Here is an 84891-nt window from a genome sequence, read left to right on the forward strand (position 1 = left end):
ACAAATCTTATGTTACGTAGATTAGCCCGCAATCATTGTTGCTCGCCTGCTTAATATTTATTTTATAAACACCCTCTAAGTCTTCTTGTTCTGTACCTGGTGAAAGTAATTCAACTACTAAAAATGGATCAATCCCTTCTTGCCAAATGACGTAACTTAAGCGTAGGTCTTGCTGTTGGCTAGCACTAGGTAATCCTAAAACCATGTACCAATCAGGACGTTTGTACCATAAAGGATGGCGAGGATCATAGTAAATATTTAAGTCACTAGCAAGCAAAATTTCTTCAGATGGATAAGTCAGAGGCTGACAAGTCTCACTGAGCAAATCCGCCTGAATGCGGTGAAATTCATCTGGCAAACCTGATTCCCCTACTAATTCACTGGGTAAATCATACATCGTAGGCATGGTTTCTTGTGGCGGACGGGGTGGATCTGTTTGATACATGACTACTACCTTTGTTGCTTAACTCAAGTTATCTGGATTAACTCCTAACGATCGCATCTGTTCTTGTTCCAAACGCTATTGCGACTTACCTCCTTCTACACCTAAATACAGCGTAAGCAGATCGCTCCAACGCCATCCTCGCGCATTTGGTGTAATTTATTGATACTTGTTACCTACCAATTCAAAACCCACAAATTCCTAATTCTCCGGCAAAAACAAAAAATATTCTGGTGTGTGAAATCGATTTTCATAGAGGTTTTTCTTCAAATTTCGGTCAATATCAGCCGTATTTTCAGAAAGTAATTCAATCATCAAATCTGGATAACGACCATCTTCTTCCCAGATCACCCAGGAATTGCGCGATCGCTTTTCGGTGTCTTTGACCAAAAAAAGTCTGGGCTGCGAAAATCTCGATTTTGCAACTGCTGACGACTAAAATCAATTGTTAGATTCGCACCGATAAAGAAATCATTAAAGTCATGCCACAGCAACTCAAGGAAAGTTACCAGCAGCAGTAGCTGTATATGATGCAACGAACTCTCCATCTCCGGCTCATCACTTAACAACCGAGTTGCATCGGGCATCTGCTGTTCTAGCTGTTGCGCTGTGACCAACATGGGTATGTACCTGTTTGGTTGTTGATTTAATTTTAAGCTGTTAGGTCAGAAGTTAGAAGTTTGGAATTTTCTTCCTTATCTCCACTGAATTTGTGAGAGCAGAGTCACGGATTCCGCTACACTGAGATTTGGTTTATTGCATTGTAATCAGGCATGGAAATCGGACAAAAGGTTAAAGTCTTTCGTTTGCGCGATCGCGTTTCTCCCCCAATTGTGAAAAAACTAGGACAAGTGGGTATTATCCAAGGCTACAAAGTCACCGATGGTGCTGGGATCGGTGTAGTCGTGCTGTTTGATGACAATACTTCCACTTGGTTTTTTGAAGATGAAATCAAACCTGTGTAGTAATAAAGAACTCAAACTCTGGTTTTTCTTTGACTCTGAAGTTTAAAGCACAGGCTGAGAATCTTTGTTGAGTGCTAAGTTGGAGTTGAAAAGACCGGCGGTGAAAATAGGAATCAAGTAATGGCTCTAATATTGACATTTTTGGGCAAAGGCGGCACCGCTCGTACCAAAATTGCGATCGCCGCCGCCAAATTATTGGCAAGTCAAGGCAAGCGCGTACTCCTAGCAGGACAAGCAGAACCAACATTGTCAATTCTGCTGGGTATTCCCATTGCTGCCGATCCCCAGGAAATCGCTCCCAATTTGCAAGCAGTCCAGTTTCAAGCATCTGTACTGCTAGAGCGCAACTGGGACGAAGCGAAGAAACTTGAGGCGCAATATCTCCGCACGCCCATATTCAAAGACGTTTTTGGTCAAGAACTGGTAGTGTTACCAGGTATGGACAACGCCCTGGCCCTGAATGCTATCCGTGAATATGATGCCAGTGGCAAATATGATGCGATCGTCTACGATGGCACGGGTGACTCTTTAACGTTGCGGATGCTGGGTTTACCAGAATCTCTCAGTTGGTATGTCCGGCGATTTCGGCAATTGTTTGTCAACTCCGATTTGGGTAAGACGATTACTGAATCGCCCTTGATTCAACCGCTAATTAGCAGCTTTTTCAATGTCAACTGGACAGCAGATAACTTTGCTCAACCTACGAACCAAGTCAATAATTTCTTAGAAAAGGGGAGAGCCGCTCTTGCTGACCCTAAGCGTCTCGCTGCGTTCATAGTGACCACAGGAGATCCCATTGAGGTAGCAAATGCTCGTTATTTGTGGGGTAGTGCTCAACAAATTGGTTTAACTGTTGGTGGTGTTCTGCTTGTGTCTACCGAGACTAGTGCTAATGTATCAGAAGAATTTATACCTCTACCTGTGAGCGTTGTTCCTGACTCGCCAACAGGTGATTGGCAACCACTGATAGATGCCCTGCCTAACTTTGAAGCACAAGCGTTACAGGCTCCCAAACCAATTGAAATAGACATCCACAATCGTCAGGTACGCTTATTCTTGCCAGGCTTTGACAAAAAGCAAGTCAAACTTACCCAATATGGGCCAGAAGTCACGGTAGAAGCAGGAGACCAGCGACGGAATATTTCCCTACCCCCGGCTTTGAGTGGCAGACCCGTTGCTGGAGCCAAGTTTCAGAATAATTATTTGATAATTTCGTTTTAATTTAGTTAGGAGTTAGGAGTGAAGAGTTAGGAATAAAACAATAATTCATAACTCCTAGCTCCTAACTTCTCGCTCTAAAAAAAAATACGCCTTATGTCAGAATCAACTCCCATTACCCCAGACCCCAACCCATCTGAGGTATTAGACTCAGTGGCAAGTAATCCCAGCGAACAAGCGCTTGCATCTGCCGATCGCAGTGCAAAAACTAGGCAGCTACTGGGGATGAAAGGTGCAGCGCCTGGGGAAACTTCTATTTGGAAAATTCGTTTACAGCTAATGAAGCCGATTACCTGGATTCCCCTAATTTGGGGCGTAGTCTGTGGTGCGGCTTCTTCTGGGAACTATACTTGGACACTGGAAAATGTGTTGAAGGTTGCAACCTGCATGCTGCTGGCTGGGCCATTGATGACAGGTTACACCCAAATCCTTAATGATTACTACGATCGCGAAATTGATGCCATCAATGAACCATATCGCCCCATTCCCTCTGGGGCAATTCCTCTACCCCAGGTAATTATTCAGATTTGGGTATTACTGATTGCTGGTATTGCTTTGGCGTTTGCGCTAGACGTGTGGTCTGGTCATGAATTCCCGACAATTACAGCGATCGCCATCATCGGTTCTTTCATCGCCTATATTTATTCTGCACCTCCCCTGAAGCTCAAGCAAAACGGCTGGCTAGGCAGTTACGCTTTAGGTGCAAGCTATATCACCTTACCTTGGTCTACTGGACACGCTTTGTTTGGCGATCTCAATTCCACAATTGTGATTTTGACAATGTTCTACAGCTTGGCTGGATTGGGAATTGCCATTGTCAATGATTTCAAGAGTGTAGAAGGCGATCGCCAGCTAGGATTAAATTCACTACCGGTAATGTTTGGCATCACCACTGCGGCATGGATTTGTGTAGTGACAATTGACGTATTTCAAGGATTGATTGCAGCTTATCTCGTCAGCATCCATGAGAATTTGTATGCAGCAATACTAATACTGTTAATCATCCCGCAAATCACCTTACAGGATATGTATTTCCTGCGCGACCCGGTGAAGAATGATGTTAAGTACCAAGCCAGCGCCCAACCGTTCCTTGTTCTGGGAATGCTTGTCACTGGTTTAGCGCTGGGTCATGCTGGCATTTAACAGTAAGATAAGCTGTTACGCATTTAATTTGTACATTTACCTGATGACTGTTAACCGTCAACAGTCATCAATCATCAGTTAACGACCATCAAGAGTGTTTATATACTTTAGACGCGCATCAGCTTAGTTAGTGTCTTGACTATACAATGCCACAAGCGAAAACCAAGCTAAAAGGTATATATTGCAAGAGGGAGATTGGATCTTGAGAACCAGGACTTCTGCCCTTGCTGGGAATGTCAGACTAATAGAACTACGGAGACAATAGAGGCTATTCCCGATGAATTGGGAAGCACCGTCCGTCTATAGGTTGGGTAGTTCACCTTATACTTCTATAGTGAGAAGTTAGGAAGTAGGAGTTAGGAGTTAATATACTTCTAACTCCTAGTTTGTATCAGGACATATTGTGTTTAAACTGATATCTTTCCTTATTCATGGGATTCAACCTTTGTTAGTCCCGATTTGCTTTGTCGTTGCTTGGACTGTAATTATTCTCGTTGTTTTGAGTCTCTGGGCGGCGGTGCGAGATAGTGTGACGACAGCCAAGCAAATGCATCAAATCCCCTGTACTGGCTGCCAATTTTTTACCGATAATTACCGTCTTAAATGCACTGTACGCCCATCTACTGCCAATACAGAAGAGGCTATCCATTGTCCTGACTATCAACCGAAGACGAATCCTTATCTGTACTAAAGGGATGAGGGAGCAAGAAGAGAATCATAACTTTTACCTCCTAACTCCCAACTCCTAACTCCCAACTCCCAACTCCTAACTCCTAACCAATCTCTAATAATATCTTTAAAACACCCCGACTCTGAGCGTGTTCAAAAGCCGTAAGACCTTCAATCAGGGGGTAACTAGCATGAATCAGGTGTTGCACATCAACTTGTCCTGTAGCTAGTAGCTGGAGAGCAGAGGGAAAGGGGCCACAACGGGAGCCTATGAGAGTTATTTCATCCACTACTAAAGAAGAAGCATCTATGCTGAGGTTACCAGCATAAGTACTTTTAAGTACAAGCGTACCACGGGGACGTAGGGCGCGGCGGGCGATCGCAAATCCTTCTGGGTTGCCAGTACATTCTACTGAGATATCGAAATATCCATCTTTCACAGAATCAGCTAAACCAGTTTTAATCCCCCGTGCCTCTAAGTTAGCCAGTTTGTCTTGATGACGCCCCACAGCTAAGAGTTCACAGCCAGTTAGAGCTAGTGTCTGAGCAACCAACTGCCCTAGCTTGCCATCTCCAACCACTAGCACCCGGTTATTTGGACGTAATGGCACTTGCTGCTGAATTTCTAAAGCTGCTGCTATAGGTTCGGTAAATGTTGCTACTTCTGTCGGCACATTATCAGGGACGGGATGCAGGTTCTCTATTGGCAAACAGAGATATTCAGCAAAGGCACCGTGGCGGTTGACAATACCCAAAACTGTGCGATTTTCGCAGTGAGTTGGTTGTTCGCTGCGACAAAACCGACAATGCCCACACACAGCGTTGATTTCTCCAACTACGCGTTGGTTAACTAAGTGTTCTGGTCCTTGTTCAACAACACCGACAAATTCATGACCTAAAATACCAGTGTAGGGATAGTAGCCTCTAAGCAGTTCCAGATCAGTGTTACAGATACCCGCACGCAAGACGCGTACCAAGGCTTCTCCCGGTGGTGGTTCAGGAATGGGAATATCCGTGCGTAATTGCAACTGGTTGTTTTCGAGCCAAAGTCCTTTCATTTTTATTCATGTCTTTTGCCTAATATTTTGTCATACCATTTTCAAAATCTTTGCAACATAATCAATCGGCTATAGGGGCGGACATCTGTACGCCCCTACCCAGGTCTATGCACTTGTAGTAAATATGTCTTTAATTTTGGGAACTTACATCAATTTTGCTTAACCAAGTAACCAAGTCATTTGAGTCAAGTGCTATCTCACTTCCTAAGGTTTTGATATAAAGAAGGCCGTCACTAATAATTAAATCTCTAATTGGATACCATGAATCTCGTGTTCTAATCAAAAGTTCCAAGGGAATCCCTAGTCTTGAAGTATACTTGCGATATTTCCACCAAGCTCGCCATAAAAGCACAGATTTAGTACAGTGCATCTCATAGCCTTTGGGAACTTTACAGTATTGATACTGATAGAAACCTCGACTATCTACTTCTCCTTTGAGCAGGTAACTATATTCTGCTAATGCCTGATTTATCGATTCCCATTGGGATGATTTTGGATAAATCAAGAATTCAGATAGGGTGTTAGATAGTTGGGCAGTGGCAATCACGCCTTCAGATTTCGCTGTCAGTTGGTTGGTTTTATACACTGTTTGCGCTGTCAAAGCAGGATTTGACAACAAAACTTCTTTTCTCTGGATAGAGTTTTGTACAAACTCTCGAATTAAATCTAGGTTAGACAACATAAAATTTTTTATACTAAATTAACCAGTGTGATGAAAGCCACAACACTACTTAAATTAATAAGTACACTGATTTTGCACTTAAATCAGGATTATTACCAGCTTTATTTATACTAAATTCTTTGTTTGATTAGGGACTTGTTAAGTTTAATATCGGGTATGCCGCCCACTAGGCTGGTTGACAAAATAACTGTTTTCAGGCCGATGAGCGGCAGATTAAATTAAATTTTTACGCCTTCGAGAAAAGGTTGAAATACCGGAACTAATTCGGGACGACTAACCACAAGCGTGGGAAAAGAGCGATCGCTATAATCTTCTCCCGCTGACAACGGAAACGGCTCTGACTTAAGCGATAACCAGACCCCACCAGCAGCCTGGACAATTACCCAAGCGCCCGCTAAGTCCCAAACTTTTGGTGTCGCCTCAATACCACCTAGAGTAGCCCCAGTAGCAACTGTCAAAAAGTTATAGCTAGCCACACCCAACATGCGGATTTTGCAGGGAAAGCCGTTTTTGATAGCTGCGGTGCTACGAGAACAGAGGTTAAAAAAGTGATTGTTGCTGGGACTATCTATACTAGTGTGGATGGGGTGGTGGTTGAGAAATGCTCCTGTTGGAGTTGCTAAACCAGATGAACCTGCCCAGAAACCATGAAAAGCTTGATTCAAGGTAGGCGCGTAAATATAACCGAAAATGGGTGTACCTCGATACAGTAAACCCAGAGATATTGTCCAGAGGGGAATGCCGCGTGTAAAGTTGGTTGTACCGTCTAGAGGGTCAATTACCCAGCACCACTCAGTACCGGGAAATGACTGATCGCTCTCTTCGCTCAAAATACCGTAACCAGAGAAATTAGAAGCGATCGCATCCCGAATTTCCGGATCTGCCCATTTATCTGCTTGCGTCACCAAACTACCATCAGCTTTTTGGGAAGCCTGTACTTGCCCAAAATCTTGCATTAGCTGCTTGCCCACTCTAGTAGTGGTAGTTTGGGCAAAATCAAGAATTGTTGTCCAAAAATCATTCATTGGTTAATTCTGGCGCAAAGGCTTTCCTGAGCGACGATTAGGTAGATTCGGGTTGGTTTAAATTTCTAGTTTAGTCTAAATCGCTTTCCAAAACCGCAGCGATCGCTTGCTTGGTACTTGTTTGAAATTCTGTGACGTTCACCCGATTCAGAAACCAAATCGACAGCACCATTCCCACGGCTTCTAAGGCAAATACCAATCCATAAGCTAACTCTAAGCTTGGTAGCAGCTTGCGTCCAATATCCAAAACTGTACCTCCGATTACTACTGCGATTCCTCTGGAGAGGGACTGCGCTAATCCCCATGCTCCAATAAATGTACCTGCGGCTTCCGCTGCTGTGAGATCCAACATCAAGCTAATTGCTGCCGTAGTTAAGAAACCTGTGGCTAAACCGAACAAGACTAAACCTAGTTTGAGAACCGCTGCATTAGCTGTAAATCCTGAGATGCCTAATAATATTGCACAGAATGCTACCAACATACAGCCTAGACGTGCAGTTCTGCGCTTACCTAATCGCGGCACTATGAAAAAGCCCGTAACGCCGTAGGCAATCAGTAGACCCGTTCCATAAAAAATATTTAATTTGGTACTTTCCGCTAGGGGCATACCAAAAACTTGACCCGCATAAGGTTCCAAAATCGGGTCTTGCATAAACAAACTGATGGTCATCACCAATAAAAAGGTGAAGAATACACCTGTTTGTGGGCTAGCTGTCAAGATTTTCCAAGCATTGCCTAGAGTAATGCTATCTTCCCGGTTCGCCAGTGTGGAACGGGTTGAGTATTGGGAGTACTTTTTTTCTACGCCGAATGTGGCTGCGATCGCTAAACCAAATACAATTGCTGGGACGATAGTAAACAATCGGTTAATTGCTGGCTGCAAGGTTTCTACAGTTGCTTCTGGCGTTAACTGTTTCAGCAAACTGGCACTAATAATCGCCCCAACAATAATCCCCACCATTAGCATCGACCAAACCACACCAACTACTTTAGAACGGTTATCTTCTTCAGATATATCCACCAACAAAGCAGCAAAGGCAGTACCGCTAGCACAAATTCCTAGACCGTAGACAGCGAAAACTAAAGCCAAAAGCCCTGTCCAGCCGATTGTTTGGGTTGTCCATACCCAAGTACCTGCACTATTTCCAGCAAGATTCATCTGCCACATTACTTGTACAGCTAAAAATGCTGCGATCGCAAATATTGCCGCACCCACCCAAACATAAGCTGTACGGTGGTATCCCCATAACGGCTTGGCATCGGAAATCTGTCCGAACCATACACGCGAAGGAGCAACAAATAAAGGCAGTGCTAGAACTACTGATACCAGCGTCGCCGGAATTGCTATTTCTTGAATCATGACTCTGTTGAGTACCCCCAGAGTCAAAATTGACATCATGCTTAACCCCATTTGAAATAAACCCAGCCGAAACATGGTCAGCAGGTTTACCCTTGGCACAGATAGGGATTTTGTTTTGGTATCAAATACTTCACCGCTTGCCATAGCTACTTTTTTGTATAGTTTATGGAATATAGTCTCTTTAATTAAATATAAACTGTTCAATATTCCAAAAAACTACTAATTTCGGGGCATTAATTTTTGGGTTTGGCAGTAGACACCGCAGCATAACGTACATAAAACTTTTTGGTTATTCAAGGCTTGTTGTGTAACCATAACTAGATTAAACGTGATTGAGCATTAACAGAGGCTAACTGAGATAGTTGCTTGCTTACCCCTGTCTTTGATCACTAAAACTAGTGCCATAGTTGGCGATCGCTATTTAGATGTAGCATTTACCTCCAACTTTTTTGAATTTTACTAAGGGGATCAGGGATATGGAAGAAATATTAAACCAATACTGTAAACAAGATAATCTTGGGCTGCTTCTCCTGAGTATGGCAACTGGTTCGGGTAAAACATACATTGTTCTAAAGTTTATACATTCTAATTACAAGGAATTTGCCAAGCAAAAGAGAAAAATTATATTTATTACTAACCTTAAGAAAAATCTACCTATTGACGAACTTAAAAAACGTTTTATCGATAATGGAAATGAGGAAGATTTTGAAAAATATGTTCTTTTTATTGATTCTAATGTCGACCCTGTTATCAAAAACTTACTAAACCTTGATCAACAAATTCCTGATAAATTTAAAAATAAAATATATTTCCAACTAAAAAAATATATAGAAATGCTCCAACATGAGCAATTACCTAGCGATTTTAAGGAAAACATTAAAACAGATATTCGTAAAAATATTGAGCCAGCATTCCGAGACATTATTAAAAAAACATTGTCAGAAAATTTTAAAACGAAAAAAGCCCGTCTGTCAGCTATAAAAAATAATCAAGATTACCAGTGGATTGGAAAACTTTATCCCGCAGTATTTACAGATGATAAAACTATTTTATTTCTTAGTATAGATAAGTTTGTTGCTCAAAACACAACACTTATTGAACCATCATATTACTTCTCTGAGCGGTTTATTAATAAATCACTTATTTTTATTGATGAGTTTGATACTACCAAAGAAACTGTACTTAAAAATATCATTCAATCTGGGTTAAGAAATCGAGTGGATCTTATTGATTTATTCTTAAATATTCATAATCATCTGATGCAAACCGAATGCCCTGAAGTACTTTTACAAGAATCAAAATGGCGGAAGCAGCAATCTTCAGGTAAAAACTGGCTATCTCTACGAGAACAGATTGAATCATTACGAGAGAAAGCTAATTATATATTTAAAAAATATCAATTACAGCATATCTGTAAATCTCACGATAATTTTTCAACCAAGGAAAGAAACTTTCTTTTTTATGATTATAAATTCCATAATGTGCTGGATCGTAATCAACGTGTAGAGATTATTGGAGATATAAATAGCCGTACAAATTGGATTAATGCTTTTAATATTAAAGATAAAAAAACGGGCATTGACATACAGGAACTACTAAGTACAATTACTGGCTATTTATCATATTTTCAGACAGGAATTAAATATTTAGCCAATAACTATCGCCACTTAAAAGAGGAAGATAAAGGCGGACAGGAAACTTTTCCTTTTAAATTAGCTATTCAGACAGTTCTTAATAATTTTCACCTTAAAGATGTCGAATTTTTAACCCGTAAAATTCTTGAAGATGATTTGCCGTATGGCTTGCAACCCTATCAAGGAACAATCCAAAATCAGACTTTTTATGATAGGGGGTTTCGTTACTATGATATCGTCGATAGTGATGAGCATGATACATTATCAAAAATATATATGTTTAACTTCAGCCGTACACCCGAATCATTTTTGGCTGGAGTTTGCTCAAAAGCTTTGGTAGTCGGTATTTCAGCTACTGCTGGGCTTTATACAAACATCGGTAATTATGATCTTAAGTATCTGAAATCTCGTTTGGGAGATTCATTTATACGTATTAAAGATGATGCTCTTGTTAAACTTAAAAACGCATATAACGAAGCGACTCAAGGATATAATCAAGTCTCTATAAAAACTAAATTTATTGGGACAGATACACAAAAAGAAGCAATCAAACAGTTTGAAGAACTTTTCAATGATCGAGAAGTAGCCCAGGATTTATGGAATACTCTTCGCCATACAATTACTAATGATGATGAGGAGAGTATTGAATTTTCATTTTGCCGTTATGTAAGAGCTTTAACAGCATGGAAATATTTTTTGGATAATCCTGATTGTCATGCGTTCCTTTGTCTTTTTAGTAAATTACCAAAGCCTTCTGACCCAAAGTTCGACCTGCATATATTGCATAAATATGCAGGATTTTTATTGGATAGCCATCAAAATAATATTGATGGTTCTGTGGCTGATACATTCTTTGTGCTTAGTTCAAATAACTTTGAAGCAAATAAAGAAAAACTGCTAAATGAGCTAAAAGATAATAAACGCCGATTTATTATTTCTGCATACCAAACGATTGGTGTTGGACAAAATTTACAATTTCCGGTTCCGTCTGACATAGAGCCAATACATATTAATAGCTTACCCAAGCATTCAAACATGGATATTAACGGGATATATTTAGATAACCCAAGAAATATTCTTGTTAATATATTTGGGAATAATATAAATGATGATGAATTTATAAAATATATTTTTCAATTGGAATTTATTCGTGAGAATGGAGATTTTTCACTAAACCAGTTTAAGAGCAAGCTAGATGAAGCTTTTCATAAATATATAGGAAGATATAAGCCTAGACGAAAGGCTGAAGACTTCATGAGTCTATACAATACAAATGCTTATTCACGTTACTTAAATAAAATCATTATTCAGGCACTAGGCCGAATATGCCGTACCAATATGAAGGCTCCAACAATTCATATTCTTGCTGACGCTTCTATCCGAAAACATTTAATCGGGTTTTCTCTACCAGAAGATGTAATTCCTATTCGTGAATATACTGCTCTCCTTGAATCAGCAGGTGAATCGACTAACCAATCTAAAGATTTAATAGAAGCACAAAACCGTGCATCCCATAAAAGCAATCAAACTGCTGTTTACATACGTCGCCAACTGAGTACGCCGTGGACAAAACAGAGTGTTAAAAAGTGGCAAGAACTAAGAGAACAAGTTCTTTATCAACCAAGTATTGTAAAAGAGTCAGAATGCAATATTAACTGGAATAATATTTACCTGCATTTGCCAAAAGCTGCCGATTCATATTATTTCTCACATGAAAATGACTATGATGATATCGAAGTTTTCTTTTCTGATGACTACGGGAAAAGAGAAGTTAAAGAAGTGAGCGAACAAACTGCCCGTCTTACAGAGTTGATCAAAATCGATACTCTACATAAATTGTTCACTGATTCTAATTGGGCAACAACATTTCCTAAATCTCAACTAATGCTGACCCCTCCCATGTTCAACAATATTTATAAAGGGGCATTAGGCGAAGTATGTGGGAAACATATTTTTCAAATCCTCTTAGATATTCCCTTACTAGAACTGAATGTAGATGAATTTGAACTCTTTGACTTTAAAACAGAGCAAAATATCTATATAGACTTCAAGTTATGGAATGATCAGATTGCAGTAAAAGCTGATGAAATAATTGATAAAATCTGTGAAAAAATGGCGATTGTTGGAGCAGAAAGGGTTTTTGTTATCAACATTCTTGGTTCTTCCAACACTCACTTTCAACCGATTCCATCATTTGGCGGAAAAATTATAGAAGTTCCCTATCTCTGTAAAAATGATAAAATCGATAATTTAGCACTTAAATTTCTTAAAAAATCAAATGATACTCACGCATTACTTCAAAAACTTAGAACTGATCCTAAATTTGCTAGTGTATCTGCAATTGAGGTTAAACCTCAGGCTGTTTATACTGAAAATGATGAATGCATATGTGAAGTAACACTTGCCCGCTTATTAATTAACTCTCTAGGTTCATCACGCTCTAAATTTAAACATCTGCATTTCTCAAATCTGACTGGAGCATTACTTAAAGTCCCTCCATTAACAAATAAGCTTTATGATGCAATTGGTGTTGCTGAAATCACTATTAGTCGTGATGATAGTCAAAACAATGAATTCTTATTGAAAGTTAGCGTAGCCTCTTATCGAAAAAAGGTTTCCATTTTAAAAGAATATAAAGGGACGGCAGAATTAAAAAAAATTCTTAAAAGACCTGAATATGTTTTCCATAGTGGCACAGGAACTCTGAGAAGGTGGCTTCCATCTGATGGTAAAGATACAGATCCTACAAAGTCTTACATACAATGCGGTAAACAAGGTAAAAAGCTTCATACTAATTTCCTTGAGTTTGAAAGTATAGAGAAATTTGAGAAAAGCCGAGCAGGTATTTTGTTTCAAGTTTTCAATAGTATTCAAGAATATCTATCTGAATACATGAGTGTTAATTTTTCCACTCTTGAAATTGATCGCAGCATTGAACTCAAAAATACTTTGCTTAAAAGTCCAAAACAACTTCACTCAAAACTAGATGGTCAGGCAATACATATAGTTGATAAAGTTAATGATGAAGATTCTACTAATTTAGTAATTACACTGAAAGAATTTCTTCTTCCTTATATCACTGATGAAAAACTAATCACCGTCGGGAAACGTGATAAAGAAAACACTCTAAATTTTAGAATTATACATGATGCCGAATTTTATGAAAAAAGCGGGCAAAAGGACGAATACCTCCCTTCAACAGATAAATTTCAGCGGCAACATCTGACAATTGAATCAACTAAAAATGTCTCTAAGCCTATTGTTAAAACAATTATAAAAGAACAGCTTATAAAGCGTGATATTAGTTCTCGAACATTGAACTTGTTTGATTGGGCTAAACTTCAACTCAAAGGAATTTGGACTTTTGCTGCTTGGGATGAAGATACAGACCACGTAATTTTTATGGAAATTCAACCAAATGGTAATTTTGAATTCTACGAAATGGATGGTCAAGATATATTATTTAACTGGCAAAAGTTTGAGAAATATAGAAAATTCATGACAGAGGATAGCTCTGGAGATAAAATCAACACATTAGAAGGCCTTGTTGTTTCTGATGCTGGTGAGATAAATCAGATATTTCTAACCGATGAAATCAGTATTCCTCACCTTTCTAAAATTGAAGCTATTCTTAGGGAAGTCGAAACTGAACTTCCCGAAAACAAGCGAAATGGAAATGAGTTAGCTGATATAGTTGAAGAATTTTTACAAGAACCATCTGACCTTGATATTGAAAAATTTAAATTATTATCATTGGAAATTATAAAAATTGGTAGCCAACCTATATCGAAAGGAGATTTTAAGTCTTTAATCGCACAGTATTTGGGAACAACAAGGAAGGTAGGAGACAAGGATATTGATGTCAGTAGTACAAGTGAGGCTACTCGTTTTAGAGATTACCTTCTCGACCAATATCAAATTCGATTGAAGTTCCCCCAGGATAACCAGAGCAAAGAAGATTTATTCGACGCTTCCCTTAACATAAAATATTTTGGTGAAACCGAAAAAGAAGCTTATTACTTTGTTGGAGACCGAAAAGAAAAGGTGCAATTCTCTTTCAAAGATGCCTGTCATCTTCGTAAAATCGTGGCTGTGGATGACTCAAAACTGATATTCAGACAACTCCTTGAAACTATGGATGTTGATTTTGTCCGCACAGGGCAAAGTACCGTAATCCCTTTTCCATTTAAGTATATTAGGGAGTATAAAAATTTTGGTGTTGCTAAATGACTGTATTAATCAGTATTGATCAACGGCAATAACTCTTAGTTTGACGGATTTTACTTATTTTTCTAACCCCAACACACGGAGAAATATTTTCAAATATACCCAATAGTAAAATTTACTAAAGTTATCGCATTGCCCTGTAACTTTATCGGACGCAATCAAACCACATAAAAATATCAAGATTAAAATGTGATTTTAACTACGCTATCCCATTGAATTAGTAAGATAAACTTGCCGTATGTATGTCATCAAACTACTTACCTTCATCTAATAACCAAAAAGGCATAAGCAATGAGTAAAGAACCAGTCAAAGTAATATTATGGGAAGAAAATCAAAAAGATTTTCTAAAAAAGTTCTACGATCTCCAATTTACTCCCAGAGTAGGAGAGGAAGTTTACTTAAAAAAGGAAAGATGGAAAGTAACCAGAGTTGAGCATGATGTAGAAATTAGTGAGATTAATGTCTACATGGAATTAATCAAAAAAGCCAAGCAGGATAAATCATCTAATTCATAAATACAAGTAAATACACTCAACTATAGCAATCCTATTTGATTTGTGAGAATTGCAACCCGCAGATCCCCGACTTCTCGAAGAAGTCGGGGATCTTGTTTCTGCGCGTTTGATTCAGGTTTTAAATTTTTATGCAAGGTGCGATGTCTACGACGGGCGTAGCTGCGACACAACAAGATTTGCAGCCAAGTGGTGACGATCGCACCCAATCTTGTCTGTAACGATACACTATAAAAGTAAAGAAATGTAAATAAACTAAATTTTGCAACCGTGGAAAATATCACATTGGGGCAAAATGGCCCATCTGTTACACCCTTGTGCATAGGCACTTGGGCTTGGGGTGATAAACTATTTTGGAATTATGGCGATCGCTACGGCCCAGAACAGTTGCAAGAAGCATTTACCGCAGCCTTAGAAGCTGGTATTACCTTCTTTGATACTGCCGAAATCTACGGAATGGGAAAGAGCGAGGAATTTTTAGGGCAATTTCTGCAACAGACGCAACAACCTGTACAAATCGCCACAAAATTTGGCCCCGTACCGTGGCGATTTACAGCCCAATCTGTCTCTGATGCTTTAACAGCCAGCCTCAAACGGCTACAACTTGAGCGAATTGCACTTTACCAAGTGCATTGGCCTTTTGCCTTCTTTTTAAGTCAAGAAACTTTGATGAATGCCTTAGCGGATGAAGTGAAGCGGGGCAGAATTACCGCAGTCGGTGTAAGTAATTACTCCGCAGAGCAAATGCGGGATGCACATCAAATATTAGCGGATCGGGGAGTGCCTTTGGCTGTAAACCAAGTGCGTTATTCTTTACTCAGTCGCCAAATTGAAAGCAAAGGTATTTTGGCAACTGCGCGTGAGTTGGGTGTGACTATCTTGGCATATAGTCCTTTAGCACAGGGATTACTCACAGGTAAGTACAGTATTAATAATGCTGAAATCCCCACTGGTGCGAGAAAAATAGACCCGCAATTTAAGAAAGAAGGTCTGCAAAAAATTGCCCCAGTCATATCTTTGCTACGCAACTTCGGGGAAAAATATGATCGCACCCCTGCCCAAGTTGCTCTTAACTGGTTAATTGCTCAGGGTAACCTTATTCCCATTGCTGGGGTGAAGACAGCCGAACAAGTACGGCAGAATGCTGGTGCTTTGGGCTGGAAATTGAATGACGATGAAATTGCAGAATTAGAACTAGTTAGTCGTCCTTGGCTGTAGTATTTCTGAACTACTCAAATACAGGAGGCTAAATTTCTGACACTACTAGCTCCCAACCCGATAGTAAGTCTGATAGTGTCAGTTTCTCATTGCATCTTTAAATTGATCTTCCTGCAAACTGGTAGAAAAAGTTACCAAAAAAGCCAAAAAGTCAAGAGCCAAAGCCAAAATATTGACTCTTAACTCTCAACTCTCCAATTTTATATTTGGATTTTGGATTGAAGAAAAATCTAAAAATCTAAAATCCAAAATTAATTAACTTCTAATTGTTGACTAAGAAGCTGATTCTCTAGCTGTAGGTGAACCTATCTTTTTACTAGGGGATGCAGAAGACTCGTGCCCACTTGTCCGCAGTTTTGGCTTGGGAGAAGAATGTCTTTCTTCACCATTGTTACTATCTGATTTCCATGCAGAACGGGGGCGATCGCTAGAAGATTCACGACGCTTGCCCAATCTTGGTTTGGGAGCAGAAGATTCCTCTTGGGGAATTTCTACATCTGAACTCAACCAAGCGGGACGAGTTTGATCGTAAGCGATTTGCAATGCAGCTGCGGCGATCGCTTGAGCATCGTATTCTTCAATTAGTTCGCTAACAATTGGCAAGAATGAAGCTAAACGCTCACCTGTCAAAGCTTCACGCACTTGTTCTTGCAATTTAAGAATGTGTCTTGCTTCAATCTGGGCGCGTGTAGGAATGGTCAGCAATTGCCAGCTTTGACGGTTATGACGTTCAAATGTTTGCTGTTTGCGCCGCTCAAATGGTTGTACTAAAGAAATTGCTGTTCCTTCTTTACCAGCACGACCAGTACGACCAATACGGTGGACGTAGGTTTCTACGCTATCGGGTAAGTCGAAGTTGATTACGTGGGAGAGTTGATCGACATCTAACCCTCGTGCTGCAATATCAGTTGCTACTACCCAACGGACTTGACGGTTACGGAATCTGATCAATAACCGTTCCCGTGCTTGTTGAGACAAGTCACCGTGGTATTCATCAACACTGTGACCAGCGCCTTGTAACTGACTGGTGAGTTCGGCGGCTGTGCGTCTGGTGCGGACAAAGATTAAAGCTGTTTCTGGATCTTCCATTTCCAGAATTGGCTGTAAAGCTTTGGCTTTTGTCCAGTGGCGGGGGATCAAGTAAGCTACCTGATTGATTTTGTTGGGAGCGGCTTTTGGCTGCTCAACGGTGACAGTTGCAGGCGATCGCAAAAACTTGTTCACCAACATCCGAATTGATGGTGGCATTGTTGCTGAGAATAAAGCTGTTTGGCGATCTACGGGCGCTTGTGAAAGGATTTTTATTACATCGTCGATAAAGCCCATGCTCAACATTTCATCAGCTTCATCCAACACAAACCACTTCACTTGATCGAGCTTTAAACAGCCGCGATCGAGCAAATCGATCACCCGTCCTGGAGTGCCCACAACCATGTGAACGCCACGTTTGAGTTGTAACATTTGGCGGTCAATTGATTGACCACCATAGATTGCTAACACCCGCAATCCTTCATTACCGATGAACTGCGCGATCGCATCGTGAACTTGCATTGCTAATTCACGAGTTGGTGTTAAAACTATGGCTTGAACAGCTCTTTGATTAATATCCAGCCGCTCTAAAATTGGCAGTGAAAATGCTGCCGTTTTGCCTGTTCCTGTTTGAGATTGACCTACTACATCACGACCAGACAGCAATTGGGGAATTGCTTGCACTTGAATGTTAGTGGGTTCGGTAAAACCGATTTTTTCTAGTTGTTCGACACGTTCTTGGGAAATGCCTAATTCTTGAAATGAAAGAGTCATTAATTCGTCCTAAATTTTATGTAAGGATTTTGGATTAGTCATTAGTCATTAGGTTATTAGTCATTAGTCATTAGTCATTAGCCATTAGTGAGCTAAGGGCGGTAGCGAAGCCTCAACTCTTGGAGAGGCTATGCCAACAAGTCCGCCAGCGTTTCAGGTAAACCCTCATGAAAACTGCTATTAACGCAGCATTGACCTTAGTATAAGGATGAATCTGTAAGGGTCATTTAACAAAGGACAAAGGACAAAAGACAAATGACAACTTAGTTATTGACTACTTGACCATAGAGGTCGTATGTATCAGCGTGGTGAATCGCTATTGGCACGATGGTTCCTAACTTTGCCTGGCCTTTGACATACACCAGACCATCAACCTCTGGGGAAAATCTACCTGAACGACCTATTAATTCACCACTTTCAGGATTTTCTTGCTCAATCAGGACATCGACTATTTTGCCTACTTCCTGTTGATTTTTCTTTTGAGAAATCGGTTGCTGGAGTTCCATCAGTTGGTATCGGCGATCATCCATCACCTCTTGGGGCAACTGATTTGGTAGCTTATAAGCTGGGGTTCCTTCCTCAGGGGAAAAGGTGAAGACGCCAACATGATCGAATTCATGCCGCTGAACGAACTCTAGTAGATGCTCAAAATGCTCGCTTGTTTCTCCTGGGAAACCAACAATAAATGTTGTCCGCAGTACGGCTGTTGGTAGCGCCGTCTTGATGCGATCTATAATCCCATCATTTACCCGCCCTTGCCAAGGACGGTTCATGGCGCGGAGAATATCTGGATGAGAATGTTGCAAGGGCAAATCCAGATAAGGCAAAACGTTTGGTGTTTCTTGGATGGCCGCTATCACATCTGGGGTTAGTCCCGTGGGATAAGCGTAATGCATTCTGATCCACGGTATATCTACTTTCCCCAAAGCGCGAAGTAATTCCGCTAATTTTGGCTTACCGTAAATATCCAAACCGTAATTAGTGGTGATTTGGGAAATTAGAATAATTTCCTTTACCCCTTGACTAACTAACTGCTCTGCTTCGGCGACTATAGATTCAATAGTACGCGATCGCTGGTTTCCTCGAAGATGAGGAATGATACAAAATGCACAACGATAATCACATCCTTCTGCAACCCGTAGGTAAGCTACGCCCTCGGTTGTAGTGCGGTAGCGCGGTGTAGTTTCGTCGGCAATGTAGGTTGGTTCGATACTAACCTGTTTGACCCGCTCGCCAAGTTCAACACGCTCAATTACATTTACAATTTTGTGATAATCGCCAGTACCCACAACGGCTACTGCTTCGGGCAACTCCTCCAAAAGTTGTTCTTGGAAGTGTTGCGCCATACAGCCAGTGATTACGATCTTTTTATTTGCCTCTGCCAGTTCTACCAAAGTTCTGACAGATTCTTGCCGGGCTGCTTCAATAAAACTACAGGTATTAACAATAACGTAATCTGCTAACTCTTCATTTGTATCTACACCGTAGCCTGCTTCTACGAGCATTCCCAGCATGTGTTCTGTATCAATTCGGTTTTTCTCGCAGCCCAGGTGAGAAATGGCAATTGTTGGCTTGTCACCCATATTTTGAAAAAATCTTCATTTTTTTTCTTCTTGTAGTCAAACATTCTGGCGCTAACTTCGCGTTTTTGCTATCAGCATCCTCATGAAAACAGTGCAGTGGCAAATTCCCACTGTCAGTAACTGTCCGTGGACTCATAACCCTATTAATAAATAAAAATAGAGGTCATGTTATGATATTCCTATCAATCTGTTCCCCAGGGTAAATTGAAGTGTCTTTGGGTACATTTGACACTTGTAATCTTTTTTAACAATTCGCCTATTGGTATTTTACATTACCGCAGCGTGTGCGTTGTTAATCTACCCATCGGGAAGCCGCCCAAAGGGCTTGTTGTGAGAAGTCGCTACCCTCAGGGAAATCGACGAAAGCGACTACGCCTATAAAGCAGTAATGCTACCCTGGCGATTGGCAAGTCCTACGACTGGGCGCGGACAAGACGCCTAAACCACGGAAAGCTGCCTTGCGTCTAGTGAGTGGCAAACTCCTCTTGTAGCCAAGTTTTATCTTAACATATCTTATGGGAGGTTTGAGGCCAATTTCCATCTGAGGAAGGAGGCAATAAACCGACTATCATAAAACACATTTGACTAGTTAATGAAAACTCAAGAGTCAAGGGTCATACAGTCAATAGTCAAAAAATTCTAGACTCTGGACTCCGCGAGGCGGATTAAAGACGTGGACTTATATCAATTATTTAAAACTCGCTCACCGATTATTGGCGTGGTTCACCTGCTACCACTGCCGACCTCACCTCGTTGGGGAGGTAGCCTAAAAGCGGTGATTGACCGCGCCGAACAAGAAGCCGTAGCCCTTGCCAGTGGGGGGGTTGACGGTCTGATTGTGGAGAATTTTTTCGACGCGCCGTTTACCAAAAACCAAGTCGATCCAGTGGTTGTGAGTGCCATGACCATTGTGGTGCAGCGGATACAAAATTTGGTGACTTTGCCTGTGGGGTTAAATGTTTTGCGAAACGACGCTAAAAGTGCAATGGCGATCGCTAGCTGTGTGCAAGCACAATTCATCCGCGTCAACGTTCTCACAGGGGTGATGGCAACCGACCAGGGATTAATTGAAGGAGAAGCCCATCAACTACTCCGCTATCGACGGGAGTTAGGCTGCGATGTTAAAATCCTAGCCGATGTGTTGGTGAAGCACGCCCGTCCTTTGAGTTCTCCAAATCTCACAGTTGCTGTGAAAGACACCATTGAAAGGGGTTTAGCAGACGGAGTGATTTTGTCTGGTTGGGCTACTGGTAGCCCTCCTAACTTAGAAGATTTGGAACTAGCTTGTAGTGCAGCAGATGGCACGCCAGTGTTCATAGGTAGTGGGGCCAATTGGGAAAATATTGATACATTGATGCAGGCAGCAGATGGTGTCATAGTTTCCAGTTCCCTGAAACGTCACGGACGTATAGAGCAACCAATTGATCCAATTCGTGTCAGTCAATTTGTGGAAGTCGCGCGTCGCAATTGGAACTCCAAAGGTGAAAGCAAATCAGCAGAACAAGTGAAATTACATTCTTAAATGGGGCATGAGGTATGGGGAAAAATTACTAATGCCCCATGCCTAATACCCAGTGCCCAATGCCCAATGCCCATTAACTAATAACAGTTTATGATTCGCCGCCGTTCTACTCCTTGGATTCATAAATGGTCACGTCCATTGATTGCCGCGATCGCTGGATGTGGTGCCCTGATAACAGGTTATCTCGCCATAGAAAAGTTAACAGGAGGCAGTGCAGCTTGTGTGGCACAGGCTGGTGTCAAGGGCTGTAATGATGTACTTTCCAGCCCTTGGGCAACGGTTTTTGGTCAGCCATTAGCTTTGTTTGGGTTTTTGGCCTACACCAGTATGGCGATATTTGCTTTGGCTCCCTTGGTATTTAACTCAGGAGACAACAATAGTCGCAAGCAATTGGAAAATTGGACGTGGTGGCTGTTGCTGGTGGGTGCGATCGCTATGTCTGTCTTTAGCGGCTACTTAATGTATGTGCTGGCATCTCAAATCAAAGCTATTTGTCCTTACTGTATTGGTTCAGCTTTGTTCTCCCTCAGTCTTTTGGTACTGACGATTATCGGTCGGACTTGGGAGGATATTGGACAAATCTTATTTACCGCCCTAATTGTGGGGATGGTAACGCTGATTGGCACTTTAGGCGTCTATGCTGGCGTGAATCAATCAGATGTCACACCTGGAACTCCAGGACAACCCGTAAAAATTACCTTTACTCCCAAGGAAAACCCTAACCCAGCTTTCGGTTGGAAAGTTACCACTACTTCTGGTGAGGCGGAAATAGCTTTAGCACGCCATCTGGCGAAGGTAGGGGCAAAGGAATACAGTGCTTACTGGTGTCCTCACTGCCATGAACAAAAGCTGCTTTTTGGTAAAGAGGCCGAGCCAATAATCAACAATGATATTAAGGTAGAGTGCGCTCCTGATGGCCTCAAAGCTCAACCAGAATTGTGTAAAGCCGCAAAAATCGAAGGTTTCCCCACTTGGATCATCAATGGTAAAAGCTATAGCGGAGTCCAAAACTTAGAGGAACTAGCGAAAGTTTCTGGTTATACAGGCCCTCGTAACTTCAAGTATTTTAAGTAATTGTCTTGAGTCAGCCTCAGCGGCAGTTCACAATTATTGGGAACGCTACACCGACCTAGCGGTATGGTGTAGTTCATACCCCATAGTCAACTGGATGAATACAGCAAAGTCTGTTTCCAGTTGGCTTTTTTGTTTTTGGTAATAGATAATAGGTATTGTCCAATACACAATTACCAATTTTCCTGCGGCTTTTTTTATCCGCAAACATTTCAAGCGCAAGGAAATTCTTCAAATATATTTACCCTAATATAATGTATAGTTTAATTTCTTTTAACGGCACTTGGGAGCTACCTTAGGATGTAATCATGTCAGAGCCAAACCCAAAGGTGTGTCTATTGGAAGTTACCGTTATTCTCAATAAAATACTTAATTGATAAAAAATGTGCGAGTTTAATAAAGTAAGCTTTACCAGACAAGGCTTTGGGCGTTAAATTTGCTGAACTCACTTTCAACAATATTTATACTTAACTTGTGCTGATAGCCACAAAAGTCCCAGTTGCTGTTTGGTCAGATAATTGGCCTCAAAATATGGTGATACATCACAAATACCACGATGTGTTAAATAACCTTGCTGATTTGAAAAAACTCTTAGAAACTCTATTTAGCTCCCGCTTGAGTTATGTTAGTCCGATAGTTAATAGCTATAGGAAATAGAGAATATTTCTCCCCACTAGGTAATGGGAATGAATCAGCAGCTAGGCAAGCGTTTTGTGAAGTTAATCTTTGGACTGAAACAATCGCTTAGTCGAGGACACAGAGAATTGATTACTGCCGTCAGTGTTGCAGTCTGTGTCCTGCTTTTGCACTCCATTGGATTATTGCAATCTTTGGAGTTGGCAGCTTTGGATCAGTTTTTTCGCTTACGTCCAAATGAACCTCCAGAAGAGCGTATTACTCTCGTAGTGATTGATGAGGCCTATTTAGATGAAGTAGGTTCGTGGCCGATTCCAGATACGAAGATTGCCCAGTTGTTGCAAAAATTAAACGTCTACAAACCCCGTGCTATTGGCTTAGATATCTACCGAAATTTGCCAGTCGAGCCTGGTAATCAAGAACTACGTAATGCTTATAAGTCGATACCCAACTTGATTGGTATTGAACTCCTGGCAAATGACAAAAATAAAAACATTAGTGTTTCACCTCCACCGGAACTGAATCAGGATCAAGTGGGCTTTAACAACGTGCTGTATGATCTTGATGGTAAAGTGCGTCGCAGTTTGTTGTACTGGCACATTAAAAGTCAGTTCCACGAAAGTTTTGCCCTGAAGTTGGCTTTATTGTATTTAAAGGCAGACGGAATTACTCCCACCCAAGCAAAAAACAACCCTGAGTATTTGCAATTGGGTAAGGCAGCATTTACTCGTTTTGAGGCTAATGATGGTGCTTATGTGGGAGCAGATTCCAGAGGTTACCAAATTTTGACCAATTTTCCCAAACCCAAATGTAAAAGTTTATCTGGAGAATTGTGTAGTTTTCGCCAAGTATCGATGAGAGATGTACTGGCAGATAAAGTCAAAGATAACTTAATCAAAGATCGGATTATACTTATTGGCTCCACTGCACCCAGTCTCCAGGATTTTGTATTCATCCCATACTCCAGCAGTCTAATGGGTACGGCAAAGCCTGTACCTGGTATTCAACTGCAAGCTTATTTTATCAGTGAGTTAATCTCTGCCGCTCTGCAAGGACGACCTTTACTCAAGGTCTGGCCTGACTTAGTGGAAGACTTGTGGATTTTTATCTGGTCTTATCTGGGAGCTGTGACGACATGGCGGATACGACACGCAACTAGAAGCCTCCTCAGCATTTTAGTTTCTTGCTTTGTATTGACCCTGAGTTCATACCTTGCTTTCTTGTATGGTTGGTGGATACCGCTCATTCCCTCACTGTTTAGCTTTGGTAGTTCAGCTATTTGGATGACCAGTCATATTGCCCACATGCAGGAAGAGTGGAAACGTTCCAAAGAATTTTTGCATCACGTAATCAACACGATTCCTGATCCAATTTTTGTGAAAAATGAACAACACCAGTGGATTGTTTTAAATGAGGCGTATTGTCGATTTATCGGTTATCCGAATAAGTTGTTAATTGAAAAGTCAGACTATGACTTTTTCCCTAAACATGAAGCCGATGTGTTTCGACAACAGGACGATCTTGTGTTCCGAACTCAGCAACCCCAGGAACATGAAGAAGAATTTACAAATGCAGATGGTCAGACTCATCAGATTGCCACTAAGCGATCGCTCCATAAAGACTCAGCTGGCAATTTCTTTTTAGTTGGAGTCATCCGAGATATTACTCAGCGCAAGCTCATGGAAGAACAGCTTAAACGTACTGCTGCTGAACTATTCCGCTCTAACAATGAATTAAAACTCAAAGAAGACCACTTGCGTTACTTAGCATATCACGACCCCCTGACTGGTCTATCCAATCGCAAATTTTTTGCCGAACAACTTTACGAGTCGTTAAATTGGGCGCAACACAACAACTTGTTGCTGGGGCTGCTGTTTATTGATTTAGATGGCTTTAAGCAAGTCAATGATACTCTGGGGCACGAGACCGGCGATCGCTTGCTAATGACTATTGCCGGACGACTCAGCAATTCTTTACGCGCTAGTGATACAGTTTCTCGCTTGGGTGGCGATGAATTTACTGTGATTTTACGGGCAATTCCTAATGTCCAAATAGCTGCTAAAGTCGCTGAAAAAATCTTAAGTAGTATTACCAAGCCAATTGTTTTGGACGGGTATGCAATCCGAGTCTCTGCCAGTATTGGCATTAGTGTCTACCCATACAACAGTCTAGACAGTGAAACTTTGATGAAACAAGCAGATGTAGCAATGTACCGTGCCAAGCGCCTAGGTAAAAATCGCTACGAGTTTGCTTAATTAGTCAAGAGTCAAGTCTCCAGATTTTTTTTACTTTAGTCACAATTTTTACCTTAAAACTAGGGATGTGGACTGGAGATACGTCCAAGGCACTATCTTGAAAAAGTATGGTGCATGTGCTGCGAACTGGTTTTTTAGGCAAGATAGAGACTTAGTAAGGCTTTTTTACCTGAAGACTAAACCTAAGAACACAGCTAAGAAAGGTATGAGTCATCAGAGGTAATTAGTAAATTAATTATTATTGTAAATATTTTTACTATCATAAATTATACTTATACTTAGTCGGTTTATTGCGGTATTTCATAATTCTATATTATTTAAAATCCTTATTATACGGCAATTACGTTGTTTTATCTTTATATATCTTTACAATAATTAGTTTTTAAATATACAATTAAACAAGGATTATTTAATATCTTCCTGAACTATTAGCCAGTAAACATAGTGTTTATACTTAAAAATATTAAAATATTATTAATAAATAGTAACTTGGACAAAATGCTTAAAGCAATTAATCAACATATCTAACTTTAGGCTGATGTAAAAACGGCTTATTAAGAATACCACTTAAGTATATAGACTATTTAATGCCAACAGATAAAGCTTAATCTACAAGCTTTTCCCATAATTACTTGTACACTACCAGCAATAATTAAATTAATTGAATAAAGTTATTTTTTCAATAAAGTCGGTAAATATACGGCAGGAAATAAAAAAGCGTTTTTAAATGAAAAAATAGTAAATTTACTGAAAGCCATGAAGACTAACTTCCGAATCACAAAGCTTATAATATTCTGTATAGGTGCTTACATACTATTACCGAAAGTTGCCGCTAGCACAGGTATATTCAATAGTGCAAGTGCTAATACTTTTCACCCTACTAGCAATACCTTAATTGCCCGCAAAGACAATTCTCAAAATTTAAAAGACATGTATATCCCACCGAATTATGGTGGTCCCGACAGTCAGCATGGTAGCGGCACCCGCTGATAGCAATTTTGGATTTTAGATTGTGGTACAGCAGCGGGATGAAGCATCTCATGTTTTGGACACCACATTCCTTCGCGTCTCCCCTTGGGAGAAGACCAGAGTGGTTCAGGTTTCCGTCGATAACGTTATCCCTTGGGAGATTAGGGCGATGATCCAGTTTTAGCAAGTCATAGAGCGTCATACCCCTACTCTTAAAGCTTGCTATGTGCAGCAGCGACCACAGGAGAAGGGATTAAAAACTTTTACTAAAAGCCTGTTCTGGAAACTTCAATCAAGACAATAGCGGAGATTTCCACCAATGATGTGTTTGTATAAGTGTGTGGACTTGCCAATTTGGGTCTGGTTGAGGATAATCTAAACGGTAGTGTCCGCCTCGGCTTTCGGTTCTAAAAGCAGCACTTTTAAGAATTAAATCAGCCACATCTAATAAATTGCGGGTTTCTGCCCAAAGTGCCAATTGCCGTTCAACATCTGGTAGGTCAAAACTAGCTGGTTCTGTGGGACGTAAAGCAAGCAAGAATTGACTTAAAGGCAAGATAGCGAAATCTTGCTGCCAAGATTCGATAGTAGCGATCGCAGTTTCCAACCTTGATTGTTCCCGACAAATACCAGCACTTTCCCACACTAGACGTGGTAACTTTTCCCTAAGTACTTCTAGCTGTGCTTGCTGGATTTGCCACTCACTAGCATCAGGACTAAATTTCCGTAATGGCAGCACTGGTGTTTCTGACGGCAGCCCAATATTTTCCAACTCAATATTAGCCATCTGGGCCCCAAACACAATACATTCCAACAGAGAATTACTGGCAAGGCGATTCGCTCCGTGCACCCCAGTACTAGCGGTTTCACCCACCGCGTACAAACCGGGGATATTTGTGCGATTCATTAGATCCGCAACAATCCCACCCATCCAGTAATGGGCAGCAGGGGCCACAGGAATTGGTTCATGGAAGACATCAATGCCCCAATGCTGACAAACTTTGATGATATTGGGAAAGCGGTGACGAATCTTGTCGGCGGGGATGGGGCGCATATCCAACCACACATGGGCAGTGGCCAAATCAAGGGCGGTACGTTGTAAATGGCTGAAAATTGCTCTACTGACCACATCTCTGGGTGCGAGTTCACCCGCAGGGTGGTAATCAAAGGCAAAACGCCGCCCTTCGTTATCGACAAGGTGTGCCCCCTCGCCGCGTACAGCTTCGCTAATGAGAAAGCGATCGGCACCAAGTTTAGTGAGGGCAGTGGGGTGAAATTGCACAAATTCCAAATCGCGGAGGATAGCCCCAGCACGAGCTGCGATCGCTACTCCATCACCCGTACTCACAGCTGGGTTAGTAGTTTGGGCAAATACCTGACCGCCACCGCCAGTTGCCAATACCACAGCACCAGCCCTTACCCATGTAATTGCACCTTGATAAAACAGGCTTATTCCCTGACAGCGCCCAGTTTCGGGTTCGATCCACAAACTCAAAGCTAAAGCTTGCTGAATGACTTGAATATTCTGGCGGCGTAATACTTGGGTAGTGAGGGTAGTGGTCACTTCCCTCCCTGTGGTGTCAGCTGCGTGGAGAACGCGGTTGCGAGAATGGGCAGCTTCTAAAGTTAAAGCCAAGGTTTGACCATGACGGTCAAAAGCTACCCCCAAGTTAACTAGGGATTGAATGCAATTCGGAGCATGTTGGGCGAGAAATTCTACAGCAGTGCGATCGCACAAACCTGCACCTGCCCGGATCGTATCTTCAATGTGTAGCGAGGGAGAATCTTCCGGGGCAACCGCTGCGGCAATGCCACCTTGCGCCCAATCACTGGCGGACAAAGCAACGGTTTCTTTAGTAATCAAGCCGACTCGCAAGGACTCTGGTAGACACAATGCTGTGTATAGTCCAGCAGCACCAGCGCCGACTACTAAGACATCAAATTGGCTAGGAATATCTATCTGAGGCAAGGTAATGAGGGAGTTAGAAGTGAGGAGTTAGAAGTGAGGAGTTAGAAGTGAGGAGTTAATAAAGTCATAACTCCTCACTCATAACTCCTAACTCATAACTCATATCATGTCCCACTCCCTAAAATCAGGAGTGGGCTGCTATTTGCTACGTTAATTGCAACGTGCAGTTATCTGTAGATGCCGTTGTTAAAGCGATCGTCTCCCTCATTGAAGGCAGGCTCTAGTTCTGTCACCGTGAACTTATCCAAGTTGGCTTGCAGGGTTTGTTTCTGGCGATCGCTCAATCCTGGAAGATCCAATACATCCTCTACTTTTTGGTAGGGAGCATTCGTGATGATTTTCTTCGCCAGGGTGGGATAAAGCCCTGGATACTGTTGAAAAGCTCGGACGTTGGTATTATTCAAATCAATTTTTTTACCAAATTCCGTTCCTAGCTTTGCATCTGCCCGATTTTGCCGCTCAATTGCCAGAATCGGGACTTGAGGAAAAGCAAAACTGTTGAAACTAGCAGCTTGGGCTATCTGAGTTGTTCCCAGCCATCCCCAGCAACTAAGTAACAAACTAAACACTGTTAATAAACGCGCCAATCCTTTCACGATTTTCTACCTCTTTCCATCAAACAGAAATAAAAGTTTTAAGCTAACAGCCGTCAGCAGTCATTAGTCATTAGTCAGAGTGCCAAAGACAAAGGACAAAACCTGATAGCTTAATCAACACAGCAGTCATCAGAAACTAATATACAGCGTATTAATATCCACAATATTTACCGTTACTAGGTTTGACTGTACTTTTGCCAAAAATTTTCATCATGGTAAGAGTGCTTGCATAACTGCAATAGACTTTTATCAATGATCCCGGTAGCATTCCCAGCTAGACGAAATCTTTTCAGGGTAGCTGATTCTACTTCCCAAGCATACACAAAACCGTGCGATGTCTAATACCGAAAACCCTAGCAAAAAGACTTGATGGTGATAGGCTATTATGTAATATTTCTTAACAAATTAATTATCTACAGCATCATTCTTGATGTGCCGTAGACTGGGCTGGAAAAAGTTTCGGTAAGAGAAGCCTACACGATCATTACAACCTCCGGTCTCCTGCCTTCTTCAAGCTGCGATCGCAGCTAACAAAAATAGGCTGTCTACCAAAATTGTGCTTAAAACCGCGCCACTAAAGGCATACCAGTGTCTTTGCTTTAGACCTAAAGGTAAAATCCCGACTGTCAACAAGACTAAGGCGAGAACTATGGCCCAACTTTGTCCCCAAGGCGCTTGTACTTGCATGAGAGCATTTTGCAAGATTTGTGGTGCGCCATCTGCATCTACTCTCATAATTTGCCGCCAATAGGGCATCAAGTCTGCTAAATAAAAATATACGTCGGTTAAGACTGTACCTAGTAAAGAACCTAAATAAAACCAGTTACCTACCTTGCCCCAATTCTTCGCCAAACACCAGCAAGCAAACGGTAATCCTATAGACTCCACTGGCAGATGCCATACAGGTTCCCAACGTAACCAGCCCCAGTAAATCGCTCCTGCTAACCAACTCCAGCTAAATCCTAAGAGCAAATCCCCCCATACATAAGTTGCAGGACGTGACATTAAGGTAAAACTTAGCCACACCCAAAACGCTGCCAGCGCTAAACTGAGACTTGGTAGCGATCGCACTATTGGTGCTTCTACAAATACTGGTACTGTTACTAAAAACACCGCCGCCGCAAACACTAACCAAGTTTGTCGGGCAGAAATAGATAAGGGAAGAGAGGGAGAAGAGGAAAGTGTAGATTCCAATTGCCTGATACCATTCTGCCCAGTATCAGCTAAATCCAACTCGGTATCAATAGAAGGGGTAGAAGCAGTGTAGGAGGACAGTGTATTATTAATCAAAGTTTTTAATATTTGTTACTAAACTTTATCTTATTTAAGATATCACATTTTAAAATCCCCCCCTAGGGCATTGTAATTATACTGAAATTTCAGGGAGTACTGGCGCAAACTAAACAAAACATTCTCCGCCAGACTAATTCCCTAAATTTCCACTACGTATAGAACTCCTCTGTAGTTCCTTGTAAATGAAAGACTACAAAGAGGTGAGGGGTGCAATTTAAAGGTTAAAAAGTCAATAGCATCAGTCCGTTAAATATTAAAGTTTGATGAATTACCAAAATTTCGTTGACTTATTGAGGTGGGTATAAGAACATGGCCAGCGTCTTTGATGATGTTATTAATCAGTAAAGTTGAATTTTCTACAAGATTGGGTGCAGTGGAGAGTATATAAAGCAACATCATCAGCTAAACAATGATGTGTAGAACAAGAAAAAGGTACTAATTACATATGGAGTTTATTCAAGCTTTTATTTTGGGTATTGTCCAAGGTATTACAGAGTTTCTGCCAATTAGCAGCACTGCACATCTTCTGATTGTGACAAAGGTATTTGGTTGGAAAGAGCTAGGTTCTAAAGATTTTGTTGATGCAATTCAATTTGGTAGCGTTATAGCAATTCTGGGATATTTTTGGTCGCTGATTTATAGTATTGTCAAAGGTGGGATCGAAGCACTAAAAGAGAAAGACTGGCAACGTGAAGAATGGAAAATTCTTGTAGGTATTTTAGTAGGAACAATGCCTGCTTTAATTGTCGGTTTTCTTTTGAAAGATATTCTTCCAGAGAGTGCATTAATTATTGCCATTATGTCAATTGTTATGGCGCTTTTACTAGGTTTAGCAGAAAAAATTGGCACTCGCAAGCGAGATTTCAATTCATTGCAAATTCGGGATGGTATTTTAGTTGGATTAGGACAAACTCTTGCTTTAATTCCAGGCGTTTCTCGTTCTGGATCGACGTTGACGACTGCCTTATTTTTAGGATTAGAACGCGATACAGCAGCGAAATTCTCCTTTTTGTTAGGGTTTCCAACTCTTACCATTGCTACGCTGTATAAGAGTTTGAAAATATTCAAGTTATTTCAAGCCCAACAGTTACCAGATAACATTGTTGGACTGTTAATTGTAGGGATTATTTCAACGTTTATTTTTTCCTACCTATCAATTGCATTCTTGATCAAGTACTTACAAACCAAAAACACTTTGGTTTTTGTTTGGTATAGATTAGCATTCGGCAGTGCGATTTTAGCTGCGATCGCAGCAGGTTGGAAAGGATAATTCCATAATAGTCATTAGTCATTGGTCATTAGTCCAAAGTAAATGACTAATGCCCGATGCCCCATACCCTGTTTAGCGAATCCCCCATGACTACCATTAATCCTGCTCGAATTACCAAGGTTCTTCCAGACTCAATAGCCGCAGAGATTGGCTTTGAGGCTGGTGATGCGATCGTTGCTATCAATGGTACACGTCCCCGCGATTTAATTGACTATCAGTTTTTGTGTGCTGATGAAGTTTTGGAATTAGAAGTTTTAGACGCTGCTGGTAAAACTCATAGCCTGGAAATCGAAAAAGATTACGACCAAGACTTAGGGCTAGAATTTGAAACTGCCCTATTTGATGGCTTAATTCAGTGCAACAACCGCTGTCCATTTTGCTTTATCGACCAACAGCCACCAGGTAAGCGCACCAGTTTGTACTTAAAAGATGATGATTACCGTCTAAGCTTTTTGTACGGTTCTTATCTTACCCTCACCAATTTGCCAGAAAGAGAATGGCAGCGGATTGAGCAAATGCGCTTGTCTCCGTTGTATGTTTCTGTTCATGCAACGGAGGCTGAAGTAAGAATTAGACTGCTGAAAAATCCGCGTGCGGGGCAAATCTTGCAACAACTCAAGTGGTTTCAAGAAAGACGACTACAGATTCATGCTCAAGTAGTAGTTTGTCCTGGTATAAATGATGGCAAACATCTGGAACAAACTCTCAAAGATTTAGCGTCCTTTCATACTGGTGAAGTCCCTGCGGTGGCATCCGTGGCAGTTGTGCCAGTTGGCTTGACACGGTTTCGGCCTTCAGAAGACGAACTCATACCCGTAACTAGAGAAAAAGCAAAAGAAGTAATTTCACAAGTGCAAATGCTCTCGCGGCAATTTCGCCAACAATTTGCTTCTAGCGTTGTTTGGTTAGCCGATGAGTGGTTTTTGATTGCAGGTGAGGAATTACCCAGCGAATCTGAATATGAAGAATATCCCCAAATTGATAATGGAGTTGGTTCGATTCAATTATTTATCAAGCAATTTGCTACTGTTGCGGCAGAATTACTACCGCCAACAGTATATCCTCAGAGAAAGTTCACTTGGATAGTAGGCAACGCCGTAGAAAAAGCATTTCAACCTATTTTGAAACGCTTAAATTTTGTTGAAGGTTTAGAAGTCAATATGCGGGCTTTATGTAGTGATTATTGGGGACAAACCATCAGTGTAACCGGATTACTAACTGGTCATGATTTGCTTTTAAATTTAGAAGGGCAAGATTTAGGCGATGGCATTTTGCTACCGAATGTCATGTTAAAAAATGGCGAATTAGTGTTTTTAGATGATATGAGTATTGAGGAATTGTCTGGTAGACTAAATACAAAAATTTTTCCAGTAGCAGGAGTTGAAGATTTAATCAAAACATGCATTTCCAGTTTTGCTCAAGTTTAGTTATCAAAGATCAGTTGTTTTTCGGAGGTAATTTATTGTTATGCTGGATGATAAATAAGAAGTAATACTTAATAGCTAATCCACTGAGGAGTCAGTAGTGAAGAATCAGGAAAAATTTCATAAAAAGGCAAATTCACAAATAAAAAAAGCCGGATTCTTCATTTTAAGTTTTAATTTTTTAATTCTAAATAGTTTTCGTATTTTGCCAGTAACGGCGGCGACTGAAGAACCTGTATTGAGCGTAGTACATAGCCAAGAAAATGCGAATCAATGGACAGGGATAACTGATCGCTTACAGGCAATAGGAATAAAATATTGTGTAATTCCTCTAACTGATGTCAAGAGTGGGAGAGATTGGGGCGATCGCCGGGTATTATTTTTGCCAAACGTCGAGACATTAACGCCAACCCAAGCGATCGCTCTAGAAGAATGGATGAGTAAGGGAGGGCGCTTGATTGCCAGCGGCCCTGTAGGTAGTCTGTCATCCCCAGGAGTGCGCCAGTTATTGCGATCGCTCTTGGGAGGTTATTGGGGATTTAGCCTCAGTGATACAGAACAGATTAAACCCACAAAAACCAAGATCCCAGAATGGGCAAATCAAACTGAACTCTTTGGCAAAGTGCGCGGCGGCGTTGTGATTCCTAATGATATGGGCACTCAATCTCCTGCTGTGTGGAATTCAAAAGATAATCCTGCCGCAGTAGTCACAACTGAGCGTTCCACCTTTTTGGGCTGGCGTTGGGGAACAGATACAGCTTCAGCAGCTGGGTTAGATAATGCCTGGTTAAAAGCTGCTATCAATCACTATTTGACAGCACCAGCACCATCGAATCGCATGAAAAAAATAGCAGGAGGTTCGCCAAACTGTTCTACAAAGGTGGCGGCTGCGCCAAGGCAGCAGGGGGGCAGTTCATCTTTCTCATCTCCTCCTCTTAAAACTGCCACTGCTCCCATACCAAGAGCACTTCCTACAGTCAAACCCCCAATTTCCCAAGAGGCTATTGACCAGTTGGAACAAGCAGTGCGTTTAGATGTTGCACCCAACTCCAATGAGCCGATTGACAACAACCAAGCGATTGCTCTCCAGCAAGAGCTAGAAAATCTGATTGGTCGCGTGGAAAGCGCTCATCTAGCGGTGTCAGCAGATGCGGCTAACGAAGGCGTTGGGATATCTGAGGAAAAGCAGTCCTCTAGGCATCTGGACACCTACACCTCCCAATCTGTCAAGGAGCAGCCAATGCAATTGGCCTCAACTAAATTGGGGGGGCTAGCCATCAGTAAAGACCAAGCCTTGGCACAGGTAAGGGTAATTTCCAGAAACTTACCCCAATTGATTGCACAAAAAAATTACGCTCTGGCTCGTCAGCAGTGGTTAGTAGCGAAGACGATTTTGTGGCAGCAGTTTCCTGTTGATCAGAGACTGGCTCAACCAGAAATCCGGTCAGTTTGGTTAGATCGAGGGACGATTGTTCGTGCTGGTAGCAAGGCGGGGCTAGCCCAGATTTTTGATCGCCTAGCCCAAGCTGGGATTAATACTGTCTTCTTTGAAACTGTTAATGCTGGCTATACCATTTATCCGAGCCAAGTAGCAAAAGAGCAAAACCCATTAATTCGTGGGTGGGACGCACTGGAAGATGCAGTGAAATTAGCCCATGAGCGCGACATGGAATTACACGCTTGGGTTTGGACTTTTGCTGCTGGTAACCAACGCCACAATCAGATTATCAACGTTAATCCTGATTATCCAGGGCCAGTACTGGCGGCTCATCCCGATTGGGCAAACTACGATAACCTTGGCAATATGATTCCCGTTGGTCAGAGCAAGCCATTCTTTGACCCAGCCAACCCCGAAGTGCGGCAGTACTTACTCAAGCTATACGAAGAAATCGTTACTCGCTATGACGTGGATGGTCTACAGCTAGACTACATTCGCTACCCCTTTCAAGATCCATCAGCAGGCCGAATCTACGGCTATGGCAAAGCTGCAAGAGCACAGTTTCAGCAACTTACTGGTGTAGATCCGATAAATATTTCTCCCAGTCAACCAGAACTGTGGCAAAAGTGGACGACATTTCGCACCGAGCAAGTTGATAGCTTTGTCGCCCAAGTATCACAGCAGTTGCGACAAAAACGACCGAATTTGATTTTGTCGGTTGCAGTATTTCCTTTACCGGAACTAGAGCGAATTCAGAAAATTCAACAAAACTGGGAAACTTGGGCAAGGCGGGGGGATGTAGATTTAATTGTTCCCATGACTTATGCTCTGGATACTTCCCGCTTCCAACGTCTAGCCCAACCTTGGATCGCCTCTAAACAATTGGGAGCTACATTGTTAGTGCCGGGAATTCGCTTACTTTCTTTGCCAACTGTTGGAACATTCGATCAACTCCAGTTGGTAAGAGACTTGCCCGTTAGTGGTTATGCTCTCTTTGCCGCAGAGAATTTTAACAACGAGCTACAAAAACTCTTTATTAGCACCCAAGGTAGGGTTCAATCCACAACATCCACTAAAAGTGAACCTATTCCTCACCGCCAGCCTTTTCAAACTGCCGCTATCCGTTACACCGCGCTGCAACGGGAATGGAAATTTGTTTTCCAAAATGACCAACTACAAAGACCTGCTCAGAAAATATCAGATTTTAACAACCAGGCAGAAGTTTTACGCAGTGCTTTAAATCAGCTTGCTGCTTCTCCTTCTCCTAGTAAGTTACTAGTGGCAAAAGCCTCTCTAACTCGGTTCCAGTCTCAATTTCGGGTATTGATGAGCCAAGAGCTTAAGTCAAATTCCTATCAAGTCAAAGTTTGGGAAAATCGGCTTGTAACTATAGAAAGGCTATTACGTTACGGCGAACGGCGGGTGCAGTTACGTCCTTAGTGAAGAAGCAAGGAGTAGAGGAGTAGAGGAGCAGAGAGGCATAGGAGTAGAAGAAAAATAAAAATTCCTCATGCCCTCAACTAGCTGGATATAAGCTAGTTTGTAATTCTTAACACAGTTTGTGCTGTATTTACATGCCAAATATTACTACTTGTTTGGCGTCAAAATATTAGAAAATACTTAAGTAAGGAGTTTTAGATAACTATATTTTTAATAATAGCTATCGGAAAAATCCATGCAAGCCTTACCTCAACTTCTAAGGTTATAAAGCCTAGGGTAAACAATTGACTGTTAGCCGCGGATGGTTGTGCCGAAAACACTACTATTAGATGCGATCACACTGATGGCAGCACGGTTTAAAAGTGTCTTGTTTTCTTTATGTTTACAGGTATTAGAGTACTTCACCAAGCATTATATGGTAAGGCTTCTAGCTTCATTCACTGACTTGAAAACAGCCAATATTTATGAAGTTATGCATATCTTGCTCATGACATATTCAATGTATAAGTTTTAAACACAGCCTCAATGCTATCACTGGTACACTAGCAGTTAGATTTACTGCCATTTCGTAGATAACCAAGATCAAATTTTTGGTTTTGTCAACTCTGAAAGTATTTGTCAAGCAATAGCACAAAAAACACATAAAACTAGAGGGAACGCTAGTTTTATTGCCTTTGAAGTAGCACATCAGATTCTCTTTAACAGACAATTACCCAAGTACAAATGGTTACTAGCACGCGCTATAGTACTGACAGACACGACAAACTGGCTTGCCTCATTGGAGTTTCTGTGAATAGTACTTCCCCTGTACAAGCAGAAGTATCATTGCGTGAGAGTGAAAGACGATTTCGCGCCATCTTCAACGGCACCTTCCAGTTTACCGGGTTGCTGATAACAGAGGGGATCGTGCTAAAAGTTAACCAAACAGCACTCGGTTTTGGGGAACTACAGCCACAAAATGTAGTTGAGCATCCATGTTGGGAAATATGGTGGACGCTACTTGTCAGCCAACAACATCTGCAATATTTACTTTCCCCCAACCCAGCAGTAATTTACAGCTGTAAAAGTTACAGAAATTTTGGTAATACATTTATTAGCGAAAATATTGTGGCTATCACGAGCTATCAAGCGCGGAAAATCCTCGAAGGACTTGGCTTCTGGGCTAGCCATCTCCATCCCGTATTGAAATCCTTTTATCGCGTCAGGAATGTTGGCAATATACTAGGGATTAGATTAAGAATGGCAATTTTAAAGAAGTGTACATATATCCAAACGTAAAATATTTTTCCAAATTAATTTGGGAGTTAATCCAAAATTTGTTGTGATGTTGACGTTAAATAATACAATATAAATTGAGGTAAATTATGCCCAAAATTTTAATAATAGAAGATGAAGAAGCAGTCCGTGAAAACATTTTAGATTTGCTAGAAGCTGAGGATTTTGAAACTATTGCTGCGCCTAATGGCAGAATCGGGTTACATTTAGCTATTTCCGAAGTTCCCGATTTAATTCTCTGTGATATGATGATGCCAGAAATTGATGGCTATGGCGTGATAACAGCATTAAGGCAAGATCCATCGACGGCAACAATTCCTTTCATTTTTCTCACTGCCAAATCTGCCAAATCTGACTTCCGCCAAGGTATGGATATGGGTGCCGATGACTATATAACTAAGCCATTTACTCGGGCTGAGTTATTAAGTGCCATCATGAACAGGTTGGAAAAATACGCTACTTTAAAAAGGTATTTATCCCCTCAAACGGTAATTAACAACTTGTCTCCCAAAAAACAGTTGTTAGAAATTAGCCTACACCGTGCTATCAAACAACATAATTTCCAAGAGTTTGAAATTTATTATCAACCAATAGTCGATATTTCTTCTGGAAAAATAGTAGCTGCTGAAAGTTTATTGCGCTGGCAAAGTCCAGAAGTGGGAATGGTTTACCCAACAGAATTTATTCCGTTAGCAGAGTCTACAGGCTTAATTGTTCCTATTGGTAAATGGGTCTTGAAGAGTGTATGCAAACAAATTAAAAGCTGGCGTAATGCTGGAATTAAATCTTTGATTGTTGCTGTCAATCTGTCAGTAATTGAATTTAATCAACCAGATTTTATTCATAAAATAGTCAATTTTATAGCTACCAATGATTTGGAACCACATTACTTAGAAATAGAACTCACTGAGAGTATGATTATGCAAGATGTAAATAGTGCGATCGCTACTATGAACAAATTGCAATCTTTGGGTGTAAAAATTGCGATTGATGATTTTGGAACGGGCTACTCTTCTTTAATTTATCTAAAAAATTTACCAATTAACACATTAAAAATAGACCGTTATTTCATCCACAATGTTGCTACTGATCCGCAGAAGTCAGCCATTACCAAGGCATTAATTCAAATGGCTCAAAATCTGAATTTAGATGTAGTTGCTGAAGGTGTAGAGACAGAAGCAGAACTGTCTTTTTTGCGCCAACACAACTGTAATTCTATGCAAGGCTTTCTATTCAGTCATCCATTGCCAGCAGCAGAATTTGAAAAATTTTTATTTACTAACAAATGCTTATATGTGTAAATATTGTTAAGGAGGCAGAAGGCAGGAGGAATCCCCATAAATAAATTTAAGGGATTTAATAAGGACACCGTATTTTTTGCGCTACGCGTCTCAAAATACATTTTTTACCTTTGTTCATAAATAAATTTACTTGCTCTGTAACCCTCTTAGCAGAGGGAAGAATTATTTTCTATAACCTCCTGCCTCCAGCAAGAACTGCCCTCTGCCTTTCTTCGGTCATTAGTCTTTAGTCGCCGGTACCTTGGTAGGTTGACTAACCAATAAAAATCAAACTTTAGACTGGCGACAATTATTAATTCTTAAGTCTAGAGTAGAAAAATTGTGTATAGTGTCTACCACCATGAAAGTTCTCGCGCGTTTCTTGCTGCCAGTTTTTTTACTGACCTTGGCAGCAGCCTGTAACCAGACTCGCGCTTCTTCAGATAATCCCATACCACAAACATCTGTACCTTCTGCTCAACTAACACAGAATCCTACACAACCAAAAAATATTGTCCGAACTGAAGCACTTTCACCCACACCTATCCGAATCAATCTGAAGAATTTACCAGCACCCTTCGCAACAGAAAGCGCTTCCAAACGACCTGAGGTTGTGCCCATCCCGCAAAATCCGTTGCTGCGTGTACCACCAGGCTTTACAGTTAACGTCTTTGCCGAAGATTTAGATGCTCCGCGCTGGCTAGCTTTAACCCCCAGTGGTGATGTACTAGTGACTGAAACCGGGCGAAATCGGATTCGTCTGTTGCGTGACAGCAACGGCGACGGCGTAGCTGATGTTCGAGAAACCTTTGCTACTGGGGACAACGGACTCAATAGACCCTTTGGTATGGCTTTTGCAGGTAATTCCTTTTTTCTAGGAAACACAGATGCTGTGGTACGTTTTCCCTATAGCCAAGGTCAAAAACAGATTACAGGTAAAGGGAAAAAAATCGCCGACTTGCCTGCTCAAGGTTATAACAATCATTGGACGCGTAATGTCGTTGTCTCGCCCAATGGTAATAAATTATATGTTTCAGTTGGTTCAGGAACCAATGTGGATGAAGAACCTTTACCACGCGCTTCGATACAGGTGATGAATTTAGATGGCTCCCAGCAGCAAACTTTTGCTTCCGGCTTGCGTAACCCTGTTGGTTTAGACTTTCATCCTGTAACTAAGGAACTTTATACAACTGTCAACGAACGCGATGGAATTGGTGATGAGTTGGTTCCAGACTATCTGACACGCGTTAAACAGGGGGCATTTTACGGTTGGCCTTATGCTTACCTGACACCAAACAACCTAGATCCGCGGCAAAAGACGGATGGCAAAAGTAAACGCCCCGACTTAGTAACCCGTACCCAAACGCCAGATGTGCTGTTCCAGGCGCATTCAGCAGCATTGGGTTTGCAATTTTATGATGGTAAAACGTTTCCAGAAAAATACCGGAATGGTGCTTTTGCTGCTTTTCGTGGTTCTTGGAATCGCGATCGCGGCACTGGTTATAAAATTGTATTTGTTCCCTTCGATGCTAAGGGGCGATCGCAAGGCTATTACGAAGACTTTCTCACAGGATTTTTGCTAAATCCCTCTGTACCAACCACCTGGGGACGACCTGTAGGTTTACTCGTGTTACCAGATGGTAGTTTACTACTAACAGAAGAAGCCAATAATCGGATTTATCGGATTCAGTATACGGGGGAGTGAATAATTCATAATTCAGAAATTCAGGGATGGAATCCACTACCAGGGGTCAAGTTAGAGCACTTGTCATCAATAGAGATATTGCTACCATTTCCATCCTCAGGTTTATGGTGTTTACGCTAGATTACTTAAAAATACTGATAATCATCTGGTTGAGAAATTAGTTATGGCTCAGAATGAAAATAATACTCAGTCGAATATCAACGAATTGCCTCCACATTCAGGTACACGATATTGGGGTGAAGTGGAAGTGATCGAAGAGGGAGAAACCTATAGAATTAGTCGTGTTGAAATCAAGCCCAGGCATGGTATTAAACCGCAAATCCATTATCATCGTAATGAACATTGGGTTGTAGTCTCAGGTGTAGCAAAGGTGACATGTGGTGATGCGGAAATATTACTGAATCGAAACGAATCAACTTATGTCCCCGCAGCAACACTACATAAGGTAGAAAATCCAGGACATATTCCGCTAGTTATTCTGGAAATTCAAAATGGTGAATATTTGGGCGAAGATGATACTGAGCGTCCTTATGACTTAAATTTGGTGAAACCTGTAACTGAGGGTCAGTAAAGGCTAGAGGGGACAAGGAGAATAACTATTCCCAATGTCCAAATCAAAACCACCCTTCTTGTTCCAGGGTTTCAATCAGCTGTAAACCACGGGGATCACCTACTCCTAACAGTGAGGCTTTAGCATCTTCCCGGACTCCTAAATCTTGGTCTTCAGCAAAGGCTTGAATTAGGGCATCGATCGCTGTGGCATAAACTACATTAGAAGGCAATTCGCGGCACAGCTGACCAATTGCCCAAGCACTGTTGCTCCGCACTGCTGCCACTGGATCTTTGACTAAGGCTTCAATTAATGGCGGTATTGCCCCGATAACTGCTTCATAACCCACCTCTGCCATCTGTGCCAAGGCGCTAGCAGCCCACAAACGCACTGCGGAAATGTCAGTTCTTAGGGCATCTGCTAGGGGCGGTAAAGAACGGCGATCGCGACAGTTTCCTAAAGCCCAAACAACGCCTTTACGCACATAGCCATTCCAATCACTGTTTAGTTGAGCAATTAATGGACTTACTGCCTCTGAACTAGGATTGCGTCCGAGGCCATATGCTGCACTCACCCGGACTAAGGGACAGGTATCACTTAACAGGCGAATCAGATGGGGGACAGCACGCGCATCTTCTATATCACAAAAAGCACGCGCTGCTAACATGCGTTGCTGGGGCTGGGGATTTTCCAGGAGGGCTAGCATCACTTCTGGATCTGGCTTTGCCACAACTGATTCGGCAGTTAGTGGCTCTATTTTATCTAGGGGGCTTTCTAGCTCCTCCTCAATATCGAGTAGGCTTAGATCGTCTTCGTCATACATAATTTCATTTCAATCCCTTTTCGGGATTAACACATAATCCCCCGCGCCAATAAGTTAAAGCTTTATAAGTATTAGTTGCGTAATTATACACTTTCCTTTCCCCTCGTTGAGTTTTATCCAAACGAGAATCGCAATAACTCAGACGCTAAAGTATGTTACTGCTATCTTAATAGTTTATTTTTCTGCACTCAGGAATTTTACCATCCACAGGGATTGGGTTTGATAACCCAACTGATTGTAAAGATTTAATGCGGGTTTGTTTGATTGAAAAACTTGTAGTCCAATCTGGCGATCGCCTCTTTGAATAGCCCAATTTTCTACATATTGCATCAAGGCTGTACCAATACCACGCCGCCGATGTTCTGGCAAAACGTAGAGGATAAAGATGTGGGCATGACGGTTACCATGCACTTGATCTATGGCATTGCCCACCCAAAGGCAGGCGATGGGGGAATGAGGAGATGAGGAAGACAAGGGGGATAAGGTAAAATTTTCTCCCTGATCCCCCTTACCCAAAAAATCGACCCACCACAAGGGTGTATCGCTGGAAAAGTATTGTTTAACTGTTTGTTCTAGGTGAGAAAAATCCTCATTGGGAAAAAGATCCTCGTAAGTTCGCTGCATGAACTTAAGCAGCAGCGCCCGATCCAATGTGGAACCACGGCGAATAATATACCCCGGTAGTAGTTGCTCAGACACTTCTAACGTTTATTAACTTAGCTAGCTGAGTTTTGTGCTGCTGGTGGCAAATTAGCAGGAGTGGGTTGAGAACTTACCCCCACCTCTTCTATTGGTGCGGGTGCTGCCATATCAGAGGGTAAAAATATGCGGGCGCTGACTGCCACTAGGGCAAAGACAAATACCAAAACTACAAGCAAGGGGGCGATATACTGACGAAAAATAGCCATATTTTAATTGCAGGGAGAGCTAGGAAATTTTATGAGAGCCTAGCTGAAGATTTGTGAAGTATTCTTGATTTATTTTAGCGATTTTCTGCACACGGAAATTGAAAATTGGGAATTGGGAATGGGGCATTGGGTATTGGGCATGGTTTATTCCCCTTGTCCCCTCATCTTTCCACTCCCCCTGCTTAAGGGCTATTGGCGATCGCGCTCCAAGTCATCGAGCACTCTCTCACAATACCAATTCTCCGGCATCCCAGGATAAGTCTCCTTTGCCTGTTCAATTAACCGTTCAGCAGCAGCAGTGTCACCGGATAACTTAGCGATTAGCCTGTTTTTGAGATAGCTATCAGATACACCATCATCTACTTGGTTTGATATCCCTTGATTTATAGTTGATGGGCGGGACTGATCTCTTCGCAACTGCCAAAATAAAACGTAATAAAGTGTACCAAAAATTAAAATTAGGCTGAGTGTTCCGAAAAAAGTTAGGAGGTTAAATGCTAGAAATCCCAAAACTAACTGTGAGAGAACATAGCCAAGTAATAAACCGGTGAGTAAGAGGATGAATGTGCCGACAGCAATAACTACTTGATTCCCCATATATCCTCTTCTTCGTCCTCAAGTCCTGGTCTGGATACTGCCACTGGCTGAGGGTTCCAGGGGGCAAATACTGGTAATAGGAGTAGTCCTGGGACAGCGGCGGCGATGGTAATTAAGAAAAATATAGGCCAACCCGTAATTTGGGCGATCGCGCCTCCAGGGGCCGCTAGAATATCGCGGCTGACAGCCATCAAGCTGGATAACAAAGCATATTGAGTTGCGGAAAACCGCTGGTTACAAAGACTCATCAAAAAGGCAACAAAGGCTGCTGTCCCCAATCCACCACAAAATTGTTCTATATTGATGGCAAGTACCATAGCTTGGTAGTTTTTACCGATGTATGCTAGGAAAAAGTAAGCTAAATTACTTACTGCTTGTAGAATACCAAAAACCCAAAGTGATCGATTGATGCCAATAGCACTCAAAATTGATCCACCGGCTAAAGCGCCGACAATCGTAGCAATTAATCCCATCCCTACTTGAATTGCCCCAATATCGGTTTTGGTAAAACCCGTTTGCAGCAAAAAAGGCGTGGTCATATTGCTCAACAAAGCATCACCTAGCTTATATAAGGTAATGAATGCAAGCATTAGAATACCTTGGATGATGCTCTGACGCTGAAAAAATTCCTTAAAAGGCAAGATTACAGCATCACTTAGAGAAGCTGGAGGGCTAATTTCCTTGGGTTCCGGTGCGAGCAAGGTGGCAAGAATACCAATTACCATCGTCCCTGCCATAAACAAGTAAACCGATGACCAAGGTAGATTGTCAGCAAGTATCAAGGCTAAAGCACCTGCGACTAACAAGGCAATTCGATAACCTAAGATAAAAACGGCTGCACCAGCCCCCATTTCTAGTTTTTCTAAAACGTCGGTGCGGTAAGCATCAACGGCGATATCTTGAGTCGCACTGATAAAAGCAATAACTATAGCATTGATGGCTAGCAACTGTAATGCTTGTTTAGGTTGTTGAAAACCCATGACTGCGATCGCTATGATCAAAGCAATCTGAGTCAAAATTAACCAACCCCTTCGTCGTCCCAAAATTGGTAGGGTGAACCTGTCCAGCAACGGCGACCACAGAAACTTCAATGAATAAGGTAAACTAGCGAGGCTAAACCAACCAATAGCGGCTAAATCTACCTTCTCTACGGTCATCCAAGCCTTTAAGGTATTACCGATTAACAATAACGGTAAACCCGATGAAAAACCTAAAAATAATAAAGCCGCCATCTTGCGACTACCGAAAACTTCTAGTAGGGATTTAATTTTCCTCATATTTTCAACTTTTTGCCTCTTTTGAGGAAATATCAATAAAATACGGCGAGGAAATGCAAAAGTATATCATGTAATTAGTACCTATAAGGGTTTGGATTATCCGAGTGGCAGCAGTTCCAAAGTAATCCCTATCAAGGATCGAAACTTACCATAGCTGCTGTGTGATTTTCCGCAAACATGACAAACTACCAAGATTTACTTGGGTTAAATACAAATTCAGGATAACCTTATAGCGTCAGCGTTTTCTTAACTTTCTTGAATTGTATAAACTTGATGCCCCCTGATTTCTACTCTGTGTGCGGCGAGGCATTTTTCCCAACCTTCACGCGTACCGATGGCGCTTTTGTCCTTGAGCAATCCTAATTCTTGTTCTTGTTGAGTGAGTTTAGCAAATTCTTCGTAACCAGGGTAGTTGCTGGCAACAAATGTTTCTTTACGGTGCAAAATCGGCGGATTTGCCCTAGTTTCGTAGTCTCGGTGAGTGACGAATAGGGTTTTTAAATCAATACCTATGCTGGCTTTTAACGCCGGGTGGGGATCTGTGTCGAATTCGGGGTAAGACAGATAAGATATTTGCGGCTTATCAGTGTGATATTTGATTAATGTGGCTTCATCGACACGCCCAATGGTACGGCTAGCGCAACCTTCACAGATTCGTAGCACGGGATCAAGTGCTGCAAGTGCCGAAACATGGACGTAAAGGGCACCGCGCGTGTGTTTACCAATTTTGCTTTTTTCGCAAGCAGTTTGAATCACCCCAGATTTACCTAAGCTGAAAAGCTTTTGGTCGGCTACTTGACAAGCTTCCTCGTAGCTACTAAAAAAGGCTTTGATATCGTGGCGCATTTCTGGCGCTAGCTTTTGCCATGCAGGGCGTTTATCAAAGTGAGTCAGGGCGAGATAAACTTGGATATCCAGAGAACGACGGTAAGCGATCGCATCCCATTCAGCCTCATCAGTAGCTTGCAAAACTACACCAAAGGCGCGGCGAAAGTTACCAAATTCGCTCAGTAATTCCTGTTCATTTTCCAATTCGCCTTTCACGGGTAGTCTACCGCGCTTGGTAAAAAAAGCCATTAATGGTCGCAGCTGTTCTTGATAGTCTTCAAACCGCTTGGTGGGGATACGGACTCGCGGTGTAGAAGTCGCAGAAAAGAAGCGGATAGCTTTGTAACTTTCTTTTTCAGCTTCATCTCGAAAAACAAAGTAAACACCTAGTGCGATCGGTACTGCATCTACATTTAGGACTTCATCAATATAAGTTTTGAGTTCTTCTTGTTCGTAATATTTCTGAAAAGTATTGCGGCGCGTCACAATGCCATCATTGTAAGCAAGTTGGGTTTTACTGGGAGCGTTAATCAGGATTTGAGCTGCGACAATTAAAACTTTCCCGGTGAGTTCCCAAGCTTGGATTAGGCTTTGACGGCGTTCCTCTGAGTCTTCAATGACGTTGAGGACATAACCCAAGTTGACCACATCGGCGGGAGTGCGTGGTACATCTGGATAGTAGTAAGGGTCCCAGCCTGCACTGGTGTAGCCTAAGTTTTTTACTCGCTGGACATCACCACCATAGCCGCAACCGTAGTCAAAAAAAGTGGTGTCTGGATTCAGAATTGCCGATTCTATTGCCAATCGCACGGGGCGAGATATGTCAGTGCGAGCGATCGCAGCTTTATGACGCTCGATTTCTAGCGCTTCAGGCATAATATTAGGTGTCAGTTAACAGTCAACAGTTAACAATCAACTAATATCCTTTCAATTTTTAACAGCCAGTTCAATTAAATCTTCAATTTTCTTGATATTTGGATCGCCTGCTAAGTAGCCAATACCACGATGCAAATGTAAGCGGAATTGGGTAGCGAGGGTTTCTTTGTCGGTGGCATAGCCGTCATTATGACAGCGTTGCTTGAGGGCGAGGAGGAGAATATCGGACATTTCGCCGCCAAAGACGCGCCAACTCATTTCGACATTGCTATCTTGGGGAATTGGGACGGGGGAGGGTGCGGTTGCTTCTGCGAGGGAACGACAAAACGCCCAACGACATAGGATATTCCATTGGTCGATTTTGGTGCTGCGCTTAAGTTTGGTAAGTTGGTCTTTAGCTGTTTGGGAAAGTTTAATTCTTTCGATTGGGGATTCCATAATAATTCGTAATTCGTAATGACGCTCGAATACTCGCTAACGCTACGCTAACGTAATTCGTAATTTATTTAGATTGAGATTCTAGTTTTCCTTTTAGATGGGGAAACATAGATATTATGATTTAAAAGACAAATATGGTAACTAATAGTAGCATTACTGACCGGACAAGAAGTTTTGCGGTAAGAATTGTTAAAGCTTGTTGCTTTTTAGATGAGAAACCTGGAGTTTATCGAATTCTCTCTAAACAATTACTTCGTTCCGGTACTTCTATTGGTGCAAATGTTCGAGAAGCACAGTCTGCCCAATCTAATAAAGATTTTATCAATAAATTAGAAATTGCTTTGAAAGAAGCCAGAGAAACACAATACTGGTTGGAAATATTAATTGAATCCGAACTAGTGGATAGACACAAATTTCAACTACTTCTCCAAGAGGCAAATGAAATTGGCAAAATTCTAGTTGCTTCCACCAAACGACTTAAAGGTAAATAATTACGAATTACGTTAGCGTAGCGTTAGCGAGTATTCGAGCGTCATTACGAATTACCAAAAGTAGCCTGGTTGTATAGTAGTTTGGCGGGTAGTGGAGTCGTATTTGAGGAGGTATTCGCGCGCGATCGCTTCGTTTTCTCGCAGTGTTTCTACTTCTTTTTTACCAATCTCAGTATCCGTAGATAACAAAATAACTTGGTGGCTGGCGGATGGAAAGTAACGTTCAACTAAATTACTGCGGTGAGAGGAGTCTAGTCTACCTAATGGCGTATCGATGGCTACTGGTAGGCGGTGTCCAGAGACTTTGGCTAAACCCCAGAGGAATGCGATCGCAAGTAGTTGTTTTTCGCCAGCAGAGAGGCGATGTTTAGGGACAGGTTTACCATTTAAATCGTAAAGCGAAAGGCTAAAAGTTTTGGTATCAATGGTGATACGACGCACTAAATCTGATTTATGCAGGAGATAAAGGAAGCAATTTTTAACTTCTTCCTCTAATTTATTGAGTTTTCGCAAGGTTAATTTTTCACGAAAAATTTTGAGTGTATCTTGAACTTTTGCTACCGATGAAATAATATGTTTATTATTAGTATGTTTAATATTTTCTACTGTATATTCACTTAATTGTTTTTTTGATTTGGCAATAATAGTTTCTAATTCAGCTAGACGACGGCGGATTGTTTCATAATTTGCTTTAGCTTCAGCGACTTGGTTTTGTGCAGCTTCTAGTGACTTACGCAGCTTTGTATAATCTTCTGGTGCTGCTGCTGTTTGCACTTGTCTTTCCAAAGTGTGAATTTCTTCTTCTTTATTTTTGAGAATAGTTAATTTCTCTTTCGCAGAAAGTTTAGAATTTTGCAAGTGATATATGACATTATCTAGTTGACTTAAAGTTTCATCATCAGCTAATAACCAAGGTGCTTCTATCTGGATAGTCTTTGTATATAAACTATCTACATCTTGGATTAAAAATGATTGGATTTTTTCAACTTGTATCGGCGAAATCTCTACTTGATTTAGCCAAGTGAGTAAGCGCTGATCTCGTTCAAGTAGCAAATCTTTAGAAATTTGTACCTGTTGATGGCGAAATTCTTTTTCTCCCTGTGCTTGCGCCTGAGTAAGCAGATTGGGAATTAATGCTAGAGGTAAAACATCAGCTGCTAATTCAGACATCGACTGACGTACTTGTTCAATTTCCGCAGTTTTTGTATCCTGTTGTAATTCTAGTTGATTGCGTTCTGCTGCAATCTTCCCACCTTCAGAAATAAATTTATCAAAGGCTTCTTGCTGCTTTTGTTCTAACTCTTCTACCTGATTTTTGAGAGTTTCTAATTTATCTCCTGTTGTTTGATAATCTTCTTGCTGTTGGGTTAACCTAGTTTCAATTTCCTCTAGGTTTGCTAAATCTTTACTATTACCAACTTCTTTAACTTTACGGTTAACTAAGATATCTAAATCAACTGCTAAACGATCTGCTAACTCTAAGCCTAAAAGTCCACGAATTGCATCTACTACAACTGGTGGTGGTGTTTCCTGTTCTGCAAGTTCTTTAACCTGTTCACCATCAAAGAGAAATAAGTTAGAAATACCTAATGGCAAAAGATTTTCAATATATTCATCCCATATATTAACTAAAGCATCAGGCCATGTATCACTGTCACCTAAAATACCTAACGTATCTTTACCGTCTTTAGGATTTTTTGTCCAACTACGGACAACACGGTATTTTATTGGTTTATCATTTTCGATATGTTCAAAAAGTAATTCAACACGGGTGTCTGCAACTGGATCAATTTTGTTGTTAACACATTGATTGAGAAAATCGCTATAACTTAAATTACCACGGGTAGAACATTGGGCACGGTGGCCATAAAGGGCGAGACGAATGGCATCCATGAACGTAGTTTTTCCACCGCCATTCATCCCACCTAAGAGGATAATTGGACGCGAGTTTTCTTCATCAGTTTTTGGGTTAAGATTGATTACCTGTTTCCCACTGTAGGGGCCGAAGTTTTGTAATACGAGTTCAAGAAATATCATAATTATTTGAATATTTAAGTACTAGAATACACTTTGCATTTTTGCGTATTCTGGCGAAACTATTAATGGTGTTTACCTTTAAATTTTATATTTGCCCAATTTTGAGGTTTTACATCAGGTTCTGTAGGAGATATGGTTGATATTTGGTCATTTGGGCTTATATTAACTTCATCTGGTATAGTTATAATTTCCTCTCTAACCTCGTCTTTTATATCAACATCTCCCAAAGTTAACTGCTTAAACTTTTCCTTAAATTTTATAATGTCACCATCAGTAATTGCTTCTCTTAAATCGCGTTTTAAATGAGCATGATTAATTGCATCTTTTTGGGAGCGCGAACTCGTATCAAAACATTTCTCTAGAGTGTTGTATATTCCTGTGCGACGAGCTTTTTTGCGATATTGGTATTCTGTGTCTAATAGCTTTGCCATGAGTTCCAAGTGCATAACATCGCCTTCACAGATTTCTTCTAGTACTGCCCATTCATCAAGACCTAAGAGGCTATAGTCAGCACCAGGACGGGGATCTTGAAATTCTTCGCCAGTCACTTCTTGATAAATCCGGGGTAAACTATCATCAAATTCGTGTCTTTCTTCTAGCCAAATGCGGCGAATTTCGCTCATTTCTTCTAGAGTAATTAGGGTGATATCGCGCATATTTTCTGGCGCTGTTTGACGAATTTGTTTTTCAACGGTAAGTAACTTTCTTAGCCAATCCTCCCGCGCTTCTTTAATAAACGGGCCAGGAATGTGTTCAATAGATATCCCATCTTCTAAGTTACGTTCATAAAGTTGGACACCACCATTTCTACGTCGGAAATCTCTTTTATCACGGGTTTCTTCAGCATCCAATTCTTTACGGAAATCAAGTAAAGGTTGCATCCACTCTTTCTCTTCGTCATTTTGAATCATCGCCGCCAGCGATTTATCTTGACTAACCAGCGTACAAACCCAGCAACCAAAACGCGAGCTACCACAACTAGGAGTAGATGTATCGACAACTAAAGGACATTCATTATCAGCAGAAGCACCTCGATACATGCTGAATAAATCTTTATTGCTGTACCCCCAAGGATTTTCCCATTGCATGAGATAAATCCAGACTTCATCATTTTGCCAGTCTTCAATAGGGCTATAAACTAAAGAGTTTGGCAAGTTCATATTAGGACTAAGGCGATCGCGGACTCGCTGGGCTTCAAATTTTTTCATTCGGCTAGCACGTTTTGTGCTTTCAGCTTTGCGAGTCCCCAAGACAACGATCGCTTCTCCACTCGCTCGGATCACATCACGAATAAAGCGGTTAGAGGGATTAATTTTTAGGCGTTCTGTACACCAACGAAATTTCCCTCTGGGTGCTGGATAACCTTTACCAATCAAACCGACCCAAAATGTTTCTTTAAAATCTGGTTGTAGCAAATGCGGTTCAAATGGTAATCCTTGCACTTGAGCTTCAGATTTCATCTGTTTTAAAGAATTGCGTACCCAAGCAGCAACGATAGGATTTTCTACCAGTGTGTCTGTAGTGATAACGTATATTGTTTTAGTTCGCTTTTCAGGTGGAAGTGCTGCGATCGCATTCCAAACTAATTGCAGTACACATGAACTATCTTTACCACCTGAGTAACCGACAACCCAAGGTATTTCATCTAAACAGTACAACTCTTGAATTTCAGTGGTGAGAGCTTGGATATCTTCCACTAAATCTGCTACAGTACGCGTCTCCTGACCTTTATTCTCTGGTTGTTGTGCTGTAGCCATTTCTCTCCTCCTACCTAAACAAGTATTTTTTTATATAAACGACCAACTAAACGCCCTTCAGACCAAAATTTACTGGCACACAAACAAAGCCCGCGTAGGCGGACTTTTTTGAAATTTTACCTGTATTATATATAACCGCAATAACTGCAAGCTTCAGTTATTCGTTGTTTGAGGATCAGCTTTTTAGAATAGCATTTTTTAAGAATTTTTAAAAAATAAATATTCTTACCTAATACTCTAGACAATGTAAACTGCTTTATATTCTATAGTTTTTAAAAATTAACAACATGAAAGACTTTGACTCAACTGCTGACATCGCTAGAGAATATCTGGAACGGGAAAACAAGGAAAAACAGGTACTATCTTTACTCCTGGAGAAGTTTTTAGGGAGAAAAGATCAGATTCTCGTGCAAAAAACCGAAATGGGCGGTACTGAGGCTTATGTTAGCTCTGTTACACTGGAATGGTTTGCAGGTCGGGTTCACTTCGCCTCTGGCTTACCTTTGTTTCAGAAAAAGTACAATCCTGAGACTGATAATGTCGAGATTGACGCGGATAGTATTGATGAAATTCAGCAACGTCCCCTTGATTGGTCACGTCAAGCGCCACTAGTGCAGTATTTGGCGGCTCGACACAACCATAAGTTTCCGCCAGTGTTGGTAGTAATTAATCAACCGTGGGTGGATAATCCCAAAGCTGCTGAGTGGGATAGTGGAGGACACGCCACAAAGTCTACTACTGATTTCATCCCCCTAGATAAAGACGGTAAGGTAGGCCTGCTAAATATTTCTGAAGATGATGTGACTATTTATGCACTAGATGGTCAACACCGATTAATGGGTGTACAGGGGTTGATGGAGTTAATTAAAACTCGTAAACTCCAGCGCTATAAAAAAGATAAAGGTGCTGATGACAGTTTTATTACAGTCAATGATTTGATAGAAAAGTACCAAGTAGACCTTGCTTATTTGCAAAATTTACCCAAGGAAAAAATTGGTATTGAGTTCATCTGTGCGGTAGCGGCTGGGGAAACTCGCACCGAGGCGAGGCGGAGGGTGAGATCGATTTTTGTTCATGTCAACCTGATGGCTGCACCCTTGACTAAAGGTCAGCTAACGCAGTTGAATGAAGATGATGGTTTTGCGATCGTTGCTAGAAGAATTGCAGTTACACATCCACTATTAGAACAACGACAAGAGCGCAATCCCCGTGTTAATTGGAATAGTGCAACAGTGGCTTCCAATTCTACAGTTTTGACTACTTTGCAAGCTCTGCAAGATATGTCTGAGCGCTATTTGGCTCAAAAGTTCCCTCACTGGAAACCCTTGGAGAAAGGTTTAATTCCCATGCGTCCAGAGGATGAAGAAATTGAGCAGGGAATTGAGGAATTTAAAAAGCTATTTGATTCTTTGGCTAGTCTTTCTAGTTATAAAATTTTAGAACACGAGGATACACCAGCTTTACGGCGTTTCAGCTTTGAGAAAGATGGAGGTGAAGGAAATATGCTTTTCCGTCCAGTTGCTCAAGTTGCATTAGCGCAAGCTTTAGGAATTTTGGTTTTTAAAAAAGGTTTTTCCCTCGTAGATATTTTTAATAAACTGCGGAAGTTTGACCAGCAAGGTGGTTTTAGTGGTATGGAATATCCCCAATCTCTTTGGTATGGGGTTTTATATGACCCAAATAAAAAGCGGGTACAGGTTGCTGGACGAGATTTAGCCGCGAAATTATTGGTTTATATCTTGGGTGGAATTCAGGAACAGATGGAACGTGCTGAACTTCGTAAAGCTTTGGCAGATGCTAGAACTGTGGAAGATAAAACTATAAGTTTTGATGGTGAGTTTGTTGAACCCAAAGCGGTAGGACTTCCACCTGTTTTATAATTGACACAGTTTTCAAGACTTTTTATTGTGGTTATTACGGTAGCTTAAGTATAATAAGAGCATATAGTGTAATCTGCCACTTTACAGGTATCTGTATGACTCAAACAAACCAAGATAATAACAATAATGTTTCCCCAGAGATTAAAGCTAATTTTATTACCTTAGTTGCGCCGCTTTTTTCGGAAAACCATATAGAGTCATGCTATCCAGGGCTGATTTTTCATCAGGGAAAGCGGAAAATGCTGCAAATTAATGTACCCGCCAAAGATTTGCCCGCTCTTCTTCAAGCTAAACCTTCTACTAAAAATGATCCTGATTCGGGTAAGAACCGTCCAGAGGTAAAAGGTCATGCTAAAGAAATAAAAGACTATGTTGTTGAACGCGCTCAAGTCGGCAAACCCTGGGTTTTAGGAACAATTACAGCTAATGTTGATGAACAACATATAAAAATACATGAATTAGGTAGGGGAATTTGTATAGTCGTTATTCCTAACGGAATTAAACTAGATATTACAGATGGACAGCACCGTAAAACGGCTATTCACGAATTAATTTTTAGTAATGAAAGCCACTTAATTGGTCGTGATCAGTTTGCTATTACATTGATTTTAGAGGGAGACAAGCGTCAGTGCCAAACTGACTTCCGAGATATGGCTCAAACAAAACAACTAGATAACTCATTGTTGTTATCATTTGGTGAGTATGAAGGTAGGGTTGGCATTACTAAAAATTTGATAGAACAAGTAGGAATGTTTAATGAAAAAACAAATAAAATTGGTAAAAATGCTAGTCAAAAACTAATTTACACAACTAATTTTATAGCCCGTTTTGTCAGTTGTGTATTTGCTGATAATACAAAAGATGAACTTAAAGGGTATGATGTTGAACAACTGTCAGAAGCTTTAGCAGAGTGTTTGAATAAGTTTTTCTCAGAATGTAAAGACACAAAAGATATTTCTGAAACACCTATTGACAAGCTTACTCCTCATCAATCAGGTGCTTTTAGGGAATCTTCTGTGCTAGGGGTAAGTGCTGGACTCGAAGTATTAGGGCGATTGCTATACTCCATTTATAACAAGGATAATAATTATTTTGATGAACAAAAAATTTCACAGCTAGCACAGCTAGACTGGTCACGAAAGAACAGTCTTTGGGAAACTAATCTAGTGAGGAAATCAGCTAGTGGTGACTACGAAATTTTAAATAAACCAACTCCCATAGCAGATGCAGTCAAGACAGTAAAAATCAGGCTAGGGTGGATGTAAATCATTACTTACAAGTACCACTTAAAAATCAAGAGAGGAATTTGCTTAAATCAAATTCCTCATCTTGTTTCTCTTCGCTCATTCGCTCATAACTGAGAAATAATAAAATTCGCTCTGAATAATCTACTGACCCACGCAATTCATTTTGCAATATTTCCAATCCACCATTAGCGTACTCTTCAAATATATGATTGCGTTGTCTTTCATATTCCTCTTCATTAATAGATAGTGTTTTTATATCTTTAGTTTCATTAATTGCTAATAATTTTATTAAAATATCATTTCCCATTGAGGCAAAATACTCTATCCTAATTGGCGATGGTTCCCTTTTAGAAATCTCTCCCAAAGCCACGCGCTTTTTATGTTTTGCACCCAAAGCTGCTGCAAACACAATCACATCAGCAAAAGTATTAAAAGGCCCTGTTCCACCATCTGAAGATGTTAAATCCTTCACCAACTCAGCCTTATCTTTAGCAACCCTGATTCTGCCAGTTTCCGCCATTGTTTTAATATCTAACGTGTAGCTATTTTAACTGAAAGTTATAAGCGAGCGATCGCACCTAATAGCCACATTATTTTATACTAGTATACAGGCGATCGCTAAACAAACAACTCATCCACCAACATAGCCCATCCTAATACTGCGGAATCAGCTTCTGCCACCTCAAAAGGGCGATGATTGGGGGTTTTTCGGGGATAATGACGCGATATACTCTGACAACTTCCTGTTTTAATACTCGCCCACTTGTTCGTCGGGAACATCAAAATATACTTTTTGATGAATTCATTAACCTTGCTACTGTTCATATCTGGATTCACAGAATTTGATTAGTAGGATAAGTTCTTAAAAGCTTTTTACCAAAATGAAATTCCTGGACTGGGTGAAGATGGACGATGGCATCGAGACATTAGGGAGACTTCAGAAAAAAGCTTGAATTAGATAATTCTTAAAAAGTAGCAAATCAAATACAGCAGTTTGCAAATAAGTTAAGTACAAAATGCAAACTTAAAATCAGCAGATATAAATAATTTTTATCTGCTGCATCCAAACCCTTAGTTTTATACTTCGTGCAAAACAAAACTGCTGTATCTGTCTTAAAATGGCGTTGTTTCACGAATAGGGAAAATGGTAAATTTTACTTCTAATAATCCACTCCCAGTTTAACCATGAACACGAAAGCTAAAACTAACAAGCCTCATGGTTACCAATTACAAGAAGCAACCAAACTAGCGACTATCTCAACTAGTTCTTCAGGATCAATCGGTTTCGATACATGAGTATCAAAGCCACCTTCCAAAGCACGGATACGATCCTCACTATCAGCATAGGCTGTTAAAGCAATAGCCGGGACTCGCCCACCATTCTTTGGGTTGAGCGCACGAATTTTGCGGATAAAAGTGTAGCCATCCTCCCCAGGCAACCCGATATCAGAAATTAAAACATCGGGTTGCAATTCGGATAATACTTGGCGTGCCGCATCTGCTGATATTACTGCTATAACTTTTGCTCCATCCATTTCCAACACAGTAGTGATGAAACAGCGAGTATCATTATCATCCTCAACTACCAGAATATCTAAACCAGCAAGAGTTCCAGAAGGTTCCATAAATGACATTTTATTCTAACTTTCTGTGACTTTTACCAGCTAAAGAAAAAATCAGGGCTTGAGAAACCCTCAAAATGACTTTTTCCACATGCCGTGAAAAGTCAGAACTATATAATCAACAATAAAACAAACAGAAGACGACTTCTAATCAATTTTAACAATTTATTTGTATCTAAATGCAGATATAATTCATAACCAGCAATCCTCCAAATGGTAGGTATAATTTATAATTATTTATTTAGATTATATAACCAATCATATAAAAATATTTTTATCCTATTAATTATAATTAAAACAATGCACTTGATGTAAAAACTATTGAGCCTTGAATAGAATTTGATTCTAGTTTTTACTCAATATGATTATTTACTAATACAAAGTTTTCAAGATAAATTTTGACGGATGATTATAAGTGATTTCTCCTAAATATTAGATAGATAAAATTAGGACATAGTATTAGCTTTTCAGCTTAAATATTTAACAATAAAATTACAAAATAATTTATTTAGTAAAATTTGGCGATAAAAAACCACATCAACAGCAGTAAGGAAATTCAAAAAATGAGTATTTTAGAGCAAACTAACTATGTTTTAACGATTCGCTAACTCTCTACAACTTTTTGGTTTGATACCATTCTTTTCTTCTTTATTAGCCTATTTGTATTTTTAATAGCTTTAGTTATTGCTAGTTCGGGTGAATGGTGGGGATCTCTCTTGTTACTCTTAACAGCATTTGGATTCTATATAGCATTGCAAGAGGTGTGGAAACTTCATGTAGTGAAAGATTGTAGTTTTAACAAAGCTCTTGGCAGGGTAACTATCAAATTTCACGGATTACAAACTAAAATAAAGGATTTGCCACTTCAAGATATTCGAGCAGTTGAGGTGAGAAAAACAACAGGTTTTGCCTATGGAGCCGTAATTGAAAATTACCAATTTTATGATCAAAACTGGAGAACGCCTTGCCCCTACGAAGGTATAGTTACTTCACTTGCTAGCTAATAGGCAATGTAAACCAGAAAGTTGCCCCTGCATCCAATGTACTGTTTACACCAATTTCGCCGCCGTGAGCATTGATGATTTGCTTACATAAATACAAGCCCAATCCCAAACTTACAGAATTGCGGATACTTGCACCTCGAAAGTAAAGTTCAAAAAGCCGATCGCTTTGTTGTTGACTAATACCCACGCCTTTATCACTAACAGTACAATAAATCATCTCACCTTCATGGTTAGCGTTAATTGTCAAGAGCAAACCAGGGGCGTTATGTTTCAGAGCATTGACAATTAAGTTAGAAAAAACTCGCCATAGTTGCGTGGGGTCTGCATTCACTAATGGCAAATCTGCGGATACCAGATTTGTCAGCTTGGCTTGATTTTGCTCTAGCAGTGGCTCTAAATCTGCGATCGCAGCTTCGACAACTGTCAGTAATTGTACGGTTTGACGTTGTAAAACAACACCTTGCACTTCGCTAACATGAGCTTCCATCAACGAATTAATTAAGTTCAGTTGGCGATCGCTACTTTGAATCATCCGCTCTAAAATTGAGCGTGAAATCGAAATATTTTCCTCTGGACGTGCAAGCAAATTTTTCAGCACCATTAAAGTACCCAGCACTGGGTTGCGTAAATCATGGGAAACTGCATGAAAAAATACCCGTAGTTCTTCTTCAGTTTGCTTGCGCTGGGTAATATCTTCAATCAAACCCTCGTAGTAAAGCAGTTTTCCTTGTTCGTTACGCACTGCGTAGGCTTTTTCCGAAATCCAGACAATACTCCCGTCTCGGCGATAAATTTGGGACTCAAACTCAGAAACGCTGCCATACTTTTCCATCAGGCGGACAAATTCTGCCCGACGGTTCGGATCAACGTACAATTGTTCAATAACAGTGGAATTTGCTGTTACCTCCTCCGCTAAGGAGTAACCATAAATGCGTGCTAAAGCAGGATTTGCCGTAATGTAACGTCCATCGGGACTACTTTGAAAAATACCTTCAACAGCGTTTTCAAAAATGCTGCGATATTTAGCTTCTGCAACCTTGATTTTTTGATAGGCAGATTCCAGTTCTTGACGGGCGTAAAATTCAGAACGTTGCAGGCGATCGTACAGATAAACACCAATATCACATATAACACAAAACCAAAAAATGTATAAAATGAACGTTACATTATATATTTCTGGGTATTCGGGGACTGGTGTTTTTAGCCCAAGTATCGTATTTACACCAAAGTAGTAAAACAGCACGCCCACTTGACATAGCAAGTGAAGAATCCAGCAGACTGGCATTAATACGGCTTGGCTTAAAAACAGCAACGACCAGCCGATGGTGTCGGCTAGTGCAAAACCTCTGATGGTTGCAAACAACTGTGATGCTAGACTAATTGCCCAAGAAGACCCCAAAAATAATAAATCTGGACGATCGCGACCTAACTTCGTTTTATGTAGGCCAAAGCAAACAAGTATACTCAAGAGCATTGCAATATTGATTACAAGGCGTTGAGTTCTAAGTACTTCTGGCAGACTTTCCAACTCTTTTAAGGGGAAAAAAAAGCCGTAAATGTCTCTCAAAGTAAAAGACAACAAACAAATCAGCGCCAGCCATAACCATAAACGCAATCTCTGCCACAAAAAGCGGTTGCGCCAAGCTGTGTAAAAAGTAGTGATTTCATCTGTTGTTGGTGCAGAAAAGGTTTGTCTCCACCAGCTTTGCACTGTTGTAAACGGAGTAGCCATTAGCATCCGAGCAACTTTGCCCATACCTTGAGGGTGTTTCCCTTACTCAACATTGCTATAAATAACACCCTCTCATTTTTTGGTGATTTATGGGCGATTTGTAGCGGATGAAGTTGCTAGAGGTAGTGTAAACCAGAAAGTTAACCCGCGCTTACGGTTACTAATAACACCGATTTCGCCGCCATGTGCTTTAATAACTTTCCGACAAAGATACATTTTTAAGCCAATGCTTGTGGAACAACAATCTTGGGGATCGCGGACATGCAGATCGAAAAGGCGATCGCACTCTAGTTTGCTCATTACCACACCGTCATCTTGAATCTGAGTGCGAATCATTCCCCCCTCAACGGTGGCACTCAGAATAAAATTTAATCCTGGTGGATTATTTTGCAAGCTATGTGTTATTAAATGTGCCAAAACTTTCTGCAATCGAGTTGCATCTGCCATTACTAACGGTAAATTGGCGGGAACCAAGTTCCTCAGAGTCGCTTGATTTTGTGTCAACATGGGTTCCAACTGGACGAATGTTCCTCCCAGTAGGGTGCTAAGTTTCACAGGTTCATGTTTGATGTCAATACCCTGTTTTTCACAGGAATTTATTTCTAGCAATGAGTTAATCATCGTCAACTGACGATCATTGCCTTGAATCATCCGCTCGATTATTGAGCGAGATACAGGAATTGGGGATTGGGCATAAGAGGCAGAGGGGCGGGGGGAAGGGTGCAGAGGAGAGGAATTTTCCCCCTGCCCCCTGCCCCCTGCTCCCTGCTCCCCACACCCCACTCCCTGATTTAATAAATTCTTTAACACCATCAAGTTACCCATCACCGAAGTTCGTAAATCATGGGCAACTGTGTGCAAAACTACATCTTTGACGCGATGCAATTCTTCAACTTCTTGCATTTTCTGCTGCAATTGTGCTGTCCGTTCTTCTACTTGGTGTTCTAAATTAGTGTTAAGTTCTGCTAATTCTTGGTAAATCTGGCTTTGGTGAATGGCGATCGCTACTTGTTCTGACATTTGCTGTAACAAATCAATTTCTATTGGTTGCCAATGACGCGAACCTGAGCATTGATTGGCAATTAACGCCCCAAATAATTCGTCACCTAGCATAATTGGTACAGCCAAACTAGCTTTCGTTTGGAATTTTTCACAGTGTGCCTTAACTTTGGGAGATACTGCCACTTGCGTTACGTCTTCAACGACACGCACAAGATTATCTTTTAGTAAGTTTCGCAATTCTTTCAGATAAGCTTCATCATTAGTAGACCATCCTGAGATTGATGGATACTTGGGATCTACTGATTCAGCAAGAGTTCTGATTTCTAAATTGGCATTATTTAAACCAATAAAAACTCGATCGGCTTGGAGAAATTGCCTGACTTCCGTCACGGTGGTTTGGAGAATTTGCTCTAAGTTAAGCGAAGACCGAATTCGCACTAAGGTTTCTGCTAACAAGCGATCGCGTTCTGCTGATAGACGTAATTGCGCTTCCACTTGCTTGCGTTCTGTAATGTCGTGATGGACGGCTAGGATCGAAGGGATACCATCCAAATCAATGACTTCGGCTGAAAGCAGTGTTGTAATTATCTTGCCAGACTTTTGCCGGAATTCAAATTCCAGGTTGCGAACAACTCCTGTGGCTTGTAAATTCTGCAACAAATTCAGGCGATCGCGATCGTGTACCCAAAGATTTAACTCAAAAGAAGTTTTACCAATCGCCTCATCTCGCTCATAACCTGAGAGTTCTACAAAGCTATCGTTAACTTCGATGAAGCGTCCTTCCTGGAGTGTGCTAATGGTAATTGAATCGGGACTGCAACTAAAAGCTTTAGCAAATTTTTGGGCAAGATTTTGTAAGGCAGCTTCCGCTTGTTTGCGTTCTGTGATGTCTCGGACAATGGCTAGTATTTCATCTTGACCACTCACTACCAACCGCGTCTCATAATCTCTGGCTCCCAAAGGCGTTGGTAGTTGGTATTCGCAAGTTTGCAAAGTTCCAGAATCTAAAGTTTTAGCGATCGCTTCCAGGCTAATTGCGGCAACATCACTAGGCAATAACTCCTGTACATGTTTCCCAACTATTTCTTCTCTCGAAAGAGTGACATTTGCTCCCTCACTTTTCAAATCTAGATACTCGCCATCGCGGCTAATGCGAAACATCAAATCGGGGATAGCATCCAAAATTGCTTGATACCGCGCCTCAGTCTCTTGCAATTTTTCTTGGGTTTGTTTTCGGTCTGTAATATCCATGACCAAGCCATTCCAAAGAAAATCGCCGTTAGGTTGTAATTCTGGTTGCGAAGTACATTGAATCCATTTAAGTTTGCCACTAGGTGTAATGATGCGACCTTCCCAATGCCAAGGTGTAAAATTTGTACTACAAACAGCTATAGATTCAGCAAAGGCTTTCACATCCAGCGGATGAATCAGTTTGTATAGCACCTGGAAATCTGCCTGTACAGTTTCTGGTTCTATTTCATACAAATATTCACAACCAGAACTGACATAAGGGATAAACACAGAACCATCCTGCTGTTGCAGAACTTGGAAAATTATTCCTGGTAAATTGACAGCAAGTTTTGAGAGCAGGTTAAAAGCCTCTTGCTGGCAATTTGGTGTATACAGCGATTTTACAACGGTTTCATCCACTCTTTGACCCTTTGATACACAAGCTATTGATTTACAATTAAAAGCTAGAATAAGCAATTTAACAGTTTTTATTTTGTGGGCATAATCGCTAACAGAATCAAAACTGCACCTTCTTTCAGAGTAGTTCCTGATGAGGCGATCGCATTCACCCAATCGGGTGAACGATTTGCCAGAGGGAGAATCATGTGACAAAAAAGTTAGTTGTAAATAGTGATCAACGACACTTTGTCACATTTGATCGCAATAATCAGATAGAAAGTAGTTTATCAATACATTTAATCTAGTTTTATCTAAAGAATAAATAGAGTTACCAACATATAGGAATTAATGATGGGTATTTCCGAGTGGATACTTTGTAATACGTCCAAGGAGACATAAATGCAATTACAACAGATATCAGTTTTGGAAGAAACTCTTTGGGAAGCAGTTCTCAATCGAGATCCCACTTTTGAAGGTAAGTTTTTCTACGGTGTTCACTCTACAGGCGTTTATTGCCGACCTATTTGCCCTAGTCGCAGACCGAATCGCAATCAAGTTTGTTTCTTCCAGTCGGCACAAGAAGCTGAAAACGCAGGTTTTCGACCTTGTAAGCGCTGTCAGCCACAATCTGAAAAATTTCTAAATCCCGCTAAGGCAAAAGTTTTAGCAGCATGTCGATACATTGAAGCACAAGTTGATCACATCCCAACCCTTTCGGAATTATGCTCTCAGGTGGGAATGAGTTCCAGTTATCTACAAAAGGTATTCAAGAAAATAATTGGCGTATCCCCTTTTCAATATGCAGATGCACTGCGTAGCCAACAATTAAAGCAGCGTCTTCAGTCAGGAGAGGAAATTGCTCATGCAGTTTATGACACAGGGTATGGTTCAAGTAGCCAACTATATGAGAAAGCACCTAAACAACTGGGAATGACACCAAAGACTTACCAACAAGCTGGAAAGACAATCAGCATTGTCTATGCGATCGCTCGATGTCCACTAGGATATTTGCTTGTGGCAACAACAGAGAAGGGTATCTGTGCCGTTAAACTAGGTGATGAAGCAGACAAGCTTGAACATACCTTGAACCAGGAATTTCACCAAGCGCACATCATGCGTGATGACCACACACACAAAGAATGGATACAAGCAATCCTCGACTTTATTGCCGGAGACGAGGTACATGTTGATTTACCGCTTGATGTCCGTGGGACAGCATTTCAAAAACAAGTGTGGCAAGCATTGCAAAAAATTCCCTATGGCGAAACCCGCACTTACACAGATATTGCTCGTGATATTGCCAAACCCCAGGCAGTCCGTGCGGTGGGTAATGCTTGTGGAGCTAATCCGATAGCGCTGATTGTACCGTGTCATCGGGTGCTGCGGAGCGATGGCAGTCTTGGTGGTTATCACTGGGGGATTGAGCGTAAACAAAAACTGCTTATACAAGAATCGAAATTTCTCAAAGATGACTCAAACACCTGAACTAGAATCGTTGACTCAAGAAAGTCTGACCCGTGGTTTAATGGTGCTTGCCAATCTTGATAGCGATTTGGCTCGGATTTTAGAAACACTGGGGCCTCCACCGATGTGGCAAAGAGAACCAGGTTTTGCAACGCTGTTGTGCATAATTCTGGAACAACAAGTTTCCGTAGCGGCTGCAAAGGCCGTATTTACCCGGCTATGTGGGGTTGTTGTAACTTTGACAGCAGAAAATTTTCTGATATTAGATGATGTTCAATTGAGAGGAATTGGATTCAGTCGGCAAAAGATTCTATACTGTCGTGGGTTGGCGAATGCGATCGCAACTGGTCAGCTTGACCTCAGCAAGCTGGAAAGAATGGACGAAACTACTATCAGAACTGAGTTAAAGCGCCTCAAAGGTATAGGAGACTGGACAGTTGATATTTATTTGCTCATGGCGCTGCAACGTCCTGATGTCTTTCCTAAAGGCGATTTAGCGATCGCGATCGCTTTACAAAAACTCAAAAACTTGGCGACGCGTCCAACACCAGTTCAACTAGAAGCAATGACACAGCACTGGCGACCGTGGCGAGCAGTTGCTGCAAGACTTCTATGGCACTACTACTTGAGTAATGCCCAATCTTCATAAACTTGCACATAATCATTGCTCCTTGGTACTTGGCAGTTTGTTTAATAAATATAATTAAATGGTAGAAAATCAATTAAGCCTAACACCAGAAAAAGCAGATAAAGCTTCAAAAATCCTGCCGATAATAACAGTTATAACCGCATTATTAGCTTTATCGGCGACAGCAATACTTATTAAAATTGCTGTTAGGGAAATGAGCGCCGCTGCTACATTTTTTAATCGCTTATGGATAGCCACTATTATCTTTGGATTATGGAGTGGAATTAACCAAGCACGGACTCAGATTACGGATGATGAACCTGTATTACGACAGCAGTCTTATCCAATCAAAGATATAGCGTTTTTAATAGCAGTGGGTCTAGTTCATGTATTAGGCCGATTATCTTGGACTTGGTCGCTAACCCAGACTGGTGCTGCTAATGCTAATGCGTTAGGTAGTCTCAATCCACTATTTACTACATTAGGAGGTTGGCTGTTTTTTAATCAAATTTTTGGGCGCAAATTTATCATCGGTTTGATATTAGCCATAATCGGCGCGATCGCAGTTGGATTTGAAGATTTATTACGCTCTAATAATAATTTTACAGGTGATGCTGTTGCCCTCTTCTCATCGATATTTTATGCAGCAAACTTTTTACTTATCGAGCAAATCCGCAATAAGTTTTCAATTATTACCATCCTTCTGTGGCGCTGTGTCATCGCAACTTCATTAATGCTCCCAGTAGTGCTAATCTTTGAAAAACAAGTTTTCCCAGTTTCTTTGTCAGGTTGGTTAGTAGTATTTGCACTAGGTGCTATTTGTGAAGCCTTGGGTCATGGGCTAATTGTATACAGCCTGAAAACTTTTTCTTCAGGATTCCTCTCTTTACTCTTGCTACTCAATCCAGTGATTGTTGCTATTCTTGCTTGGATACTTTTTTCTGAAAATTTGAGTGTTTTTAACTTCCTAGGTTTGGGTCTAATTTTAGGTGGTATCTATCTAGCTATTTCTACTAAAGAATCTATTAAATCTACAGTTAATATTCCCATGCAGTCTCCAGTGGAAAGTGAATCTTAACAAGTTCGTAGTCAAGACTTGAGTCCTGATTTTCTAAGCACTAAAGTACTTATTAGCAACCCTTAAAACTTAATAGACAATTGATTTCTGATAGCGGGCTGGTTCCTGCTTGGCGCGATCGCGGGCATAATTAAGAGCAGCTTGCACTCATTTGGAAGCCACCACCGCGATCGCTGCAAGACTTTTATGGCACTACTAGCTGCAATGCTTTTCGGATAAACCCAACAATCTCTCTTTTGGTCTGGGGAAAGGTTACTCGGTTTGGGGTAAAGGTAAATTCAAACCCTTTCCCCCTTAACCGAAAAGTATTGCTACTACTTGAGTAATGCCAATGGGAAGTCGGTTACAGTTTACCCGTAAAGACCCTCTCAGCCGGGCCTGTCATGTAAACCCGTTGGTCGATTTCTGACCATTCAATTTGCAAGGGGCCACCTGGTAATTCTATAGTTGCAGTGCGATCGCATTTCCCTGTTAACACTCCAGCTACCAAGGAAGCACAAGCACCAGTCCCACAAGCTAAGGTGATCCCAGCACCTCGTTCCCACACCCGCATTTTCAAATAGTCACGGCGTACCACTTGAATAAATTCGGTATTTATGCGTTGGGGAAAAACTGGGTGATGCTCAAATTTCGGGCCAATGCTTTCTAGCTCAATTGCAGCTACATCTTCCACAAAGGTAATGCAGTGAGGATTCCCCATATTTACACAGGTGACATCCCAAGTTTGTCCCACCACTTCTAACGGCTGAGAAATTACTTTTTCTTGAGCAGGTGCAAGAGTGGTAGGAATTTCGCTAGCGAGTAACCTGGGTAAACCCATGTCTACTTTAACTTGACCATCAGATAAGAGTTGGGGAGTCATTACACCGCCCAAAGTATGAATGCGATATGAGTCTTTATTCCGGGATTCGCCTTCTAAGTCTGCTAAAAAGCCAGCTAAACAGCGAATGCCGTTACCACACATTTCTGGTTCTGAACCATCGGAATTATAAATCCGCATGGTGTAGTCAGTACCGTTTTCTCCCGGCAGGGCAAAAATTACACCATCAGCACCGATGCCAAAGTGGCGATCGCACAACTTGATGGCTTGCTCTGGTGTCACTACAGGCAAAGATGACGAGCGATTGTCAATCAAAATAAAGTCGTTGCCTAGACCATGATACTTAGTAAATTCGATTGCCATTTCTTCAAGGATGAATTATCAAGGATTAGTTACTCTTTATTTTGCCTTGTAGGTTCATCTTTACTAAAAATGCTTACCGAATTTGACACCACTTTACCCAGTATTAGACAAGTCCAAAACCTGATTAAACAAACAACGCCAGTGGAATTAAAGCTGCTCACTGGTGATGTGTTGACAGGAAAGGTTTTATGGCAAGACCCACAGTGTATCTGTATTGCAGATGAAAACAGTCAGCAAAGCACTGTTTGGAAACAAGCGATCGCATACATCAAGCCGAAAACAAGTTAGAAGTAGTATTATTTCCGCTTAAATAACCGTCATTGCAACCGAACGCAAGTGCGTCTCGTAAAGAAGGGTAGCAATCTCCCAAAAACCTTGTGATAGCTACCCTGCGGGAACGCCAAAGGCAAACTTTAGTTGAAAAATTAGCCATGAAAGACATAAATTATAATATTCTAGCGGCGATCGCTCTTGGCTATACTGCAAAACAACTCAAACTCCGTATATCTGATCTGGCTAGACTTTACTATATTTTTAATGAAGTTTAGCTATAGTTCTCACTACCTGTGTTAATCTTAAGTACCCAAGCCGCGCCGCTATTTTTGGTTGCTGTATCTAGCTAATTGTAATTATTAAACTGACATTAAATATTGAGAGATTGAATTATGAAATCCTCTTCTATCACCTTAGTCTTTGTGATTAGTGCACTTGCTCTTCCCCAGAGTGCTTATGCTAACGAAGAAAATGTTCCTATCGATCGCAATCAGGCTGAAGTTCTATTGACAGAGCCAGCCACGATTAACGCTACATGGAGTAATTTTATCGGAGAGACTAATAATCCTAAACAAACTGCTGAATCAATTTCGCTAGTGCAGGATCGAGGTTGCCAAAAGATTAACCCGCTTGAGTTCATCAATAACCCAGAGGCTTTTTTTAAGCAATGTCAAAAGCCAACAAATACCCAAAGTTCTCAAAGTACTGAACCAATTGAGTATCTCAAGGTTCCTAAACTTGACTCTGGTATTAGTGTGACAGTTACTCAATTTTGATATAGACAATTTTATAATAATAGATAGCTAATTGTTGGTAGTTTAATCTATCTAGATAATTTACGCTAAAACATGGAGCAAATATTTATGCTGGCTGCTTTAGCTCAAAGCAGAAAAGTTTGGCCGGAATGTTTGCCGAAGCTAACAGTCGCCTGTGTAATCATAGATGCCCAAAAGATAATAGCTCAAGGGTAGACGCAGGCACCAGGAAAACTCTATCCTGAGGCTGACGCACTTAACCAGATTCAAGGCAAAGCTTTCGACTTTTTGAAAATGTACGTAACTCTTGAACCTTGTTCTTTTCATGGACGCACACCTACATCTGCTTTAGCGATCGCTCAAAATCATCGTATAGATGATATATATATGTATCTATAGTTGATCCAGACCCCCGCAATAATAGTCAGGGATTAGACATTCTCACAAAAGCAGGAAAGACAGTTCATTTTGGGTTATGCGCCAATAAGGTAGATGCTTTTTTGAACCAATATCTAATAAAGGGATGGCTGAAGAGTTAGGTTAAAGTTTCAATATAGTATTGTTTTCCCAAAAATCTTTTCGCTTCAGTTGGATATTAGTGGTGATCGTGGGTCTTGCTGTCTTAATAAGTATTATTCTTGGTGTTAATGTGACCACTGTTACTACTTTTAGTCCAAAAAGTGTTTCCAGGAGTAATTACATTGATAATACCGCATTCGATACAGATGTCTGCGTGCATTACGACACAAGTGCAATTTTCACAGATACTTGCGTCTTTGTCGTCCTAAATCCCTAATTACTAATTACAAGTATTTAACCAGACTTTCAATAAACAAGGTAGCTATGCTGTCTTGCAGGAGGTAGAAGAAAAGAAGATTTGAATTATCTGCTTTTTATAAGGCGCGGTGTACGCCAGTTGAACTGCTCCTAAAAAAGCTGTTATTGAGCAGAGGAGGCTGGGTAAAGTTCTTTCTTCCATGCTTACTTAAAACCTTATATACCCGGCTTGATCTGATTGGATCATGTAGCAAAAATTAGAGGTGAAGAATAGATATTCTATGTTTAATAAGTTGTCATTTAATGAAAATAAAATTTAAAAATAACCAGAGCATCATCACTGTAGATCAACAAATATCAATAATATTTGTATGTTTTCAAAACTTAAATTATAAAGTATATAATGTTTTGCTTTTAATAAATTTTTCCTGTAATAAAATCGTTTTTGGATAAATTTACATTTTTTAGAAACTGCATTGGATAAATAAAGTAATAATTATGTTTCCAGATATGCAATGATCAATAATAAAGCAGTGTAATTGGTTTGAAAGATATGATGATGATACTTTAGGTAATTGATTTGTCACTACTGATGATGTTATTATTAAAGGGTAGGTTGATTTTGGGTTTATTATCTCCAAGAATTAACTTGTAATGTATCATAGACTAGAATTCATCAGTATTGCCAATTGATTGATTAGCAGTGTGAATGGCTATGGGTCTGAATATCTAGACTTGATACCAATAAATTGATGAGGTTACAGAGGAGCAAATAACCATGAGCAACTTAACATCTCCACATACCGAAGTTCAAAAAACGAAGAAAAAAAGTTTAGCCGCAGATAAAAAACCTCGAGCTACAGATGATATTGTGCGTAGTTATCTGCAAGAGATCGGGCGTGTAGATTTGTTGACTCGTGAACAAGAGGTTATTTTTGCCCAACAAGTGCAGCAGATGATGAATTTACTAGCTGCTAAGGAAGAATTGGCTGTGAAATTAAAGCACGAACCCACGCTGCAAGAATGGGCAGATCAGGTGGAGTCAAGTGTTGAGGTGCTAGAGCAACAGCTAAGTCAAGGACACCAAGCCAAGCAGAAAATGATTCAGGCTAATCTCCGGTTAGTGGTAGCTGTGGCGAAGAAATACCAGCACCGCAACCTGGAATTTATGGATTTAATTCAAGAAGGTACTTTGGGCTTAGAGCGAGGGGTGGATAAATTTGATCCTGCTCTTGGTTATAAGTTTTCTACCTACGCTTACTGGTGGATTCGTCAAGGAATCACACGAGCGATCGCTCAACAAGGACGTACAATTCGTTTACCTATCCACGTCTTTGAGAAACTGAACAAAATTAAGCGGGTGCAGCGTGAATTATCTCAACAGTTGGGTCGTGTTCCCACTACTGCTGAAATTGCCAGCGCGTTATCTTTGACACCTAGCCAAGTTCGAGAGTGTTTGTACTTGGCGCGTCAACCCTTCTCCTTAGAGGCGCGAGTTGGTGAACAACAAGATACAGAATTGCAGGACATACTGGAAGATGATGGCCCTTCTCCCGAAGACTATGCTGTTGAAGAATCTCTCCACCAAGACTTACAAGACTTGTTGGCAAAGCTTTCTCCCCAGCAGCGAGAAATATTAACCCTGCGCTTTGGTCTGACTGATGGATATGAACTTTCTTTAGCACAGATTGGCGATCGCATGGGTATTAGTCGAGAACGAGTGCGTCAAATCGAGCAAAAAGCTCTCAGTCTCCTGCGACGGCAAAAGGAACAAGTACGTAGTTATTTAGCTAGCTGAAATTAGTTTTTATAATAATGTAGGGCATTTAAACTCAGGCATTCACCTTAATGGCTGTATTTTATTCAGTCATTTTGGAGGAAAATAAACCTAAGTAATCTCTCTCAAAGATTTGATATGAGCGCATCAAAGACAGTGCAACAATTGCAGGCACAATGGGTTAGTTCTGAAAACTTTCGGCGTTATGGACAGGTAATTTTTGCAAGTCTTGATGGCAAAGCTTATGATGGCGAAGATGCCCAGTTAAACCTGCAAAACGGGATTCCACGATTTTATGTTATGCGGTTGGAGAAGAGAGGGCGAAAGTTTCACAAAATTACTCGCCATATGCAATGCACTCAATGTTTGGGTTCTTTGGAAGGAAAGGATTGGTTGATTGCAGTTTGTCCTCCTCATAATGATGTGAATGAACCACTATTAGACGAGATTTCTGCTTTCCGCATTCCGGGGAATTGTTTTATCAAGCTACATGAGGGCACTTGGCACGCTGGGCCCTATTTTGATCATGAAGCTGTGGATTTTTATAATTTGGAACTAGCTGATACAAATGTGGTGGATCATTTCACTCATGATTTTTTTAAGAGCCATCAATTAGAGTTTGAGATGGTATAGGTGAGATTGGGATATTTTTTTATTTGGAAGTCCCTTATGGGCATAAACCAGCTATAGATAGCGATGCTTATCCTAGACTTGCGATCGCTATATTCATTTCATTTATATAGTGCTTCTGGATTGAGTTCAATACGCACTTAACAAAAATAGCCCCTTCCTGCAAAGGAAGGGGAGTAAAGCTTGTGAAAAAGAGGGTTAACCCAACGCGGATTTTAACTCACTTTCTGCTTGTTCCAACGCTTCTGGTAATTTACTCGCATCGCGTCCGCCGGCTTGGGCTAAGTTTGGTCTTCCACCGCCGCCGCCGCCGCAGATTTTAGCGATCGCACCTACAAATTTACCAGCTTGCAAACCTTTTTTGTTCACTTCAGAACTAAAAGCTGCAACTATGCTGACTTTCCCTTCTTCAGGAACAGAACCCAGCACCACTGCACCATTACCGATTTTTTGCAACAAGCGTTCGGCTGCGGTTTTCAATGATTCTGGATCAACATCTTCTAATTGGGAAACGATAATTTTAAAATCGCCTACAGTTTCTGCTGTTTGTAGCAAGCTATCAGATTTTGCGATCGCTAACTGTACCTTCAAGCTTTCCAATTCCTTCTGGCTAGTTCTAAGTTCGCTTTGCAGACTTGTAATTCTATCTGGTAATTCTTCGGGTTTAACTTTAAAGCGATCGCTCAAATCTTTAACTACTTTATCCCGAAGATTGAGATAATCCAGTATTGCTGGCCCCGAAACAGCTTCAATGCGCCGCACCCCAGAAGCTACTCCAGCTTCTGAGATAATCTTAAACACGCCAATTTCAGCCGTATTACTCACATGAGTTCCACCGCATAGTTCCATTGATACGCTAGGGAAGTCAATCACGCGCACTTCTTCGCCGTATTTTTCGCCGAACATGGCAACAGCACCCCTAGCTTTCGCCTCTGCTAAAGGTAATACTTCAACTTTCGCAGCATGTGCTTGCGCAATCCAAGTGTTCACTTGTTCCTCAATTTGTTGGACTTCCTCTACTGTCAACGCACGGGGACAGTTGAAGTCAAACCGCAATCTGTCAAAGGAAACCAGGGAACCAGCTTGAGATATGCTATCATCAACGATTTTCTTTAATGCTGCTTGCAATAGGTGGGTTGCGGTATGGTTAGCTTGGGCGCGACGGCGACAAGCCGGATCAATTTGAGCGGTGACGCGATCGCCTACGCGCAGTGTACCGCGTTCGATGCGTCCGAAGTGAACAAAGAAATCAGATTCTTTCTTCACATCTTCCACCCGAACTACAATACCATCACCAGAGATATAACCGCGATCGCCGATTTGTCCACCGGATTCAGCATAAAATGGCGTTTTGTCAAGGACAATTTGCACCTGTGTTCCCACTTCTGCTTCCTCTTGGGAAACACCTGCTACCAAAATCGCTTCGACTTTCGCCGTTGTCGCAGGTTGGGTATAGCCTAAAAACTCAGTGGCGTGGATGTGTTCTGCTAATTTATCGAGAGAACCTTGCACAGTTAAATCGATGGTTTCATGTGCTGCTTTGGCACGTTCCACCTGCTTTTGCATTTCGGCATTGAATCCTGCTTCATCGACTGTCAAATGATTTTCTTCGGCAACTTCTTGAGTAAGTTCGAGGGGAAATCCGTAGGTGTCATAGAGGGTAAATGCGCTTTCACCGCTAATAGAGGTTTCTCCTCGCTGTTTCACCTCTTGAATGATTTCTTCTAGCAGTTTTTCGCCTCTATCCAGAGTTTTAAGGAAATTGGATTCTTCCCGTTGCAACTCAGCTTTAATTGCTGCTTCCCGTTGACGCACATTGGGGTAAGCTGATTCCGAAAGGGCGATCGCAGTTTCAGCAACTTGGGTAGTAAATTCACCAGAAATTCCAATTAATCGTCCATGACGCACTACACGCCGAATTAACCGCCGCAGCACATAACCCCGTCCCACGTTGGAGGCGCGAATTTCATCGGCGATCATGTGGACAACAGAACGAACGTGATCGCCAATGACTTTTAAAGAAACTTTGGTTTTTTCATCACTTTTGTGGTAGTCAATGCCAGCAATTTGGGCTGCTGTTTGGATAATTGGAAAAATCAGATCAGTTTCATAATTATTAGGCACTTTTTGGAGAATTTGCGCCATTCTCTCCAAACCCATGCCTGTGTCGATATTCTTGTTTTGCAGTGGCGTTAAATTGCCTGAAGTATCCCGGTTATATTGCATGAACACGAGGTTGTAAAACTCGATGAACCGGGAATCGTCTTCTAAATCTATATTTTCGTCACCGCGTTCTGGGTGGAAGTCGTAATAAATTTCTGAACAAGGCCCACAAGGCCCAGTCGGCCCAGATACCCAAAAGTTATCATCTTCGCCTAAGCGTTTAATTCTCGCTATCGGTACACCGATTTGATCGCGCCAAATTCCAAAGGCTTCATCATCATCTTTAAAAACGCTGACGACAAGATTTTGGGGGGAAATGCCAAAGACTTGTGTAGAGATTTCCCAACCCCAAGCGATCGCTTGTTCTTTAAAATAATCACCAAAGCTGAAATTGCCCAGCATCTCAAAAAACGTGTGATGCCGTTTGGTGCGTCCGACATTCTCAATGTCGTTGGTGCGGATACACTTTTGCGAAGTCGTAGCCCGCTTAAATTCTGGTGTGCGCTGCCCCAAGAATATCGGCTTAAATGGTAGCATCCCTGCGATCGTCAGCAGCACGGTTGGATCTTCTGGCACGAGGGAGGCACTTGGGAGAATTTGGTGTTCCCGTTGGGCAAAGAAGTCGAGGAATATGTTGCGAATTTCGTTACCGCTTAGGTACTGGGGATTTGAAGACATGGGTGTTTTTAACTTTAGACTTTAAGGCTTGGGCGTAGCGGCACTAGGTAAGTGTATTTTCATAAATAGCTTTATATATTCTTGCATTTTGTTTCATATTACTGCCAGCGAATTGTGCCAGTCGATGATATATATACAGCTACTAGAATGCTGTTACACCACTACACTACCTTACTTTGGCAGGATGTGCGTAGGCGTAGCCCGTCGTAGACATCGCCTTTTGGTCGTTAAGATTAATCCTTAAGAAATAGTTTAAAAATCCCATACTGAGGTAACAAATGGCACTACAACTGAAAGTATCAAATATTGCTTGTGAGGGATGTGCAGAAACAATTACTGAATTTATCCACATTATGGAAGCTGAGGCTAAGGTGGATGTTAATGTTAATGCTAAAACTGTCACGGTAGAATCCGCAGCTTCTGAGGAGTCAATCAAACAGGTAATTGTTGCTGCTGGTTATGCTATTGAAGGTTATTGAGCGGATTCTAGCTTTTCACAGAAGTTTAGATTTTAATATCTCAGGCTAGGCTAACAAAATTTTTTATATTTATTCTGCCTATAGAAAGGGCGGAATCGAAGCAATATCCCTATATTAGGGGCAGGTTTTAACATCGAGTTTTTTATTTAGCTTTTTTTCTGGATTGTTATGATGTTGCGACCAATTAAAAAAAGATGTGGATTAAGTAAACAAGCAAACACAGATCAAGCATAGACAGAAATATTTTGTTTATCCTGTTAACAGATTGTGAAACTTTGGTTTACACCTGATTTAAAGTGTAAATTTTTTTACCCAATAATTTCGATCTGTAATTATAGGATATGTTACCAGAAAGCTACTACTTATAGTAGCAAGGAGTTTTGCTGTCTATTTGATTCGCATTTTTTTTGCAATTCAACTCCTACCTTAATACTTAGTAAAAGCCTAGTTCCTAAAGAAAAAGGCTGAGGTAATCTATGGAAAAAAACTTTTTTAATTCAATGATAAAATTTCAGATTTAATCATTGAATTAAAATTTTTAATGATTTCTTTATTTTTCTACTTGGGAAGAAATTTTACTGCCTAATTTGGCTGTTATTACAAACCATTTATTTTGGTAATTTCATGAGAAAAATAATACCTAAGAGACTACAGCAATAGTTTTTATACATTCAAATAATATTCAGTATTATTACTGTTTAAAAAAAAGACTCTAAAGAAGACATTAGTTGTCAGAAGTGGATATTTCAAAAACTGGAGTAGTAAATATAAAGCCTTAAAAGGAGATTAAAGTTGGAAAATTATTGTAGATTCGGTGTTCAAAAAAATATATAACAAGAAATATAACGTTGCCTAAAACATCATATTTAGTATTAGGCGGCAATAGTAGCAAGTAACTCAAGTTAATCTCTTTAAAATTTAAACAGGATAAAAAATAAAGCAATGAATATTTCTATTCTGGTCTTTGGAAAAAATAATTTTATCGCCACACTTCCAGATCAGATTCGTTATGCGACTGCTTTTAGTGTAGAAATTATAAACAATCTTAATCAGGCAGTATCACAAATTCAAATGACACCCCCCGATATCATATTTGTGCAGGCTAGCCTGCATGGCAGCATGGAACTTTGCAGTTGGTTGAAAGACCAGACAAAACTATCCTGGATATACTGTATTCTATTCGAGGATCGTTCCCAGCAGCTTACTGATAGAAACAAGTATGGTTGGCACAGGGAATTGGAGATGAGTGCTGCGGCATTAAAGCAAGGAGCCGATGCTTATATTTGGCATCTTATTGAAGAAACAACAGACCATAGCTTGGCAGAGTTGACCGCCAATCATGGACTAATACTTGCTCAATTAAGTGTTGGCTTGCGGAAAGCGCAAAAATACCGAGATTTGATTCGGACAAATGATATGTTATCAGCGATCGCCTTAGCCGATTCGCTGACAGAATTAAATAATCGTCGTGCTTTAGAATGGGACTTACCCAGACAAATTAAAAGAGCTAGGACTCAAAAAATCCCCCTGAGTTTGATTATTCTGGATGTAGACCATTTCAAGAAAGTTAATGATACTCACGGGCATTTAGTAGGCGATCGCATCTTGCAAGTGCTATGTCAGCGTCTGCGACACAATCTGCGCTGTCAAGACACAGCATTTCGCTATGGTGGCGAAGAATTTGTGATTCTTCTGGCTAACACCACCGATGAAGAAGCACTATTAGTGGCCCGTCGTCTGAATCGTGTAGTCAGCGATGAACCATTTGCACTCAGCAATAAATTGACAATTAATATCACTATTAGTCTGGGCACAGCCTCTCTGCAAGATGAGGATGATGATCGAGGAGAGACTCTGTTGCATCGTGCCGATCAATGTCTGTTACAGGCTAAAACTGCTGGGCGCAATCGGGTTATCAACTCGAACTTATCTCATGTCTCACACTTGAAAGCTGTTTCTTCTTAAAAGTGAGCATGAAATATTGGGTATTGAGGATTATTATTCTTTCTCTACTCCTAACTCAGCCTGACAATCTTCTACCGAAGTGCGTTCTCGCATGGCATTCACTAAAGCCTCATAGCTAGACCAATTTTCTTGCAGTAGGGTTTTTGCCTGGAGGGCATGAAACCGTAGTTTCTGCTGATAAGCTGATTCAGAAAAGCCCAAAATTGTTAATACTCCTATCAGCTTGGTTTTATCATCACCTCCACCCTCGGCGTTATTAAAAACTAGGGTTTCAGCAGCAATACCTGCCATCCAAACAGTGCAGTAGCGGTCTAGCATTTGGGCACTGATTTTACCCACTTCTAGTTGAGATGCTAATTCGCCATCATCAAAGCTAACGCCACCTTGTCCAGGTTGCCCCTGTTTCCAAGCTTCCCAAGCGCTGAGTGTGTAGCCAGTAACGGGAATACCTAACAGGTAAGCAACCAAAAAATGCCCTGCTTCATGGTGGAGGATGCGATCGCGGTGTTCACTTGAAAAACCAGCAATCCAATCTAAAAAGATAGTACCACCCTTGCCTTGCAAGCTAAAACTGTCAAAAGTGGCTATTCCCAAAATAGTGAAGGTAGCAAGCGCCGGCACTGCCGGCGACAAATTCAAGAATGGCCCCAGCAGTACCGATAGGGTCATGAGAAAGATAGATATTGCAACTAAATTTAGGGTAGTTTGGCTCATTGAAGGTTTTCTGAGGATCTACTTAATCTTTCTTCATTATGAGGCGATATCTACGAAGGGCTATGCCTATGCACAGTTTTTGTATCAAGCTGATTGTACAGTTAGTCTGCCTGATGTTTTTGTCAACTTAAAGCATCTTTGACCTTTTTTTAATTTTTTATTGGAGCGTTCGCGCAGCGTTTCGTAGAGAAGCGACTTTACTTTCCGCTTTTTTAAGAAACTGGACATGAATGGCCGTTCAAAGAATAAATAAAACCAATAAGCAATAATCAGTGACATTGCCGATCAGTTTGAAGATGACAAAGGTAATTCTGTAGACTTGGCAATTTCTTTACCGTCACGGCTTTTAATTACTCGTGCAGGGATGCCTACAGCTACCGAAAATGGGGGAATATCTTTAGTCACAACAGCGCCAGCACCAATAACGCTGCCTCTACCAATGGTGACACCATCTAATACTTTTACCCCATGACCTAGCCAGCAGTCATCCTCAATCACGATCCCCTTACAAGTAATACCTTGGTATTTGATTGGCTCTGTTGGATCTGTAAAGTTGTGATTATTGGCATATACTCCAGTATGGGCTGCAATCAAACAGTGCTTGCCAATTTTGATGTCTCCAGGGCCAGAAATACAAACGCTAGGGCCAATAAAAGTATCTTGACCAATGTCGATACAAGTGTTATTTAGTGCCCCAATTACAGTGTTACGTTCAATGACAGCTCCATTTTTTAGATGAATTCTATTGTTTTCGTGGCCTCTTCCATCTATACGAACACCCTTGAAAATATAAACTCCATTGCCAATTTCGATAGAATCAGTACTGAGAAATTCAACGCCATCTTGAATATAAACTGAACTACCTATCTGGGCAAAAATAGTGCGGTATAGCAAATCACGTAACTTTACACCGCCAAAAATAGTTGGAATATCGCCTATAAAAGTAGTTAATAAAAGTTGTTGAAACCGCTTCATTTTTGAAAAATGTTTCAAGTTATTCATAGCTCTATTCTTCTCAAATAAATTGTGGACTTGTAGATTTGTAGATTTGTGTAATACCTAAGTAACAACAAACATCCTATGTTTAATTTTTGCTATTTACCATCTAAATCTGCATTCTTTAGATTACAGATTAATAAAAAAATAAGATGGCTAATATCAAGTTTTTCAAATATTTGAAAAACCCAAGGTAACCTCTAAGGTTAGAGGCTATTAAATACAAGGGTTATTTAATTGTTAGAAGGCTATACAAGAAATGCTGTATCTATTTACAAGCAAATTCTTTAATTAGTATTTACTATATGTACTTATTTAGAAATTAGAGAAAATACTTTTTTATATTTGTCACTGATTAATACTGAAGCTTAATGCTTTACCACAACATCAAACACCTAACTATCGATGTGTATTAGTTAGCAATTTGACAAGCTACTATAATTCAGATATTCAGTTATCAAACATCAAAGTAGTTATTTCAATTCAATTACATCTGTTTATGCTGTTCCAAAGTCGGCATAAAATTTCCTCGCTGCCATCAAAATGTAATTGTTGAATTCCTCATAAAATTTCCAAGCAAGTACAAGCAGGTTAAATTAGGGGGGAGTGTCTCCTACTTCAGCCATAACATTAAAGTTAATCATCGGAGCAAACAAATAAACACTTCCCCGATTACTATAACGGCTTACTTGCAGCCAGTTTTTAGAGTCTGCTGCTGTTGTCATCATTACGTACAAAGAGAATTTACATATTCACTAAAGCGCCTTTATAGTGACACAAATAGTGTGCTTCCACTATCCTAAAAGAGACTTACGAATTTATTGTAAAGAACAAGTAAAGTTTAAAATAAAAATATAAAGTTTTAAAAATAAACATAATTTTAATATACGTATTTTTATAACTTAAGGCATGAATGATACTAGCCAAAAGCTGTTATTAATTAAATAGATAACAAATAGAAATCAGAGTAAATACAGAGCCAACTAATTACCTGAAACCCTACCGATCGCAGATATCCACTAACCTGAATTTTCACGGTATCTGGAAAACCTCTCTCTTTCCGCCTTCCAGTCGCCTGAGCACCATTTACTCAAATACTACTGTTCTATTACCATAGACTAATACACGATTTTGCAAGTGCGATCGCACTGCTCTTGCTAATACCACTCTCTCCAAATCTTTGCCTTTTCTCACCAAATCATCAACTTCATCACGGTGGCTAACTCGCACCACATCCTGTTCAATAATTGGGCCTGCATCTAAATCAGCAGTGGCATAATGAGCAGTTGCACCAATAATTTTTACTCCACGTTCAAAAGCTCGGTGATAAGGGTTTGCTCCGATAAAAGCTGGTAAAAATGAATGATGAATATTAATAATTTGCGGAAATTGACTAATAAAATCTGCACTAACAATCTGCATATATTTCGCCAATACAACTAAATCGATTCTGTACTGGCGTAGTAATTCTAGTTGTTGGGCTTCTTGTTCTAATTTATTATCTGTAGTGATGGCAATGTGCTGGAAGTTGATATTAAACTGCTCTGCCACTACCTTTAAATTAGTATGGTTACTAATAATTAAAGGAATTTCAGCAATAAATTCTTTAGCACGTTGTCGCCAAATTAAGTCAAATAGACAATGGTCTTGCCGACTTACCCAAATAGCAATGCGTGGTACAGTATCAGAAAAACGTATTTCCCACTTAGCGTCTAAAGGTTGAGCAATCGCATTAAATGCAGGGGCAATAAACTCTCGCGGTAAATTGAATCCATCTAACTGCCATTCAATGCGGGTAAGGAATAACCCAGCAGCAAAATCTGTATGCTGGTCTGCATGGATAATATTACCACCATTAGAATAGATGAAATTGGCAAATTTCGCCACCAATCCCCGTTGATCGGGGCAGGAAATCAGCAATGTTGCTGTCGGATTTGTCATAATATCGCCAGATTTTGAATTAATTATTTGCTGTTTGTCGGAGTCGGCTTAGGAATGATGAGCGGAGGTAGTTTCTGACTATTATCTACAGGTTGTTTCCACTCTGATAATTCCCGATTTACAGCGTTTGCAAAATCTGTAGATACCAACAGCACATTTATATTCCCATCGGGTTTTGTAGCAGGGTCAGTTTGAGCATATAAGAAACGACCGTTAAAGTTAGATTTTCCCAAAATCAACTGATGGCTTTGTCGGTTTTTCAGGTTGATATTGATAGTTGCTTGGGGTTTATCTAAGGCAAATTCTCCAAGCTCTTGTGCTGGAGTTGAGAGAGTGCGTTCGCTATTACCCTTGACTAACAAATCCATCAAATAAGAAACAATAGCATCATTTGCTGGCCCCGATATCGGAGATTTGAGTAACCACTTGGGGTTACTAGATTCAGGGTTACGTTCCAGATTCAGGTTGAGTTTTTTTGTCGTGACTGTTAAAGACTGCACATCATCTTCGGCAAAAGAAAAAATTTGCTGCTTTTGCTCCTTGATTTCTTCTTGCACAGTTGCACCTCGAATTTCATAGAAGTAAACAAAAGCGCCTAAACCCAGCGTTAGCAGTATTAAAATTAAAGTCGTTCGCGGCAATTTCATTTTTTAGTCATTTGTCATTGGCACTGAGAGAGAATTCCTAACTCCTAACTCTACCGTCGTTTCCACCAAATAATAACTGCGATCGCAAACCCAATTAAGGGTAAAATCACCAGAGATGACAATATTAAAAGATTGCCTTGTGTGGTTGTCAAGGTTATCCGACGGTTTTTCGGTTCTTTGGGGCGAATGGAAAGGGGTTGCTGATCCTGTTGACTCAGCCAAGTAACTGAGTTGAGGAATACATCTCCATTTAGTTGCTGTTGAAACAAGCCATCGGTGGCGAAATCGGAATTTCCTAAAACTACTAACCGGGACTCGGTGGCTGTTTGAGATGAGGTAGTGGGAGTCGGGGAGGGAGAGGGAGCAGGGAGAGTGGGGGAAGTTTTGCTTTGGGTGGTTGGTGATGGTAGGGGTGATGGTGTAGGTGAAGCTTGGGGAGTGGAAGCAGATTTAGCTGCTTGTTTTCTTGTTAAAGCAACGCCCAAGGTTAGAGGCCCTTTGAGGTCTTTATCTGCATTAAACTCCAAACTTTCGCTTTGGAGGTCGCTTTCTGCCCAGCTGTTGGGATAGGGTTTGGTTCGTAGCAGTGGAGTAGCTTGAACACCAGGCACAGAGGTAATTTCCAGTGGTCGGGCAATTGGATAAAAAGAATTGCCATTACCGAAATCTTTGGTAATCGGATGTTGTCCGTATTCTGTGACTAAAGGCGCAGCAGGGCCAAGTCCCACAACACTTCCGCTAGAGACATCGACTGCTAAACGATTATCTAAACGGACACCCCACTCTTGTAGCAAGCTGTCAACTTTGGGATTAGTATTGGGATCAATCATCAGCAGTAAGTTACCACCGCGATTAAGATACTCTTGCAAAGCTTTGACTTCGCCTTCAAACAGCCCTCGCTTGGGGCCAGCCACTATCACTACAGCGGCATCTTCAGGAACTTTGGAAGTTTCTCCTAAATTCAGCGGTGATGTTGTGAAATTTTTATCGCCTAATCCCTGAACTGCTTGTGATATTGCACCTTTCCCAGCCGAAAGTTGGCGTTCGCCATGACCTTGGAGTAAGTAAACTTTGGCTGTGGTTGAATTTGTTAGTTGTTGCAGGCGACTAGTTAATCTGATTTCTGACAAGCGCTCATTTTCATTTACTGTTTGCACTAATTGCCGTTTATCGCCAGATTCTAAATAAACTTCCCCGTAATCTTTGACACCAAACTTTTCTGCAAGTCCTGGTCTAGCTTGGGGGTCGATGTACTCATATTTAAATTTTGAGCTTTGGCGCTGATAATTTTCTAGCAGTTCTCGGTCTTGGGGATTCTGGTTAATATCAAACACCCATACTTTAACTGGCTGTGGTAAAACCCTCACTAGTTCCCGTGACTGGGGTGCAAGGGTAAACAATTGACTTTCTGTTAAATCTGACCGCAAGTGGTAGCGAGTTCCCAAAAAGTTAATCAATCCCAAAATTGCTAACACTGCCAGAGTTGCCACTAGGGCATTAGTACCAGCTTGGGTAGAACGACGCTTCCACCAGTTTGTTTGGTAGCTTTGCCATATTATCCCCAACCCACTGATGACAATTCCTGTAATCAGAAATGCTAATGGAATTAATCCCCACTGTTCAGAGACTAACCCAACTGTTAAGCCAACAGCAATTAAAAACGGGCCCAACCAAAACAGATATTTCCACAGTTTATTTTTTGCAACTATCTTCATATTATTAGACTGAAGTGAGGAGTTAGGAGTAGCCCTGCCAAGGTGACATGATCTCGTTCCCATGCAGAGCATGGGAATGCTCATCTAGGGGCTGCTGCCTTTAGTCCAAGGAGGCAGAGCCTCCCCAAAGCCATTCCTTGGCAGAGCCAAGGAACGAGAGGTTGATAGTTTTTGGGCAGTATAACTACTGCCTTTGAAAGCGCAGTGCATCAATTGACTGAGATGTGAGAAAGATACCCAAAAAAATGTAACTGGCGAATAAAATCAAAGCGCTGGTATCAAAAATGCCTTGGATGAGAGTGTTGTAATGTTTCAGCAACGACAGATAACCTAAGGCTTCGCCTATGGGGCCAGGGACAATTTTTCCGATTAAATCAATCAATAACAATAATAAAATTACTGCAAATGTGATAACAGCAGACAAAATTGTGCTGTCTGTTAAGGACGAAATAAACATTCCTAAAGATAAAATTGCTGCTGCTAGCAAGATTAATCCAAAATGACCCAGCAAGGGTATTGAGAGCGCCATTGGTGGATTTGATCCACTGATTGCGATCGCTTCCAACACTAGCATGGGTACGACCATCGAGGTAAAAAATGTTAGCACGCCTAATAACTTACCTACAGCTACCGCCCAATTGGTGATTGGTGACGTGGCTAATAATTCTAAAGTGCCCCGCTTACGTTCTTCGGCATAGAGTCCCATCGAGAGAATTGGCAGGATAAACAACAATAGCCACCCCATGCGATCCAAAAATGCCCTGATAAATTCGTAGGAGACATCTATCGGCGGTATTGGCATTCCCAGTTGTTGCCCTTGTAAATCTATTGCCGCGACCCCTGGCAATATGCCATCTGGCCCTAGCAAAATCATCACTAAAAATAATCCCGCCATGAACCAAAATATGCCTGCGATCGCATAAGCCAAAGGTGATACAAAATAACTCTGTAACTCTCGGCGATAAATGGCAATAATATTACTCAGTACTACACCCATTTACGCTGCCTCTCCTTCGTTGTCTGCTGCTAAGTCTACCTCAGGATCGAAATTTTTCTCTTCTGTGGTCAGTTGCAAGAACACATCTTCTAAGGTGGCGTTAACCCGCCGCAGTTCATGTAAACCAAATCCTGCACGCACTAATGTTGTGACAATATCCTTTCCTGGTTCTTTTCCCGGTTGCGATATCACCCGCAGGTAAGCGCGATTTGCCTGGGGTTGATGGCCTCCGGCTGTCGGAATTGATTCTACCAAACTCACACCCGCTAAATTTTGCAATACCTGTTTCGCTAGGGCAGCTTCTCCTTCTATTTCCAATTCATATCCTGAGCCACCTGTCAACTGAGTCATCAAGTTTTCTGGTGTATTAGTTGCCACAACTTTACCGCGATTGATGATGGCGACGCGGCTACAAGTCATGCTTACTTCTGGCAGAATGTGCGTGGAAAGAATAATTGTGTGAGTACCAGCCAGACTTTTAATTAAATTCCGCACCTCAATTATTTGTCGGGGATCGAGTCCAACGGTGGGTTCATCTAAAATGATCGCTGGTGGATCGTGGACGATCGCTTGAGCAATTCCTACCCTTTGGCGGTATCCTTTCGAGAGTTTGCGAATAATCACCCGTCGCTTATCTTCTAAGTTGCAGCGTTCGATAGCGGCTGTTACCTTGTTGGGGCGATCGCCTGCTGATACTCCCTTAATTCGGGCGACAAAATGCAAAAATCCCTCCACCGTCATGTCTGGATATAACGGCGGTGTTTCCGGTAAATAACCAATGCGTTGGCGTACAGCCAGAGAATTTTCATGAACATCATAACCAGCAATCCGGGCATTTCCATTGGTTGCCGGTAAATAACCAGCCAGAATCCGCATGGTTGTAGTTTTACCAGCGCCATTGGGGCCCAACAAACCTAAAATTTCCCCAGGTTCGACGCTAAAAGTGACATCAGTAATCGCTGGGGTAGAACCGTATATTTTACTCAGATGTTCAACTTCGATCATCGGTATAGTGGCGATCGCAATTTATATAATACCCAACAATCTTAGATCACGATATTGGGTATGGGGGACTGGCACTAAGATGAACCGAAAATGGGTAAAGTTCCTGAAAAGCTTAACCACCAAGCAAGCTTTTCTACAAGGGTTGGGGGAAAAATTAAAGCCTTTCTCCTTGTAAGGCTTTGTTAAAGTGAAACCGTCACACTCACCGACATCCCGCCCATAACTGAAGTTCAGGGCTGATAGCTGAAGTCTACTTAAGTGGACTGAATTGATCATTTAGTCCACTTGAGTGGACTTTAGCTATGAGACTCAGAATTCATAGAGAATTGTGATTGCGATGTCGGGTGAGGTTGTGTACACGCCGGATGGGGAGGCGGTGGAATTGCAGGAGATGATGCGGCGGTTTGGGGTGCAGAAATAAATACTGCTCACTATGTCAACTACCTACATATATAACTACACATATAAATTTGTTATCAAGCAACTAATGTGTTATTCAATGGTTAAATGACAGCTATTAACCGTCTTGACTGTCCTTGCATTCTCCTAAAAATCGTGAAATATTAGAACCATGAAGTGCGCTATCAATAAACTTCAAGCAGCCTCCACCAAAGCATTTGTCACGTTGGACACTTGAAGCCAGCCACTATATGTGCTGCTGCAATAATATTCTGCCCAAGTCTAATGTCTTGAGGCGAACATTATTGTGCGCCCGTTGTCTTTTACGTTGACAAAACCTGCATCTATATCCCCATACATAAAAAATCTTTGTGATGATTATCGCATCATTTTTTATGCAAAACAAAGCTTGATCATTTGTTATTTTTGTCTCACGATAGGAGGAAGATATGTTTCTAACAAGACGATTATTCTTAGGTGCTTTGACATTATCTTTAATTAGTTTGACTAGTTATCCATACAAAGGTTTAGCCTATTCTCAACTATCTACAGAGCCTTCACAAAAATTGCCCACTGGAAGCCTAAGCCTACTAGATTCTCTTCTAAACCCTTATAGATGCCCTGCCAAATTAAGAGTTATTAACGCTGCGGTTCCTACTGCATCACCAGTTGATGTGATTGTCAACGGTCAAAAAGTTTTGGAGAATGTAGATTTTCGTCAAGCTAGTAAATATGTAAATGTAACACCAGGAAATATCAATGTACGTTTTGTGCAATCTGGTACTTCCAGTACAATTGCTTCTAGAACCTTTACAGGAGCGCCTAATAGTGCTTATACAGTAGCGATCACAGGAACACTACAAGGTCCCTCAGGTCAACCATTATTTAATCAATCACCCTTTGTGATTCCAGAGGATTTAACACAGCCTAATCCAGGTAAATTTAAAGGACGTTGGTATCGCTTTTCGGAAACTAGCGCTGTTATAGATTTCCGTATTAGCAAATCCTCTAGCCCAAATGTGGATGAAACTCGTATCACAGACCTAACACCCAAAACTGCTATTCCTTACCCAGAACTTACGGCTGGTACATATAACTTCAATCCAGTTCTACCTGACCAATTTGACCCATTGATCAATAATGCCTTCAACCCACCAATCGCAGTAGAAGTTGCGAATCAACAAGTCCCGCCCGGAGTCATTTTTGATGTAATTGCTACAGGTAATGGCTTAGGCCAAGCACCTAACTCACTGCTACTCACAACTGCCTCAACACAAACAGCTCCTCCTAATGCCAATGGGTGTTATCAGATTGTGCAGTAAGCAATATCAACTTAGTGAGGCATTTTTAGCAATAGGAATCAATCTTATTTAATTTTTGAAAAAACTGTATAACTATTGAAGCGGAAGCGGCTGATTCAATCAGACCCGCTTTAGTAGTTATTAATGTGACTGCCAACCAACTGACCACATCGCCGTTGCAGTTACTCTAATTACTGCTTGTTTGGGGTTGAGTGCTAACAAAATATCAGCAGATACTGGAATCACAAAATTAGCTGATATTCTTCAAATCAATCTTAGAGGTAAATCTTCCAGAGTTAGATGAACTATTTTTGTATTTTACAGAATCTAAAGCAACTAGTGATCTTATAGTTGATATTTTAGAGGATTTTTGAAAGTCACAAAGTTGGCGATAACTTAGTCACTCAAAGTTATGCTAATGGGGTGCGTTTAACTAAAGAAGCTATGCAAGAAATTGAAAATAAAATTTCACGTTTGACTAATTTGGGTCAAGAGAATTTACCAAACGTAGGCAAGTGGTTTGTTGATATTTGTTACGGAGCAACGTAATTGTTAGAAGTTAAATAACAGTTTTTCGTGCAATAGCCATTCTCCTCACTGCGCTCTTTTATTGTTGAGTGCAGACATTTATCTTGCATATATTTTGTTAGGAGAGAGCAGTTGCTGTCGGCAACTGCTCTCTCTCTTTCAGAATGATTATCATTTTTATTAACTGTATATTTTATTCTCTGGAAGTCCCTCACGAAAAACTTCCTAACCCCCAACTCGTCGCGGGAAGGGGGAAAATTCAAAATCTCTCTCCTTTTAGGCTACGGTGTACACACAAGTCCTAAAAACGTAGCTTGATAAGGCTTGACTCGTTCCCAGGCTCCGACTATTGGTGACAACTTAAGGCGATGGTCAAAATGTCAAGCAGGATATGGAGATAAGTTCAAAGCGGGTTGT

Annotated in this window: 67 protein-coding genes and 2 pseudogenes; 33 read left to right on the forward strand and 36 right to left on the reverse strand. The window is 40.9% G+C overall.

Annotated elements, in window-relative coordinates; translation table 11 throughout:
• Positions 1 to 76: 76 nt before the first annotated feature.
• The 3 genes and pseudogenes from ACEYW6_RS21445 to ACEYW6_RS21455 all read right to left on the reverse strand — a co-directional run.
• A pseudogene (locus ACEYW6_RS21445) lies at positions 77 to 445 on the reverse strand (Uma2 family endonuclease); the annotation flags it as partial.
• A 198-nt stretch (positions 446 to 643) separates the two neighbouring features.
• Positions 644 to 832, reverse strand: coding sequence for a Uma2 family endonuclease (locus ACEYW6_RS21450; RefSeq protein WP_412981335.1), 189 nt, complete (start codon positions 830 to 832; stop codon positions 644 to 646).
• Positions 790 to 1062, reverse strand: coding sequence for a hypothetical protein (locus ACEYW6_RS21455; RefSeq protein WP_412981336.1), 273 nt, complete (start codon positions 1060 to 1062; stop codon positions 790 to 792). Before ACEYW6_RS21455 ends, ACEYW6_RS21450 begins: the two co-directional genes overlap by 43 nt.
• 153 nt (positions 1063 to 1215) lie before the next feature.
• On the opposite strand from ACEYW6_RS21455, the gene ACEYW6_RS21460 reads away from it, so the two are divergent.
• The 4 genes from ACEYW6_RS21460 to ACEYW6_RS21475 all read left to right on the forward strand — a co-directional run bounded on the left by ACEYW6_RS21460 (position 1216) and on the right by ACEYW6_RS21475 (position 4459).
• Entirely contained in the window at positions 1216 to 1407 is a 192-nt protein-coding gene (locus ACEYW6_RS21460) for a DUF2862 domain-containing protein (RefSeq protein ID WP_190898803.1), read from the forward strand.
• A 120-nt stretch (positions 1408 to 1527) separates the two neighbouring features.
• A complete protein-coding gene (locus ACEYW6_RS21465) occupies positions 1528 to 2628 on the forward strand; it encodes an ArsA family ATPase (protein WP_412981337.1) in 1101 nt (366 codons plus the stop codon).
• Positions 2629 to 2721: 93 nt separating this feature from the next.
• Positions 2722 to 3768, forward strand: coding sequence for a chlorophyll synthase ChlG (chlG, locus tag ACEYW6_RS21470; protein ID WP_412981338.1), 1047 nt, complete (start codon positions 2722 to 2724; stop codon positions 3766 to 3768).
• Between the two features lie 403 nt (positions 3769 to 4171).
• The gene (locus tag ACEYW6_RS21475; RefSeq protein WP_412981339.1) at positions 4172 to 4459 is read left to right on the forward strand and encodes a hypothetical protein; all 288 of its coding nucleotides are present in this window, start codon (positions 4172 to 4174) and stop codon (positions 4457 to 4459) included.
• Positions 4460 to 4541: 82 nt separating this feature from the next.
• Here the strand turns inward: ACEYW6_RS21475 and ACEYW6_RS21480 are convergent, their stop codons facing one another.
• From ACEYW6_RS21480 to ACEYW6_RS21495, 4 genes are all read right to left on the reverse strand, one after another.
• On the reverse strand, positions 4542 to 5495 hold the full coding sequence (locus ACEYW6_RS21480) for an MDR/zinc-dependent alcohol dehydrogenase-like family protein (protein ID WP_412981340.1): 954 nt from the start codon (positions 5493 to 5495) through the stop codon (positions 4542 to 4544).
• Between the two features lie 130 nt (positions 5496 to 5625).
• Positions 5626 to 6177 (reverse strand): hypothetical protein, encoded by a 552-nt coding sequence (locus ACEYW6_RS21485; protein WP_412981341.1) that lies wholly within the window; start codon positions 6175 to 6177, stop codon positions 5626 to 5628.
• A gap of 218 nt (positions 6178 to 6395) precedes the next feature.
• A complete protein-coding gene (locus tag ACEYW6_RS21490; RefSeq protein ID WP_412981342.1) occupies positions 6396 to 7202 on the reverse strand; it encodes an inositol monophosphatase family protein in 807 nt (268 codons plus the stop codon).
• Between the two features lie 70 nt (positions 7203 to 7272).
• Positions 7273 to 8706, reverse strand: coding sequence for a BCD family MFS transporter (locus ACEYW6_RS21495; RefSeq protein ID WP_412981343.1), 1434 nt, complete (start codon positions 8704 to 8706; stop codon positions 7273 to 7275).
• Between the two features lie 332 nt (positions 8707 to 9038).
• Here ACEYW6_RS21495 and ACEYW6_RS21500 point away from each other — a divergent pair, with 332 nt between their 5' ends.
• From ACEYW6_RS21500 to ACEYW6_RS21510, 3 genes are all read left to right on the forward strand, one after another.
• Positions 9039 to 14426, forward strand: coding sequence for a hypothetical protein (locus ACEYW6_RS21500; RefSeq protein ID WP_412981344.1), 5388 nt, complete (start codon positions 9039 to 9041; stop codon positions 14424 to 14426).
• A gap of 288 nt (positions 14427 to 14714) precedes the next feature.
• On the forward strand, positions 14715 to 14939 hold the full coding sequence (locus tag ACEYW6_RS21505; protein WP_292736759.1) for a hypothetical protein: 225 nt from the start codon (positions 14715 to 14717) through the stop codon (positions 14937 to 14939).
• Positions 14940 to 15206: 267 nt separating this feature from the next.
• A complete protein-coding gene (locus ACEYW6_RS21510; protein ID WP_412981345.1) occupies positions 15207 to 16154 on the forward strand; it encodes an aldo/keto reductase in 948 nt (315 codons plus the stop codon).
• Between the two features lie 273 nt (positions 16155 to 16427).
• Here ACEYW6_RS21510 and ACEYW6_RS21515 read toward each other — a convergent pair whose 3' ends face one another.
• Together ACEYW6_RS21515 and rimO are read right to left on the reverse strand one after the other, a co-directional pair.
• Complete coding sequence (locus tag ACEYW6_RS21515) at positions 16428 to 17957, reverse strand: DEAD/DEAH box helicase (protein ID WP_412981346.1); 1530 nt, start codon at positions 17955 to 17957, stop codon at positions 16428 to 16430.
• A 263-nt stretch (positions 17958 to 18220) separates the two neighbouring features.
• Complete coding sequence (gene rimO, locus ACEYW6_RS21520; protein ID WP_190898782.1) at positions 18221 to 19540, reverse strand: 30S ribosomal protein S12 methylthiotransferase RimO; 1320 nt, start codon at positions 19538 to 19540, stop codon at positions 18221 to 18223.
• 673 nt (positions 19541 to 20213) lie between these two features.
• Between rimO and btpA the strand changes: the two genes are divergently transcribed.
• From btpA to ACEYW6_RS21535, 3 genes are all read left to right on the forward strand, one after another.
• Positions 20214 to 21062, forward strand: coding sequence for a photosystem I biogenesis protein BtpA (gene btpA, locus ACEYW6_RS21525; RefSeq protein WP_190898780.1), 849 nt, complete (start codon positions 20214 to 20216; stop codon positions 21060 to 21062).
• A 90-nt stretch (positions 21063 to 21152) separates the two neighbouring features.
• Positions 21153 to 22136 carry a vitamin K epoxide reductase family protein gene (locus ACEYW6_RS21530; RefSeq protein ID WP_412981347.1) on the forward strand — a complete coding sequence of 328 codons (984 nt, stop codon included), beginning with the start codon at positions 21153 to 21155 and terminating at the stop codon, positions 22134 to 22136.
• Positions 22137 to 22819: 683 nt separating this feature from the next.
• Complete coding sequence (locus tag ACEYW6_RS21535; RefSeq protein WP_412981348.1) at positions 22820 to 25024, forward strand: CHASE2 domain-containing protein; 2205 nt, start codon at positions 22820 to 22822, stop codon at positions 25022 to 25024.
• Positions 25025 to 26285: 1261 nt separating this feature from the next.
• Here ACEYW6_RS21535 and nadB read toward each other — a convergent pair.
• The 3 genes from nadB to ACEYW6_RS21550 all read right to left on the reverse strand — a co-directional run bounded on the left by nadB (position 26286) and on the right by ACEYW6_RS21550 (position 29848).
• Positions 26286 to 27962 (reverse strand): L-aspartate oxidase, encoded by a 1677-nt coding sequence (gene nadB / locus ACEYW6_RS21540; protein WP_412981349.1) that lies wholly within the window; start codon positions 27960 to 27962, stop codon positions 26286 to 26288.
• Positions 27963 to 28129: 167 nt separating this feature from the next.
• Positions 28130 to 28558 carry a photosystem II complex extrinsic protein PsbU gene (gene psbU / locus ACEYW6_RS21545; RefSeq protein WP_109011385.1) on the reverse strand — a complete coding sequence of 143 codons (429 nt, stop codon included), beginning with the start codon at positions 28556 to 28558 and terminating at the stop codon, positions 28130 to 28132.
• A 510-nt stretch (positions 28559 to 29068) separates the two neighbouring features.
• Positions 29069 to 29848 carry a DUF3120 domain-containing protein gene (locus ACEYW6_RS21550; RefSeq protein WP_412981350.1) on the reverse strand — a complete coding sequence of 260 codons (780 nt, stop codon included), beginning with the start codon at positions 29846 to 29848 and terminating at the stop codon, positions 29069 to 29071.
• Between the two features lie 448 nt (positions 29849 to 30296).
• Between ACEYW6_RS21550 and ACEYW6_RS21555 the strand changes: the two genes are divergently transcribed.
• The 7 genes from ACEYW6_RS21555 (at position 30297) to ACEYW6_RS21585 (ending at position 40254) form a co-directional block, all read left to right on the forward strand.
• Positions 30297 to 31121, forward strand: coding sequence for an undecaprenyl-diphosphate phosphatase (locus ACEYW6_RS21555; protein WP_412981351.1), 825 nt, complete (start codon positions 30297 to 30299; stop codon positions 31119 to 31121).
• An 86-nt stretch (positions 31122 to 31207) separates the two neighbouring features.
• Positions 31208 to 32548, forward strand: coding sequence for a TIGR03279 family radical SAM protein (locus tag ACEYW6_RS21560; protein WP_412981352.1), 1341 nt, complete (start codon positions 31208 to 31210; stop codon positions 32546 to 32548).
• 97 nt (positions 32549 to 32645) lie between these two features.
• Complete coding sequence (locus ACEYW6_RS21565) at positions 32646 to 35423, forward strand: family 10 glycosylhydrolase (protein ID WP_412981353.1); 2778 nt, start codon at positions 32646 to 32648, stop codon at positions 35421 to 35423.
• A gap of 789 nt (positions 35424 to 36212) precedes the next feature.
• A complete protein-coding gene (locus tag ACEYW6_RS21570) occupies positions 36213 to 36701 on the forward strand; it encodes a hypothetical protein (RefSeq protein WP_412981354.1) in 489 nt (162 codons plus the stop codon).
• 86 nt (positions 36702 to 36787) lie between these two features.
• Positions 36788 to 37999: an EAL domain-containing protein gene (locus ACEYW6_RS21575; protein WP_412981355.1), complete on the forward strand. Its 1212-nt coding sequence runs from the start codon at positions 36788 to 36790 to the stop codon at positions 37997 to 37999.
• Positions 38000 to 38339: 340 nt separating this feature from the next.
• Positions 38340 to 39683, forward strand: a complete 1344-nt coding sequence (locus ACEYW6_RS21580; protein WP_412981356.1) for a PQQ-dependent sugar dehydrogenase — start codon at positions 38340 to 38342, stop codon at positions 39681 to 39683.
• A 163-nt stretch (positions 39684 to 39846) separates the two neighbouring features.
• On the forward strand, positions 39847 to 40254 hold the full coding sequence (locus ACEYW6_RS21585) for a phosphomannose isomerase type II C-terminal cupin domain (protein ID WP_190896458.1): 408 nt from the start codon (positions 39847 to 39849) through the stop codon (positions 40252 to 40254).
• A 43-nt stretch (positions 40255 to 40297) separates the two neighbouring features.
• Here the strand turns inward: ACEYW6_RS21585 and ACEYW6_RS21590 are convergent, their stop codons facing one another.
• The 7 genes from ACEYW6_RS21590 to dndE form a co-directional block, all read right to left on the reverse strand.
• Positions 40298 to 41056 carry a HEAT repeat domain-containing protein gene (locus ACEYW6_RS21590; RefSeq protein WP_190896456.1) on the reverse strand — a complete coding sequence of 253 codons (759 nt, stop codon included), beginning with the start codon at positions 41054 to 41056 and terminating at the stop codon, positions 40298 to 40300.
• A 174-nt stretch (positions 41057 to 41230) separates the two neighbouring features.
• On the reverse strand, positions 41231 to 41755 hold the full coding sequence (locus ACEYW6_RS21595; RefSeq protein WP_412981357.1) for a GNAT family N-acetyltransferase: 525 nt from the start codon (positions 41753 to 41755) through the stop codon (positions 41231 to 41233).
• 17 nt (positions 41756 to 41772) lie between these two features.
• Positions 41773 to 41964: a hypothetical protein gene (locus tag ACEYW6_RS21600; protein WP_190896454.1), complete on the reverse strand. Its 192-nt coding sequence runs from the start codon at positions 41962 to 41964 to the stop codon at positions 41773 to 41775.
• Between the two features lie 189 nt (positions 41965 to 42153).
• On the reverse strand, positions 42154 to 42561 hold the full coding sequence (locus tag ACEYW6_RS21605; RefSeq protein WP_412981358.1) for an ABC transporter permease: 408 nt from the start codon (positions 42559 to 42561) through the stop codon (positions 42154 to 42156).
• On the reverse strand, positions 42546 to 43838 hold the full coding sequence (locus tag ACEYW6_RS21610) for an AmpG family muropeptide MFS transporter (RefSeq protein ID WP_412981359.1): 1293 nt from the start codon (positions 43836 to 43838) through the stop codon (positions 42546 to 42548). The genes ACEYW6_RS21605 and ACEYW6_RS21610 overlap by 16 nt, the downstream gene beginning before the upstream one ends.
• Positions 43839 to 44084: 246 nt before the next feature.
• On the reverse strand, positions 44085 to 45542 hold the full coding sequence (locus tag ACEYW6_RS21615; protein WP_412981360.1) for a DNA phosphorothioation-associated putative methyltransferase: 1458 nt from the start codon (positions 45540 to 45542) through the stop codon (positions 44085 to 44087).
• Positions 45543 to 45593: 51 nt separating this feature from the next.
• Entirely contained in the window at positions 45594 to 45980 is a 387-nt protein-coding gene (dndE, locus tag ACEYW6_RS21620) for a DNA sulfur modification protein DndE (protein ID WP_190728434.1), read from the reverse strand.
• A 134-nt stretch (positions 45981 to 46114) separates the two neighbouring features.
• Between dndE and ACEYW6_RS21625 the strand changes: the two genes are divergently transcribed.
• Positions 46115 to 46471: a four helix bundle protein gene (locus tag ACEYW6_RS21625; protein ID WP_412981361.1), complete on the forward strand. Its 357-nt coding sequence runs from the start codon at positions 46115 to 46117 to the stop codon at positions 46469 to 46471.
• Between the two features lie 51 nt (positions 46472 to 46522).
• Here the strand turns inward: ACEYW6_RS21625 and dndD are convergent, their stop codons facing one another.
• Both dndD and dndC read right to left on the reverse strand, forming a co-directional pair.
• Positions 46523 to 48508 (reverse strand): DNA sulfur modification protein DndD, encoded by a 1986-nt coding sequence (gene dndD, locus ACEYW6_RS21630; protein ID WP_412981362.1) that lies wholly within the window; start codon positions 48506 to 48508, stop codon positions 46523 to 46525.
• Positions 48509 to 48570: 62 nt separating this feature from the next.
• Positions 48571 to 50265 carry a DNA phosphorothioation system sulfurtransferase DndC gene (gene dndC, locus ACEYW6_RS21635; protein ID WP_412981363.1) on the reverse strand — a complete coding sequence of 565 codons (1695 nt, stop codon included), beginning with the start codon at positions 50263 to 50265 and terminating at the stop codon, positions 48571 to 48573.
• 287 nt (positions 50266 to 50552) lie between these two features.
• Here dndC and ACEYW6_RS21640 point away from each other — a divergent pair, with 287 nt between their 5' ends.
• Together ACEYW6_RS21640 and ACEYW6_RS21645 are read left to right on the forward strand one after the other, a co-directional pair.
• The gene (locus tag ACEYW6_RS21640) at positions 50553 to 52145 is read left to right on the forward strand and encodes a DGQHR domain-containing protein (protein ID WP_412981364.1); all 1593 of its coding nucleotides are present in this window, start codon (positions 50553 to 50555) and stop codon (positions 52143 to 52145) included.
• Positions 52146 to 52240: 95 nt separating this feature from the next.
• Complete coding sequence (locus tag ACEYW6_RS21645; RefSeq protein ID WP_412981365.1) at positions 52241 to 53410, forward strand: DNA sulfur modification protein DndB; 1170 nt, start codon at positions 52241 to 52243, stop codon at positions 53408 to 53410.
• Positions 53411 to 53438: 28 nt separating this feature from the next.
• Here ACEYW6_RS21645 and ACEYW6_RS21650 read toward each other — a convergent pair whose 3' ends face one another.
• The 3 genes from ACEYW6_RS21650 to ACEYW6_RS21660 form a co-directional block, all read right to left on the reverse strand.
• Positions 53439 to 53912, reverse strand: a complete 474-nt coding sequence (locus ACEYW6_RS21650) for a DNA phosphorothioation-associated protein 4 (RefSeq protein WP_412981366.1) — start codon at positions 53910 to 53912, stop codon at positions 53439 to 53441.
• Between the two features lie 98 nt (positions 53913 to 54010).
• Positions 54011 to 54217: a hypothetical protein gene (locus ACEYW6_RS21655; protein ID WP_412981367.1), complete on the reverse strand. Its 207-nt coding sequence runs from the start codon at positions 54215 to 54217 to the stop codon at positions 54011 to 54013.
• Between the two features lie 395 nt (positions 54218 to 54612).
• The gene (locus ACEYW6_RS21660; RefSeq protein ID WP_190896485.1) at positions 54613 to 55017 is read right to left on the reverse strand and encodes a response regulator; all 405 of its coding nucleotides are present in this window, start codon (positions 55015 to 55017) and stop codon (positions 54613 to 54615) included.
• A gap of 713 nt (positions 55018 to 55730) precedes the next feature.
• Here ACEYW6_RS21660 and ACEYW6_RS21665 point away from each other — a divergent pair.
• Positions 55731 to 56018 carry a hypothetical protein gene (locus ACEYW6_RS21665; RefSeq protein WP_412981368.1) on the forward strand — a complete coding sequence of 96 codons (288 nt, stop codon included), beginning with the start codon at positions 55731 to 55733 and terminating at the stop codon, positions 56016 to 56018.
• Here the strand turns inward: ACEYW6_RS21665 and ACEYW6_RS21670 are convergent.
• The gene (locus ACEYW6_RS21670; protein ID WP_412981369.1) at positions 56011 to 57774 is read right to left on the reverse strand and encodes an ATP-binding protein; all 1764 of its coding nucleotides are present in this window, start codon (positions 57772 to 57774) and stop codon (positions 56011 to 56013) included. The genes ACEYW6_RS21665 and ACEYW6_RS21670 overlap by 8 nt on opposite strands.
• Positions 57775 to 57837: 63 nt before the next feature.
• Positions 57838 to 60402 carry a PAS domain S-box protein gene (locus tag ACEYW6_RS21675; RefSeq protein WP_412981370.1) on the reverse strand — a complete coding sequence of 855 codons (2565 nt, stop codon included), beginning with the start codon at positions 60400 to 60402 and terminating at the stop codon, positions 57838 to 57840.
• A gap of 378 nt (positions 60403 to 60780) precedes the next feature.
• On the opposite strand from ACEYW6_RS21675, the gene ada reads away from it, so the two are divergent.
• The 3 genes from ada to ACEYW6_RS21690 are packed head-to-tail and all read left to right on the forward strand — an operon-like array spanning position 60781 to position 63551.
• Complete coding sequence (gene ada / locus ACEYW6_RS21680; protein ID WP_412981371.1) at positions 60781 to 61866, forward strand: bifunctional DNA-binding transcriptional regulator/O6-methylguanine-DNA methyltransferase Ada; 1086 nt, start codon at positions 60781 to 60783, stop codon at positions 61864 to 61866.
• Positions 61850 to 62494: a DNA-3-methyladenine glycosylase family protein gene (locus ACEYW6_RS21685; RefSeq protein WP_412981372.1), complete on the forward strand. Its 645-nt coding sequence runs from the start codon at positions 61850 to 61852 to the stop codon at positions 62492 to 62494. Before ada ends, ACEYW6_RS21685 begins: the two co-directional genes overlap by 17 nt.
• A gap of 58 nt (positions 62495 to 62552) precedes the next feature.
• Entirely contained in the window at positions 62553 to 63551 is a 999-nt protein-coding gene (locus tag ACEYW6_RS21690; RefSeq protein ID WP_412981373.1) for a DMT family transporter, read from the forward strand.
• Positions 63552 to 63894: 343 nt separating this feature from the next.
• Here the strand turns inward: ACEYW6_RS21690 and dapF are convergent, their stop codons facing one another.
• Positions 63895 to 64734, reverse strand: a complete 840-nt coding sequence (dapF, locus tag ACEYW6_RS21695) for a diaminopimelate epimerase (RefSeq protein WP_412981374.1) — start codon at positions 64732 to 64734, stop codon at positions 63895 to 63897.
• 69 nt (positions 64735 to 64803) lie between these two features.
• Between dapF and ACEYW6_RS21700 the strand changes: the two genes are divergently transcribed.
• From ACEYW6_RS21700 to ACEYW6_RS21725, 6 genes are all read left to right on the forward strand, one after another.
• Positions 64804 to 65022: an Hfq-related RNA-binding protein gene (locus ACEYW6_RS21700; RefSeq protein ID WP_181927528.1), complete on the forward strand. Its 219-nt coding sequence runs from the start codon at positions 64804 to 64806 to the stop codon at positions 65020 to 65022.
• Between the two features lie 89 nt (positions 65023 to 65111).
• The gene (locus ACEYW6_RS21705; RefSeq protein WP_412981375.1) at positions 65112 to 65282 is read left to right on the forward strand and encodes a hypothetical protein; all 171 of its coding nucleotides are present in this window, start codon (positions 65112 to 65114) and stop codon (positions 65280 to 65282) included.
• A gap of 117 nt (positions 65283 to 65399) precedes the next feature.
• Positions 65400 to 65783, forward strand: coding sequence for a hypothetical protein (locus ACEYW6_RS21710; RefSeq protein WP_190896398.1), 384 nt, complete (start codon positions 65400 to 65402; stop codon positions 65781 to 65783).
• Positions 65784 to 66369: 586 nt separating this feature from the next.
• Complete coding sequence (locus ACEYW6_RS21715; RefSeq protein WP_412981376.1) at positions 66370 to 66558, forward strand: DUF3172 domain-containing protein; 189 nt, start codon at positions 66370 to 66372, stop codon at positions 66556 to 66558.
• Positions 66559 to 67317: 759 nt separating this feature from the next.
• Positions 67318 to 68337: an RpoD/SigA family RNA polymerase sigma factor gene (locus ACEYW6_RS21720; RefSeq protein WP_412981377.1), complete on the forward strand. Its 1020-nt coding sequence runs from the start codon at positions 67318 to 67320 to the stop codon at positions 68335 to 68337.
• Between the two features lie 117 nt (positions 68338 to 68454).
• Entirely contained in the window at positions 68455 to 68949 is a 495-nt protein-coding gene (locus ACEYW6_RS21725) for an ureidoglycolate lyase (RefSeq protein ID WP_412981378.1), read from the forward strand.
• A 195-nt stretch (positions 68950 to 69144) separates the two neighbouring features.
• Here ACEYW6_RS21725 and alaS read toward each other — a convergent pair whose 3' ends face one another.
• On the reverse strand, positions 69145 to 71787 hold the full coding sequence (alaS, locus tag ACEYW6_RS21730) for an alanine--tRNA ligase (RefSeq protein ID WP_412981379.1): 2643 nt from the start codon (positions 71785 to 71787) through the stop codon (positions 69145 to 69147).
• 278 nt (positions 71788 to 72065) lie between these two features.
• On the opposite strand from alaS, the gene ACEYW6_RS21735 reads away from it, so the two are divergent.
• Complete coding sequence (locus ACEYW6_RS21735; RefSeq protein ID WP_412981380.1) at positions 72066 to 72266, forward strand: heavy-metal-associated domain-containing protein; 201 nt, start codon at positions 72066 to 72068, stop codon at positions 72264 to 72266.
• A 942-nt stretch (positions 72267 to 73208) separates the two neighbouring features.
• Positions 73209 to 74231, forward strand: a complete 1023-nt coding sequence (locus ACEYW6_RS21740) for a GGDEF domain-containing protein (RefSeq protein ID WP_412981381.1) — start codon at positions 73209 to 73211, stop codon at positions 74229 to 74231.
• A gap of 33 nt (positions 74232 to 74264) precedes the next feature.
• On the opposite strand, the gene ACEYW6_RS21745 is transcribed toward ACEYW6_RS21740, so the two are convergent.
• The 8 genes and pseudogenes from ACEYW6_RS21745 to ACEYW6_RS21780 form a co-directional block, all read right to left on the reverse strand.
• A complete protein-coding gene (locus ACEYW6_RS21745) occupies positions 74265 to 74945 on the reverse strand; it encodes an ATP-dependent Zn protease (protein WP_412981382.1) in 681 nt (226 codons plus the stop codon).
• Between the two features lie 195 nt (positions 74946 to 75140).
• Positions 75141 to 75230: pseudogene (locus ACEYW6_RS21750) on the reverse strand (acyltransferase); the annotation flags it as partial.
• Positions 75231 to 75947, reverse strand: coding sequence for an acyltransferase (locus ACEYW6_RS21755; RefSeq protein WP_190896384.1), 717 nt, complete (start codon positions 75945 to 75947; stop codon positions 75231 to 75233).
• Positions 75948 to 77027: 1080 nt separating this feature from the next.
• Positions 77028 to 77882: a formyltetrahydrofolate deformylase gene (gene purU / locus ACEYW6_RS21760; protein ID WP_412981383.1), complete on the reverse strand. Its 855-nt coding sequence runs from the start codon at positions 77880 to 77882 to the stop codon at positions 77028 to 77030.
• Between the two features lie 23 nt (positions 77883 to 77905).
• Positions 77906 to 78529: a DUF4340 domain-containing protein gene (locus ACEYW6_RS21765; protein ID WP_412981384.1), complete on the reverse strand. Its 624-nt coding sequence runs from the start codon at positions 78527 to 78529 to the stop codon at positions 77906 to 77908.
• A 50-nt stretch (positions 78530 to 78579) separates the two neighbouring features.
• The gene (locus ACEYW6_RS21770; RefSeq protein WP_412981385.1) at positions 78580 to 80244 is read right to left on the reverse strand and encodes a GldG family protein; all 1665 of its coding nucleotides are present in this window, start codon (positions 80242 to 80244) and stop codon (positions 78580 to 78582) included.
• Between the two features lie 184 nt (positions 80245 to 80428).
• Positions 80429 to 81241, reverse strand: a complete 813-nt coding sequence (locus tag ACEYW6_RS21775; protein ID WP_412981386.1) for an ABC transporter permease — start codon at positions 81239 to 81241, stop codon at positions 80429 to 80431.
• Positions 81242 to 82246, reverse strand: a complete 1005-nt coding sequence (locus ACEYW6_RS21780; protein ID WP_412981387.1) for an ABC transporter ATP-binding protein — start codon at positions 82244 to 82246, stop codon at positions 81242 to 81244.
• An 848-nt stretch (positions 82247 to 83094) separates the two neighbouring features.
• On the opposite strand from ACEYW6_RS21780, the gene ACEYW6_RS21785 reads away from it, so the two are divergent.
• Positions 83095 to 83967: a DUF4397 domain-containing protein gene (locus ACEYW6_RS21785; protein WP_412981388.1), complete on the forward strand. Its 873-nt coding sequence runs from the start codon at positions 83095 to 83097 to the stop codon at positions 83965 to 83967.
• Positions 83968 to 84891: the final 924 nt, after the last annotated feature.

The organism is Nostoc sp. UIC 10607 (assembly GCF_047228265.1).
Taxonomy (GTDB): Bacteria; Cyanobacteriota; Cyanobacteriia; order Cyanobacteriales; family Nostocaceae; genus Nostoc; species Nostoc foliaceum_A.

What these genes read in the sequence shown, in the direction of transcription:
- ACEYW6_RS21480 (WP_412981340.1), bottom strand. Translation starts at nt 5,495, where the DNA reads ATGAAAGGACTTTGGCTCGAAAACAACCAGTTGCAATTACGCACGGAT.
- ACEYW6_RS21660 (WP_190896485.1), bottom strand. Translation starts at nt 55,017, where the DNA reads ATGGAACCTTCTGGAACTCTTGCTGGTTTAGATATTCTGGTAGTTGAG.
- ACEYW6_RS21720 (WP_412981377.1), top strand. Translation starts at nt 67,318, where the DNA reads ATGAGCAACTTAACATCTCCACATACCGAAGTTCAAAAAACGAAGAAA.
- ACEYW6_RS21515 (WP_412981346.1), bottom strand. Translation starts at nt 17,957, where the DNA reads ATGACTCTTTCATTTCAAGAATTAGGCATTTCCCAAGAACGTGTCGAA.
- ACEYW6_RS21465 (WP_412981337.1), top strand. Translation starts at nt 1,528, where the DNA reads ATGGCTCTAATATTGACATTTTTGGGCAAAGGCGGCACCGCTCGTACC.
- ACEYW6_RS21670 (WP_412981369.1), bottom strand. Translation starts at nt 57,774, where the DNA reads ATGGGCAAAGTTGCTCGGATGCTAATGGCTACTCCGTTTACAACAGTG.
- ACEYW6_RS21605 (WP_412981358.1), bottom strand. Translation starts at nt 42,561, where the DNA reads ATGGGGAATCAAGTAGTTATTGCTGTCGGCACATTCATCCTCTTACTC.
- ACEYW6_RS21495 (WP_412981343.1), bottom strand. Translation starts at nt 8,706, where the DNA reads ATGGCAAGCGGTGAAGTATTTGATACCAAAACAAAATCCCTATCTGTG.
- rimO (WP_190898782.1), bottom strand. Translation starts at nt 19,540, where the DNA reads ATGGGTGACAAGCCAACAATTGCCATTTCTCACCTGGGCTGCGAGAAA.
- ACEYW6_RS21590 (WP_190896456.1), bottom strand. Translation starts at nt 41,056, where the DNA reads ATGTATGACGAAGACGATCTAAGCCTACTCGATATTGAGGAGGAGCTA.
- ACEYW6_RS21580 (WP_412981356.1), top strand. Translation starts at nt 38,340, where the DNA reads ATGAAAGTTCTCGCGCGTTTCTTGCTGCCAGTTTTTTTACTGACCTTG.
- ACEYW6_RS21690 (WP_412981373.1), top strand. Translation starts at nt 62,553, where the DNA reads ATGGTAGAAAATCAATTAAGCCTAACACCAGAAAAAGCAGATAAAGCT.
- ACEYW6_RS21755 (WP_190896384.1), bottom strand. Translation starts at nt 75,947, where the DNA reads ATGAATAACTTGAAACATTTTTCAAAAATGAAGCGGTTTCAACAACTT.
- ACEYW6_RS21640 (WP_412981364.1), top strand. Translation starts at nt 50,553, where the DNA reads ATGAAAGACTTTGACTCAACTGCTGACATCGCTAGAGAATATCTGGAA.
- ACEYW6_RS21560 (WP_412981352.1), top strand. Translation starts at nt 31,208, where the DNA reads ATGACTACCATTAATCCTGCTCGAATTACCAAGGTTCTTCCAGACTCA.
- ACEYW6_RS21455 (WP_412981336.1), bottom strand. Translation starts at nt 1,062, where the DNA reads ATGTTGGTCACAGCGCAACAGCTAGAACAGCAGATGCCCGATGCAACT.
- ACEYW6_RS21655 (WP_412981367.1), bottom strand. Translation starts at nt 54,217, where the DNA reads ATGAACAGTAGCAAGGTTAATGAATTCATCAAAAAGTATATTTTGATG.
- ACEYW6_RS21490 (WP_412981342.1), bottom strand. Translation starts at nt 7,202, where the DNA reads ATGAATGATTTTTGGACAACAATTCTTGATTTTGCCCAAACTACCACT.
- ACEYW6_RS21600 (WP_190896454.1), bottom strand. Translation starts at nt 41,964, where the DNA reads ATGGCTATTTTTCGTCAGTATATCGCCCCCTTGCTTGTAGTTTTGGTA.
- chlG (WP_412981338.1), top strand. Translation starts at nt 2,722, where the DNA reads ATGTCAGAATCAACTCCCATTACCCCAGACCCCAACCCATCTGAGGTA.
- ada (WP_412981371.1), top strand. Translation starts at nt 60,781, where the DNA reads ATGCAATTACAACAGATATCAGTTTTGGAAGAAACTCTTTGGGAAGCA.
- ACEYW6_RS21745 (WP_412981382.1), bottom strand. Translation starts at nt 74,945, where the DNA reads ATGAGCCAAACTACCCTAAATTTAGTTGCAATATCTATCTTTCTCATG.
- ACEYW6_RS21785 (WP_412981388.1), top strand. Translation starts at nt 83,095, where the DNA reads ATGTTTCTAACAAGACGATTATTCTTAGGTGCTTTGACATTATCTTTA.
- ACEYW6_RS21615 (WP_412981360.1), bottom strand. Translation starts at nt 45,542, where the DNA reads ATGCCTGAAGCGCTAGAAATCGAGCGTCATAAAGCTGCGATCGCTCGC.
- dapF (WP_412981374.1), bottom strand. Translation starts at nt 64,734, where the DNA reads ATGGCAATCGAATTTACTAAGTATCATGGTCTAGGCAACGACTTTATT.
- ACEYW6_RS21725 (WP_412981378.1), top strand. Translation starts at nt 68,455, where the DNA reads ATGAGCGCATCAAAGACAGTGCAACAATTGCAGGCACAATGGGTTAGT.
- ACEYW6_RS21485 (WP_412981341.1), bottom strand. Translation starts at nt 6,177, where the DNA reads ATGTTGTCTAACCTAGATTTAATTCGAGAGTTTGTACAAAACTCTATC.
- ACEYW6_RS21710 (WP_190896398.1), top strand. Translation starts at nt 65,400, where the DNA reads ATGAAATCCTCTTCTATCACCTTAGTCTTTGTGATTAGTGCACTTGCT.
- ACEYW6_RS21775 (WP_412981386.1), bottom strand. Translation starts at nt 81,241, where the DNA reads ATGGGTGTAGTACTGAGTAATATTATTGCCATTTATCGCCGAGAGTTA.
- dndC (WP_412981363.1), bottom strand. Translation starts at nt 50,265, where the DNA reads ATGGCTACAGCACAACAACCAGAGAATAAAGGTCAGGAGACGCGTACT.
- ACEYW6_RS21535 (WP_412981348.1), top strand. Translation starts at nt 22,820, where the DNA reads ATGAATCAGCAGCTAGGCAAGCGTTTTGTGAAGTTAATCTTTGGACTG.
- ACEYW6_RS21685 (WP_412981372.1), top strand. Translation starts at nt 61,850, where the DNA reads ATGACTCAAACACCTGAACTAGAATCGTTGACTCAAGAAAGTCTGACC.
- ACEYW6_RS21555 (WP_412981351.1), top strand. Translation starts at nt 30,297, where the DNA reads ATGGAGTTTATTCAAGCTTTTATTTTGGGTATTGTCCAAGGTATTACA.
- ACEYW6_RS21625 (WP_412981361.1), top strand. Translation starts at nt 46,115, where the DNA reads ATGGTAACTAATAGTAGCATTACTGACCGGACAAGAAGTTTTGCGGTA.
- ACEYW6_RS21650 (WP_412981366.1), bottom strand. Translation starts at nt 53,912, where the DNA reads ATGGCGGAAACTGGCAGAATCAGGGTTGCTAAAGATAAGGCTGAGTTG.
- ACEYW6_RS21765 (WP_412981384.1), bottom strand. Translation starts at nt 78,529, where the DNA reads ATGAAATTGCCGCGAACGACTTTAATTTTAATACTGCTAACGCTGGGT.
- ACEYW6_RS21740 (WP_412981381.1), top strand. Translation starts at nt 73,209, where the DNA reads ATGAATATTTCTATTCTGGTCTTTGGAAAAAATAATTTTATCGCCACA.
- alaS (WP_412981379.1), bottom strand. Translation starts at nt 71,787, where the DNA reads ATGTCTTCAAATCCCCAGTACCTAAGCGGTAACGAAATTCGCAACATA.
- ACEYW6_RS21530 (WP_412981347.1), top strand. Translation starts at nt 21,153, where the DNA reads ATGATTCGCCGCCGTTCTACTCCTTGGATTCATAAATGGTCACGTCCA.
- ACEYW6_RS21770 (WP_412981385.1), bottom strand. Translation starts at nt 80,244, where the DNA reads ATGAAGATAGTTGCAAAAAATAAACTGTGGAAATATCTGTTTTGGTTG.
- dndD (WP_412981362.1), bottom strand. Translation starts at nt 48,508, where the DNA reads ATGATATTTCTTGAACTCGTATTACAAAACTTCGGCCCCTACAGTGGG.
- ACEYW6_RS21505 (WP_292736759.1), top strand. Translation starts at nt 14,715, where the DNA reads ATGAGTAAAGAACCAGTCAAAGTAATATTATGGGAAGAAAATCAAAAA.
- ACEYW6_RS21460 (WP_190898803.1), top strand. Translation starts at nt 1,216, where the DNA reads ATGGAAATCGGACAAAAGGTTAAAGTCTTTCGTTTGCGCGATCGCGTT.
- ACEYW6_RS21585 (WP_190896458.1), top strand. Translation starts at nt 39,847, where the DNA reads ATGGCTCAGAATGAAAATAATACTCAGTCGAATATCAACGAATTGCCT.
- ACEYW6_RS21575 (WP_412981355.1), top strand. Translation starts at nt 36,788, where the DNA reads ATGCCCAAAATTTTAATAATAGAAGATGAAGAAGCAGTCCGTGAAAAC.
- ACEYW6_RS21780 (WP_412981387.1), bottom strand. Translation starts at nt 82,246, where the DNA reads ATGATCGAAGTTGAACATCTGAGTAAAATATACGGTTCTACCCCAGCG.
- purU (WP_412981383.1), bottom strand. Translation starts at nt 77,882, where the DNA reads ATGACAAATCCGACAGCAACATTGCTGATTTCCTGCCCCGATCAACGG.
- ACEYW6_RS21645 (WP_412981365.1), top strand. Translation starts at nt 52,241, where the DNA reads ATGACTCAAACAAACCAAGATAATAACAATAATGTTTCCCCAGAGATT.
- dndE (WP_190728434.1), bottom strand. Translation starts at nt 45,980, where the DNA reads ATGGAATCCCCAATCGAAAGAATTAAACTTTCCCAAACAGCTAAAGAC.
- ACEYW6_RS21610 (WP_412981359.1), bottom strand. Translation starts at nt 43,838, where the DNA reads ATGAGGAAAATTAAATCCCTACTAGAAGTTTTCGGTAGTCGCAAGATG.
- ACEYW6_RS21500 (WP_412981344.1), top strand. Translation starts at nt 9,039, where the DNA reads ATGGAAGAAATATTAAACCAATACTGTAAACAAGATAATCTTGGGCTG.
- ACEYW6_RS21700 (WP_181927528.1), top strand. Translation starts at nt 64,804, where the DNA reads ATGCTTACCGAATTTGACACCACTTTACCCAGTATTAGACAAGTCCAA.
- ACEYW6_RS21735 (WP_412981380.1), top strand. Translation starts at nt 72,066, where the DNA reads ATGGCACTACAACTGAAAGTATCAAATATTGCTTGTGAGGGATGTGCA.